This is a genomic window from Mesorhizobium loti R88b (assembly GCF_013170845.1).
In the GTDB taxonomy this organism is placed as follows: domain Bacteria; phylum Pseudomonadota; class Alphaproteobacteria; order Rhizobiales; family Rhizobiaceae; genus Mesorhizobium; species Mesorhizobium loti_B.
On record NZ_CP033367.1, the window covers coordinates 6,271,638 to 6,386,980 of the forward strand.

The following is a 115,343-nucleotide window of genomic DNA, read 5'->3' on the forward strand; positions in this document are numbered from 1 at the left end:
CACATTAAACCACTTTGCCAAGGATTTGGGCGTGCCGCTCGACCTCAAGGCGGCGATCGATACAATCGCGACCGGCAAGCCTGTGGCGGTCGATGTCGCCGAGGTCAACGGCCGCGTTTTTCTCAACAACTCATCGATTGGGATCTATCCCTTTTTTGTTGCAAAGCGTTCAGCCGAGCAGCGGCGCCGCGGGTTCAGTAAGCTCGCCGCCATCGGACCCGCTATCATGAGAACGTTGAGATTCGCGTCCTGGCAGGCTGTCCACGTCGCTGCCCAGGGCACCCGCGAAAGATTGCTGACGCCCTGCGTGTTTGTTGGCAACAATTTCTACGACATCGCCGAGCTTGGCCACCGCCGCAGCCTCTCGTCAAAAGAGTTGTGCGTTTATGTCGTCAAGCGGCAGTCCTGGTTTGGACTGGCATTGCTTCCGTTCAAGATCGCGTTTGGCATGATCGACTCCACCCGAGATATTGAAATCTATCGGGCTGGTTCGCTCCAGATCACATCGCATCGCCACGCCATGCTGGTTTCTCTGGACGGCGAAGCCGTCAGCATGGACATGCCCCTGAACTTTCAGATTCGACCGGCGGCCTTGCAGGTCCTTGCCCCTGTCAAAATGACCAGAGCCGCTGGCCGTAGCTGAAAGCGGAGAACCTTTCAGTGAAAACCCTCGTCCACCTTTCGGATCTGCACTTTGGAAAAACAGAGAGCCAACTTGTGGAAGCGATCGCGGCAGAGGTTCGTGCCGTCGACGCTGATTTGCTCGTCGTCTCGGGGGATCTGACGCAACGCGCCCGGAAAGTCGAATTCCTGCACGCGCGGGCCTTTCTTGATTCCCTTCCCGGTCCCCGCATCGTGGTACCCGGCAATCATGACGTGCCGCTCTGGAATGTCTTCGCGCGTGCCGTGACGCCTCTTTCACGATACAAGCGTTACATCGCGGCGGACACGGACCCGTTCTACGCCGATAGCGAAGTCGCGGTCGTCGGGATCAACACGGCACGGTCCCTGACAATCAAGGATGGCAGGATCAATCTTCGCCAGCTCGAGGCGGCGACGGAAAAATTCGCACATATGTCCGATGACATTACCCGAGTAGTGGTGACTCATCATCCTTTTGAAGGGCTGGGTCTGGAAAGCGACGAAGGCATCGTTGGCCGCGCGGGTCTGGCCATGGATGCATTCTCGCGCAGCGGTGTCGACATCATATTGTCTGGCCACCAGCATCTTCACCGTGCCGGTTCGAGCGCTAGGCGTTACATTATCGACGGCTATGCGGCACTGCTTATTCAAGCAGGAACGGCAGTTTCATCGCGGCTTCGCCACGCTGCAAACTCGTTTAATATCATTCGCATCAGTCATCCAACGATCACCGTTGAATGTCGCGCCTGGCAGGCTGCGCAATTTGGATTCGAAACCTCGGCCAGCTATTCCTTTCGGCACGGTCCCAGCGGGTGGGAACCAGCTTGAGCGGCAGTTGCGGAAAGCGTCCACCCACCCGGAGAGGCACGCTTTTAGCAGCTGCGCCGGCGCCGGGCAAAACCGCGAAGGCGATCCAGGCGAGTTGACTCAAGATCCCGCGTCGCCGCTGTCGAAGGCAGTGGGACCGTCAGCTTCATCATTTATGCTGGAACAACAACCTGTCCAACAAGGTGGCCCTCCTTTTGCTGGATTAAGAGCCGATCGGAGTTGATCGGTGCGGGGGCAGAAGTTCAGTCATCTCGAATAGAGGAACCATGTATATCGGGTGCAAACACTGACGAACTCGCCTGCTTTGCACACCTCAGCCATTTGCCTGCCTTGCCGAGCGCATCGCTCTTTCCGGCCGCTATCGTCAATTTACCAACAAGACCTACATAGCGGCGCTCAATTCTGGGGCCTCGTCACCTGCACCTTCGTTGCCGCCTGAAATAAGCTTCAGCTTCCTCGAGCCCCAAGGATAGTCGACGCCTTCCACCAGAATTTCCTGGGGCGCGGGCGTCTGTTGGAAGAGCGCCATGACCTGATCAGCGAACGTAGCGAGTGGCATAAAGCGCTCGTTGGTTTCCTGACCGGGGTCAGTTCAGTCTGCACGGCGGGCGAAGCCAACACTGTGAGCTCGATCCTGCCTCCTAGGACGGCACGCTATGAAACCGTATAGCCGTGAATCGCAGCCTTGATCGCTGAGTAGGTCGGGGCGATTACCAGCGGCACGAACGCCAAACCTGAGCTGACGTTGATGATTACAGCATTGGGTTGCCGACCCAGGAGCTCGATCAACGCATTGATAAGGCGGATGGCCGCCACGGAAAGAACCGGTCAGAGCAGCGAACCGTGCTGCCCTTTAGCATTGCTCGTTTTGCCTTGAGGCGAGATGACCTCTCAACCTTTCCGCTCCTGCTTGGCTCTGGCAAAGCCCCGATCCGTCGCGATAAATCGCTCAAGCATGGGCACAATCAGGCGAAGAGGATCAGGGGAAGGCTGACCCGCGTCGCGGCCAAGGATCTCAGCATATCTCGACAGATCGCGGTGCAGCGGCGCCGGCAGTTCCACTGTGACCTTAACCGGCTTGTCGTCTGCAATCGGACCGAGTTTCAGCTTGGCCATTTTCAGCCTCCGTAGGGTTCGAGCACGAGATCGCGCGTAACGACGACACGCACATTGACGCCCGGCCGTATCGTCAGCGTCGGTGCGATGTTGAGTTGGCGCTGGACGATCTGCTGGCCCACCTGGCTGAGGCTGTCGGAGGCGCCGCCGCGCAAGGCGCGCACGATGTCACTTTCCTGGCCGGACGAGCCGGCCTCAGCACCAACGCTGAGGATGGTGGTGAGTGCGGCAGCCTTGAACAGTTCGGCCCAATGGTAGTCCACGCCGTCCTCAAGGCCGGCATAGCCTTGGGCGTCAGTGCCAGGCTGGCGCTCAAGAACAATGGAGCGTCCGTTGGGAAAGACCAGCCTGCTCCAGACAAGCAGCACGCGCCGCTGGCCGAAGCCGACGTCGTTGTCGTATTGGCCAATGACACGCGTCCCTTGCGGGATCAGCAGCGAGCGACCCGTGGGACTGTCATAGACATTTTCGGTCACCTGGGCGGTGATCTGACCAGGCAGATCGGAACGGATACCGGTGATGAGGGCGGCCGGGATGACGGCCCCTGCCTGGAGCACATAGGGCGATGCCGGCGGCGTGACGCGATCCGGCGCCACGGTGCGCCGATCAGCGGCCGCATTCAGAAAGCCAAGTTGACGGTCTTGCGTGGTCGACTGGCCGATCTGACCGGCAAGGTCGGGGCCGCCAAGGTTCGGCGGGGAAGTTCCTGCGGGCGGGGTTTCGGCCATCGCCGCGGTTGACTGCCCCGTCTGGAAGAAGACACGCGAGGTTCGGGCCGCCTCCTCTTCGGCCCGCCGGCGCTGTTGCGCCTCATCGACCATGGGTGCCGCGATCGTTGGCGGCACGACGGGCTGTCCCTTGTTCTGGGCATCAAGCAGCGGCCGGCCAAGATCGCCAGGCAGCGGCGGCCCAAGAACGGGACCGGTATAGTCGCGCGGCAGGCTGGCCAGTCCATCGGCGGGCTGCCTGTTGGACGTCGAGTACAGCTCGTCGCCATGCCTGCCGGTTTCACTCGTCTGAAGCGCGTAGATCAGCGCGCCGCCGACGCCAAGCGATGCACATAAGCCGATGCCGGCGAGCACCTTGCGCGACAGGCGCGTGACGCGCGGCGGATCGGCGCGAAGCTGCATGGGGGCAGCCGGGATCTCGTTCTCGTTCACGAGTGCTCCCCTCCCCTTTGACGAAATGCGTCCTTTGCATTCGGCGCCGCATTGGTGCCTGACATCGACAGACCTCTCCGCGTGGCATCGGTGCGGACGATCCTGACGGTCTGTTGCCGCTTGCCACTGCCAAGTCGCAATTCCGCCGCGCCAAAGAGACGGTCGACGATCAGGGTGTTCTGGTAGACGCGGCTGTTGGCGATTTCAGCCTCGCCATCCGGGCCGATGACGAAGATGGGCGGCATCTCGCCTTGCACGATCCCGCCTGGAAACTCGACATAGACCCGCCTGCCGTCGTCGTAGACGCTGACGGGCCTCCAGGGGGGCGCGTCGCCGGTGAGACCATAGCGGTAGTTGCGTGCGGTGATGGCGGGCATCACCGGCGTCGCGGGGATCGCACGCGCTTGTCCGGCCGGCGGCGCGGGATAGACCCATGACACGGCGGGCATGTACGGCTTCTCGCCCGATTGCAACTCGATCATGTAGCTGCGCCGGTCAGTGGTGATGACGAGATTGGTGTTGATGTCCGAGCGCGAAGGCTTGACCAGCACATGGACGCGCCTGGTGACGCCCGCTCCGCTTTCGGTATCACCGATGATCCAGCGCGCGGTATCGCCCGCCGCTATCGGACCTTCGCCGGTCAGGCTTTCGCCAGGCTCGAGCGCGATGTCCGTTATCCGTCCTGGAGCGGCATAGACCTGATAAAGGGCTCCTTCACTCCAGGGATAGATCTGAATGGCGTTGTAATAGCCCTCACGACGCGGCTGGACTCGCGCCGCCGCGTTGGCGTTCTCGACGCGCGTCACCGGCGTGCTGCCGGCGACACCGCCGCGGGCCGGGACCCACCCTGGTGGAACGTGCAGCGACTTTGGCCTTTCATCGAGCGCGGCTGCCGGAGCGGCGGGCAAAGGCGGCACGTAAGCATCATAGGAGATCTGCGGTGGTTTGTGCGGTGTGGCGCAACCGGCAAGTATGGAGCCCGATAGCAACACCACGGCAAACGCCGACCTTGCCGAAGCCGGAGTGGCGATGACACACAATGGCAGGTTCATTGGCTCATCTCCCGGGACCAGTCGATGGCGTTGACGTAGATGCCGAGCGGATTGGCGCGAAGACGTTCGGCGTCGTTTGGCATCTGTGTCACGATCGTCAGGATCGCGGTCCAGCGCTCGGTGCCGGAAAGCTGGCCGTTTTCGTAGTGGTGCTCGATCCAGGCGACACGAAAGGAGCCCGGTGAAGCCCTGATGACCGACGAAATATCCACCGCGACCTGCTGCTTGCCGACCCTGGAGAAAGGGTCGTTCGCGCGGGCGTAGTCGTTGAGCGCTGCGGCGCCCTGGTCGGTGGTCCAATCATAGGCGCGCAGCCAGTCCTGGCGCAGGACGATTGGATCGGCGGGGATGGAGCGCACCTGTTCGACAAAGCGGGCGAGATGCCACGCTATCTGAGGATCAGTCGGCTTATAATCTGCAATCGCGGGCGCGGTCGCTTGAACCTGGCCCATTTTGTCGACCTGCACGACCCAGGGCACGACGGTACCGCGGCCCAATTGCCAGACCAGTGACGTGGAAAGGCCTGCCGACAAGATGAGCGACCCGAACGCCATGGCGCGCCAGTTGCGTGCCTGCACGCGCGCAGAGCCGATGCGTTCATCCCAGATCTGCTGCGCCTTTTGATAGGGGGTTTCCGGCCCAGGGGTCTTGCCGTAGTGGACGTCGGGTCGCCTGAAGATATTCATCTTGTCATTTGCCTTCAGAAAGAGAAATCGAAGCTCCGCCGCCATGGCTGTCGCCGGCGCGTATCGCGTGGGCGGCGGTCTGTGCGCCATGAGAGAGGCGTTGAGAGCGCTGCAAGCGTCTGGCCCATTCCGGCTGTCCGTGCGTGCCAGATGGCTTGCCAGCGCCGGACGCAGGAGCCGCGTCTGACAACGCGGCGCCGCCGATCGTTCCCATGGTGGTCGACGAACCGCCGGTGATTTCAGCCGCCGAACTGGCGCCGGAGGCGAAGCTGGACTTAAGCGACTGACCGGTGTTTGCGGCAGCGCGCTTGAGAGGAGAGGAGGCTGCCGCAGCGCCAGCACGCGCAATGCCGCCCAAACCGGAGGCGATGCCTGCCGCGCCAGCTTGGCCGGCGGCGCCAAGCGTGTAAGCGGCCGAGGCGCCGCCAGCGAGTGACGTGCCGCTACGCGCGGCTGACATCGCGCCCGAGAATACGGCTGTCCCGCCTCGCGCCGCCAGGCCGGCTGCGCCATGGCCCACAACCGCCATGCCGCCAGCGGCAAGGCCAGTGCCGACGGCCGCACCGGCCCCAAGCTGCGGTCCACCCGCGACGAGGCCGTTGGCGATGCCAGGACCGAAGATGCCGAGGCCAAGCAGCGACAGCGCCGCCAATACGATCGCCATGGCCTGGTCGATGGTCGGGCTCTCACCGCCGAAACCCTGGGTGAATTCGCCGAAGAGCGTCGATCCGATGCCGATGACGACGGCAAGCACCAGAACCTTGATGCCGGACGAGATGACGTTGCCGAGCACGCGCTCGGCCATGAAGGCAGTTTTGCCGAAGAGGCCGAAGGGAATCAGCACGAAGCCGGCCAGCGTCGCCAGCTTGAACTCGATCAGCGTCACAAAGAGCTGTACCGCCAAAATGAAGAAGGCGAGCAGGACGAGCGCCCAGGCAAAGAGCAGGCAAGCGATCTGGATGAAGTTTTCAAAAAAGGAGACGTAGCCCATCAAACCGGAGATCGCCTCAAGCAATGGTCGTCCCGCATCGAGACCGGTTTGCGCCACCTTGCCGGGGTGCAGCAGGTCCTGTGCCGAGAAGCCGGTTCCGCTCGCCTTCAGACCAAGACCGGAGAAACTTTCGAACACGATTTGGGCGAGACCGTTCCAGTTGGATATCAGATAGGCGAAGACACCGACGAAGAGCGTCTTCTTGACGAGCCGCGCGAGAATGTCGTCATCAGCGCCCCAGCTCCAGAAGAGCGCGGCGAGCGTAACGTCGATGACGATCAGCGTGGTGGCGACGAAGGCGACCTCGCCGCCGAGCAGGCCGAAACCGCTGTCGATGTAGCGGCTGAAAGTGGCCAGGAATTGGTCGATGACACCGGTATTGCCCATATCTATCGGGCCTCGTGCAGGGCAGCATCTGGCGCGTCCGGCTCGCCTATCGAACGCCCCGATGGCTCTTTCAGACCAAGGAAGCGATCGCGCTGTTCAGCCCACAGCCGCGCGCATCCATCGTCACGCAGCGCAGCCTCGCCGAGGATTTGGCAGCGGCGCAGACCATCGTGAAGCGGGTTCGGTATCAAGCCTGCGGTTGTGTGCGCGCTTTCGCCCGCCGGCTTGTTGTAGTTCCGGCTCTTACCGAGCGCGGCTGCCGTGACGGCGCCCGCGACAAAGATGACAGCCACCATGCGAGCGAGGGTTTTGCCGTCCATGGCCTTCGACCTCAGCGGTTGAACATCTGGACCGAGCCGGCCTCGTAGCCGGAGTCCGGCGCCAGGAAGCGGCGGCGTTGCTCGCGGCCCTGATCGACCGCGGCGGCACGCTCGGCCTCACTCAGAGCCTGGGCGCGGCCGTTGGCGGCGACCACAGCGGTCAGGTCCGCGAGCTGCTGGCCCTGGAGCGCAAGAAGCTGATTGCCAGCTTGCGTCGCCTGCAGCGCTCCGGTCGCCGATTGGCTGGCGCCGACCAGCGCCGACATCTGCGCGCGGCCGGTCTCGATGTTTCCAACGACGCCCGCCTGGACGCGCATGGCGTCCTGAAGGCCGCCCACCGTGTTTTGCCAGCGCGAGCGCGCGTCCGTGACGAGCTCCTGGTCGGATGCAGAGAGCGAGACGCTGCCGTATTGCTGCTGAAAGGCCTTGTCGACCTGCTGGACGTCGAAGGCGATGTTTTGTGCTTGCCCGAGAAGCTGTTGCGTGCGTTGCACCGACTGTTGCAGTTGCTGCAGCGAGGACAAAGGCAGGCTCGCCAGGTTGCGCGCCTGGTTGATCAGCATCTGGGCCTGGTTCTGAAGCGAGGTGATCTGGTTTGTGATCTGCTGCAGGGAACGCGCGGCCGTCAGAACATTCTGGGAATAGTTCGATGGATCAAACACGATGAAGGCATACGCTGGGGCAGTCATCATCGGCGAGATGGCGGACGGCGCGGCGAGCATCGCCGCGACCAGAAAGATGGCGCGCGGACGGCTTTGATGAACAGTCATGGTTGCGGATCCTTTTCAGGTTCGGGAAGGGTGAGGTTGGGAATGAGGTCGACGGCCCAGCCGACGTCACGGGCACGCAGCCAGGCCGCCAGGAAGCCGTGGCGGCCATGCTCGGCGATGATGCTGCTGATCAAGGCCTGATCGCTCTTCGAGGACGCGGCGCAAAGTGCCAGCCCGACCTCGGACAGGCCGAGCTCGAAGAGACGGTTGCCGCGACGGGACTGGCAGTAGTAATCGCGCTTGGGTGTCGCTCTCGCCAGGATTTCGATCTGGCGGTCGTTCAGGCCGAAGCGCCGATAGATGGCGGTAATCTGCGGCTCAGCCGCGCGCTCATTGGGCAACAGCAGCCGGGTTGGACAGCTTTCGATGATCGCCGGCGCGATGGTCGAATTGTCGATATCGGCAAGTGACTGGGTGGCGAAGACGACGCTGGCGTTCTTCTTGCGCAGCGTCTTCAGCCACTCGCGCAACTGCCCGGCAAACCCCTCGTCATCGAGGGCAAGCCAGCCTTCGTCGATGATGAGGAGCGTCGGACGCCCGTCGAGCCGATCGCCGATGCGATGAAACAGATAGGACAGGACAGCCGGTGCGGCTTGCGTGCCCACCAGTCCTTCTATCTCGAAGGCCTGCACGGATGCCTGGCCGAGGTGTTCGGCCTCGGCGTCGAGCAATCGGCCGTGAGCGCCTCCGACACAGTAAGGGCGCAATGCCTGCTTCAAGTCATTGGCTTGCAACAGCACACTGAGCCCGGTGATGGTGCGCTCCTCGACGGGAGCCGAGCCAAGCGACGTCAGCGCCGCCCAGATATGCTCCTTTGCGTCCGGGGTGATCTGGATGCCCTCGCGCATCAGGATCGCAACGATCCAGTCAGCCGCCCAGGCGCGCTCGTATGTGTAATCAACCCGGGCTAGCGGCTGCAGCGAAACGGAGGCGTCCACGCCTTCGGTGAGGCGCCCGCCCAGATCGTGCCAGTCGCCACCCATGGCGAGTGCCGCGGCGCGGATAGAGCCGCCGAAATCGAAGGCAAATATCTGAGCGTTGCGGTAGCGGCAGAACTGCAGCGCCATCAGCGCGAGCAGCACCGACTTGCCGGCGCCAGTGGGGCCGACGACCAGCGTATGACCGACATCGCCGACATGAAGGACCAACCGGAACGGGGTCGAGCCTTCGGTCTTGCCGTAAAGCAAGGGCGGACTGACCAGATGCTCGTCCCGTTCCGGCCCCGCCCACACGGCGGACAGCGGCATCATGTGGGCGAGATTGAGCGTTGAGATGGGAGGCTGACGGACATTGGCGTAGGCGTGCCCGGGCAAGGAACCGAGCCAGGCGTCGACGGCGTTGACGGTCTCGGCAATCGCCGTGAAGTCGCGGCCCTGGATGACCTTCTCGACAAGCCGTAATTTCTCTTCGGCCACGCGCGGGTCGCAATCCCAGATAGCGACGGTCGCGGTGACATAGGCCATGCCCGCCATGTCGGCGCCGAGCTCCTGCAACGCCGTATCGGCGTCGGCCGCCTTGTTGGCGGCGTCGGTGTCGAGGAGGGGTGACGCTTCGTTGGTCATCACCTCTTTGAGGATCGAGGCGATGCTCTTGCGCTTCGCAAACCATTGCCGCCTTATCCTGGTCAACAGGCGGACAGCGTCGACCTTGTCGAGCAGGATCGCGCGGGTCGACCAGCGATAGGGGAAGGCCAGCCGATTGAGGTCATCAAGCAGGCCGGGTGTCGTGGCAGTCGGGAAGCCGACAATCGAGAGCACGCGAAGATGCTTGTCGCCAAGCCGCGGCTCGAGCCCGCCCGCGAGCGGTTCATCGGCCAGCAGCGCATCGAGATAGATCGGCGTCTCGGGGACGCGCACCTTATGGCGTTTGGTCGAGATCGTCGAATGCAGGTAGGTGAGCGTTTCGCCGTCATCGAGCCAGTGGCATTCCGGCATGAACCCGTCGAGCAGGGACAGCACGCGCTCCGTCCGGTCGACAAAGGCGCGCACGATCTCGCCCGGATCCGCGTCCGACTGGTCGCGACCCTCATAAAGCCATCCTTCGGCGCGCGTGGCGTCTTCTGGCGGTGGCAGGAACAGGAATGTGAGAAAGTAGCTCGACACGAAATGAACCCCCTCCTCGTCGAAATCGGCTTTGCGCTCGGCATCGAGCAGGCTGGAGGCCGCATTGGGAAACTGGCTCTCGGGATAGGAGGCGGCTTCGTGCCGCTGCGCTTCGACAAAGACGCTCCAGCCCGAGCCGAGGCGACGAAAGGCGTTGTTGATGCGGGACGCCACCGCAACCAGCTCTGCCGCGACGGCGGAGTCGAGATCGGGGCCGCGAAACCTCGCGGTGCGCTGAAAGCTTCCATCCTTGTTGAGCACGACGCCCGGCGCGATAAGAGCTGCCCAAGGCAGATAGTCGGCAAGGCGAGCAGCGGTTTGGCGGTATTCGGCAAGGCTCATCATGGCGGCGCCCTCAAACCGAAAAATGTCCGGGGAGCCGCAGGTGTCGGCGCCCAACCTCGAAAAACAGCGGATCGCGCCTGGCGGCCCATACCGCCGTGAGATGTCCGATTGCCCAGATGAGGAGACCGACCAGCCACAGCCGCAGCCCAAGACCGACAGCGCCCGCCAGCGTGCCATTCAGGATCGCGATTGCGCGCGGCGCGCCACCGAGCAGGATCTGTTCCGTCAGCGCCCGGTGGACGGGCACCGTCCACCCCGGCACCGCGTCGAGTTGCTCAAGAGCGGTTGTCATCAGATCAACGCTCCGCCGCCGAACGAGAAGAACGACAGGAAGAAACTCGACGCCGCAAAGGCGATCGAAAGGCCAAAAACGATCTGGATGAGCCGCCTGAAGCCGCCCGAACTGTCACCGAAGGCAAGCGTCAGGCCGGTGACGATGATGATGATGACGGCCATGATCTTGGAAACCGGTCCCTCGACCGATTGCAGGATCTTTTCGAGTGGCTGTTCCCACGGCATCGAGGAGCCCGACGCATGGGCGCTCGCCGCGACCAGGAGATTGACGGCAAGGGCGGTGGCGCCTGCGGCCAAGTGGCGGTGGCAGCGTACAAGGAGGCGGATCATGAGGTTTCTCCTGGGTTGATCGGTGTGGCTTCAGCAATGCGATAATCGCCGTCAGGGCCGAGGCCCTCGACCCGGACGAGTTCGCTAAGCCGTCGCGCGGTGCCACGTCCCGACAGGACGGCGACGAGGCCGATCGTGTCGGCGATCAACGCACGCGGGACAGTGACGACGGCTTCCTGGATAAGCTGCTCCAGGCGGCGCAGGGCGCCGATGCCGGAGCCCGCATGAAGGGTGCCAATGCCGCCGGGGTGCCCGGTTCCCCATGCCTTCAAGAGGTCGAGGGCCTCGGAGCCACGCACCTCGCCTATGGGAATGCGATCGGGCCGAAGGCGCAGCGAAGAGCGAACCAGGTCGGCGAGCGTGGCGACGCCATCCTTGGTGCGCATTGCGACAAGATTGGGCGCGGCGCACTGCAGTTCGCGTGTGTCCTCGATGATGACGACCCGATCCATCCCTTTCGCCACTTCGGCGAGCAGCGCGTTGGTCAGCGTCGTCTTGCCAGTCGATGTGCCGCCGGCGACAAGGATGTTCGCGCGACCGGCAACCGCGGCGCGCAATATCGCGGCCTGGCCGGCGGACAAGATGCCTGCCGCGACGTAGTCATCGAGCGTGAACACGGCGACGGCGGGCTTGCGGATCGCGAAGGCGGGTGCTGCGACGACGGGCGGCAACAAGCCCTCGAAACGCTCGCCGGTTTGCGGCAACTCGGCCGAGACGCGCGGGGAACGGGAATGGACCTCGGCGCCGACATGATGGGCGACCAGGCGCACAATCCGCTCGCCAGCGGCAGGCGCCAGCATTTCCCCTGTATCGGCCAAACCTTCCGAAAGCCGATCCACCCAGATACGGCCATCCGGGTTCAGCATTATTTCAACGATTGCGGGATCGTCGAGAAACCTGGCGATGGCGGGTCCGAGCGCGGTGCGCAGCATGCGCGAGCTGCGCGCGCGTCCCTCGGTATCGTTGTGCGATATAGCCATCCTGTCCCCGTCTGAGCCGGGAACGCGTCAAACAACGCCCGGTCGGGGACGATCAAAGGAGCCCTGAAGCGGTCCGATTCAACGGGTTTCACCCGTCATCGTAGCGTAGCGTGCAATTACCGGCCAACGGCGGTGCCGACGGCAGCCGCGCTATAATGTAGACTTTCGCAATAATTTGTCTATGTTTATTGACACTCGACTCCCGCCGGGTTTATGAGAGAACCACCGATGGCCTGCCCCTACAGGCGATCGTTTTTTCCACGGCGCGGAGGGTGTCATGAGGTCCGGTCCCGAGGGCACGATTTCTCGGCGCAAAACCGCCTTTCTCAGGCAAGCCGAGACGATACTGACATCGTCGCCGCCCGCCTCGACGAAGAGTGGTGGCACCCCGTGAGCATGCTCGAGATCTGGCTGGGCATTCTGCAAGGGCTGGGTATCACCGCAGAGGTCACCGCCTATGGCCTGGTCTTTGCGGTCCCCTTCGCGCTCGTCTTCGGCATAGCGCAGTTTCTGACCACCGGCTTGACGCGCTTTCTGGTTACCGCCGTGATCGAGTTCTGGCGCAGCTCAGCGGTCGTCGTCCTGCTCTTCTTCTTTTACTACGTGCTGCCGGTGATGGGGGTCACTCTGTCGGCGCTGACCGTCAGCGCATTGGTGCTCGGTCTGAACGCCGGCGGCTATGCCAGCCAGGCGGTTCGCGCCGGGCTGCAGTCCCTGCCCGCCGGCCAACGCGAGGCGGGCATGGCGCTCGGCCTCTCGCGCCCGGCGATCCTGCTCCTGATCGAGCTGCCGCAGGCGCTGGTCGCGATGAGCCCGACCTTCGTCAACAACCTTATCCAGCTCGTCAAGGCGACTTCCCTCGTCTCGTTGGTCACGCTGACGGACATGACCTTCCGCGCCAAGGAAATCGCACAGACCGACTACGATCCCGTCGCGATCTATTCGGCGCTGCTGCTGGCCTTCTTCGTCGTGTGTTATCCGATCGCACTTGCCGGCCGCTGGCTCGAGGCGCGGGTCAATCCTGAAAGAGGAACGCGGCGTGGGATTTAACTTCGATTTCGCACTAACGACCGTCCCGACGATCATCGGGGCGATCGGAACGACCCTGCTCGCAACGGTCTTGAGTTGCCTCGGCGCCTCAGTGCTTGGCTTCACTTTCGAAATGATCCGCCGCGGAGGCGGTGCGGCTGGCCTCGCCGTCCGCTTCCTGATCGACTTCATCCGCTCGACGCCGGTTCTGGCCTGGCTCTATTTCCTGTATTTCGTCCTGCCCTTCTACGGGATCCGGCTTGGCGCCATGACGGTCGGCATACTGGGGCTCAGCCTGTACTACAGCGGCTATCTGGCGGAGGTGTTCAAAGCGGGCATCGACGCGATCCCGAAGGGCCAGCAGGAAGCAGCCAGAGCGTTGTCGCTCAACCGCCGCGACACAGTCGTTTTCGTCATCGCGCCGCAGATGTTGCGCAACGTCGCCGCTCCGTTGGGCAACTATCTTGTGTCGATCCTCAAGGCGACGCCCTATCTGGCAATCCTGGCCGTGCCCGAAATGCTCGGACGCGCCTTCGATATCGCTTCCGAGACCTACCGATACGCAGAGCCGCTGACCGTCGCCGGCATTCTGTTTCTCGCCCTAGCGCTGCTACTTGCTTATGGCGTGAGGCGCGTCGAGCAGCGCCTGCTTGCAGTTGGACGCCGCTGATGCTCGCTCAGGCCCCACCTCCAGTCCCGGCCGTTCAATCCATCCCTCATGTCCGGATCGACGGCCTCAACAAATGGTTCGGCGCCCTGCACGTTTTGAAAAACATCGATCTTTCCGTACGAGCGGGCGCACGCATCGTCGTTTGCGGACCGTCCGGCTCCGGCAAGTCGACCTTGATCCGCTGCATCAACGGTCTCGAGCCTTTCCAAAAGGGAACGATTCAGTTCGAAGCGGCAACTCTGGACAAGGATGGCCGCGATGCCACGAAGGCGCGCCGGCAGACAGGCATGGTGTTTCAGAGCTTCAACCTGTTTCCGCACCTCACCGTGCTCGCCAACTGCACGCTGGCGCTACGCCGGGTTCTCCTGAAACCGGCACGGGAGGCCGAAGAGATCGCCATGCAGCATCTGACAGCGGTGCACATCCCCGAAAAGGCGCAGGCCTACCCGGCCCAGCTCTCGGGCGGTCAACAACAAAGGGTGGCGATCGCGCGCGCGCTTTGCCTCAATCCCCGCATCATGCTGTTCGACGAACCCACCTCGGCGCTCGACCCGGAAATGATCAAGGAAGTCCTGGACGTCATGATCGCGCTCGCGGGAACGGGCGTGACCATGGTCTGCGTGACCCATGAAATGGGTTTCGCACGCGAAGTCGCGGATGAGATCGTTTTCATGGACGAAGGCCGCATTGTCGAGCATGCCTCGTCCAAAGACTTTTTCTCAGCGGCCGCTCACCCACGCGCCCGGCTGTTCCTGGATACCATCCTGAGGCATTGAGAGCCGACGCGTGTGGACCGGCGTGCGGCATGCGGCGCGCAAGCGCGCCACATGCCGGAATCGCCGAGCAGGTCACCACTCCGGCGCGAACGCGTAGCCCGCCGAGCGGACCGTCCGGATCACATCGCTTCCCACGGACGCCCGAAGCCTTTTGCGCAGCCTGGCTATATGAACGTCAACGCCCCGCACGTCGGTTGCGGTGGCATGTTCAGGCCACGCGGTCGCGACCAGTTCCTCGCGGCTGAAGACCTTGCCAGGCTGCGCCAAAAGGCTGCGTAAAAGCTTGAACTCGATCGGTGGCATCACGATCTCTTTTTGCCTGAAGAATGTCCGGTGGGTCTGCCGCTCCAGCCGGAAATCGCCCTGAACCAGCTCACCCGAGTCCGTTTCGCGCGATAGCTTCGCAAGGCCCGCTTTGCCATGCAGCCAGGCCAGAAGCTGTTCGGGGGCGAACGGCCGGGAAAATATCTCGTCGACGCCTGCCTTGATCAAATCCAGATGTAGCTTGCCCGAACGCGGGGCAACCAGGCTCACGACCGGAGTTCCTTTGGTTGCGGCGCTAGACTTCAACCAGGTGCATTGTTTGACCACTGCACGGTCGCCTGGATGGCAGTCCATGATCACGGCAAGCGGGGCTGCCGCCTCGATGACGCGTGCGATTTCCCGGTCTCCCGTAATCAGTCGAATCTCGAAGCCAGCCACCGAAAGTATGTGCCCGAAAACCAGGAAAAAATCCGGGTCCTTCGAGGAAATCAGGACCAGCGGCTTCATGAGTCCATCGACCGGGTTCGACACATCATAAGGCTGACTACCGCGCAAATGGGCGCGATGACAATATCCCTGGGTTTCTTTGAATCCTTTCAACCTTTCTGGGTCGTGCCTCAGCCCAAGTTTCGGGTGCTTATGGATAAAGCGGGAATGCATCGAGTGTGGACGGCAGCTTTGCGCCTCATTTCAGACGTTTGGATGCTGCTGCAGTCTTCCCGGAACCTGCCGTTTATTCTAGTTGGATTCGGTTGACGCTGACGATCGTCAGCCTGTCGAAGGCACTGAGCGCCCCAAGTTGCAGCAAGAAGACGCGTTCTATTGCAGTTCTCCGTTCCCTACCCGGGCATCGGTGCGCCTCAGTGTGGCCGTACAGATAGTGGCGATTGGTAAGGCGATAGCGAAGGTGTCAGCCTTAGCTACCCAAGCGCCCACCTACAGCCATCTGCCGGGATATAAGCTCGATATTTCGCGCGGTCAGCGCATCGGCAGCGTTTCATCGGAATGGTGCTCACGCCCCGACGATCGACGCTATTTTTCTCTGGGCGAGCTTCTCGCGGCCGTTCGCACGCATAGCCGAGCTGCCGCGGTCCGGGCGATCAAGACTGGGTGGAGGGAAGCTGCGATCTTGGTAGGTTCGCTCGAAGATCCGGTTGCGGGAGAAGCCCGAGCACTCACCGGATCTCACGAAATACCACAACATCCAACTCGAATTTTCGCTCGGCAAAGGCGACGCTCAGTGAGGCCGTTCCCCTATTAGGACGCGTCTCAATCCATGGAGTGCGCAATGCTGGATCATCGGGCAACGAAACGGAGTGCATGGTTTTGGTATGAAGAAAAGCGGCAAAGCGAGCGACACATCGACCGACGCCATGGCGAACTGGATGTGCGCGCAGGGATTTGTCGGCAATGGAGGATCGCATCTCTTATCGCGCTCGCGGGCGGATCGCTGCTCGCCGCGTGCACCGTCGCTGAATCCGCGCCGACAGCCCCGCCCTCCGCGCAAAAGGTTGCAAGCTGCGAAGCCTTGACCGGCATGGCGCTCAAGCACGGCAGGGTCGATGCCGCAATCTCGTTGGCGGGCGGAGCCATGGTCAATGTGGAGGCTGGCAAGCCTGGCCTGCCTGCACCCGCTGCCTTCTGCCGTGTCAAGGCGACACTGTCGCCTGTGGCGGGCTCGACAATCAAGGTCGAGGTGTGGTTGCCAGAGCGCGCGAACTGGAACGGCAAGCTGCTCGGCGCCGGCAACGGGGGTTTCGGTACAAACTTGTTGCTGCCTTCACTGCTGATGCGCGGGGCGGTCCAGAAGGGCTATGCCGCCGTTGGCACCGACATGGGGCACTTCGGCGAAAGCGACGTCGATGGGAGTTGGGCGCTTAACGCACCCGAAAAGATTCGCGACTATGGCTGGCGCGCGAACCATCTCGGTGCCGAGACAGCGAGACAGGTAATCGCGGCCTTTTACGAAGGCCCACTCGCCTCGAGCTATTTTTACGGCTGTTCGGACGGGGGGCGCGAGGCGCTGACCCTTGCGCAGCGCTATCCTGTCGATTATGACGCGATCATCGCGGGTGCGCCAGCTATGCCGTGGACGCGCCTGGCGAGCGCCTTTGCTGGCAATGCGGTCGCGGCGGAAAAGCCGGGCGCCGACCTGTCGCTCTCCAAGCTGAAGCTGTTGCAGACGGCCTCGCTCGGGCAGTGCGACGGCCTCGACGGGGTCAAGGACGGGGTGATCGAAGATCCGCGGAACTGCCACGTTAATCCCGCCAAGTTAGTCTGTAAGGGCGGCGACAGCGCCGAGTGCCTGACCTCAGACGAGGTTGCGACCGCGAAGCTGTTATACGACGGTCCCAAGACGCCGGACGGCAAATCCTTTTACCCCGGCTTTGCGCCGGGTGCGGAGGCCGAAGAGGGAACCTGGGCGATGTGGCTGACCGGAAGTAATTCACAGCACGCGAAGTTCGGCACCGCATTCTTCCGGTATTTCGTGCACTCCAATCCCGACTGGCAGCTCTCCGACTTCAACCTTGAGCGTGATTATACGTTAGCCAAGGCGCGTGTGGGCGACGACCTCGACGCCGACCAGCCCGACCTTGGGGCGTTCTTCAATCGCGGCGGCAAGCTGATCCTCTATCACGGCTGGAACGACCCTGGGATCCCGGCGCAGAACACGGTCGACTATTATGAGCGCGTCGTCGCGGCCAATCCGCGCGCCGCCGCGACCTCGGTCCGCCTGTTCATGGTGCCGGGTATGTCACATTGTATTGCGGGACCCGGTCCCGACATTTTCGATCCGCTGACGCCCCTCGACAGCTGGCGTCAAGGCGGGGCCGCGCCCGAGCGGATCATTGCGACCAAATATGACAATGATCTGTTCGCATTTGTCGGCCTGCCCGCGAAAGCTGGGCGGACGCGGCCGCTCTGCGCGTTCCCGAAGGTCGCGAAATGGGACGGCAAGGGCCCGACCGACGATGCCGCGAGCTTCGCCTGTGAGGCGCCAATAAAATGATCAGGTGGCACTGGGGTCGCTAAACCATCACTGATTGAGCACGTGTAGCGGCCGGGTCGCTTGCCCTGTGGCTACCCCCGGTTGATTCTAAAATTGCGCAGATCCGGCTGGGGCGGCTTCAGCGAAAAGTAGGTGACCGCCAAGCCGCATAGAGAACAACTTGTCGTCAAGGTGCGTTAATGGCACCGTGTCCTCACAACGGTGGAGAAGCTCCAAAATGTAGGGGCGTTGAGGCGACATATGCGTTCACAGGACGGAGTCCAAGAGCTTGAAAAATTCACTGACGATCTCACTCATATTCTCAATCTGAGTAAAAAGTGGATCGGGCGCGATACAAGCTTTATCGCTGAGAGCTTGATTGCCGCACTCTGCCCAATGCTCGATATGGATTTTGTCTATCTCCGCTTAGATACGGCGGTACACGCGTTTATCCGATTTGGCCAGTCGTTCACCACTCCGCCTGAAGCAGAGGAAATGTCGGACCGGGTTGGGCGATGGCTCGACACGGACCCGCCCCTGCGATCTCATTTTCTTTCGGCGGGCGACATGTCGATCTCGGTCGTTGCCGTTCCATTGGGTGTCAGCCTAGGGATCGGCTGGTTGGTGGCAGGCTCTCGTCGCCCTGCGTTCCCAAGCCAAAATGATCATTTGCGCCTCAACGTGGCCGCTAGCCAGGCAACAATCGCCTTTCGAGAAGTGTTGCAACTAAGTGATCGTGCACTGCCGCGCGCCGCGCGTGACCAACTTTCCGACGGGGCGCTCGCAGAACGTGAGAGCGACCTAAGGCTTTTCATCGACACCATACCTGTGGCCGCGTGGTGCACCACTGCTGACGGTATGGCCGAAATTTTCAATCAATATCATTTGGACTATGTGGGACGCACATATGCAGAGATGCGGGGCCTAGGCTTTCTGGCACAATTCCATCCCGACGATTTGCCAGGTCTTCTCTCCATCTGGCAGGGAATGATGGCCTCCAAACGGGGAGGTGATTTGGAAGGGCGAGTGCGCCGCGCAGATGGCGAATATCGCTGGACGCTCATGCGCACCAAACCCTTACTTGATGAGAGTGGCGATGTACTCATGTGGTACGGCGTCAACACCGACATCGAGGACCGCAAGCGCGCGCAAAATGCTCTTTTGGCGGCAGAGGCGCTCGCGGAGAGTGAGCGGAACTTGCGCTCGATGATTGATTCTCTCCCCGTTCTTGTCTGGGCGAGCAGCGCAGACGGAAGTGCTGACTATGTAAACAAGCACTACCTTGACTATGCGGGCCTTCCTGAGAGCGACATCATCGGCTGGGGATACTTAGCTTTGATCCATCCCGATGATGTGGAGGGGCTGCTCGCCAGCTGGAAAGCTCAACTGGGGCTGGACTTGGCTGTGAGCCAGGCCCGTATCCGTCGCCACGACGGCGAGTACCACAGGTTCTATTTCGCCGGCCGGAAATTCACTGACCCAACCGGCGCGGACAGATGGCTCGGGGTCAATTTGGACATTGAGGATTTGAAGCGGGCCGAAGATGCTTTGAAGGCCAGCGAAGCTGCCCTTGAAATGAGTGAACGCAGACTGCAGCAAATCATCGCCGCGATTCCAGGATTGGTTTGGTCTGCCACCAGCGAGGGGGCCGGCACGTTCGCAAATCAGCATTATCTCGACTATGTAGGCTTCTCGGCAGAGGAAGCTCTTGGGCATGGCTGGGCCACCGCAGTTCATCCGGAGGATTTGGAGAGCGTCGCCGCTACGTGGAAATCCATGCTGAGTTCGGGCAGAGGTGGAGATGTCGAGGCCCGGATACGCCGCGCGGATGGCCAGTATCGTTGGTTCTTGTTTCGGACGAACCCGCTTTACGACGACAACGGAAACCTTATCCAGTGGTTCGGCATCAACACGGATATCGATGACCGAAAGCGCGCCGAACAAAACTTGCGCAACGCACAGTCGGAACTGGCGCACGTCACCCGCATGATAACGATGGGCGAACTGGCGGTGTCGATCGCTCACGAGGTGAACCAACCTTTAATGGCTATCGTCACCAACGCAGCGACATGTCTAAGATGGCTTGAGGATTCCCAACTCGATGTCGGCCAAGCGAGGCAAGCTGCCGATCGGATTATCAGAGACGGACATCGCGCAGGCGAGATTATTAGCGGCATTCGAGCATTGGCGCGCAAATCTCCGCTAAATATCGAAGCAATGGATCTTGAGCAGGCAATCCGCGAAGTCCTGGAATTGTTGCATGGTGAACTCAGCCGCCATGGCATAGAATCGTCGGTTGAATTTTCAGGAAATGTTGCTGAGGTGCTTGGCGACAGAATCCAACTTCAACAGGTCGTGCTCAACCTGATCATGAACGGTGCAGAGGCAATGGCAGGGAGGTCCCAACCGCGTGAGTTGGTTATAAAAACGACCGTTGTCGACGGGTTCGCAAAGGTCAGCGTAGCTGACACAGGTATTGGCTTTGACGCCAATACTGCCGACCGACTATTTGACGCTTTTTTCACAACAAAACCAAACGGGCTCGGGATGGGCCTTTCAATTTGCCGATCAATCGTAGAGGCCCACGCGGGCCAAATCAGCGTAACGCAGAACCGTCCTGTAGGCAGTGTGCTCAGTTTCACCGTTCCTTTGGCGCCGGAGGCGGTTCCCATTGAACAGAGACCATAATGTGAAAAGGCCATCCGTCGTCGTAATCGACGATGACAAAAGTGTACGCGAGGCACTTCGAGGTCTGTTCGAGTCTGTTGGGTTGGCGACCGAGACTTATGGTTCTGTGCAGGATTTCAGGGCTAGTGACCATCCTGAACAAGCCGGCTGTTTGGTAGTCGACATACGACTTCCCGGAGAGAGCGGTCTGGAGTTTCAAGAGTCACTCGCTCGAAACGGCTCACCCAGATCGGTTGTCCTTATCAGCGCGCATGCCGACGTGCCGATGTCCGTACGAGCTATGCGGGCCGGCGCCATTGACGTCTTGACTAAGCCGGTTCGCGAACAGGATCTGCTCGAAGCGGTCTATCGGGGGATCGCGGAAGATGGTGCCCGCCGAATTGAAGCAAGTTCGAGAGCCGGCGTTGAGGCGAGATACGCTGCCCTCACCGATCGCGAGCGACAGATCATGGGTCTGGTCGTAACGGGAATGCAGAATAAGCAAATTGCTGCAGAGCTATGTATCACTGAGGCTACCGTCAAACTCCATCGCGGGAATGTGATGCGCAAAATGGAGGCCCATTCGCTTGCCGCGCTTGTCAGGATGGCTGACATCCGAACTTAGCTTCGTTGCCTAGATTCAAACCGAAAAGACACACCTCGACTAACGTCTAGCGCTACGCGTCTTTTCGTTAGATTGCGGCTCTAACCAGAAGGGTCCAGTATCCCGTGATGAAGGATACAAGAGTGCCGGCCCAAACTCCTACTATTGCATGCGTAGACGACGAGGCATCTATACGCGAGGCACTTGACGGGCTTCTTAGAGCATACGGATACAGGGTTGTAACTTTCGCTTCTGCCGAAGCCTTCCTTGAGTTCGAACTTCTTGACTCTGTGTCGTGTCTTATTGCCGACATCAGGTTAGGGGGAATATCCGGGCTGCAACTTTTGACAGAGTTGAACGAGACGGGACACGCTATTCCCACCATCATTATCTCCGCCTTCGGCGAGAATGGCTATAGAACACAGGCGATGAGGGCTGGCGCTGTCGACATCTTATTAAAACCCATTTCATCGATACGCCTCCTGACAGCGGTCGAGACTTGCCTGAAAGGTCATGGACCCAAGTCGGCATAAACAACGAAAACGCAACGGTATCGGAGCTGAAATGCAAACATACCAGATTGAAATTGGGCAAGGGTCTACACAGACCGATCTCCTTAGCGTCCAAAAGGAAATGATGGAATTTGGGCGGTACCGCGTTCTGCCAGCCTCCCGCCTTCTGCTCTGTTGTGGCGAAGAAATTCCGATTGGTGGCCGCGCATTTGATCTGCTGGTCGCCCTGTTGCGAATGCGCGGTCGGCTGGTCGACAAGAATGAGATTAGAAACAGCGTATGGCCATCTATCGCCGTAGACGAATCGAACATTAGATTTCAGATCGCCTCACTTCGCAGAGTTCTCGGACCTGAAGGAGATTTGATCAAGACCATTCCAGGGCGTGGCTATCTGATGGCCGATCCGGATTTTGTTCCTGACCCACCCCTGACCCAACTGCCGATGATGCCGACGAGCCATTCAGAGTTTCCAACATGGCTTAAGGGTCACTACGAGCCGAACTCAGCGGACGAGCCGTACGTAGCCGTTGTAGATGACGACGCCACCATATTGGATTCCTTGGCAGGCCTTATTCGCTGCGCGGGCTTTCGCGCCGAGACTTTTCTGTCGACACGTGCCTTTCTGGATAGCGAGCAGGCAAATCCGCCGATTTGTATCGTTCTAGATGCCTGGCTGCCAGGCCAGGGTGGTCTGAATTTTCAGGACAAGCTGCTCAGTGCCGGTGCCTACGTCCCCATCATCTTCATTAGTGGTCACGCCGATATCGCAATGTCGGTGCGTGCAATCAAGAACGGTGCGACGGAATTCCTAACCAAGCCGGTCCGGCACGAGGACTTGCTCAACGCGATTACAACGGCTGCAGTGGCCTCCGTGCCACCATATATCGAGCAGTATCAATCGTTATGAGTACGTTCTGAAACCGAATGGGCGAAGGCGTCCAGTACAACCCGTGGGCATTCGGAATCGCTTTGCGAAGCCGCTAGGGCGTGGACTCATTAGCACGTAGCCAAATTCGGATTGATGCGAGTTTGACGAACGCAAGATAGTTGGCTGCGAGTTTGTCGTATCGGGTCGCGACACGCCGACATTGCTTGATCTTGTTGAAGAACCGTTCGATCAAATTGCGTGCGCGATACAGATACGCACTGAAGCAGATCGGGTCTTTGCGATTTCGTTTCGGCGGAATGTTCGCCCATGCTCCTTGCTGGCGGGCAAGCTCCCTTATCCAGTCGGCGTCGTAGCCGCGATCCGCGAGCAGTATCGTCTTGGGAAGCAATGCGCTGAGCAGAACCGAACACAGCCGGTTGTCATGCGCCTCACCGGGCGTAAGGGCGAGATGGACCGGCAGGCCATTGGTGTCCACCACCGCGTGAATCTTGCTGGTCAGGCCACCCCGTGAGCGACCCATATCTTCCTGATTGTTGTCCGCGATACAGGCTCCGTGCTGATGCACGCGCACTATGGAGGTGTCGATCAGTTGCACCGCCGCGTCATGACCGGCAGCCAGTGCGTCCATGATGTGGTCCCAGACGCCAGCCCGTCGCCACCGAACGAAGCGATTGTAACAGGTGGTGCGGGGACCGTAGTTCTCCGGCAGGTCGCGCCATGGCGCACCTGAACGCAGGACCCAAAAGATGCCATTGAGCACGCGACGGTCATTTACACGCCGAACACCACGCGGTTTGTCCGGCAGCATAGGTTTGATGGCGGTCCATTCGTAGTCGCTGAGTTCGTAGCGCATGATTCGAGGCTCCGGTTCGGAGCTTGAATCACGTCTTGGGCAGCGCCATCAACCCGCAATGCTCCCGTCACCATGTCGCTAATGCTCTGAATTGACTTCCGCTTTCGGCGGCGCAGCGGACGTGACCGGACCGCAGCCGGCTCGCCCCAGTCGCGATTGATCCAACCCAGACAATCCACTTTGAGCGTAACATCCTCTCCGCTACCGATTCTCAGCCGCTCAGGAAAAGTCTGATCTCTTCGAAAAATCGGTCGGAAGCCGGCTCATGCTCCAGAAACAGATGGTTCTGGCCCTCGAAGGCGATGAAGCGGGCGCCGGGAATCCCAGCGGCCAGTTGGCGGCCGGCTTCGATTGGAACCATGAGATCGCCCCGCGCATGCATGACAAGTGTCGGCACCTTCACGTCGGCGAGACGATGGGTGATATCGAAATCGCCCACAACATCGAAATATCTGGCAGCGCACTCGGGAGAGGTCGTCCTACGTTGCAGCTCGTTGAAAATATCCGCCTGCTCGTGAGTTCCCCCCGGGATGAATAGCCCGGTAAACATTTGCCGGAAGCTCGGATTGTCCGCGCCCCATCCGAGGCGCATCAAAGTCGTCATCGCATTGCGCCGTTCTTTTTCGGCCGGAGCGCGCTTCTTGCCGCCAAGCGCGAACCCGCCATAGAGAACAAGGTGCGACACGCGTTCCGGATACCGGACGGCATACGCAACCGAAATGGCGCAGCCCTGGGACATTCCGAGAAGCGGGAAACGCTGGACGCCGGCCGCGTCGACAATCGTTTCAAGGTCGCTCACCCAGGCGTCAAGCGAGAGCTCATCGACGTCCCAGTCGGACATGCCGTTGCCTCTTGCGTCATAACGGATCAGCGTGTGGTCACGCGACAACCCGCGAAAGACATGTCGCCAGATCGGGCTTTCCCAATCGTATTCAAGGTGATTCATCCAGTTTGCCGACTTCACCAGTATCGGCCCGCTGCCGGAGATCGCATAGGCGAGACGCACACCGTCAGGTGCCCGGCAATATTTGACCTTCTGGATAGCCTGCTCCGCGCGGTCGCGTTCAGGCGCCTCGTCCGATCGTCCCATTTGATCGATCGCAAATACCTCGACTGGCTTGGCGATGTTTTTCAGATTCCGGGAACCCAGTTTCCGAACTCTGAGCGCAAGTTTTCCGTCGACCTGATCGAACACTTGACGGGAAATGAAGATGCCGCCGGGCTCGGCGATTCCTTCCAGGCGGGCCGCCACGTTGACGCCATCGCCATAAATATCGCCGTCATCGATGATGATGTCGCCGACATTTATGCCGATGCGGAACTCGATGCGCTTCTCTTGTGCCACGGTCTCATTGCGCGCGATCATCCCGCGCTGGACGTCGACGGCACAGCGCACCGCGTCGACAACGCTCGCGAACTCCAGGAGCATGCCGTCGCCGGTGGTCTTCACGATCCGTCCGCGATGCTGTCTAATCTTGGGATCGATAAGGGCGCGCCGATGCGATTTCATATCCGCGAGCGTGCCTTCCTCGTCGGCCGCCATCAGCCGACTGTAGCCGGCGACATCGGCCGCGACGACCGCCATGAGCTGCCTTACCACGCGCTTGGTAGACACGGAGCGCCTCCACGATAAGCGGTCAACAGTTTACGCTGTTTCGGCTATCAGTACCATGGACACTGCCGCGATGCCTGCTCAAATTGCCTGCCGCAACGATCAGGGCGGGCTGGAACCAGCAATTGCTAGCCCTCGGCAATCGGTTGAGGGTTTGGACCGGACTGCGGTCGTGATGTCGGCTCGTGGCCCTTCGCGTCATTTAGCTGCGCTGCAGAATTTGGTCGCTATCGAGACATAGCGGACTCTGGCAAGCCGTGCGCTGGCAGATTTATGGGTTCACGGCCTAGCGCTGCCTGGGAACGATGTGGCCGATACTTGCAGCGAATCGACCAATGCGGGTGTTGTCATTCGGATGCGGCGGCATTGACCACAGTCGCAAGCTTGACCGCCATACTGCGAAGCGAGGGGCAGGTAAGGGGTCCAACGCCATGACGTTGGCCCATCCATAAGGGATCATTGTACCCTACCCAAATTTTTCCCGTGGCGTCCTGCCATACGAGCGCCTTGAGCGGCAGATCGATCGCTATGGTCGGGGCCTTCTGCATGAGCGGCGTCCCAGCTTGCGGGTTGCCGAAGATTAGGACTTCAGCGGGCCGCAGTTCTAAGTCGAATTGTGCTGCCGCTGCGGCGTGATCGATCCGTGCCACAATCGCCATTCCGTTTCCAACTGCCGACTCGCAAAGGCGATCCATGGACTCTTTGCAGTCGAACTTGCTTTCGCGCGCAATAAAGCCTTCCGGGGTCATACAAGTTCTCGTGAGCCGCTGCCGGCCTGCGACCACCGCCCCTCGACCTCGTTCATCTTTAGGGCAACCTCAGTTGGCGTTAGAATGCCCTTCCTGAAAAGGATGTTGGCGAACGCCACAATCCAACGCTCGTAGTAGCTGAGCTTGCCGATTACCTCGACTCCGAGGGCTTCGACGCCACAGCGTTTCTCCTCGGTGTTGATGATTTTGTGAAAATCGAGGACGTCTGCCAACGCATGGCAGCGCTTTTCCCAAGGCTCGAGGTCGTGGTCGATGCGCTGGATTGGGTCGGCCGGCAATCCACCGATATCATTTGGAAGGCGGCTCACAAGGTGTTGGGTGTCGGTCATGGTGCAACCTCACTGCTCAACTCTGACGGGGATCACGCCGATCATAGCGTCCCGCGTGACGAGATCGGCCAGCTGCTGCTCATCATAGTCATCGGTGCCATCCGGACGCATCGGCAGCACCAGGTAGCGGACAATCGCCGTCGAATCGCTGACCCGGACTTCGACGTCGTCCGGAATTTCTGTGCCGAATTCGGCAAGTACGGCGCGAGGCTCGGATACGGCGCGCGCTCTGTATGGCTTCAGCTTGTACCAGTCCGGCGGAAGCCCCAAGACCGGCCGAGGATAGCAGGAGCACAGCGTGCAGACGATCAGGTTGTGAACGCACGGTGTGTTTTCCAGCACGATGAGTGCGGTGTCGTCATAGAAGCTGATGCCGAGCTCCTCGCAGGCCGTGCGGCCGTTCTCCAGCAGGCGGGTCTTGAAAGACGGGTCTACCCAGGCGCGGGCGACGACCTTCGCCCCTAGCGCGGGGGTGCGCGAGTCGATGACTTCGATCTGGCGGCGGATCTCGTCGGCGCGGATCAGCTTGCGCTCTATTAGAAGCTCGCGCACAGCCGTTTCCATGATGTCGAAATAGCCTGGCGCTTCGCCCTGCGTGATTTCGGCGTGATCGTGATCGTGGTGGTGATCCTGTTCAGGGTCAGCCATCTTCATATCCTTTCCAGCCATGTCTCGAAGATTTCGATGCGCAATCCGTCTCTCGGTGAACCGGCATAGTCGGACCAGATCTCGGCCATAGGTATCGCCACGCGGTAATAATGCCGCTTCGACCCGGCGTTGCGGCCAAAGCCCTCTTCCTCGTTGTCGACTGCGGCCGGTTCGATCACGGCTTCGATCGACCCATGCTTGCCACGCAGATAGATCGGCACGCGGTAGTGGCCGATCGGCGCGCGCAAGAGTATCCGGACCCGATCTCCCGCTTTAAAAATGGGCGCCTCGCCGGTGGCGAGCACGACGTTGAAGTGTGCGGCCTGCAAAATTCCGCGCGTATTGGACATCTCTCGTCCCTTCGGCTTCCTGCGAGTATTGCCGCGGCCTAGCTGGCGCCCACAAAACGGAACGCGTTTCCGGTGCGGTCTGCATAGCCGACCCCGGGATATTCCCAGTGGTAGCCAAGCAGCTTCATCTTGTCGGTCGCCGCACGGTCGAGCAGCTTGAACCGGTTGCTGATCGCTAATTCCGGAAGCGTGTCATAGCCGAACTTCCAATCCGGATGTTCGAACGAGACGATCTGGTTGTTGGCCACGTCCGCCGTGATAAGCATTCCTTCGGCGCCTGCCAGTTCGAATGATAGGTGACCCGGCGTGTGGCCAGCCGTGTCAAGCACGCTCATTCCCGTAATCACGTCATCACCGGGCTTCAGCATCACCACACGGTCTTTGATCGCATTGAGGTCCCGCTGCGCCCCCTTTGCGAAATCATGCAGGGCATCGGGCATGTTGGTCAGATAATCCGGATCCATCCAGAAATTCCATTCGGATGCGCCGACAAGGTAAGTGGCATTCGGATATCGTAGGTCGCCACCTTCCACCAACGTTGCCCAAATGTGGTCTGGATGCGCATGGGTGAAGACCACCTTGGTGATAGCGGTAGGATCTATCGTTGCGTTCCTCAGGTCCTCCGCGAGATGGCCATCGGTCGGTTGATATTTGTGGCCCCCGCCGATATCGACGAGGATGAGATCGTTTCCCTTGCGCAGCAGTGGGATATTCGTCTTGGCGCGGACCACTCCGCCGGGAGCGTCTATGCGACCAAGGATCGCGGCTCGCTCTTCCGTCGGGATGTCGGGCACCAGAATCTCGCCAGGCACGGAGATGAATCCGTCGCTGAATACGGTGATATCGAAATCGCCATGCGCAAAACTGTATGCCGGCGCCGCGCGTGCCGCCTTTGGCAGCAGCGCCGATACGGCGAGCGCGCCGACGGTTCCCAGCACCTGCCGGCGAGTGAAGCGATCGAGGTCCATTTCAATCCCCTTCTCGTTGGTTGACGTGCGGCCGCAGCCTGACGCCAAGCTGTTACGGCGTGCCTGGCTTGGCCGGCACGTCGAATTTGACGGTCTTGCTGTCGATCACGTGATGCGTCGGGTCCGCCAGCTCGACCAGGACCTTGTGGGGACCAGGCTTCAGACCGACCACGATGATCGTCTCCCCGCTGGCGTCGACGAAATGCCAAGGCGCGTCATCCACGGTAATGTGGACGTGGCCGATGCGCGGCGAGACATCGAGGGCGCCTTTTCCGAACACCGGCACGACGCGCAGATTCTCGGCGCGGTACTGGATAAAGACGAGGCCGCGCGACAGCGGTTCGGTCAATGGCGGGTCGACGATGAGCTTTGGAGCTGGCTCGTTCTCGATGGCGATCAGCGGCGATGGACCCACAATATCCTTTGCCGTTTGCGCCGAGGCCCCTGTGGTTATCCCGATTGCTGCGGTCATGGAGATCAAGTCCTTCAAACTGAGCGTCATCGCGAAAATCCTTCGGCACAGCTATGGGAAGTCTATATTTGGGCCGACCCGCCATCGACGAACAACTCGGTCCCGGTCACGAAGCTGCTGTCACTTGAAGCCAGGAACAGCGCCGCACCCGCCGTTTCGTCCGGGTCGGCAAGTCGACCCAACGGCGTCGCAGCCCTTAGGGAGCCGAACATCTGGTCCCTTGCCGACCCGGCCGGGGCGAGGTCCGACAGGCCGGGCGTGAGGGTGGAGCCAGGAGAAAGGACGTTCACTCGAATGGCCCGGCCAGCGAGATCGAGGATCCAGCTTCGCGCGAAGTTGCGGATCGCGGCTTTGCTGGCGCTGTAGACGCTGAAATTCGGCGTTCCCGTGGTCCCAGTCGTCGACCCGACCAGAATGATCGAGGCGTCGTCTTTTAACAGAGGCAGCGCCTTCTGAACGGTGAAAAGCGTTCCTTTGACGTTGGTCCGGAAGGTGTTGTCGAAGTGCTCTTCGGTGATCGCACCGAGTGCAGCGAACTCACCGCCGCCTGCATTGGCGACGAGCACGTCAATCCTTCCGGCGTCGTCTCGGACGACGGCGTAGAGGCGGTCGAGATCGGCCATATCCGCCACATCTCCCTGGATGCCGCGCGAACCTTTGCCGACCGCGAGGACGGCAGCGTCCAGTTCCTTCTTCCTGCGGCCGGTGATGAAGACCCGGGCGCCTTCCATAGCAAACCGCCGGGCCGTCGCCAGGCCGATGCCGCTCGTCGCGCCGGTGATCACGGCGACCTTTCCGTCGAGTTTGCCCATGGCAACCTCCCTTTGCACGGCTTCAGTTACACGCCCTCGTAGACCAGCCGGGTGAAGAAAGCCGGGTCGATGACGAAATTGCCCCAGATAGGGTCGAAGGCGGCCGTCGGTTTGGCCGCGACAGCCTCGTCGCGCGTGCGACCTTCGGCCTTCAGTTTGGCGACGTTGTCCCTGATCCCGACAAGCATGTCGCGAAAGGCTTGGAGTTCGGCACGGTTGCTCACCGGTTGGCCGTGGCCGGGGATGATGATCGTCTTGTCAGTGGTCGCCGCGAGATTGGCGTCCGATGCCGCGATCATGCCGTCGATGCTGCCGCCGGTCGAGTAGTCGATGAAGGGGTAGATGCCATTCCAGAAAGTGTCGGCGACATGGATGATGTCGGCTTCGCCGAAGGTGACGGAAATGTCGCTGTCGGTGTGAGCAGGCCCATAGTACTTGAGCGCAATGGACGCGCCGTTGAGTTTCAGATCGTGGCTGTCGGAAAACACTTCAGTCGGCAGGCCGTCGGCGGCCAGCGGCAGGAAATTGTAGTCCCATTCTTCCACACGCTGGACCTGCGACAGATACTTACGGGTATTGTCCTGGGCAATAATCTTGGCACCCGCTGGACCTAGCCAGGAATTACCGTCGGCATGGTCGAAATGCCAGTGCGTGTTTATCAGGTGCGTTACGGGGTCGGCCGTGAGACCCTGCAGTGCCTTAGTCATCTGCGACCGCGAAACGGTGATTCCCGCATCCACGAGCACATTGCCATCCGGGCCGGTCAACACAGCGACGTTTCCACCAGACCCCTCCAGCACGCTGATGTTGTTGCGCAGTCGGTGAACCGTGATCGGCGAACCTGCGGCGCTGTCCTTGATAAGACTGACGATGCCACGGGCCTCGGCATAGGCCTGCCGTGGCGAAAGCCACCCGCTGGCAGACGCGGCGGCCCCGATGCAGCACATGCAGAAGCCGCGGCGGGTAAGGGAATTTTGGTGAGCGAACGACATGGTTTCTTCCTCTGACGATAATCTGAGGTTTTCTGAAGAAAGACGCGTTGCGGGCGAGATTCAGAAATTTCGGTAGAAGTCCGTGATCAGTTTGTGGCGACCTTTCGGTCAAGGAAATTCCGGATCAGCGGGCCCATCTCATCGAGCTTGTCTTCGAGCGCGAAATGCCCAGTGTCCAACATGTGAACCTCAGCTTCAGGAAGATCACGTAAGTACGGCCCGGCACCGTCCGCGGGAAAGATTTTGTCGTTCTTGCCCCACACGATCAGGGTCGGGGGTTTCTTGGTGCGGAAAAATTCCTGAAACTTCGGATAGAGCGGGACGTTGCTCCCGTAGTCGTGAAATAGATCAAGCTGAATATCTTTGTTCCCAGGACGATCGAGAAGGGCCTGATCATGCGCCCAATTATCAGGGTCAATGCGTGACAGGTCAGCTACACCATCGGTGTACTGAAACTTTGTGGTTTCTGGCGCGACGAGAAAATTAAGTGCTTCTCTGTGTTTGGCCGAGCCATCTGCCCAATAGGCCTTGATCGGATCCCAGAATTCCTTGAGGCCTTCCTCGTAGGCGTTGCCGTTCTGGACGATGAGCCCGGTCACGCGCTCGGGATGCTTGAGCGCCAGGCGGTAACCTACAGGTGCGCCGTAATCCATGACGTACATCGCGTAGCTCTTCGTGCCGAGCTGGCCGAGCAGGCCGTCGACAAGGTCGGCGTAGTGCCCGAACGTGTAGGCGAACCCCTTGTGATCGGGCGCGCCGCTCTGGCCGAACCCGGGATAGTCCGGGGCGATCACGTGGTAGCGGTCGGCCAGCAGCGGGATCAGGTTGCGGAACATGTGCGACGATGTCGGAAAGCCGTGCAGCAACAGGACCACAGGTCCAGCTGTCGGACCAGCTTCGCGGTAGAAAATGTCAACGCCCTCGACCTTAGCCGTGCGGAAGTGGACGGTAGGAACCGTCTGTTCGGCGGCATATCCGGACTGGAGGCCGATCGGCGGGGGCGCCGTCGATGCAAGCAAGACAGATGCGACCGCCAGTGCAACAACCCGGGAATTGAAACTCAACATCTTAGCTCCTTTGCCGGCATCGGCCGGAATTTGGGAAAAGGGGCGCTACGCGGTGGGGGGACGGCCGCGTAGCGCGGCTTCGGCCAATGCCGAGCGCGGCAGTTCAGGCCGAAGCGCGGATGAACGAGAGAAGCGCGGCGTTGATCTCGTCCTTCCGAGTGGTACACATGCCGTGCGGCGCTCCATTCAGAATCTTGAGCTGCGATCCCTTGACTAGCTTGGCCGTCAGCAGGGCCGAATCGGCGATTGGCACCAACTGGTCGTCCTCGCCGTGCAGGATTAGTGTCGGAACGTCGATCTTCTTCAGATCTCCCGTGAAGTCAGTTTCCGACTGTGCCTTGATGCCGAGATAAGAGGCTGGCATGCCGGCCATCATGCATTGCAGGACGAACTGGTCTCGAACACCCTCCGAAATCTTCGCACCCGGCCGGTTGTAGCCGTAGAAAGGCACCGAGAGCTCGGTCCAGAATGCCGACCGGTCCTCGTGGATTTTTGTGCGCAGTGCATCGAATGCTTCGATCGGGGCGCCCAGCGGGTTTGCTTCAGTCTTTAGCCGAAGCGGCGGTATCGCGCTGATTAGTACCAGCTTGGCGACGCGCTTGGTTCCGTGCCGACCAACATAGCGCGCTACTTCGCCGCCGCCCGTGGAATGGCCGATATGCACGACGTGCTTCAAGTCCAGCGCCGCAACCAGTTCAGCGAGATCGTCAGCATAGGTATCAATGTCGTTGCCTCGCCAAGGCTGGCTGGAACGGCCGTGGCCACGTCGGTCGGCGGCGATGGCCCGATAGCCATTTGAGGCCAAGAAGAACATCTGGTCTTCAAAAGCATCCGACGACAGCGGCCAGCCGTGGCTGAACACGACCGGCTGCCCGGTGCCCCAGTCCTTATAGTAGATACGCGTGCCGTCGCTGGTGGTCAGAAAGTTGCCGGACAGCGTTCCCTTGCGGCGTTCAGTGGCGGCTTCGGCGCTGTCCGCACCGGTCATGCCGGGCAGACCCAAGGCCGAGGCGGCAAGCAACCCAGTCGTTCCCATCAGAACGGTGCGGCGCGATGCCATGGCATGAGGCGAGTACAAAGTCTCTGTCACAGCTTTATCCTTTCGATTGTGCTTATCGCTTGGTGCCGGGGACCAGCATCGGCAGGCCGCCGTGCGGTCATGATTTGATGAAGGCGAGCAGCTCGTCGTTCACCCGATTCTTGAGCGTGGTGCACATGCCGTGCGGGGCGCCCTCGTAGACCACGAGTTTCGCGTTTTTGACGATCTTCGATGACAGCAGGGCGGAATCCGCGATCGGAACGATCTGGTCGTCGTCGCCGTGCAGGACGAGCGTCGGAACATCGATCCGCTTGAGGTCTTCCGTCAGGTCGGTTTCGGAAAACGCCTTGATACAGAAATAGGAGGCTGGGAAGCCCGCCATGATGCTCTGCAGCCAGAATGATTGCCGGACACCTTCCGAGACCTTCGCGCCGGGCCGGTTATAGCCATAGAAGGGCAGGCTGAGATCCTTCCAGAATTGCGATCGGTCGGCGACGACGGCGTCGCGCAGCTTGTCGAATGCCTCCATCGGCGTGCCGCCAGGGTTCTTGTCGGACTTGATCATTACCGGTGGGATCGCCCCGATCAGCGCAGCCTTGTGGACGCGCCCCGTACCGTGCCGGCCGATATAGCGCGTCACCTCGCCGCCGCCCGTCGAATGGCCGACGTGGACCGCCTTCTTCAGATCGAGCGCGGCGGTAAGTTCGGCGAGGTCGTCCGCATATGTGTCGAGGTCATTGCCCTGCCAGGGCTGGCTGGAACGGCCGTGGCCACGCCGGTCGTGTGCGATGCAGCGGTAACCACGCGAGGCCAGGAAGAACATTTGGTCCTCGAATGCGTCTGCGGTCAGCGGCCAACCGTGGCTAAATACGACTGGCTGCCCGGAACCCCAGTCTTTGTAGTAGATCTCCGTGCCGTCTTTGGTCTTGATCGTGCTCATTGTAAGTCCTCTCGTTTCGCACAATTTACGTAACGGAAGCTCGTTGATCCAATGAGTTTCCGAGAGAGGGCGTTAGAAGTTGTGAGATGGAGCGAAAACGAAAGGTTCCTTAATTTTGTAAGACACTGAACGCACGACGATGCTCTTCCGGGGTTACGCGCACTGCTGTCAGCTTAGGCAGCTTTAGCTTTCTCCGTGCCGGAAGCCGACGGTCCGAAATCGGCCCCAACGCTGCCGGACTGCAATGCGCCCAATATCGGTCGTCGAAGCCCATCTAAGAGTTCTCCAAAAGCGGACCTTGCGAGCGTTGGCGGTTTGGTCGGGGTTACGCCGACAGCAGCCATTCGCAAGGCCTTGAAATGAATGGCGGCAATAGCGACCGCCAGCTTCTGGTGACGCCGCTGGGCTCCGATTGTGAAAACTTGTCTCAAACCTTTAGCTCCAGCGCGCCGGTCGTTCGTCGAGACTCCAGATCGCGATGGGCCTGAGACGCTGCTGCAAGATCGTAGGGCCTTGGAGGCTCGACCTTGATAACGCCCAGTCGGAGCGCGGCAAAGAACCGGTTCAATTGCGGAGCGAGCTTTTGCGGTGTGTCCGTATAGTGGGCGTAGTTGGGCCGGGAAATCGTGACGGACTTCGAAGAGAACCGACCATGTCCCAGTTGCCGACTGGGCCTGAAGCCTGGCCAAAACTAACGAGATGGCCTCGTACCCCGAGCGCTGCCAGCGACCCGCCGAAGGTGTCGTTTCCGACAGAATCATAGGCGACATCCTCTCCGGCGCCGCCAGTCAGTCGCATGACCGCCTCGGCGAAATTCTCTCGCGAATAGACGATGACTAGCAGATGACGCTCGATCCGGTTCGCGCCGACTGACCTCCGGCATCGTAGGGAGTGTGCGAGGCCGGCATTTCGAGCCCGCCTTATCTCATTTTGCTGGCAAGGCGATCGGCACGGCCGCGCCGCGCGGCACGACCAGCACGCCGAGCGGGCGCGCGCGGCCGCGGATGTCGATCTCGCGCGCCTCCGCGCCGGGTAGGTCCATGCCCGAAAGCCGCACCGCCGCTTCGGAGACGACGATCTCCGCCTCGAATTCCTTCGCCGCGGCCTCCAGCCGGCTGCCGACGTTGATAGTGTCGCCGATCGCGGTCACGTTCATGACCGCGCCGTAGCCCATCGAGCCGACGATCGCCTGGCCGACATGGATGCCGATCGCGACCTTGATGGTGGCGCGCAGTTCCTCGGCAAGGTCGTCGCTGAGGGCGCGAACCCCTTCGACGATGGCGCTGGCGGCAGAAAGTGCGTTGCGGCATGCCTCGCCGGGCGTCGTTTCCAGCCCGAACAGCGCCATGGCGCCATCGCCGACGAACTTGTCGACGCGGCCGCCTGAGCTCTCGACTGCGCGGCCGATCACGCCGAAATAGCGGTTGAGCAGGAAGACCACGTCGAATGGCAGGCGCTGGTCGGCCATCGCCGTGAAGCCGCGCATGTCGCAGAACATCACCACCACGACCTTCTCGTGGCCGGGATCGCTGGCGGTTGCAGCGAGCGGGCTCTCCGCCGTGACCGGCGGCGACAGCAGCGGCGCGACGCGAAGATCGCCGCGCGGCCTGAGCTGGCAGGCGAGCCGCACGTCGCCGTCGGCCGCGATGCGGCGCAGGGTCGCCGCTTCGATCGAACCGGGCTCCGGCTGCTCGGCCAGGCCGTCGAGCACGCGGATGCGGCAGGTCGAGCAGCGTCCGCGCCCGCCGCACACGGCATAATGCGCGATGCCGCCCAGCCGGCTGGCGTCGAGCACGCTGTAGCCGCGGGGAATGCGCACCTTGCGCCCGCCGGCATAGCGCACCTCTATCAGGTTGCGCCGCTCGATGCGGTCGCGAACGATGCGCGCCGCCAGCACCAGGACGATCAGTCCCGCAAAGCCGGCATAGATGCTGCTGTCTATGCGCTCCTTGGTCGCCAACGCCCGGTCGAAAAGGGCTGGCTCGATGGACTGCGACCGAGGCGGTCCCATCGCCGAGACCTCCTTTCCGGCGCTAGCGAAACCGAGCAGCGCCAGCACCGGGACCAGCACCGCCAAGACCAGCAGAGCCGAGGCGACGCGCGGATACCACCGACGATAGCGCAGCCAGAAGTAGAGGCCGAGGCAGCCATGCGCCCAGATGACGACCACCGCGATCGCCTGCCGCACCCCGACCTGCGGGGTCAGGATCCACAGCGAGCGCACCACAAACTCGTAAGTGTCGTTGGCCTCATAGAGGGCGTGCATGGCACGCGTGCCGACCACATGCTCGGCAATCAGTAGCGGGATGGCGAGGCCGAGCAGTATCTGTGCCCACTCTCGCACCGGCATGACCAGTGTGCGGCGCTGGTAGAGTGCCAGCAGCGAAAGGACGAGATGCGTGGCGACCGCGCCGTAGAGGAGCAGCGTGCCGGCCGGGTTGCGCCAGATCAGCAGGAACACCGCGCGCCCCTTATCCGCTGCTTCAAGCGAGATCAGGAGCAACGCATGGTTCAGGAAATGCAGCGTCACGAACGCCATCAGCACGAGGCCGGACACCAGCCGTGCGTTGCGGAGCCACGCGTCCGGCAGCCATCCGGGCGGTGCTGCTGGGACCTGCGATTGGCTCATTTCCAGTGCCTTGAACGATCGCTAACTAAAACACGCCGGCAATAGCGCCTTCCGGTCAAGATTTGCCGGCGGCGACAATCAGTCAATCAAGCCTTGCCGCCTGCCATTCCACGACGTGGTGGCAGTTCGATACGGTCAAATCGCTTGGGGTTCCTGGAAGCTTTTCGAACTTTCTGGGTCGTCCCCCAGCCAGAATTGCGGTTGCTTACGGACAAAGTGGGACACTAGATTCGGTTTTTGGATAGCTTTGAAGGCAGCGACTTCTGGAACATGCGCCAGATAGCGCGTCGGCACGAACTTCCAAGCGTGCTACCTTTTGAACGGCAGCTTCGCGCCCAAAGTCGGCCGTTAAAGTTAGTTGTGCCACCGCCTTACAGCGGACACTACCGGCGACGGCGCTTGAGGCGTAGTTGCGCTATGAACGGACCTGCCCCTCAACCAGCTCATTTTCTGGGCTTCATATTCAGGGTTGTTACTTCACTCTCCTCGTGGCCTGCTGATATTCGAGCACCAGTCTCGGCTATTTGGGCCTCTATCCGATTGACAAGCGCGACATAACGGGGATGAGCGCGGAGCGAGTCGAGGTCACTATCCTGACGCATCCAAGGCATGCGCAAAATGAGGTAGGCATGTGATGCAGTTAGCTGACGTTCAAGGCAACCGATAGCCTGCTCCGTCTTGCCCAGCTTCGCATAAAAACAGCCTATGTTGTACTGAACCGCAATGTTGTCTCCGGCGAACATTTCAGCACGGGAGGCCCACGACAGCGCGCGTCCAATCTCGCCAACTTCCGCCAGCATTGCGGCGCCGTAACATAGCGCGGTGGCATTGTCGGGATGCGCTTTGACTTCCTTTTCCACTCCAAGCACACCTTGCCTTGCTGCTTCCTTGGCGTCGTCGCTGCGACCAAGTGAAACATAGACCATCCCTAGATTGACCCAGACCCGATAGTCATCGGGTGACAGGGATACAGCACGCTCGTACAGAGCGGCTGCATTCTCGTATTGACCTTGAATGAAACAATTCCGGCCGTAAGCGAAATAGGTATCGGAAGAACTGGCGTCTAACTCCAAAGCTCGCTCGAACTCCACTTCCGCCTCGGCATACCGGCCATTTACAAACAAGGCCCCGCCACGTGATGCGTGGGCGTCGGCGAGACCTGGCTCAAGTTCGAGCGCCCGTGAGCTGTTGGAAAGGACTGCCTCGAAGCTGGCGTCGGGATCGTTGCAAGTCAACAGAAGCCACTCACAATCAGCCAAAGCGGCATAAGCGCGCGCATAATTTGGGTCAATTTCAACAGCTCTGGCAAACAGTCGCTGCGCTGTTTTGATAAACTTGGTCTCGACTCCCCTATTGAGGAACGACCTGCCCATCAACAGCGTCTCGTAAGCCTCGGGGTTGTCGGTCGAGCGGTTTGTAATTGTCGCCAGTTCTTCGGGCAACAGCTTCACTTTGAGCACGTCGACTATGCTTCTGGATATCTCGTCCTGAAGGGCAAAGATATCGTCCAGCGTCCGGTCATACCGCTCGGCCCAGATATGGTCACCGCCACGACCATTGATTAGCTGAGCCGTGATACGCACCCGCCCTCCAGCCTTGCGTACACTTCCTTCCAGGACGTAGGCGACATTCAGCTTCTTCGCCACCTCCTCGATCAATACCGCCTTGCCCTTGAAGGTAAAGACCGTATTGCGGGCGACGACGGAGAGTCCGGACGCTTTCGAAAGGTCGGTGATTATGTCCTCGGTGATGCCGTCGGAAAAGTACTCCTGCTCGGGATCGCCGCTCATATTTGCAAAGGGCAGGACCGCAATCGAGGGCTTTTTCGGGAGTGCAGCCGCGGGCTGCTGCGCAAGTCTGCCGGTCCCGCCTGTTCCTGCGCGATAAACCCGCACTGGCTTTGCAATATTCTTGAGTGTGTGCTCGCCCAGATCATCGAACGCCAATGCCAGCTTGCCGGTGACATGATCGTGCACGGTGGCGGAGACGTAGATGCCGCCGGGCTCAGCCAGACCCTCCAGCCGGGCGGCCACGTTGACACCGTCGCCATAGAGATCACTGCCCTCGACGATGACGTCGCCCAGATTGATGCCGATACGCAGGACGATGCGGTAGGCCTCCGCCATGCTCTCGTTGGCCCCGGCAAAACCCTTCTGTAATTCGATGGCGCATTGGACGGCATCAACCGCACTGCCAAATTCCACCAGCACACCGTCGCCCATCACCTTGACCACGCGGCCGTGGTGCTGGGCAACCACTGGAACCAGAACATCGCGCCGCCGCGCTTTGAGAGCGGCCAGTGTGCCAGCCTCGTCGTGCTCCATGAGGCGCGAAAAGCCAACGACATCAGCAGCCAGAATCGCGGCAAGGCGGCGTTGGGTTGGAATCTCGGCCATGTGGGTTGAGTACTTTCAGAAAGCCCGGCACCTGGGATTGTATTGGTACTCTGGCCTACAGTCTATCCGGCCCGACTTCCGAGAATGGGTCAGATCGCGTCGATGCAAGGGGCGCCTGAACGTCCGCTTCTCACATTCCAAGCCTCCAAGCCGCAAGTTCGCTTCCGGCCCAAAGGCCGCCGGACCGCAATGCGCCTCATGTCTGCCATCCGGCTAATTTGACCGCCCGCCAAAAGCAGATATTGCTGGTGCTGAGGCAGAGGCAACGATCACAAGTAGCTATTCCAGCTTTTGGGAATAAGCGGTAGCGTCAGACGAGCCTGCGGATTGTCGTCGCGAGGGAACGCTTCGGGACGCGTGGGCGAAATCCCGCCCGGTCAGCTATTTGCGGCCGTGCACCGCCTCCCCTGTTTAGGAATCGCAGCGGCCACGCCGTTGTATTAGGCGCGATGCTCAACGAACTTTGACCAGACTTGCCGAGTTTGTGACGGCTGTCTCCTGAGAGTTCAGCGTTAGTGCGCCATTTCGATTCAACGCGAGATCAATTGAACGGTTGGGTTCGCCCCTGCTGGCTCCAATGCCATCTGGGTTGTCGCTGGCAACCATTTATTCTAATAATTTTATGCGCTGCTTGCAGCAGAGCAGCCGCTGATCTGTGTGGCGGAGACGATCATGGGACTGAATTCTCACAGCGAGCATAAGTACCAGGCCAGCAGCCAGCTCAGGGCAGCTATCCAACTCCCCAATCTGCGCGCCGAGCAACGTCGGCTGGAGGCGGGCCACCACACGCCGGGCGTACGATCTTCTACCGAACTCGCCTTCGTTATCGCTGGCCGAGCTTTTGCGCAGCAAAACACCAACGGCGCGACCGGCAGGTATTTCATTCAGCCAGGAATCGCGTGCATTCTACCTAAGGGGGTCGAAGAGAGCGAAAGTGCTAACACATCGCCTCTCGAGTGCTTGCACATTTATCTGCCGGATACCCTCATCGCCCAGAGCGCCATTGCCGACTATGACATCGATCCCGCAAAAGTGGAGTTGTCATACGTCGGCGGCCTGAGAGATCCAAAACTCTATCAGATCGCCATGGGTTTCAACGACGTCCTGGGACGACCGGCCGAGCCCACTGACCGCCTCTTCCTGGATGGAATGCAGGCGGCGCTTGCCGGATACCTCCTCGGCACCTACACGATTGACCGTTGGCGGCCGCCCGCCCGATCTCCGGAGTTCGACGGCAAGCGGTTGACGCGCGTGCTCGATTATATCGAAACCTACCTCGCCGCCGGAGAGACCAGGCTGGCCGATCTGGCAGCGGAAGCGTGTCTCAGCGAGTTTCATTTTTCCCGGTTGTTCCGCGAGGCAACTGGCCTTTCGCCGCACCGTTTTGTGACCTTGCGGCGGGTGCAGGAAGCGCAAAAGCGTCTCGCTCATGGCAAATCCTCGCTGGTTGAGATCGCGCTGGAAACGGGATTCGGATCGCAGGCCAACTTCATCCGAGTTTTCCGCAAGGCGACGGGGCTTACACCCGGCCAGTATCGCGTGCTGCGCCGGCGTTGAGCCGGGATCGGTCCCGCCTGGACAATAGCAAGATTTGCTCATAGGTCCGCAAGAACCGGAAATACCCCCGAGTTCTCCGTGCCTTAAGTCGGAAGGATGAAACTCAGTACACACGGAGACCGCAAGTATCAAAGCACGACCGAGCTCGTTGCGTCGGCGCATTTTTCGAGTTTACGCATCGACCGCCGGCGATTGAAGCCAGGTCATCATGAACCCGGCGTCTGTCAGAGCAATGAGCTTGTCTTCGTGCTTTCCGGTCGGACCTACGCTATGCAATCCGCCAACGGAGTGACCCGTCGGCGCTTCATCCGGCCCGGTACATCGTGCATCTGCCCGGTCGGCACGTTCGAGAAGGCGAGCGGCACCACATCACCGCTCGAGTGCCTTCACATCTACCTGCCGCCAATCTTGATCGAAAGGAGCGCGGCTGCCGACTTTGACGTAGACCCGGCGAAAGCCGAGCTGGTGTACACCGGCGCTTTGGAGGACCCGAAGCTCTATCGCATGGCCATGGCTTTCCAAGGCACGCGCCGGAACGAGATAGAAACCACCGAGCGGCTCTATCTCGACGGCATGCAAGCAGCGCTCGCCGCCTACCTGCTCGAGAAGTATTCGATCGATCGATGGGTTCGCCCGGTGAGACTGCCCGATGTGGGCTATGGTCGCCTGGACCAAGCCATCGACTATATTGAGGCGCATTTCGCGGACGACATCGGACTGGCAGAACTAGCGTCGCAGGCGGGCCTCAGTGAATATCACACTGCGCGTTTGTTCCGTCTAGCCGTGGGCGTGACCCCACATCGCTACCTCAACTTCCGTAGGGTGCAAGAGGCGCAGAAATGGTTGGAGAAAAGCCAACTGTCGCTGTCGGAAATCGCTTCGATGACCGGCTTTGAGTCGCAGGCAAAATTCACCCAAGTGTTCCGCAATCTGACGGGCCTGTCGGCGCGCGCGTATCGTGCTGTTCGCCAGGGATGAAGCGCGTCGATCAAAACGAAGGAGTCTGGTGATGAGCCTCAAACAAACACCGCTTCGGCGCGGGATGTCGCGCCGCTCGGCGCTCGGTTACAAGATGTCCAGCATTTCGGTGTGACCGTCCAGAATATGGACCACGCCTGGAGGCGCCCTGCAGATCCTCGGTCATCACCGTCACTAATTTCATGGCGCACCAACTCAGGGAGACCGACGTTATGATTAGATTGTTTTTTGCACTTCTCGCGGCTTTTGTCCTTGCCTCACCGATCTGCTCCGCGGGACAGGCGGAGCGGCCAGTCTCTATCGTGCTGGTCCATGGCGCGTTCGTCGATGCCGCCGGCTGGAAGCCTGTCTACGACATTCTGACCAAGGACGGGTATGAGGTGCTGATGGTGCAGAACCCGACACGCACGCTCGAAGACGATGTAGCGACGACCCTGCGCGTCATCGCCGCGGCAAAGGGCCCGGTCGTTCTGGTCGGCCACTCTTATGGCGGCGCGGTGATCACCGAAGCGGGCAACGATCCTAAGGTCCGGAGCGTCGTGTACCTGGCGGCCTTCGCGCCGGACATCGGCGAATCCGTGATCGAGCTTGCAGAAAAGCCCACCCCGGGCGAGCCCAGCGCACCCCTGCTGCCGCCGACCGACGGATATCTGATGGTAGATCCGGCTAAATTCCCCACCGCCTTCGCCGCTGATGTGGACCCCTCGATCACGACGTTCATGGCCGCGGCGCAGATGCCTTGGGGACTGAAGGCCCCGCAGGCAAAGCTCACCAAGGCAGCATGGAAGGTCAAGCCTACCTTCTTCCTGCTGACGACGCAGGACCACATGATCCCGCCGAGCACGCAGCGGATGATGGCGAAGCGGACCGGCGGCAAGTTGGTCGAGATCGGCAGCAGTCACGCCGTCATGTTGTCCCATCCGCAGGACGTGGCCTCCTTCATCGAAAGCGCCGCGAACGCGTCGAAGTAGGGAGCGAGCAGCTGACAATTTCCGAATATCGTTCAACACAAAAGAGGTGCATCATGGCCATCAATACCATCGTTCTCGTGCACGGCGCCTTTGCCGACGGCTCGTGCTGGGCAAAGGTCATTCCGCTGCTCACGAAGCGCGGGCTAAAGGCCATCGCCGTTCAGAATCCGCTGAGCTCACTGGCCGACGACGTGACGGCCGCCCACCGGGTCATCGACATGCAGGAAGGTCCGGTACTCCTGGTCGGCCATTCCTGGGGCGGCGCTGTCATCACCGAGGCGGGCAACCATCCAAACGTGAAAGGCCTCGTTTACATCTCGGCGGGCGCGCCGGACAACGGACAGTCGTTCCAGGATTGGTGGAAGGATTATGCGCCGGCGCCGGGTGCCGCCGAAATCAAGCCCTATGGCGAGGGCTATGTGGCCCTGACTCCCGAAGGGGTGCGCAAGCACTTCGTGCAGGACATCCCGTCAGATGAGGCCGATATCGTATATGCAACTCAAGGTCCGCTGGCGGTGAAATGCTTCGGCGATAAGATCACCAAGGCAGCATGGCGCTCCAAACCCAACTGGTACATCGTCGCATCTCGCGATGAGACGATACCTCCCGCTGTCGAACGCGATTCGGCTGACCGAATGGGTGCAGAGATCCTTGTGCTGGAAAGCTCACACGTGCCGATGCTGTCGCAGCCTGGCGCCGTCGCAGATTTCATCGTCAAGGCGGCGGCAGCTCTATAGGGCTGAGGATTGAGCGAGGTTGCAAGCGCGCTTTCAACCTTTCTCTTTGAGCTGGGCGTACCAAGTGTTCGAGATCTGTTGCCTAGAGCAAAGATTGTACGTTCGTATCGTTTCGGGCGCTCTGCGCCCGGATGATCTGAACGCCCTCATAGCGAGATTGCCGCTATCGCAGCGCGAGAGCGATTGGCAGATTCCCAGCCTCTCCAACCCAGAACCGGACCGTCCGCTTCCGGCCCCATTGCTGCCTGTCTAAAATGCGCCTCATTGCAGTCGTTCAGACCTATAGTAGTTTTTCCCAAAAGTGGAAACGCAGGAGCAGTTTTCCTGGCATTCACATCGAATGCGTGCGCTCATTCGAGCGAGCGCTGTACCAAATCCGAGAGCTGCCGCCTGTAGCGATTAGATCAAAAGTTTCCTGGCCTGCGAGAGGCCAGTGACTGTTCTGCTCGAACCAGCTGCGATGGAAGGTGCGGTGTTTCGGCGGCAGCCCCAGCGCACCTTGAAGTGGGATAATCCCTCGCAAATCGCCTTTGCTACAGGGATACCAATCTCGGATCGCGAAAGGTCCGCGAACCAGACCCGCTGCCCACAAACTTCGTCGATTTCGTCCAGCAGGTCGTCAACGTTTCCTGTGCCGGCGTTCTCCAGACCAGCGGCCGGTTCGCCGATGGCGAAACGGAAGTTGCGTACGTCGGCGAAACGCTTCCAGCGATCCATCCGGCAGTCGTCATCGCTGGCCATTGTATTACAGAGGCGTTCAGCGCGATCGGCATGGGCGTGCATGGTGGCCTCGGATTGTATCAATTCCAGAAACGCGGACCTGGCGGCATCTACCAGATGGAAGCCGGCTCCAAAGCCAACAGCCATGCGCTCGCCGCTGTCTTCGCAGCTGATCGCTGCCACCACCATAGCCGTTCGGAAGGACGATATATCTAGAAGCCAGAGCCTTCGTCCGCTGTCGCGCCGATGCTGCCGGATGTAAGACGTCAAGCCTTGGTCATTAAGCTGCGCGACATCCAGCCGCGTTTTCAAGGAGCCTCGGTGCCACCACATGCCAGTGGCGTCTCGCTCCACGAGTTCAAGCAAGGCACGAGTCCTCGCATCGGCCCGCGTCGTGCCTGCGGCGCAGCCATTGGAGTCGACGTTCAAGCTGGCATCGTCATATGCGACATCCCCCAAGCGGCCATAGCAAAGGAGTGCAGGACAGAGCGCTGTCGTGTCGTCATGGAAGCTTTGAACGTTCACCCATAGCCGAGGATTGCATAACTGATCCGGCGATGGGATTGTATCCCAGCCGTGCCACGCTCTGTTGAGCCGGGCGCGATTGTTGATCTGCTCCTGTGAGAAGCCCAACACATCAACTGCGTCGACCGTCATTCCAACGCTCGAACGAGCGATGTGAGCTGACGCCGTGACGTCGTCGGCTCTGCAGGCCCAACTCGAAATCTCCGCCGCCTCTCCGAGGCAAGCCAACACAGCCCGGGCAGCATTGAAGCCTTTGCCACTTGCTGTAACGCGTTCCTCACTGCCTTCGAACGGAGCAATATTCGACATTGCCAGGAACCCGCCTGGAACGGTGAACACTTCAACGCGAATGTCGTAACGGATAGCGAAGCGCAAAAGCGGCAGGCCATTCGCAGGCGCGGCAACAAGGGTCGCAGCGAGATTCGCCAAGACATCAAGATCATGGACGCTGGACCTGGGGCCCTCGGTGATGCCGTCCTGGAGCAGCGTGATCAACTGGTCGCGCTGCGGCAGCGAAGCGAGCTTTATCCAATGCGGCCCTTGCAACAGCAACTTGGCTTTTCCAATATTTTAGCGTCTGCTGTTTACGCGGGGGAAGCGGTCTCCACCCATCGACCGAAACAAGACGATAGCCGGCGGAGTTTACAATTTCCACAGACGGTCTGGCGATTAGGCTAATCGGCGGTTTCGAGCTTCGCAAGGGCGCGGAGACCCTCTCGTTGGGCAAGCGGAAGGCCTGCGCTATCCTCGCCTATCTTATGCTGAGCGGCAGGTCACGCGAGACGCGCGGGCGACTTGCGGCAATGCTTTGGAGCGAGCAGGACGAGGAACATGCGCGCGGATCGCTGCGCCAGTGCATCAAGGATCTCAGACGCCTGGCAAGCGAAACCCGGCTCAATTTCCTCACAGTGGACAAGCTCGTCCTTGGGATCGATCCGACCTCGATACGTTCCGACATAGATGAGCTGGAGCGGGTGCTTGAGGACCGCAATTATGACCGTGCCCTGCTGTTGCTGGGCAAGGCCAGAGATGGACTTTGCGCCGGATTGGACGATTGCGATCCTGTCTTCGACAATTGGTTGAGAATGCAGTCGACCATGATGACCGACAGGCTGGTCACGCGGCTCGCGGCCTGGCTGGCGGCCGAGACGGACCCAAGACAGCGCAAATCCATTGCGGCATGTATTCTGCAACTCGATCCATTTTTTGATGATGCCGTGGTGGAGACCATCCGGCGCGTCTATCAGGAAAGCGGCTACGCCCGAGCCCGGGCCTTCTTCGAGCGCTATGCGGCCGAACTGAAAGCAGACATGGACCTGCGACCGCCAGGTGAGATACTGCGCCTTATGGAGGCGCTCAAACCGGGCAAGGGCGAAGAGAAGCACGCAACTGCCCCGGGCCTTGTGCAAAGCGATCACCACAGCCTGGTCCCGGGAAAGCCGATGATCGCCATCATCATTGCCAGGCGCGAAGCGGAAAACGAACATCTCCAATTTGCCCTGGCGACAGAGCTTCTGGCATCGATCTCTCGCTTCAGGCATTGGACTGCCCTGTCGACGGAGTTGCAAACGAGCCGCATCTCGTTTGAGGAGGTACGCCTTGCCGCGGGCGAAAACGTGGATATCGGGGTGCTTATCCGCCTGATCGACGCAGACGTGCCAGCCGTGTTCGAGATCACCTGCTATGACTTCCTGCAAGGCGGTGAAGCCTTCAGGCTGACTGTTCCCTCTGATCCTTCTTCCTGGCGCTCGGCATTTAATGGCGTCTGCGCGCGTTTTTCCGCGCGTCTTCAGATCGCTTTGTCCAGTGCCAGGCTGCATCGCATATCGCAGACCTCACCAAACCATTTTTCAGCGTATGATTGCTGGCTGGACGGTCAGCGACTTTCGATCATGTGGCGCAAGGACACCGAAGAGGCCGCCATCGCCCGCTACGAGGAAGCTATCCGGCTTGATCCCGATCTGTCGTGCGCCTATTCCAGCCTCGCAGCGGTGCTCAACTCACGCTGGATCGTTGTTCCAGGAGCGCCTTCAATCCAGCAGGACCTCACGCGCGCATTCGAACTGGCCAAGCGTTCGGTCTTGCTCGATCCATTCGACCACCGCAATCAGGTGAATCTGGCCTGGAGCCATCTCTTGGCGCGACGCTGGGACCTTGCGGATTTCCACTTTAGCCTTGCGCATGAGCAAAATGCCGGCAATCCCGCGACGCTGATCGCCTATGCGTTAGCCAGCTCGTTCATGGGATATCACGAGCGGGCACTTGACCTTTCGAGGCGATGTTTCGAACTCAACCCGATGCCTGATGCGCACTATCATGGGTACCACGCGACCATTGCCTTTTTGGCCGATGATCTTGAGGGATGCGTGGACGCCGCGGCCAAGTGTGATCAGCTGTTCGCTGACATCCATGGCTGGTCGGCAGCTGCCCTCGCGCTGCTGAAACGCAATCGCGAGGCCGGGGACGAGTTCAGACGTTTCCTGCGCAACCTCTCGGCGGCATGGCAAGGCCAGGGCAGGGCTGATCGCGCGCTCGCCGTCGATTGGTTCAGTACCGCGTTTCCCATTCGGAACCCGGCCGACCAGGTGAAGCTGGCACTTGGTATCGAATTGGCAGCGCAGTCGGGCTGAAGAATAATCCTAAGGTACGCCGCCCCGGACGCTACTTGCAACGCGACATGACATAGTCGCCGAGGCGGCTGTGATAGGCACGTAGACGGTTTTGCTTGATCTGGTCGGGCGGGCCGGCGTTCGGATCGATCTTGTAATGATCGGGAAATGTGTAGTCCTCCCCGGGCCCATCCGCCGGCGCAATGGTAGCAATCGTTTGCTCCACGTCGCCGGTGAAGGGAAAGGCGATGTGCGCGATCAGGTCTTCGTCGAAGTGTGGTTTGATGGTGATTTCCTCCCAGGTTTTGTCCCTGGGGGTCATGAACCCACGCAGCAGATCCTTCATCGCCTGCTGATCTCGATTTCTGAAGATTGCTTGTTTGGCCGGGTCCTTGATCAGGTCCCGGATGAATTCGCCAAGCGCCTCGAACTGCACATCTTTGAACTTCACCATGTCCACTTCCCCCGTTAAACCAGATTGAAACCTGAAGCCCTGCCGCTATCAGCACTATTGAAAACCCTGGCCGTTAACCAGGCCGCCAAGCACGTCGTCCGGCACCTTTGCAGTATCATTGAGATCGAGCAGTCCTGCCAGCGTTTTCGGCTCAACGTCCGGGATCAGCCTGCCAGAAGAGAGATCCGTATCGGCGCTTTTGAACAATGCCGATGCGATCGTGGCGGCCACAACATAGGAGCCGACCGGGCCAAGATGGCTGCCGTCATTGCCAAGAACGGACGCCTCCTGGATGATGTAGTAGGAGAGAGGTGTTCGGCTCAGGAACTCCGGGTAACGTTGCAAGGCGGCCTGAAGGCGGCCGGCATTGTAGACGTAGCGCTTGGCACAAGCCGCCGTGGGCAGCATGTCATTGCCCGTGAGGACCGGCACATCGATGCCATTGTCACCCAGGGCGCTCTTTACCGCGCCGGCCACGTCCTGACCGGATGGCAAACCGAGATCATAACAGCGCCAGCAATCCATGAAGGCTACCGTCCGGATCGTGCCATTCAATTCCGAACTCAGGCGAGCAATCGTCAGTTCCTTCGACAGGAATGGTCCTATGCGCCGCCCGCTTTGAGCCTTGGACGGCGTGTGCGCCGAGGCAAACCGGCTCCAGTCGACGATCCAGTTCTCGGGTATGGGAATCTCTCCACCCGGGCGCAGGCTTGAGAAGGACAGCATTCTGCGCAAATTGGCTGGGTCGTCGGCCGAACTGTCGTTCACGACATAGAATTGCCGCACCATGGCGTGGGCAAAGCGCGACGCTCCGAAGGTGAATTCCAAGGGCAGCGCATTGAACGTCTCAAGCGCCGAGACTCCCGTGCCTTGAAAATCGTCGCTAGCGAAAAAATGATCCCATATGCCGGGGGCCAGGACCTTTCTCAGATAGTCGTTGATGATCACGGTACGATAAACCGAGGTCAGGTAGACCCTGGCACGCCTGTAGGCTTCGGCGGGATCGGGCGTGCCGCTGCCGAGCAGCAGATCCACGATCCTGTTGTGGATGCACATGAGCGTGCACAGCAGCTGCGAAAGGACAAGGTTGTCGTCGTTTCGTGGGTCTGCCACCAGGGGCCGATAGGGCGACCGCCGGCCCTCGACACTGATGAACTTGCCCGACATGTCGATGCGCGGCAAATCGCGCCCCGGCACCGTTTTGCGATCGACTGGAAGAATACTGTCCTTCATGCAGGGCAAGCCGATCGGAAACCTGCAGGCCGTCAGATTCGCTCCGTCGGGTACATCGTAGAGATGGGCGTCGACGATGGGCCCCCTTCCATAGAGCCCCGAAAGATCAAGACCTTGCGAGGACGCGTTCTTCAAATGATGGGTTTTGCCTTTCGGTTGGGGTAACCCGAATATCTGGCTGAAGACGATGTCGTGGAACACGAATTGACCGAAATAGGTAAAGCCGGCCGGTGTCTGGCTGAGATCACCGTCCTCGAGACCATCGCTGGGGCCAACCATTTCCGTCGTGATGTCCAACAAGGCTGCCTTGGTGCGGTCGACGGCGCTCTCGTCTTCGGTTGCCGCAAACAAGGCGATTGGCATGTCCGCCAGGGACGGGAATAGCCTGATGCCTTGCAAGGTTGGCTTGTCGTTGAGCCCATCAGTTGAGCTCTGGTTTGACCGGTTCGGTATGTTAGCGGCTTCGAAGGAGGACGTTTCGCCGTGGAGCATCGAAGTAACCCTCGTTTTCCAGATGATGAATGCGGCCAGGCCAGTAGCTTGGCATGAATCGGGAAGTTGAAACAGACTTGCCCGTCGTGGCGGGAATGTCGCGGCGCCAGAGCAGCCCGACATGCCGAAGCGATCACGGCACTGACGGATCGAGCTTTGGACCCGCCGAGACGGCGGCGAAGAGTACACAGGACAGAATGACGCCCGCACCCAGAAATCCGTCGGGCGAAAGCCGCTCACCGAGCAGGGCAGCGGCGGAAATAGCAGCGAATACGCCCTCTCCGCTGCAGATCACCGCCGCATGGGACGAGGTGGTGTAGCGCTGTGCGGAAGTCTGCAGGCAAAAGCCGACGGCGGTCGAGAATACGCCCAGCATGATGAGCTCGGGCCACGCTGCCGCAATTGCAGGAAACGTCATCTTCCCCTGCAGCGCGAAAGGCAGAGTGGCAACGGCCGTACCGACGAACTGCGCGACCGCTGTCGCGAAGGGATGGCCATGCGCCTGGACATGTCGTCCGAGCTCGACCGTCCACACCGCAAAGCAGATTGCGGTCAGGATGGCGAACGCATCGCCAACGGTTGCAGAACCATTGAAGCCGCCCGCCAGGAGGGCTGATCCCACGACCGTCAGAATTGCTATGAACAGGATCAGTGCACTTGGACGCTCCCTCATGATCAGCCATGCGGCGATCGGCGTGATGACCGTGGAAGCGCTGATGAGGAGGCTCGAATTCGTCACCGTCGTGCTGACATAGGAAAGTTGCTGGACCACGCAGCCGAGGGCAAAGAGCAGGACCACTCTCGTCACACTTGGAAGCCAGCCGGTGTTGGCAAGGGGGGCACGCTCCCGCACCGCGAACGGCAACGTCACCAGTGCGGCGATCACGCTGGTCAGGAAAACAACCGCGATCGGATCGAGGTGGGCCAGTATGGTCTTGTGGAACACATTGCCCACCCCCCAAATAACCGCGGCAAGCATCAGCAAGGAATTTGCCTTGAATCTGGACATGACTGATCGCATCGCCGCAGCGGGCAATGGCTCCAAAGGTTTGTGATCGGGTTTGAAAGTGGTGACCAGGGTCGACCGTCCCCGTCATCGTCGCGGTGAACGGTCCTGCCCGGAAGAATGCGCCTGTTGCTGCCCGGCTCGTGAACTATCCGGGGCCGGCACTCGATACATGGGATCTGCGCAAGACAGGGATGGTGGGCAACAGGACGGGCTTTGGCGGTTCGTTGTGCTCGAAACGGACGCTGCGCTGAAGAAGCGGAAGGATGTCCTGCGGGGTTGCCGAAACCATTTGCGTGCATCGGGTCGACGAGTTCATGAAGCCGGCCTCGGACATGCTGTCGAAGACGCTGAGGAGTGGCGACCAGAAGCCCTTGAAATTCGCCAGGACCAATGGCTTGCAGTGCCGTTCCAGCTTGCGAAGCGTCATGACCTCGGTCAGTTCCTCAACGGTGCCGATACCACCCGGCAAGGCCACAAAGGCATCAGCGTAGTCGAACATGAGCTGCTTGCGGATGCTCATGTCGGGAACTGAAATCGTCTGGCATCCCGATGACAGCATCCTCATACGCTCGACCAGGAACTGCGGAGTAATGGCGACCACCGCTCCACCCGCTTCTGCAGCGGCAATGGCAACCTGGCCCATCAGGCCGTCACAGCCGCCGCCATAGACCAGGCGAATGCCGGCTGCGGCTATTGCCTCACCAAGGATGGTGGCGCAGCGGGCGTGGTCAGGATCGTTGCCAAGCATGGCACCGCCGAAAACGCAGATCGTGCCGATGCGTCGCTGCGAGGGATAGGAACGGCCGATCTGTTCCGCGGAATTGTCGAATGGTGATCCGAACATGGTGTCTCTCCAACTGAGGTTGAATTGCGAGGCTGGATCAGCTCGCGGCGCGACCATGGGCGGCGCGAGAATGGCTCGACCGAAAGAGAAGCAGGTCGGCCCAGGACCACAGCAGGTAACAAGCGACAAGAGTGGCAGGGGTCGACCAATGCGGCTGCACGGTGCTTTCGATCTGAAATAGCGAGGCGTGAAGGTCGTATCCGGCAGCGACCAAGGCGGGCAGACGGCTCAGCAGAACCATCGTGCGAAACGGGTCGAGGGTGTACGCGGGCAAATTGAGGATCTGGGCGCCGGGGCGGTGGCAAGCACTGCCGAATTTTCCGACGGAATGAAGCAGGCCCGATGTCGACGCCAGCAACGGGTGACCAAGTTCAAACAGGGCCAGACCAAGGCAAACGGCACCAACGCCGGACAGGAAATCACCGAGGCGGTTGAGATTTTCCCTGGGTTTGGGACGTCCATTCCAGGCGCGATGGTAGATTTCACCGCTGGCGAAGAAGATCACCGTCGCCGAAGTCATTGCGATCGCCGCGAAATTGCCCGTCAGGTAATGGCTTATGGCGGCCGGCGCGCCTGCCCAGGGAAGTTGGTTCAGATCGTTGGATGCAAGAATCTGCGCCGTAACCCCCTGACAGAGGCCGATGAGGTTTCCGATGTTGTAGGCGCCACCGGGGCCGGACATCCGATCCGTCAATGTCTTGCGCAAAGCTGGCAGGTGGATCTGTGGGACGATTAAAGAAAACGCTCGATCACGAGCCGAATTCTTTCCAGCAGCCGCGTTCAGCGATTTGTCGATGTTGAGCGTCATCTCGGGTTCCTCCTTGATGACGCATGCTTTGCGGTCCTCTGCGTGATCCAATCGTGAATCGCGCCACCATGCCTCCGAGACTTCAGTTCACATTGGCGCCGCGCCAGATGACAATTGCCCCTTTGGGCTAGCGGACCGTCAGTCCAAGGCTGGACTTCCGTCGCGCCGCGTTCCCGTCCCTTTGCTTTCCCTCCAGGGATGCGAACCCGATACCTGTGCGAAGAAATTGCCCAAGCGCTCGCTTGGTCGCCTCGTCTTGCGACAGCGACGCCGGCGCGGGTGGGAAAAGGCCTGTCATCTGCATTCATCAGCATGAGAAGCGACGGGAGCAGGTTTCAGTTCACAGTGAATTCACGCTGGATTGTCCAACACATCGTCACTGCAAGGCCTTCCGACTTTCGTCAGAGCGGGCGGCCGAGCGGTTGACAATCAACCTCAACGCAAACGAAGAAGGAATTCGATCATGCTGAGCACCTTTACGAAAATACTCGCCGCGGCCTCGACAATTGCCGTTCTGATGATCCCTCTGGTGGCACCCAGTACAGCCTACGCCAACAGCACCACCGTGCCGCGCAAATGCATCAACGGCGTTTGCGGTTCGGTGAAATATTTTGGCGGCAAGGTGCGCATCTCGCTGTCCAGCAAGCTCTCGAGGACCACGCATTTCAATTTCAAGACCAATCCTGGGGACCAGATCGAAGTCGGCAACGGCTATTCGTTCGACAGGGAGCCCGGCGACAGCGGCACCTATAGTGCACAGGCCTGCGACCGCGGCGGCTTCGGCGCCCGGTCGACCTGCACCAAATGGGCAACCTTCGACTGGAACAGCGGCGCCCAGGAACAAGAAGAGGAACAGTGATCGTTCTCCTTCGCGCGAACCTGTCGTCGATGGCACGGTTGCCGTGTCAGTGCATTAGGCGACGGCAAACAGTGCATCGGGTTTTCAGAGTTTACGGCATAACCTGATCTTTCGGTTTCCAATCCGGCGCATCTCGGGGGATCTGGGGTGCGCCTGAACGGCACGATGCACGCCAAGGCAATGAGCACGTCATGCGCGCGCTAGCTGAGATAATCGCGGATCAAGGCGCCACGCTCGACAGTGGCAACGTGCAGGTCTACTTCCCCCCGCCACCAAGCCCAAGGTCCGAAAGCGCAAGCGTCCAAAGGTGCGAAGTTTTTAAGACCCTAAACTGACACCGACGTTTTTCATTCCGGCGATGCAGTATTATGAGTTGTGCACCGCTAAGAATATGGCGCCGCTGCGTGTCCGCAAACGGTTCAAAGTTTATATTGCCGCGCGGATGTGAACGTCAGCTTTTGGGATTTTGTTAGTTGCACCTGAACGACCGCAAGTAGGTCGGAAGCTGATCGGCAGCTTACCGCCTGGTGATCCCCAGAACCGGACTGTCGGGTGTCGGCCCCGCAACAGTCTAGCGGCGTTTCTCTGGTGGCCAATCATGGCCGAAGGAGAAACGAAATGGGACACTCGTGCTACGACCTCACCGACTCCGATCGCCGGGCATGGAATGCCGGGAAGAAGGTCGGAACGAAACGCCCTCTGAAACCTCGACAGATATGGGCCATACGCTTCTTTCTCGATCGAGAGCTGCGTCTGCGAGACAGAGCGCTCTTCGATTTGGCGATCGACAGCAAGTTGCGCGGCTGCGATCTCGTCAAGATCAAAATCCGCAACCTCGTGATAGGACCGGTAGTCCGAACTCGCGCGATGGTCATCCAACAGAAAACTGGCCGACCTGTTCAGTTCGAGTTAATGAGCGACGTACGCTCCAGCCTTCTTGCATGGCTGGAGCGACGCGGCGGAACAGTCGATGATTACGCGTTTCCGAGCAGGATCAATCCAAGGGCTCACATGAGTACAAGGCAGTATGCACGCCTCGTCGACGAATGGGTCGAGGCGATTGGGCTTAGACCAGAGGACTACGGAACCCATTCCCTGCGTCGCACCAGGCCTCGATTATCTACAAAGCGACGGGAAATCTGCGAGCCATCCAGATTTTGCTCGGACATACTAAGATCGAGAACACGGTCCGCTATCTGGGAGTCGATGTTGAGGATGCTCTCGAACTTTCCGAGGCAACTGAGGTTTGATCAGGTGCGGCTCCACTTCACGGTGGAGCCGTGACCAATTTGCGTCTCATCTCGGCGGCAGCAGTCAGATTTGTAACCGCCTGAAAGCAGACATTGCCCCCGAAAATGCTGGAGGTCGCATCGAAGCGAATAGTCGAAGCACTCGGCTCCTGAATGCCGGGTGTTTCAATGAGCGGAGAAGCGTTGCAGGCTTCGGTCGAGTTTAGCCTTGTCGCCGTCCGTCACCGAGGGGACATCAAAGCCAAGTTCGCCCAGTAGCCTATCGACAGCACGGGCGGCGTTGGCCGGGTTGTAAATTGTCGTAGGGGGGACTCGCGATGACCCGCGCCACGCCGCGCATCGTCCTATATGCGTCGATACAGGCGGCTCAATGGCTCAGGCTCAGGAGGACTTGGACGTAGACGACGGACAGAGACAATTTTGCATGCATTCAGCACTCCCTAGTCCAGCTTTGCCAGGGCAACGTTGACCGCAGTGAGATTGGCCTGTGTCTCACTGACGTCGATGCCGGCCGCCGCCTCCCCGGCCAGTGCGGCTTCGCAGAGCGATTTGGCTTCCGTCAGACTGTCGCGGTCACTTGTGCGGCTGCCGAGCCCAAGCAATGCGTGACAGAGGCTGTCCTGGATACCAGGGGAACCCTTGGGTTCCGCCATTTCCTGGACGGCGAGCCCGGCCCTTAGGACCGGGATGGCTGCCTCGAACTGCGTCACATCGTTCTCGCGCTCGCCCAACAGCACGAGTTGATAGCCGATCTCGTTTTGCAGAGACGCCCATCGCTCCGGGTCAGTGTCGCTGGTGTAAACCTGCGCCAAGGCCTGCCAGGCAGCGATCGCTGCGCGCCAGTCGTCTGCACCGGTTTCTCCGTCCTGCCGCTCGCCCAACGTAAGCAGTGCGCTTCCCAGATTTTGCTGCACGCTGGCCCAGTCCAGCGGCACGCGATCGCGGGTCTCCTCTTCTAGCGCGGCGCGATAGGCGGTGACGGCAGCCTTCAGGCTGGCCGTTCCGCTTTCGCGCCTGCCCAGCAACTGGAGTGCGTTGCCGAGATTGTTCTGGGCTCTGGCCCAGTCGAGCGGCACCCTCTCTCGGGTCCATTCCTCCAACGCGGCGCGAAAGGCGCTGGCAGCAGCATCCAGACTGCCGGTTCCACTTTCGCGCGCGCCGAGCGCCTCCAGCGCATTGCCAAGATTGTTCTGCGACATCGCCCAGTCGAGCGGCACTCGCTCGCGCGTCCGTTCCTTGAGTGCAGCTCTGAGAGCGCTGACGGCGGCATTCAGGCTGGCGGTTCCACTCTCACGCCCGCCAAGCGCCTCAAGCGCGGTGCCGAGGTTGTTTTGCGCGCTAGCCCAATTGAGGGGCATACGATCGCGGGTCCATTCCTCCAAGGCAGCGCGATACGCGGTGACGGCAGCATCTAGGCTGTCGGTTCCCGCCTCGCGTCTGCCCAGATTGACCAGCGCATTTCCGAGGTTGTTCTGTGCCGTGGCCCAGTCGAGCGGCACCCGGTCGCGGGTCCATTCCTCCAGCGCGGCGTGAAAGGCGGCGACCGCGGCACCCAGGCTGTCGGTTCCACTCTCGCGCTGGCCCAATGCATTGAGCGCGACGCCCAAATTGTTCTGTGCGCTGGCCCAGTCGAGCGGCACCCGGTCGCGGGTCCATTCTTCCAGTGCTGCGCGATAGGCGGTGGCGGCACCGCTCAGACTGTCGGTTCCGCCCTCGCGCTCGCCGAGCGCCTCGAACACATTGCCGAGATTGTTCTGCGCGCTCGCCCAGTCGAGCGGCACACGGTCGCGGGTCCATTCCTGCAGTGCGGCACGATAGGCGATGGCAGCGGCTTTCAGGCTATCGGTACCGTCTTCGCGCCTGCCCAGCGGCTCAAGCGCGTTGCCGAGGCTGTTCTGCAGCCGTGCCCAAAGGAGGCGGTCGGAGGCGCGCGGCAACAATTCCAGCGCGTCGCCATAGGCAGCGATCGCCTGTTTCAGGGCGTCGTTGTCGCCCTTCTGATAGCCTTGGGTCTTGAGTGCATCCGCCTCGCCGCCCTTGTAGGTCGCCGCCGTTGCCCTGTCCCATTTCTTGACCTGATCGAAGGCCAGTCGATAGTTCTCTGCCGCTGCGGGATAGTCGCCCTTGAGGACATAAGCCTGCGCCGTGCTGGCGATCACCGCACCGCCTTCGAGTCGCCTCGATTTGAGATCGGCCTCCGCTGCATCGAGGCTCTTGCTGATCACGAGGTATCTGTCCTTGGCCTGCTCCCAGAAGCTGACGCTGAGATCGAGCGCGCCCTCGTCGAGCGCCTGTTGCGCCAGGCCGGAGAGCCGGGCGATTTCCGGATCGCTGCTGGTCAGCGCCGTGTGTTCGGCCATCGCCTTCTTGATGGTGTCGGTCTGCGCCTTCAGCAACTGATCGAGCTCGGTCGGATCGCTCGGCACTTTCTGCCCCAGCGCCTGCAGCAGGCCGTAAATGGCGTCCATCGGCACGGCCGCTTTGGCGGCGGCCGCTTCCACTTCGCGGCGCAGATCGGCCGGCGTGTCGGCGATGCTGAGCAGCAAGCGCCGCCTGCCTTCGCGAATGGCCTCCTGGTCCTTGTCGCCCGTGGGCGCCGGAGCACCAAAGCTCAGCACCCGCCGCAGGGACGAATTGGTCCATGGCAGTTGCCGGCCATCGGTCTTGAGATAGACCTCCTGCCGCACCAGCGTCATAAGTTCGTCGAACGGATAGCCGCCGGCGCCAAAATGCTTGAGCAGCGCCGCCGCATAGGGCGAGTTGCCGCCCGCCTGGCCGTCGAGCGCCGCTTCGCCAGGCGACGCGGCAAAGCCGATCACCATGCCGAGGCTGTCCTTGGACACGCCGGGCTTGGCGATGGGCGTCGCGCCACGCATCTCGCCGAGCCCGGTGGTCGCGACATCGATCATCTGTGCGCTGCCGGGCAGCTGGATCGTCGTGCCTTTCGGGAAAGCATTGGTGCGGCAGGCATCGAGCAGCGTGATCGTCACCGGCACGGTTTTGGCCAGTTCTTCGAGCAGGTCTTGCACCGGCACCAGGCTCTCACCGGCCTTCTCCGGTGTCGAGATATCGGCATCGGTCGGCACCAGATAGTCCGCGCCACCGGCCTCGACGCCGTGGCCAGAATAGTAGACCAGAGCCACATCGGCGCCCTTGGCGTCGCGGACGAACCGTTGGATATCGTTTTCGAGGTCGGCCCGGTTGTCGTTCAGCGCGCGGTGGACATCGAAGCCGAGATTGCCCAGCAGGTCGTCCATCGCCCGCGCATCATTCTTGGGGTTCGTCAGGTCGTGAAGCGCCTCGCTGTCATAGTCGCTCTCGCCGATGACCAACGCCACACCATGAAGATCGGCGGCAAGCGCGGGTGCGGCGCCAAAAAACAGCACCGTTGCAAGAGCGGCAAGAAGCGCACGTCCGGATTGCATTGATACCCCCGCTACAGAGTAACCAAGGCCGATGCACCTGACAATTGATGAGAATTGGGAGGAGTGCAACTGGCGATGCCCGGGCACTGTGTCCGAACGCCTCCGGCTTAAGGTCGATAGCCGGAAACCCTGATTTCGCGCGCGAGCACGACATCAATCTGTGGGCTGCTTCCAGCGTGCGACCAAATCAATAGGCTTCGACTGCTTTTGCCGTTCAGTTCCGACCTTACCTGTCCTCGATAATCCTCAAATACGCCGCCGTCACGAACAGCACAATCAAACCAAACAGGATTCGTAGCGCGCCTTCGGGCATTTGCAGGATGGTCAGCAGCGTCGTCAGCACCGCGAGGAACCACGGGACGCGTCACGTGCCGGAACCTTGGCCAGCCACCTGCGCCGCTTACCCCGCCATCGCTCCAGGTTTCCTTCGACGAAGTTGGCGGAAGGAAGATTGCCCGGCTGGATGCCTCCAGTCTTACGAGCCTGCGCTCGCTGCATGTGCTCGCGGATGGTCGGGTGGTCAAAAACGTCCCGCTCAGTGGCAAGCAAGCGCAAATCTCGCTCTCGCCCGGTGAGCTGGGCGACAGCGGCATTGCAAGCGTGACGGCGATCGACATGGCTGGCCTGGCACGCGCTCCGATCGAATTCAGTCTTGGCACCCGTAACCAGAAAGGCAAAGGGCGGCTGTTCGCGCTTGCCGTTGGCATCGACAAGTACCCCTTGATGCCTGGAAGTGACCTCAAATACGCGGTCTCGGATGCGAAGCGCGTGGCGTCCACCGTGCATGCGAGCGCGCATTACAGCGGCGTCAAAATCGAAACGCTCCTCGATCAAGCCGCATCCACCGAAACCATTAAGGCCGGGCTGGACGATATCGTTGAACGGGCGCAACCCGGCGACACCATAGTGCTGGCTTTCGCGGGCCACGGTCTGCTCGACACCCACGGTCACCTCAGGCTCGCACTGTCTGCGACGACAACGAAAGCAATCGAAGAAACCACGCTCGACTTCGACGAGATTGCGTCCCGAGCCGCGAAAGCCCAGGCCCGCGCGGTGGTTTTGCTCGATGTCTGCCACGCAGGCGCCTCTGGTCAGATCAATGTTGCGTCTAACGACGATGCCGTGAATTTGCTCACCACCCGATCCGGCACGGGCGTCGTCATCATATCGGCCTCCAAGGGCCGGCAATTCAGCGAGGAGGCCGCCTCGATCGGTGGCGGCCGTTTTTCGGTGGCATTCCAGCACGCTTTGACCGACCAACGTCGCCAGACCGACAGCGACGGCAATGGGAGAATAAGCGTCAACGAACTCTACGGCGCGCTGAAATCTCGCGTCGCCGAACAAACCAATGGCCGCCAGATCCCTTGGTTGTCCCGCAACGAGATCTTCGGTGATTTTGATCTGTTTTAGGCCGCCAGCCGCGGCGACGGCACCCAGGCTGTGGCTTTCTTCGGTGTGGTTATCGCCACCGCCGGACATTTGCCTCGTTGCCGCAACCGCCATTGAGCCGCCATCATCGGCGCATTACGATGGGCTCGGGATGAGCATCTAGGGCGCAAGGATGAGGATGGGCGGCCGGCATAGTGGGTGCATATTCGCAGCGCTGCTGACGCTGTTCCTTGCCATGATTTCACACGTGCCTCCCGCCGCCGCCAACGACGCCAGGCCGATGCGCGGCGTGGCCCTGGTCATCGGTGAGTCCCGCTACTACAATTTGCCCCTCCTCCCCAATCCGGCCAATGATGCCCGCGCCGTCGACCGACTGCTGGGCGAACTCGGCTTCGACGTCACCTCGGTCACGGACGGCGACAAAGCCAAACTCGACCGCAGCCTGCAACGCTTCGTCGAGGACGCCGCGGGCGCCGATGTCGCGCTGCTCTACTATTCAGGACACGGCATCGAAGCCGGTGGCGAGAACTATATGGTGCCAGTCAGCGCCGATCCATCGTCTCTCACTGACGCCGGCAAAACCCTCGTACCCTTGTCTAGCCTGCTGGCCGAGTTGAAGGCCAAGGTTCCCGTCGCCATCGTATTGCTCGATGCCTGTCGAACCAATCCGTTCCCGCCAGGCGCAACCATCACCACAGCCTCCGGCCCGGCGCCCGTCGCCGCTGCCGGGCTCAACCTGACGCGCGGAGCTGCCCCTCTTGCCGATACCACTGATGCACCGCAGAGGCTGGGCGAGGTGATCGGCTTTGCCGCCGAACCCGGCCACGCCGCGCTCGACGGCGATTCTGGCGGCAACAGCCCGTATGCCGCGGCCCTGCTGAAACATCTTGCCGCTGGCGGCTTTGCCTTCGGTGACGTGATGACGATGGTGGCCGAAGAGGTTTATGTACAGACCGGCGGCCGCCAGCGGCCATGGACCAATGCCAGCCTGCGCCGGCTGCTCTATTTCGGCCTGTCGCCGGAACAGGTGACGGGTGACGATGCCGCCATCCGCGGCGAGCACCGCAAGCTGCTGCTCACCATCGCCACCACACCTCCTGACACCAGGCGTATCGTCGAAGCCGCGGCTAACTCAGAAGCTATTCCGCTCGGAACGCTCTATGGTCTGCTAGCCGCTCTTGGCACCGATGTGCCGAGCGACCCGCGCGAACTGGACCGGCTGCTGCGCGGCCAGACCGAGTATCTCAAGACGATCATTGCGGAAAGGCAGGCGCTGAAGAGCACTGACGTGGACATCGTGCGCTTGTCGAAGCTCGCCGAACAGGCGCTTGCCGATGGTGCGGTGACAGCAGCGATCCAGTTTCAGCAACAGGCCAAAGCGCGCGTTGCGCAACTGTCCAAAACCGTCGATCAGGCGGAGGCCGACGTGAAAGCCAGGCGGATCGAATTCGCGGAAGTCTATAGCCGTAGCGGCGATACCTACTTCCTCGCCTTCCAGCAGATGAAGGCCGCCGACGATTATCGAAAGGCGTTCGAGGAGGTGAAGAAATGGGACGCGAACCTCGCCTGGCATTACAAGCTGGCGCAAGCCAATGCCATCCGCGCTTATGGCACGTTTCGCGGCGACAACAAGGCATTGCAGGTTTCGATGCGAACCTTTGCCGAAGCCGCCAAGCTGCTTCCCCAGGATCGCCTGACACCGCAATTGGTGATGACCCAGAACGATTTAGGCGTGGCGATGTATATGTACGGGGAGCGCCAGGGCGACTCCGCATCGCTGGAGCAAGCGGTCGGCATCTTCTCCCGCATCGTCTCCAGCGGAATCAAACAGGTTGATCCTTCGCTCTGGGCAGAGACCCAATCCAATCTCGGCACTACGTTGATATCGCTTGGAACGCGCAAGAGCGGACCAGAGCAATATCAGCAGGCGGCCGTGGCTTTCCGCTCCGCCCAGCAGGTGATTTCGCGGGCGCAGCAACCTCTCAAATGGGCTCTGGCGCGCCGCGGCGAGGCAGACGCGGAGGCCTGGATCGGCCTGCGTGGCAATGATCCCGACCGGTCGCGCGAGGCCGTCAATGCCTATGAGGACGTCCTGACGACGCTGACCCGCGACCTCGACCCACTGTCCTGGGCTGCGGTCCAGGATAGCCTCGGCAGTGCGCTATGGGCGATTGGCGATCGGCTGGATGGTAGTGAGTTGCTGCAACAGGCCGTACAAGCCTATACCGCTGCACTCAGCGAAAACACTCGTGAGCGCGTGCCTCTCTGGTGGGCCGCGGGCCAGAACAATTTGGGCAATGCGCTCAGCTCGCTCGGTCAGAGAGAGCCAGGCACGCAAAGCCTGGAGCTGGCGGCCGACGCCTATCGCGGCGCGCTGGAAGAATGGACACGCGAGCGAGACCCCTACGACTGGGCAACCGCGCACAACAATCTGGGGCACACCCTTGTGATAACCGGCCAGCGGTCCGGAAACGACTCGACTATCGAGTCCGGAATTGCCTCCTATCAGGAAGCTTTGAAGGAATGGACCCGCCAGAGCGCGCCGCTGCAATGGGCCTCCCTACAGGGCGGCCTCGGCATAGCGCTGCTCGGTCTCGGCCGCGATAGGGCGGATGAAAAGCTTCTCCGGGACGCGCGGCAGGCGACGCAGCTGGCCTGGACGTTCTACCGTGAGGCCGGTTACCCGCAATTTGAAACGTCTTTTAGGGATCGCATGGCCGAGATCGATCAGGCGCTGGCTTCATTGAAATAGCATGCGCTGCTGGTTCGACGCAGCTTTTCCAGACGGTGGCGACACGAAGAACGCGCGATCCGAGCGGCCTGCCGCCGACGCGCTCGGACTTGTATTCACCATAGCGGTCAATCAATACCGATTGGTGGCGGCGTTGAGGCCCTACGAAGATGTCGTGCAATCGGCGCACACCATCTTGTCTGGTTGTGCGGTTTCGAGGACCATTAACGGACAGTCCGCTTGCGGCCCCAAAATGCTCGTCGAATAGTTCTACAATTCGCGATCGATTGGCGGTCGCCAGCTGGCGACCTTCAGCTGGCGACGGGTATCATTCTAGATCTTGTCGGCAAGTATGACGCCGCTGATGCCGTAGGCGCGGCGCGTCTGTTCAACAGCCTCTGGCCTGACATCGATCAGCAGCGCGATGATGTCACCGTCGGGATGTTCGAGAACGTCGCCGAGTTCGATCAGGGTCCAGCCAAGCGCGCGCAGCCGTTTTGGCCAAAATGTCTCGCACACCACGCTGATCTGTCGAATCCCCAAGCTTCTCCGTGACCAGCCGTTCAAGCAGCGGGACGTCCTGCAGCCACCCACCGTCGTCCGACTGGAACAGATCGCGCAGCACTTCGCCGCCTGCCGCCTCATAGTGCTCCAAACCGATGAACGCAGCCCGCTTGTCGGAGGCGCGCACTGTGTTCTCGGTCAGCACGCGCCGGATCTGGTATGGCTCTTTCGACCAACTGTTCTTGATCGCCTCCCAGACCTGCTCCTGTCGGATGTGGTCGTTGCTGACGGAGAATGCTTCGAGTTGGGCGATCGTCATGCCGTCATCGGCGTAAATCACAAGGAGCGCCGGCGACACTGCGGTGAGCTTGAGACGCTGCTTCACCAAGCTGGTCGAGATGAAGAACGCGGCTGCGATCTCCTCCTCCGACATGCCTTTGTCAAGCATGTCCTTGAACGCGCGATATTGGTCCAAGGGATGGAGCGGTGCGTGTTCGACGTTTTCGGCCAGCGAGATCTCTTCGGCGAGGATTGACCCAGACGGATCGCCCACGACACAGGGAACAGATGCGGTCTTGGCAAACCGTTTCTGTTTCACAAGCATCTCGAGTGCGCGGTAGCGGCGCCCTCCGGCGGGGATCTCGAACATTCCGGTCTCCTCGCCGCCGGCATCGAGTACGGGACGAACATGAATGCCTTGGATCAGACCGCGCCGGGCGATCGAGGCCGCGAGTTCCTCTATTGAGACGCCGGCCTTGATACGTCTGACGTTGGTCTGGGCGAGCACTAGCTTGTTAAAAGGAATGTCGCGCGAAGGCGACAGGGTGATCTTCTGAACGGCGTTGGCCATCGAGGTTTCTCCACGACGGGCCGCCGAGAGCCTCTCTCTCAGCCTTGAACCCGTCACGAAATCCCTCCAACCCTCTCCCTCTCCTGCCAGCACGTTCCGGCACGCCGTTGATCGGCAGCCGACGTGACATAGCGGGCACGCTTGGAAAGGCTTGTCGCCGTCAACGCGTTTTCCGCACGAACCGACAATGAGAGGCGATCGATGAAACGCGGCTAGCACTTGACACCTCGGCCGATGGGCAGGGCCGCAGAGGCGGAACCCTGCGAGCTCAAGGCAGCCGCTCCGTGGTCGACGGGACCGTGATTGCGCTGGTCTGGTCAACGAAAGGTTATGCTGCCTTTCTATCGTTGGCTGTGCCCAACTCGATGGATGCTCCGACCTCTTCCGGCAGTTGGCCAAGAAGCCACTCCGCCGCCTTACTGGCCTGGCTGGCGGCACGAACAATGGCGCGATTGTCCTCGCGCAGAACCTCTAACCATGAACCGATATAGTCCGCATGCCGAACCGTGGGCACGATGCCCAAGGCCGCGCAGCAGAAGGCCGCGTTGATCTCTGCCACGAGTTCCTCGAACGCATATTTCCTGGAGGCGATAGAACCAGAGAATTTGCGATCCAGGCGTGAACTGTGACCGGTGGCATGTCCGAGCTCATGCAAAGCTGTGCGATGCCAATTGATCGGCTCGAAGTAAGCTTGGGGCGGAGGCACCTGTATATAATCGTGGGCAGGCACATAGAACGCCTTGTCGCCGCCAATACGGAAGTCGATACCGGTAGCCTTGATCAGCGCCTCGACGCGCGGTTCGATCAGGCTTGCCACCGGCGGCGGAGCCGAAGCTGCGACTTCGTCAGGTAGCCCTTCACATTGCTCGATGTTGAAAACGGTGAAGCGCTTGAGGAACGGGATGGCTTGAGCATCCTCGCCTGTCTCGCGAGCGCGCTTCTTCTCATGATCCGGGACAAAACGATCGGCATAAACGACCGTTGTTCCGTGCTCGCCTCTGCGGACGTTCCCGCCGAGCGCGAACGCCTGTCGATAGGTTATCCAACTCTGTGTTGGGAACCCGCGTTCGACGACGGCACCCCAGAGGATAGGCACGTTGATCCCGCTGTACGCGCGATGCGTGCTGGCATTCTGCGGCAGGGAAAGCGACGCTTTTGCCGCGGACGTCCCCCATGGCTGAACCCAAGGAAAGCGACCCGCTTCCGGCTCGGCAATTATCTTGCCGGTGATCTCGTCATAGAGGTTCGACCGGTCGGCGACGGCATGGGTTCGATTGGTCCGGACAGACATTGCGGTTCTCCGCGACAGGCGCCGAAGGCCTCTCCTTCCGCTTTCAACCCGTCGCGACTCTCCGTCGGGAGAGCCCCTACTCTCCCGACCAATGTGAAAAAGGGCGTACAAGGCGGAAGCACCGAAATGTCCGTCAGCGGGAATAAGTCAGTTCGGTGCTGGAGCAGGTTCGTGGCCCTGAGACCGGTTCAACAGGGCGGCCGAAGGAGCATCAGCATAGCGCCGCCGTGAGGCGGGATGCGGGACCGACCGCCCCCGGCGAAGGGCGCCATATGAACTTTGCTCGCTAACTTGACCGCAGAGCAGGCAGCGATCCGCCGCGCATGACGCATGGTCGATCCGGGTCACAGCTAACCCTCACCGGCCGATATGTACGAAATGACCGCCCTGCATACGCTTGCCGGCTTTCGCCATTTCCATCCCTGAAGACCATCAGCTTCAATCGTCTGCTTAGCGATGGAGGAATGGCGCCATGACTGGTCCCGGGAAAAGTGCAACAAAGCGGACGATCCGCCGCAAGGAGCTGCGCGAAATCGTACCTCTGGCCGACAGCACAATCTATGAAATGGAACAACGCGGGCAATTTCCACGACGCTTCGCTCTCACCCCTCGGTGCGTGGTTTGGGATCTGGCCGAAGTAGAAGCCTGGCTGCAGGCTCGCAGGGCAGTTCCGATCCCCCGAGCGAGTCCTCCTGATGTGCGTTTACGGAAAACCTCTCCGGTCAGAGCGCGAGATCGGGCACAAATGCCGTAAGCATAGGTGGACGACCGCCACTGTGCGGTGTCGATAAGCAATCCGTTCGGATACATTTGCCGCTGCGGCGGACGCATGGAGCCGCAAAGCCCACTGGGCAAGTCGCTCCAACACCCGGTTTGGGCTTCACATAGGCGTCCATGAAACCAGGTTGAGCGGCCGCGAACGTCGAAAGCCGCTAACCTGACATCCGGCACATCTGTGGTGACATCTATTCTGCTGAAGATCAGCGATGGTCATGTCGGCACGATCACGCCAGCGGCATGACGCCGATGATGATGGCGATGATGATCACGAGCAAAAGCGCGTTCGGCTTGCTGCTATGATCGGCATGATGCCGTCCGAAGTCACGGTCATCACACCCTTGAAAACAGCCACTATATAAGCTATTTTCTTCACAATGGCTCCAAACGGCTAATTTGTGAGGCGAAAATGATTGACCTGAACGATCTTGGCAATGAGATCAAGAATGCCAGAAAGCAGCGCAAGCTGACACGGGAAAAGCTCGCCGAACTTTCCGGGCTCAGTCGGGCGAGGATCGAGGCGCTTGAGAACGGCAGGGTATCCGACATGGGTTTCAAAGGCGTGCTCACGCTTATGAACATTGTAGGGCTCGATTTCCGGCTGACGACCTTCAACAACAAGCGCCCCACACTGGAAGACATCATGGAGGAAGACGATGCTGCGCGTCTGGGTAGGTAGCAAGCCAGTCGGCGTCTTGGACAGATCCGGCAAGCGTGGCTCGACTTTCGTGTACGATGTGAAGACCGACGGCCGCGACGCGGTGTCGCTCACAATGCCCAAGCGGACCGAATCATGGAATTCGGAGTTCGGGCTCCTTCCCATTTTCGACATGAACCTTCCTGAGGGGGCACTTGAAGGGAAGATCCGGGCGGCCTTCGCGAAGGCATTAGGCCACTTCGACGACATCGACCTGCTGGCCGTTGTCGGCCGGTCGCAGATCGGCCGTGTCCGCTTCACTGGTATGGACGAGGAGCTGGTGGAGGATGTCCCTTTCCGAAGCATTGACGACCTGCTGCGCGCCCGTCGGGCGGGCGATCTCTATAACGAGCTCCTGGAAACATACGCAGTCCATTCAGGGGTCGCTGGAGTGCAGCCGAAGGTCCTGGTGCGAGCCAGAGAAGATGATCCTGACGGACGCCAGTCGCTCAGCGTCCGCGGCGCTACCCACATCGTCAAAATGTGGGATCCCGCCGAGTATCCCGAATTGGCTGCAAATGAGTTCTTCTGCCTTATGGCAGCTCGGCAAGTTGGTCTCGAGGTGCCGGACTTCCGGCTATCCGAGGATGGTCTGGCTCTCGTGGTCGAGAGATTCGATCTGACCGACGGCTCGTACTCCGGATATGAGGACTTCTGTGCGCTGAACGGCGTAACCAGCAAGGACAAGTACAACGGAGGGTACGAAACAAAGCTCTTCAAGCGGATCAGAGAGTTCGTTTCTCCCGAAAATGCCGCAGGGTCATTGGAAGTCGCCTTCCGCCTGTTTGTGATTAACTGCGGCATCCGTAATGGCGACGCACACCTGAAGAATTTCGGCGTCGTTTACAAAGACGCGGACAGTCCGGTGCAGCTGGCTCCCGTGTATGACCTCATCACGACAAGGGCCTACATCAAGAACGATGCAATGGCGCTCACCCTCGACGGCTCCACCGCGTGGCCCGACCGAAAGAGGCTTGACCGTTTGGGCGTCACCCGCGCGAACCTCCGACCGAGGCGCGTAGCGGAGATCGTAGAGCAGACCTGCGACGCGCTCTCAGACGTTTCCGGAAGGGTGAAGGCCTATTTTGAAGAGTCCCGTTTCCCTGAGGTCGGCGCAAAGATGCTCAGGGAATGGCAGGCTGGAGTGTGCTCCCTTTGCGAGGGAAAGACGATGCACCTGATGGGCACTTTAGACAAAACACCTCCGAACAACGACTAGAATATCAGCTTTTTTACGGCAATCGGAATGCAATAGCCAATATTCAAGCTGTTTTGATTGAAGCGCTGTAGACTCCACCGCGGGCTTGCAGCCGTCGCTCAAGACCAATTCTCCAAGCATTAGGCCGGTATGGGCTCGTCCAGTTAAAGAGCCGGATCGGGTGCCAGGATCGGCATCGATGGCGGGATGAGCGTGGGGACGAACTTCTTGCCATCGACCCAGGCATCGACGATGTCGGACCATTCCTGCATCATGTGGCGGCGTTGAACTTCATATTCGGCCTTGTTGTAGACACCACGCGACGAGCGCCCGTCCTCGTGCGCCAGGCATTTCTCGATCCAATCGCTGTTGAAGCCGAGCTCATTCAACAGGGTCGAGCCCGTTCACCGCAGGTCATGAACCGTAAACGGCTCCAGAGGCAGTCCGCTCGCCTTCGCCCGTTCGACGACTGCGTAGGTGATCCTATTAAACGTGGCACGCGACATCGGGGCGTCCGCATCGTACCGCGACGGAAGAAGGTATCTGGAATTTCCAGCACAGGTCTTCAGGGCAATCATGATGTCGAGCGCTTGGCGTGACAGGTAGACGTTGTGCGCCTTAGAGCGCTTCATCCGCTCCTTCGGGATCGTCCAGACCGCATTCTCGAAATCGACCTCGTCCCATACCGCGTCCTGCAGCTCGCTCTTGCGCACCATGGTGAGCAGATAAAGCCGCATGCCCAAACGGATCGTGGGAATTGTAGCGACGTGCTCCAATTGCTTCAGCATCACGCGAATTTCTGAGGGCGAAAGCGATCGGTCCTTAGGCACGAAAGTAGCGATTGACGCGGGCCCAACTTCATCCGCCGGATTGGCCACCTTCTCGCCGTGCAAAATCGCGAAGCCGTAGATTTGCTTCAGGATGTCTCGAACATGGATGGCGGTCGCCGGGGCGCCACGCTCAACGATAGCGCCGCAATGAGCCCGCAGGTCATCCGGCGTAATCTCCGTCAGCAGGCGATTGCGCCAAGTCGGAAGAAGCTCCCGCTCGAAGATGGCGCGTCGCATGGCGCGGGTGCTGTCGGCCATCGGTGCGGCAGTAAGCCACTTCTCCCCGAACTCGCCAAAGCTCTTCGCCTCTTTCAGGCGACGCTTGTCGCGCTGCTTCTCGATCGCCGGCGATCGGCCATCGCCAATAGCGCGCTTTGCGTCGAGGCACTTTTCTCGTGCCAACGCGAGCGAGATTCCATCCCGCCCATATCTGCCCAGATAGACCGTCTCGCGGCGTCCATTCAGCCTGTAATCCAGCAGAAAAGAGATCGCGCCACTGGGCATGACGCGGACATACATGCCGTCACGATCAGCAATCTTGTAGATTTTATCTTTTGGTTTCAGCGCTTTAAGAGCGATGTCCGTCAACATTCCCGTTGCCTCCTGAAAAGTACCGTCAGGACAATTTAGAGGCTTCGTGACAGAAAATTCCCTTTTTCTTCAATGCCTTAAGGCACAAAAAAGTACCGTCACGAGCCTCGTTGACCCTGACGGTACTCAGAAAAAATCGCGTGGGCAATATGCGGAAGGTCCGTCAAGCAGTCCGTCAAAGCCAATCCTAGCGCACCGATTGTCGCTGATTGTCTCTGAAAGGATTTATGTTTGTTTTCAGTACGTTACGTCGCAGATTGGCGTATTTTCGGCGGCGTCTGAGTGGGCCTGAATCATTCCCACTCGATTGTTCCTGGCGGCTTCGACGTCACGTCGTAGACGACGCGGTTGATGCCGCGGACTTCGTTGATGATGCGGGTGGCGGCGGCTCCCAGGAAGGCCATGTCGTAGTGGTAGAAGTCGGCGGTCATGCCGTCGACCGAAGTGACGGCGCGCAGCGCGCAGACGAACTCGTAGGTGCGGCCGTCGCCCATCACGCCGACCGTCTGCACCGGCAAAAGCACGGCGAAGGCCTGCCAGATGGCGTCGTAGAGCCCGGCCTTGCGGATCTCGTCGAGATAGATGGCGTCGGCCTCGCGCAGGATTTCCAGCTTTTCGCGGGTGATGCCACCGGGGCAGCGGATGGCGAGACCCGGCCCCGGGAAGGGATGGCGGCCGATGAAGCTTTCGGGCAGGCCGAGCTCCTTGCCCAGCGCCCGCACCTCGTCCTTGAACAGTTCGCGCAGCGGCTCGACCAGCTGCATGTTCATGCGCGCGGGCAGGCCGCCGACATTGTGGTGCGACTTGATGGTCACCGACGGACCGCCGGTGAAGGAGACGCTTTCGATGACGTCGGGATAGAGCGTGCCTTGCGCCAGGAAATCGGCGCCGCCGAGTTTTTTGGCCTCTTCCTCGAACACCTCGATGAACAGCCGGCCGATGGTCTTGCGCTTCTTCTCGGGGTCCGACTCGCCTTCCAGGGCAGAGATGAACTTTTCCGAGGCGTCGACCAGGATCAGTGGCAGGTTGTAGTGCTGGCGGAACATCGCCACCACGCCCGCGGCCTCGTCCTTGCGCATCAGGCCATGGTCGACGAGGATGCAGGTGAGCTGGTCGCCGACCGCCTTGTGGATCAAAAGGGCCGCGACGGAAGAGTCGACGCCGCCCGAGAGCGCGCAGATGACCTTGCCCTTGCCGACCTGCTTGCGGATCGCCTCCACGGCGTGCTCGCGGTAGGCGCGCATGGTCCAGTCGCCCTCGATGCCGGCGATGTTGTGGACGAAATTCCTGAGCAGCCGCGCGCCATCGGGCGTGTGCACCACTTCGGGATGGAACATGATGCCATACATCTTGCGCTCGACATTGCCGAAGATGGCGAAGGGCGAGCTTTCCGACTTGCCAAAAACCTGGAAGCCCGGCGGCAAGGCGATGACGCGGTCGCCATGGCTCATCCACACCTGATGGCGCTGGCCGGTCGCCCACAGGCCCTCGAACAGCGGGCTGTCCTTCTCGATCTCGACGAAGGCGCGGCCGAATTCGCGATGGTTGGAGCTTTCGGCGACACCCCCCATCTGCACGCACATGGCCATCTGGCCATAGCAGATGCCCAGCACCGGCACACCGGCGTCGAAGACGATCTGCGGGGCGCGCGGGCTGCCTATGTCCGATGTCGAGGCGGGACCGCCCGACAGGATGACGGCTTTTGGATTGATGCGCTTGAACGCGGCTTCGGCCGACTGAAACGGCACGATCTCGGAAAACACGCCGGCCTCGCGAATGCGGCGGGCGATGAGCTGCGTAAACTGGCTGCCGAAATCGACAATCAGGACGGTATCGGGGTGATTGGCTGTTGTCATGGCGAGCGTTTAGAGAAAGAAACGAGTCGACGCAATGGGTTACAAAGCCGCGCTGTTCACTGAAGGCCGGCCTCTTTATCGTTGGCGTCCGCCTGCCCGGCGTCGAGTGTCCGCAAAGCGTCCATCAGCGCCGCGAACCGCCTCTGGCCGATGCGCTCGACGTAGTCACGCTCGATCTGGAGCTTGATGCGGTCACCGTCACGCAAGGCATCCAGACCCTTGCGCGTGTAGGCGACAAGCTTACCGCGCCCGTCCCGCGGATCAGGCAGACGCTGCACCACGTCCTCCGCCTCCAGACCGTCGAGCAATTGTTGGACAGCCTGCTTGGAGATTGCCGAGCGCTCGATCAACGCCGCCTGACGAATGCCGCTGCGGGGAATATGTCCCAACAGCCCGGCGCGCGCCTCGGTAAACCAGCCGTGGCCGGCGGTGCGCATCGCGGCAGCGAATTGGGCCTGCCAGGCACGGCTTGCCTGCCACAGGCGCCAACCGACGTGGTCGGGTAACACTTCGAGTTTTTCGTCAAGCTCCTTGACCATTTTGTTGCAACTCCATATAGTCAAGATACTTGACGACTTTCATCGCGTCGAGCGCCTTCGAACTCAAACCTTTGGACAGGGACAATGACAATTCTGACCAAGGATATGCTGGCCATTATCATGATCGGTACCACGCATGTCGTGGACATGGGCGGCAAGAGCGCCTTCGTCCACTACGAAACCGCGGATCGGGCGCACATGCTGCTGCCGGACGGCACCCGCTTCCATGGACTTTGGACACTGCAAGACGATGGCTACAAGGTCGAATGGCAGGACGGCCCCACCGGCTCCTGGAAACTCGATCACGCACCGGGAGCTATCGACTATGTCGACGCGACCGGCATTGTGCGCGGGCGCATCTCGCGCATCGATTTCGGCGATCCGGAGAGCCTCGCGGCTTGACCTGGTTGCGCTCAGGCGCCGAACAGGCCGTTACTGACCGCCTGTTCGAGGCGCATGACGGCGTCGGCCAGCTTCTCGTCGATCACGTGCAGATATTCGGTCCAGTCGCCGACATGCCTCAGATCAGCCGCGCCGTCGGATATGCCACGCAGCCCAACCAGCGGTATGTCGAACATCTGGCAGGCGCGCAGGCAGGCGAAGGTCTCCATGTCGGCCATCTCGGCCGCGATCGTATCATAGGCGGCACCGGTGATGACCGCGCCACCGGTCGACAGCGTGGCCTGCTTGATTTCAGGAATACGCAATGGCAGCGGCACGGTCACCGGCAGATCGAGAAACGGCGTCGCGCCCTTCTCGAAACCCAGGGGTGACGCGTCGATGTCGCGATAGCTGACGGAGACGGCCTGATAGATTTCCGTCTGTTCCAAGGTCCGGCTTCCGGCTGAACCGAGCGACACGACGAGGTCCGGCAAAGCCTTTTGCGACTTCAGCCAGGACAGTTCGGCACCGAGCCGGACGCCGGCTTCGACCGGACCGACGCCCGTCATCAGCGGCGTGAACAGCCGTTGCAGATGCGGCCCATATTCGGCCTGCGCCGCCATGACGAAGAGGAGGTCCTTGCCACCAATTCGCGTAACGTTACCGGTCATGACCCTACTCCTCCCTGCACGACTACCTACGCTGGAGACAAAAGGAGCGACGTGCCCTCACCGGCGCCCGGCCCTTCGCTATGGCTCCCCAGCCCTTTCGGGCGTTCAAGTCCTTTGAAAGGTCCACTGGACCTTTCAACCCGCCCGAAGGCGGACCGGAATTTCACCGTTCGTCGCTCGAAAAGCCCATTCGGGGGCTTTTCGTCCGCTACGCGGACCGCTCCTCACCCTGCAATCCCGTCACGGCCGACCACCGTCATCATCGTCCCCGTCATGGTGGCGATCAGCTTGGCCTCGCCGTCGGCGGCGAAGGCATAGGCCTGGCCGTCGGCGACGATGATGGTGCGGCCGGGCTTGGTCACCGAGCCGCGAAACAGGAAGCGCTCGCCCCTGCCCGGCGCCAGGAGGTTGACCTTGAACTCGATGGTCAGCACGCCGGAATTCTCAGGCATCAGCGAGAAGGCCGCATAGCCGCAGGCCGAATCCAGCGCCGTCGAGATGACGCCGGCATGCAAAAAACCGTGCTGCTGGGTCAGCGCCGCCGAATAGGGCATCTCGATCTCGATGATGCCGGGCGTCACCAATGTGAGTTCGGCGCCGATCGTCGCCATCGCCTGCTGGCGCGCGAAGGACGCCCTGACGCGATCCTCATAGTCGGGAGCCGGTACGATCTTTGCTGCCATCGCTGATGCCTTCACGTTTGCCGGGAAAGCTTATCGCAGAGGCACGAGCGGCAGGCAAATGCTTTTGCTGCACTGCAACAAAGCGACACCGCCGACCTCTAATTCAGCAGGAGAAGCGAAGCGTTGAGCAGAGTGGCGAACGCCACCCACGCCGCGTAAGGCACGAACAGCCAGCCGGACAGTCGGTCGCTGTTCCAGACCTTGACGATGAATAGAACAATGCTGGCGAGAAGAAGCAGGATGACGACCAAGGCAGGCCCCATCATCCTGGCGCCGAAGAAGGTTGGTGACCATGCGAAATTCAGGACGAGTTGGACGCCCCAGACCTTCATCGCTGTTCCCTTGGGTTCTCGCACCCAAGTCCGCCAGCCAGCCACGGCGATCAGCACATAGAGCAATGTCCAGGCAGGTCCAAAGACCCAGTTGGGCGGATTGAAGGGTGGCTTGGCCAGCGATGCATACCAGGCGCCCGGCAGCGTTGCGTAACCAATCAACAGGCCACCGCCCAGCACCAGCACGAGGAACACCAGAAGCGACAGATATCTTTGCAAGAATTCTACCCCGTGATGACGGCGCGGTGCCGCGCATCTGAAACTGGAGCGCCGTCGCCAGCTGTCAACGGCAGCGTCAATTCGCCCTGCGCATGGCGCAGAAGTAGAACCCGTCCGTGCCGCTCAACGCCGGCGACAAGGAAATATCCCCGCCAGCGGCGATCCGCGCGGCCGTCTCGTGACCCGGAAAATGGCCATTCCACAATGCGCGATGGTCGACCGGAACAAAGCCGCTGCTGCGCTCGCGAAACGCCGCGATCTGTTCCCCGTTCTCTTCGTCGAACACCGAACAGGTGATGTAGACCAGCAGGCCGCCAGGTTTGACATACATCTTGGCGGCATCGAGGATCGCCGACTGTTCGCCCTTGCGGGCATCGAGCTGCCTTTGCGTCAGCCGCCATTTGGCGTCGGGGCGGCGCCGCCAGGTGCCACTGCCGGTGCAGGGCGCGTCGACCAGCACGATGTCCATATGGTTGCCGAGCGGGGCAAGTTCGGCCGGCTTGGTGACGACCTGCACGTTGCGGTTTTCCGAGCGGCGGATGCGGTCGAAGATCGGCGCCAGCCGCGCCTTTTCGGCATCATGGGCAAAGATCTGGCCGCGATTGTCCATCGCCGCCGACAGCGCCAACGTCTTGCCGCCGGCGCCGGCGCAGAAGTCGAGCAGCTGCATGCCGGCTTCGGCGCCGGCAAGGGTCGCGGCTATCTGCGAACCCTCGTCCTGGACCTCGAACCAGCCTTTCTGGAAGGCGGGCTCGGCCTGCACGTTCGGGTGCCTGCCATCGCCGTCGATGGGCGGAATGCGGATGCCCTGCGGCGCGATCCGGGCGGGCTTTGCCCCTGTATCAGCCAGTTCCTTGAGGACCTTGGCGCGATCGGCTTGCAGCGTGTTGACCCTGATGTCGAGCGGCGGACGGGTCGCCAGCGCCGCGCCCTCCCCGACCCAGGTCTCGCCGAAGGCGCGTTCGAAAAGCGGCTCGCACCAATCGGGTATGTCGGCGCGCACCGCGCCCGGCGCGTCGGCAAGCTGGCGTTCGGCGATCGTCTGCAGTTCCGTGGCGCTGAGCAGTGGCGGCGCGAACTTGTCGCCCTCGAGCGCATCATTGAGCGACTGGGCCGTCTGCCCCCATTCGAGCAGCAAAGCGCCAAAGCCGATGGCGCGTGGCGTGTCTTCGCCGAGCAACCAGCCGGCGGAGCGCTTGTGGCGCAGCGCGTCATAGACAATGTTGCCGATCGCCGCGCGATCACCGCCGCCGGCAAAGCGGTGCGAGAGCCCCCAATCCTTCAGCGCGTCGGCCACCGGCCGGTGACGCCGGCCAATGTCCTCCAGCACTTCAATGGCCGCAGCCAGCCGTCCGCCCAGTCGCATTCGTCGTTCCATCAAATCGAGCACAAATCTCTCGGCCTGCTCTTAGAGCCTTTCGCGTCAGGATTGAACCCCGCCCCGTCCGGCGATGAACAGGCGGCCCGAGCGCGCGCTGCGAAATCTGTCCGATCAACAAATCTCCCGGGCCGGGAACAGCAGATCGATCAATAGATAAAAGGTCTCTAATGTTCGTAACTGGTGCCTGCAAGCACGGCCCGTGGCGCAACCGCTCTGCTTTCCAAGTTTTTCGGTTGGGAATACTCTCCACACCATGATTCGCGGCGCGGAAAACGCGGACCGGCGGATCGTTTTGAGGAGAGGGCAATGAAGACTTATCTGGCGGAAGTTTTGGGAACATTCCTGTTGGTGTTCATCGGCACGGCGTCGGTGGTGACGGGCGGCTTCGGCGGCGCGCTGCCGCTCGGTCAGGAAGGCATCGGTCTGGCATTCGGCATCGGCCTGATCGCGGCGGCCTATGCGATCGGCCCGATTTCGGGCGCGCATCTCAATCCGGCCGTCACGCTCGGCGTCTTCCTCGCCGGCCGGCTGCCGGCCAAGGACGTCATCCCCTACTGGATCGCGCAGGTCATCGGCGCCATCCTGGCCTCGCTGGCGCTGTGGATCATCGTCTCCGGCAAGGCCGGCGAACCCGTCACCAACTTCGGTGCCAATGGTTGGGACGTGGCGAAATGGGGCATGAGCTCGGCGTTCCTGTGGGAATTGATCGGCACCTTCACTTTCGTCACCGTGATCCTCGGTGTTACCGCTGAAAAGCACTCGACGGCGTTTGCCGGCCTGGTCATCGGCCTGACGCTGGCGGGCATCCACTTCGCCATGATCCCGGTCACCGGCACCTCGGTCAATCCGGCGCGCTCGATCGGCCCGGCGCTGTTCACCGGCGGTGCGGCGCTGAGCCAGCTCTGGCTGTTCATCGTCGCGCCATTGATCGGTGGCGCCATTGCCGGCGTCGTCGCCAAGGCACGTGTCTTCGAAAAGGATTGATTTCGAAGCTGAAATGCAAAAGGCGCGGGCCATGGCCCGCGCCTTTTTTGTTGGATAGAGCTCTGTCCGGATCAGCCGGCGATGTCGAAGCGGTCGGCGTTCATCACCTTGGTCCAGGCCACCACGAAATCTTTCGCGAACTTCGCCTTGGCATCGGAAGTCGCATAGACTTCGGCCAGTGCACGCAACTGCGAATGGGAGCCGAAGATCAGGTCGGCGCGGGTGCCGGTCCACTTCACTTCGCCGGTCTTGCGGTCGCGGCCTTCGAACAAATCCTTGGCGTCGGACGTCGCCTTCCACTCCGTGCCCATGTCGAGCAGGTTGACGAAGAAGTCGTTGCTCAGTGTTCCCGGCCTGGTGGTGAAGACGCCATGCTTGGACTGCCCGGCATTGGCGCCGAGAACACGCAAGCCACCGACGAGAACCGTCAACTCCGGCGCGGTCAGCGTCAGCAACTGCGCCCGGTCGACCAGCGCCTCCTCTACCGTTTGGCGCTGCTTGCCGCTGACATAGTTGCGGAAGCCGTCAATCGTCGGCTCCAGCGGCGCGAAGGAGTGGATGTCGGTCTGCTCCTGCGAGGCATCCGCGCGGCCCGGCCAGAACGGAACTCCCACGCTGTGGCCGGCGGCCTTCTCGATGGCCGCGTTGCCGCCGAGAACGATCAGGTCGGCAAGTGAGACCTTCTTGCTGCCGGTCTGCGCCGCATTGAACTCCTTGGCGATGGCTTCGAGCTTGTCGAGCACCTTGGCGAGCTCGGCGGGCTGATTGACGGCCCAGTCTTTCTGCGGGCTGAGGCGGATGCGCGCGCCATTGGCGCCGCCGCGCTTGTCGGAACCACGGAAGGTCGAGGCCGATGCCCAGGCCGTCGACACCAGCTGCGAAACCGACAGGCCGGAGGCTAGGATCTTGGCCTTAAGCGCTTCGGCATCCTGCTCGTCGATCAGCACATGATCGACCGCCGGGATGACGTCCTGCCAGGGCAACTCTTCCTCGGGAACGAGCGGGCCGAGATAGCGCACGCGTGGGCCCATGTCGCGGTGGGTCAGCTTGTACCAGGCGCGGGCGAAGGCATCAGCGAACTGATCCGGATTCTCATGGAAGCGCCGCGAGATCGTCTCGTAGGACGGATCGAAGCGCAAGGCCAGATCGCTGGTCAGCATGGAGGGCGCATGGCGCTTGGCCGCATTGTGCGCGTCCGGCACGGTGCCGGCGCCGGCACCACCCTTCGGCGTCCACTGATGCGCGCCGGCCGGGCTCTTGGTCAGTTCCCAATCGAAGCCGAACAGATTGTCGAAGAAGTCGTTGCTCCATTTGGTCGGCGTCGTCGTCCAGATCACTTCCAGGCCGCTGCCGATGGCATCGCCGCCCTTGCCGGTACCGAACTTGTTGGCCCAGCCGAGACCCTGCTGCTCGATGTCGGCGCCTTCCGGCTCGACGCCGACCAGTGCCGCATCGCCGGCGCCATGGGTCTTGCCGAAAGTGTGGCCGCCGGCGATGAGCGCGACGGTCTCCTCGTCATTCATCGCCATGCGCGCGAAGGTGTCCCTGATGTCGCGCGCCGAAGCCAGCGGATCAGGCTTGCCGTTCGGTCCTTCCGGGTTGACGTAGATCAGGCCCATTTGCACGGCGCCGAGCGGGTTCTGCAGGTCGCGGTCGCCGCTGTAGCGCTCGTCGGCCAGCCACTTGCCTTCCGGGCCCCAGTAGACGTCCTGCTCGGGTTCCCACACATCGGCGCGGCCACCGGCGAAGCCGAAGGTCTTGAAGCCCATCGATTCCAGCGCGACGTTGCCGGTGAGGATCAAAAGGTCGGCCCACGAGATCTTGCGGCCATATTTCTGCTTGATCGGCCACAGCAGGCGGCGGGCCTTGTCGAGGTTGACGTTGTCAGGCCAGCTGTTGAGCGGCGCGAAACGCTGCTGGCCGGCCCCGGCGCCACCGCGGCCGTCGGCGATGCGGTAGGTGCCGGCGCTGTGCCACGCCATGCGGATGAACAGCGGCCCGTAATGGCCGAAATCGGCCGGCCACCATTCCTGCGAATCCGTCATCAGCGCATGCAGGTCCTTGATGACGGCGTCGAGGTCGAGGCTTTTGAATTCCTCGGCATAGTCGAACGCCTCGCCCATCGGGTCGGACAGGGACGATTGCTGGTGCAGGATCTGGACATTGAGCTGGTTCGGCCACCAGTCGCGGTTGGTCCGGCCGGTGGATCCATGCGCCACGGGGCATTTTCCCGCGCTGGTGTCGTCGGTTTTCGCGTCCATCTTACTGCTCCGATTTTGCCGAGGTTGATTTTTGCCGAGGTTGATTTTTGCCAGGATTGGTCTTGCCCAGGATTCTGGGGCCGGCCAGCGACCGCACCAATCTGGAATGGTTCCAGACTAGGCGGTATCTGCGATAAAAACAAATTGCCTTTCCTGTTCATTTCGATAGGATTTTCTTATGATCGGATTGACAGTTCGCCAGATGCATTATTTCGACGCGCTGGCGCAGACGCTGCATTTCGGGCGTGCCGCCAAGCTCGCCGGTGTCAGCCAGCCGGCGCTGTCCGCGCAGATCGCCGAGATGGAGCAGCGGCTGAACTGCCGGCTGTTCGAACGCGGCGGCAAATCGGTGCGCATGACTGACGAGGCATCAGCGCTTTTGCCACGCATCGAGCGCATCCTGGCCGACATACGCGATGTCGAAACGACGGCGCGGCGCGGCCGCACGGCGATGGAAGGGCGCTTCCGGCTGGGCATCATCCCGACCGTCGCGCCCTATCTGTTGCCGCGCGCTTTGCCCGAACTGAAAAAGCATTTTCCGGCCTTGCAGCTCGAACTTCGCGAGGCGGTCACCGCTGCCCTGGTCGAGGACACAGCCTCGCGAAAACTCGACGCTTTCATCGCCGCCCTTCCGCTCGACCATCCGGGCCTGATCACCGAGGCGCTGTTTCCCGACCGCTTCTTCCTCGCCGTGCCGGCAGGCGACCCGGCCTTCGCCTCGCCGCCGGTGCCACCCGAGAGTCCGGCGCTGGAACGACTGATGCTGCTGGAGGAAGGCCACTGCCTGCGCGAACAGGCGCTTGCCGTCTGCGGCAATGTACGGCCAGTGGCAATGGCCAGCTACGGCGCCACCAGCCTGACCACGCTCCTGCAGATGGTGGCACACGGGCTCGGCGTCACGCTGATCCCCGAAATGGCCACGGGGCCCGCCGGCACCATCCCTGACCTCAAGATCGTGCCGTTCCAGGAGCCGATGCCGCAACGCATGATCTGCCTGGCCTGGCAGCGGAACAATGCCAGGCATGGGGAGTGCGTGGAGCTGGCTAAGATTGTGAGGGGGTTGGGGGTGGGAGTGTGAACGTTGCGTGAGATGTGCTTTTCAAGTGTGCCTTTAACTCAAGGCCACCCTTAGGTCCGCCACCATTTGAACGACAGCTTCGCGCCTCGTGTAAGCCGTAGCGATCAGGTCCGTTGCATCCGACAAGCAGTCACTGCCAACAGCCACGCGAGAAGGCGCGGATTAGCCGCCGGCTCGATATTCTGCGGCTGTTGCGACAAATATCTCACATGGGTCGGCGAATTGTCCGTCCAACTCGACCCGGCCCACCGCCTCTTCGATTTTCGCCCCGCGTCGTCGTCTACCCCGAAACACGACCTGGGGCTATGGTTGCTCTACCATCGCGATCTCAGGCGCACCAAAACGGGTAAGAATCTTTCGAATACATGATCGGGGGTATCTCAACACGGAGTGCGTTGTTCGAGGCAGGCTGCCTGTACAAACTGAGAACGGTTGCAGGCTGATTCCATCAGCCAGATTTCGAACAAGCCGCTACGGTGAATAGGTGCCTTGCAAAATCAGGACGCGTTGGGCACGTTGGCTTGCCAGCTTTTGGAGCAAGCCACAGGATGGATTCGCCAACGCCGCAAATGCGCCGCGCCCCGAACCTTTTGAACCTGCACATCCATGCCGGCGATGCGCGCGAATTCGAGCTTTGGCGGTCGGCCTACGCCCCGCTTTATGAAATGGATGCGGAAAGCCCGACGGCCCGCTCGGCGTTCAGCGCAGGATTGACGAGCTACAATTTGGCCAACGTGGTGATTATCGACGGCCGCTCTTCAGCCGAAACCCTGGAGCGCAACGCGCGCACGCTCGCGCGCAGCAACATCGATCACATCAGCCTCACGGTCCGCTCGCAGGGCGGGTTCGGTCTCGACATCGAGGGCCGCGCGACGGAGGTCCACACCGGCGATATATGCGTCCTCGACATGACGCGCCGCAGCACATTGCGCTCGACCGACTACAAGAGCCTGACACTCGTTTTGCCGCGGACGCTGCTGGAGCCGCATGTCGCGGATCTCGACACGCTGCACGGCAGGATTCTGCCAAGGGACAGCGCGCTCAACACGATGCTTGCCGCCCATATGCGCTTGCTCTATGCGCAGGCTCCCGCGCTTATGCTGCCCGACATTCACGCTGCCGCGCAGGCCACGGCGGCTATGGTCGCGGCATTCGCGGGGCCATCGAGTGACGGGCGGGATATGATCGCTCAGATTTCCGCCGGCGCCTCTCTCAAGGCCTGCCGCAAGATGATCGACGCCAATCTCCACGATCCCTGGATGGGGCCGGAGTTCCTGTGCAACAAGCTCGGCGTGTCGCGGGCGAAACTCTATCGCATGTTCGAACCGCTGGGCGGGGTCACCCTCTATATCCAACGGCGGCGGCTGATGCGCGCCTACCGATTCACAATCGATCCGGCCTATGCCCAGGAGCGCATCAGCGCCATCGCCATCCGATGCGGTTTCGGCAATGTGTCGGTCTTCAACCGCGCCTTTCGCCAGGCCCACGGCATGTCGCCGACCGAATTACGCGCTGCTTCGCTCAGCCGAGAGATGCACGACACCGAACTGGTCGGCGATCGCGCATTCAAGACCATGGATCGCTGGCTTCGCGGCGAAGGCGTGGCGGCAGCCTAGACTGCTGGCGTCCGGCGCCTTCCATATCGGCCACGCTTGATTGGCTTGCACACGGCTGTGGGGAATCGCAGCTCGCGTCACTGCGGCAAGTTTTATTCGTGTCCGTCATCAAGGGAGGGCGCGCCTGCTTGGCCCGGCTTTGCATGGCGTCTCATTTTCTTGACCCAGCGTCTCATTCCTCTCGCCCCGCCTTGCAGGCCGTGACGCGTCTGCGAATTGTCCGGTTGTTTTAGGGGAGGCGAATGTGGGCGAGACAATACCGGCAAATGAAGGTCCAGTGGCGGCTTGTGCGGCCGCCGAGCTGCCCGGCCGCCGAGCCTCCGCAAAGCGCAAGCCCGCACTGGGGCGCGGCATCGCTCGAAACGTGGCGCTTCTACTTCTGGCGTGCACGGCATTGGGGATAGGCCCCGCGCTGGCGGGTGGTGGGCGCGGAGGCCTCAATGCAAGTGGTGACGGCGGAGGAGACAGCGCGACCGGCGCCGGCGGCAGCGGTCAGAATGGAGGGGGCGGTGTCGGTGGCGGCGGCGGCGGCGGTGGCGCCGGCGTCACCGGCGGCACCGGAGGAGCGGGCAGCGGGGCGGGCGGCGGCGGCATCGGCGGACAGACGGCCGGAGCGGATGGCGACAATGGCAAGAATGGTCAATCCTTTGGCGCCTCTGGCGGCGGTGGCGGCGGCGGGGCGCACGGCTTCGTCGGTGTGGCGCTTCCCCAGGCGGCCTCGACCGGCGGCAACGGCGGCAATGGCGGCAATGGCGCGGCAGGGGTAAGCGGCGGCGGCGGCGGCGGCGCCGGCGGCTACGGCGCGGTTGTCACCAGCGCCGACGCTTTTCGCGCCCTTGGCGTGGCGGTGACCGGCGGCAACGGCGGTGCGGGCGGCTCCGGCTTGAATGGCGGCAATGGTGGTAGCGGCGGCATCGGACTGCTGTTCACCGATCCCGGCGGGGTGGAGACCGGCATCGCAAGTGCTGTCTCCGGAGGCAATGGCGGGACTGGCGGATCACCCGGCGCCGGCGGCACCGGCCTCGTCGGCAGCAATTTGAACTTCATCCTTTCCGGGAGCATCTCGGGAGGCCTGAGCGGTGATGGCGTGACGCGTGCCAACAGCATCGTCTTCACCGGCGGTGACAATGTCCTCACCTTCGCCAACCAGACATCCGGCCTCACCGGCGCCATCTCTCTTACCGGCTCGCTCACCTTCAATCAGTCGACGGCCGCGACACTCGACCAGGCCATCACCGGCAGCGGATCGGTGACCAAAGCCGGCAGCGCTATGCTGACCCTGTCCGGGACAAGCACCTATACCGGCGCGACAACGGTGAGCACGGGCATGCTCGGCGTGACCGGCTCCATCGCGGCGTCGTCGCTGACCACGGTTCAAAGTGGCGCCTATCTTGCCGGCACCGGCGCCGTCGGCGCGGCCGTGATCAATGCAGGGGGAAGCCTTGTCGCGGGTGACGGTATGCCGGGAACGTCGATGACGCTCTCAAGCCTGACGATGCAGTCGGGCGCCTTTTATGGGGTGGTCGTTGATCCGACGTCTTCCTCTTTCGCCAACGTCACCGGTAACGCGTCGCTCGGCGGCGCCACCGTCTTCCCGCTTTTTGCCAGCGGCAGCTATGTCTCCAAACAGTACACGATCCTGACCGCCGGCAGCATCACCGGCGCTTTCGACCCCACAACGACCAACGCCAACCTGCCGTCCGGCTTCCACACCTCGCTCAGCTACGACGACACGCATGCCTATCTCGATCTGCAGCTGAATTTCGTTCCGCCACCAGGCACCGGATTGTCCGGCAACCAGCAGAATGTCGCCGACGCCATCGTCAATTTCTTCGACACCACAGGCAGCATACCGATAGTGTTCGGCGGCCTGACGCCGGCCGAACTGACGCAGCTTTCCGGCGAGGCCGGCACCGGCGCGCAGCAGACGACATTTTATGCTATGGACCAGTTCCTGGGCCTGATCACCGATCCCTTCATCACCGGGCGCGTCGCTCCAGCCGATGGCGCTCCCGACACCCAGGCATCGGGCGGCCTGGCCTATGCCGAGGAGGGTGACGCCGCGGGCAAGCACGACGCCTTTGCGGCCCTGTCCGCCGGGCCCAATCAGCCCATCGAACAACGCTGGCGCGCCTGGGCGGCCGGCTATGGCGGCTCGCAGCTGACCGACGGCAACGCCATTGTCGGGTCGAACGACACCCGTACCAACCTTTACGGCTTCGCGGCTGGCGCCGACTATCATCTGTCGCCCGATACGGTCGTCGGCTTCGCGCTGGCCGGCGGCGGCACCCGCTTCAGCGTCGATGGCCAAGGCAGCGGCCGCTCCGACCTGTTCCAGGCTGGCGCCTTCTTCCGCCACAATGCAGGCGCCACCTACCTGACCGGCGCCTTGGCCTATGGCTGGCAGGATTTTACCACGGACCGGTTCGTGACCGTGTCGGGCACCGATCACCTGCGCGGCGAATTCGACGCCAATGCCTGGTCGGGCCGCATCGAGGGCGGCTATCGCCTGGCGGCCGGCGGCATCGGTTTCACGCCTTATGCGGCCGCCCAGTTCACCGCCTTCGACATGCCTTCCTATGCCGAGCACGCGATCAGCGGCGCCGACACCTTCGCGCTGACCTACAACGCCAGGAACCTGACCGACACCCGCGCCGAACTCGGCCTGCGCCTGGACAAGTCCTTTGCGATGGCCGACGGCGACCTCACGCTGCGCGGACGCCTGGCCTGGGCGCATGACTTCAGCCCGGACCGCAGCCTGACCGCGACTTTCCAGACGCTGCCCGGCGCCAGCTTCGTGGTTAACGGGGCGGCCATGGCGCAGGACTCCGCGCTGGTGACCGCGGCGGCCGAGCGGAAATGGCTGAACGGCTGGTCGGCGGCGGCAAGCTTCGAGGGCGAATTTTCGGACGTCACCCGGTCCTATTCCGGCAAGGGCGTGCTGCGCTATGCGTGGTGACTTTATTGGAGGCGAGTTACAGGCGTGCGGATCCACGGCAGTTGCAGGCGTATTATGCCGAGCGGGGCTGGCGTATCGCTGCCGACCCTGATTTTGCAAGGTGTCTCATTTCCTTGACGTGCGTTTCTTTATTGGTGCCTCGCCTTGCCGTCCCTGGATTCCCCGCTACGGTCGCAAAAAAGGCGATTGAGGCCGCGGGCCGGCCGGGAGAATAGATACTGAAGGAAAAGTCAGACACCGGCCGAAACGGAGGACGTCAGCGCCGTAGCGGCGGAAGTGGTCCGCCTGTTTCAAACCGGAATGACCGACGAAACTGATTGAAAGTCGCCGTCCGCACCCGTTTCAGGTGGACATGGAGCGTGCTGGCTAAGCTTGATATCCAGTGCGATCTCCCCCAGCAACCTCTCCACATGGCCCCGAATGACAAAGTCGCTTAGAACGGCAGCTTATAGCAAATCCCGGCCGAAACCTGCCAGGCCGGTCCCGGCCTCCAAGGCGACATCACAACATCTGCGCGGCAATGTCTGGTTTTAGCGCTAAGCAGAGCACCCAATCCCCATCAAGCCGTCTTCTGCGCCACCAGCCCCAGTTCCTCCACCATCGCCTGACGCATCAGGAATTTCTGCGGCTTGCCGGTCACCGTCATCGGCAGTTCGGTGCGGAAGCGGATGTGGCGGGGGATCTTGTAGTGGGCGATCTGGCCGGCGCAGAAGTTCTTGATCTCCTGCTCGGTGGCGATCTGGTTGGGCTTGAGCACGATCCAGGCGCACAGCTCCTCGCCATACTTTTGGTCGGGAATGCCGAACACCTGCACTTCCCTGACCTTGGGATGGCGGTAGAGGAATTCCTCGACCTCCCGGGGATAGACGTTCTCGCCGCCGCGGATGACCATGTCCTTGACGCGGCCGACGATGTTGCAATAGCCCTCTGCATCGATCGTCGCGAGGTCGCCGGTGTGCATCCAGCCGTCGCTGTCGATCGCCTCGCGGGTCTTTTCCTCGTCGTCCCAATAGCCCTTCATCACCGAATAGCCGCGTGTGCAGAGTTCGCCTGGCGCACCGACGGCAACGGTGACGCCGTCGGCGTCGACGGCCTTGACCTCGACATGCGGATGGATGCGGCCAACGGTCGAGACGCGCTTTTCCAGCGGGTCGTCGACGCCGCTCTGGAACGACACCGGGCTGGTCTCGGTCATGCCGTAGGCGATGGTCACCTCCGACATATGCATCAGCGACACCACCTTCTTCATCACCTCGATCGGACATGGCGAGCCGGCCATGATGCCGGTGCGCAGGCTGGAGAGGTCGAAGCTTGCGAAATCCGCATGGTCGAGCATGCCGACGAACATGGTCGGTACGCCGTAGAGGCCGGTGCAGCGCTCCTGCGTCACGGCCTTCAGCGTCGCGCCGGGGTCGAAGCCCTCGCCCGGGAAAACCATGGTCGCGCCTTTCGACACGCAGCCCATCGTGCCCATCGACATGCCGAAGCAATGATAGAGCGGCACCGGGATGCAGAGCCGGTCGTCGACGGTGAGCTTGATCGCCGAGGTGACGAAATTGCCGTTGTTGACGATGTTGGAGTGGGTCAGCGTCGCGCCCTTGGGCGCCCCTGTCGTGCCCGAGGTGAACTGGATGTTGATGGCGTCGCCAGGCTTCAGCCCCTCGGAAATGCGGTCGAGACTGTCATGCTCGTCGCGTCCGGCCATGGCCAGAACGTCGGCGAAATTGAACATGCCTGGCGAGTTGTCCTCGCCCATGCGGATGACGATCTTCAGCGTGGGCAGTTTCTGCGCCTTGAGCTTGCCGGGTGTGGCCTTGGTGATCTCCGGCGCCAGCGTTTCGATCATGCCGAGATAGTCCGAGGTCTTGAACCTGGCGGCCGTCACCAGTGCCTTGCAGCCGACCTTGTTCAGCGCATATTCCAATTCGGTCAGCCGGTAGGCCGGATTGATGTTGACCAGGATCAGGCCGATGCGGGCGGTGGCGAACTGCGTCACCAGCCATTCCCAACGATTGGGCGACCAGATGCCGACGCGATCGCCTTTTTCGAGGCCCAGCGCCAGGAAGCCGGCGGCCAGCGCATCCACCGTGTCCGACAGTTCGCTCCAGGTGAAGCGCTTGTCCTGGTCGACGAAGACGGCGGCATCCTGCGTGGCGTATTTGCTGGCTGTGTCGGAGAAAAGCGCGGGAATGGTCTTGGTGAGTAGCGGCGGCGTGCGCTCGCCGGAGACATGCGCCATGCCGTCGACGGGTGCGATAAAGACGCCGCCGGCGCGCGCGCCGCGGCCGCGCAGATTGGTGGCGTTCTTGAGCTCGTCGAGATTGATCGCCATCGCCGTCTCCTCCCGGGATAAGCCAACCTATCAGCCCGTCAGGGCGGTGGAAATCCCGTCGATGGTACTGGCGGTCGTCTAACGGCGAGCACTGCCGCGACGACCCCACTCGTCCATCCGCCCCGGCAGCTGTCCACCCTCCCTCAAGGGGAAGCGAGCGCGCTCATCTTCGCGGCGATGTCGCGCACGAGCGCCTCATCCGCCACCGAACGATCTTTCCTGGAGGCCACAAGGCAGGCCTGCGACTTCAGCACGACGCCATCGCCCAGCACCTTGAGATGGTTGGCGCGCAGCGTCGAGCCCGACGAGGTGATGTCGACGATGACATCGGCAAGCCCGGCCGCAGGCGCGCCTTCGGTGGCGCCCAGGCTCTCGACGATACGATAGACCTGGATGCCGTGTTTCTGTGAGAAGAATTGCTGCGTCAGCCGCCAGTATTTGGTGGCGATGCGCAGCCGCCGGCCGTGGCGCTGGCGGAAATCGGCGGCGACGTCGTCGAGATCGGCCATGTTGTCGACGTCGAGCCAGATCTCCGGCACCGCCACCACGACATCGGCATGGCCGAAGCCGAGACGGGCAACGATCTCGGCGCGGGTCTCCCAGTCGGCGAGATTGTCCCGCACCAGATCCTCGCCGGTAATGCCGAGATCGACCGCGCCCTGGCCGATTTCGCCCGCTATTTCGGAAGCCGACAGGAAGGCGACTTCGACAGTGTCCAGGCCCTCGACGCGGGCGTGATATTTGCGCTCGTCACCCGGCAGGCTGATGGCGAGGCCAGCCTTGGCCAGCACCTCCAGCGCCTGCTCCTTCAACCGGCCCTTCGACGGGATCGCCAGCGTGATCATGGTGCCGTCTCCCGCAACGCCTCGATGCGGTCCAGCCAGACGGAAAACCCGACGCCGGGGATCGCTGTCTTGGCGCCAAGCAGTGTCAGCAGCCGGTCGTAGCGGCCGCCACCGGCCAAGGGCCGCTCGCCACCTTGCGCCGCGATTTCGAAGACCACACCGGTGTAATAATCGAGCGGCCGGCCGAAGGCGGCGTCGTAGCGGATTTTGGCAGCCGGCAAGCCATGCGCCTCGATCGCCTGCGCGCGGGACGCGAATTTCTCCAGCGCCGCACCCAGCGATAGCCCGGCGCCAACGGCGAAACTCTCCAGCGCTGCGGCAGCGCCATCCAGCGGCAAGTCGATCGCCAGAAAATTCTTCAGCGCCGCGAAGGCCTCGTTGGACAGCCGCACACTGCGCAGCTCGGCTTTCTCGATCAGCCGGCGCGCAATGTCTGTGGGCGAGCGCCCGCCGGAGGCCGACAGCCCGGCCTCCTCCATGCCGCCGGCGATGTGGGCCGAAAGACCTTCGAGATCGCCGTCAAGCACAAGGGTCGCGACTTCGCCGGAAAGCTGGCTGTTGCGCGGCGGGTTGGCGAGATCGGCGAGCGCTGCCTGCAGCATCGGCGCCGAGCCGAAGGCGCGCGCCAGCCGCATGCGCCAGCCACGCGGCAGGCCAAGGGCGGCGAGCACGGCTTCGAAAATGGTCTGGTCGCCGAGCGTGATCGCCAGCGACTGGCCAGGCAGCACCAGCGCCAGCAGCGCATGCGCGTCGGCTACGGAGCGGGCATCGGCTTGCGCCGTGTCACGGTCGCCGAGATCCTCGATGCCGGCCTGGAAGAACTCGTTGCCGCCTTCGCGGCGCTGGCGAAACACTTCGCCGAGATAGGAATAACGGCGCGGCGTGCCGGCCTGCGAACTGATGTGGTCGAGGCAGACCGGAATGGTGAATTCCGGCCGCAGGCACAGCGTCTGCCCGGTCTCGCTTTCGGTGAGGAAGATGCGGCGCCGCAGATCCTCGCCCGCCATGTCGAGGAACGGGTCCGCCGGCTGCAAAATGGCGACCTCGACAGCGTGGGTGTTGCGCGTGGCGAAGAGACTGGTGATATCGGCTGATATTGCGGGGTAGCGGGAGGTCACTGGTCGCGCTCTTATTTCGCGCGATCAGCAGCCTGCGCCGCCAAGATCTTCTTCACCTCGGCAACCAGTTCACCTTCCGCCACCGTCACCTGCGCAGGCCTTGCCGCGCGCCACTCCGCGTTGTCGGTGATTTCAGCCGACATGCGCGCGCCTTCGATCAAATCCTTGATCTGCAGTTCGCCCTTGGCCCGCTCGTCGCCGCCCTGGATGACAGCAATCGGGCAACCGCGCCGGTCGGCATATTTGAGCTGCGCCTTCATGCCGGCGCCGCCGAGATACATTTCGGAGCGGATGCCGGCGGCGCGCAGTTCGCCGACCATTTTCTGGTAGCGGCCGAGGCTCTCCGTATCCTTGTCCATCACCAGCACGACGACCGGGGAGATAACGTCCGAGGCGTCGAGCTTGCCGAGGTTCTTCAGCGCGGTCATCAGCCTGGAGACACCGATGGAGAAACCCGTCGCCGGTACCGGCTCGCCACGGAAGCGCGAGACCAGACCGTCATAGCGGCCGCCGCCACCGACCGAACCGAAGCGCACGATCTGGCCGTCCTCATTGGGGATTTCCGCCAGCAGCTCGGCCTCAAGGACGGGGCCGGTGTAGTATTCGAGGCCACGCACGACAGAGCGATCCATGGTGATGCGGTCTTCATCGTATCCCGCCGCCCGGACCAGGGCTTCGATTGTCGCGAGTTCGCTAACGCCTTCCTGGTAGGTCGCGTTCGAACTGACGCTGGTATCCTGGCCGGCCTGTATCGTTCTCGCAGTTGCTTGAAGAACGGCCTCGGCTTGCCCGTTGTTCAGCCCGGCCCCCTTGGCGAAGTCGCCCTCGCCTTCCTTGCCGCCATCCCAGCGCCCCGGCCCAAGCAGCAGCTTCACGCCTTCCGGCCCAAGCTTGTCCAGCTTGTCGATGGCGCGCAGCACGGTCAGCCGGCGGCCGGTATTCTCGTCACCGCCTAGGCCGATCGCCTCCAGCACGCCATCCAGCACCTTGCGGTTGTTGACGCGGATGACGTAGTCGCCGCGCTTGATGCCGAGCGCTTCCATCACGTCGGCCATCATCATCGCCATTTCGGCGTCGGCGGCGACGCCCGGCGTGCCGATCGTATCGGCGTCGAACTGCATGAACTGGCGGAAGCGGCCGGGGCCTGGCTTCTCGTTGCGGAACACCCAGCCGGAGCGATAGCTGCGATAGGGCTTTGGCAGGCGCTCATAGTTTTCGGCGACAAAACGCGCGGTTGGCGCTGTCAAATCGTAGCGCAGCGACAGCCACTGGTCGTCATCGTCCTGGAACGAGAACACGCCCTCGTTCGGCCGGTCCTGGTCGGGCAGGAATTTGCCCAGCGCGTCGGTGTATTCGATCAACGGCTGGTCGGCCGGTTCGAAACCATAAAGCTCATAGACCGAGCGGATCGTCGACATCATCTTTTCAACGGCGCGGATATCCTCGGCGCTGCGGTCGGCAAAACCGCGCGGCAGCCGCGCTTTCGTCTTTTCCGATTTGTCGGCCATGAGATGAGCACCCGGTGTTTCTTGACGTTGCGTGGACAGGAAATTCCCATTCCGCAGCGCGCGTTTCCTAACCGATGCAGCCCGGAGCGGCAAGGGTCGGCCCCCAGCACCACCCGAACCTCCTTGAAACAAAAACGCACCGAAAATGAAACAATCCCGCCATGAGCGCGGCATCGTGCCGACACAATCTCGGCCGATATAGCACAGGACTTGAAGGGGTTCGGGACATGACCAGCGCAGCAAAATTCCACGCCAACGGCGAAGCTGGCGAATTGCGGGCACGGCTGCGCCCGGCGGGCGCCCATGCACCGAAAATGGTTGGCCAGACTGCCGGACCATTCGACGTACCGGCCGACACCGGCAAGGGTTCTTCCCTGCGCGAAGCCTTGGTGACCGGCCTGCTGGTGATCTATCCGACGGTTGCCACGGTGGCTGCGATCGTCGCCGGGCTGTTCCTGGCCAGCGCCAACGGCACCTGAGCCTCACTTCGGCCGCTTGAACGCCTTGCGCTCCTTCTCGACCTCCTTGCGGCAGACACAGCCTTCGAGATGGTCGTTGACCAAACCCATGGCCTGCATGAAGGCGTAGACCGTGGTCGGGCCGACAAAACTCCAGCCGCGCTTTTTCAATTCCTTCGAAATCCGGGTCGAGACTGCCGTGGTCGGATTGGCGCGCAGATGGGCGAGATCGACGATCTTGGGCCGCTCGTCCCTGCCGGGTTCGAACTTCCAGAACCAGGCGGCGAGCGAGCCGAACTCGTCGACCATTTCGCGGGCACGTTTGGCGTTGTTGATGGTCGAGACGATCTTGCCGCGATGGCGGATGATGCCGGCATTGCCAAGCAGCCGCTCGACGTCCTTGTCGGTGAAAGCGGCGACCTTGTCGAAATCGAAGCCGGCGAAGGCCTCGCGAAAATTCTCGCGCTTGCGCAGGATGGTCAGCCACGACAGGCCCGACTGAAAGCCTTCGAGGCAAATCTTTTCGAACAGCCTGCGGTCGTCGGCCATCGGCCGGCCCCATTCATGGTCGTGGTAGTGCAGATAGTCGGGCAGATTGCCGTGCCAGAAGCAGCGCGCGACCCCGTCGGGCCCGGCGAGCAGGCCGGTGTTTTCATTGCTCATTCCAAAAAATCCATCCGTTAACGCGCTTTGCGGCGCATTTACTGTGGCTTTACCAGATTCCTGAACCCGGCGGTAACCACACCAAAAGGTTTACTGAGAGAACCGCATTTTACGCATTCCGATTCATGTTTCGGTTGCTGCTTGCGCGCCAATGATCGCTGAACCGGAGCATCGTTTCCACCCGGTTTTATCAGACGATCAAGGTGCGTTCCCGATGAAGAGATTTTTGTTTTCCGTGCTCGGCGCCGTGGCTGTGTTTGCCGGCGTCACGCCTTCCGCTGCAGGCGACCGCTATGCCGACAGGCCGCCGGTAATGGTAAGCCCCGACCTATCCGCCCCCTGGGTGCTGCAGCTTGGTCGTGCGCCCGGCATCGTGCGGCAGAACCGGCAAATCATGCAGCAGCAGCCGCGCCTGCGCGCTGCGCAGCCGGCGCAACCAGACCGGGTGCAGACCGCCGCCGTACAGGCGCCCGCCAGACGCATGGTCATGCGCCCGCAGATGAACCCGATCTACCTGCCGCAGGAAGTCGCCTACAACGGCACGCAGAAGCCGGGCACGATCGTCATCGACACGACGCAGAATTTCCTCTTTCTCATCGAGAAGAACGGCAAGGCGCGTCGCTATGGCGTCGGCACCGGCAAGCCTGGCTTCGAATGGTCGGGCACGCACAAGATCACCAACAAGCGCGAGTGGCCGGACTGGCGTCCGCCGGCGGAGATGATCAAGCGCGAAGCCGCCAAGGGCCGCTATTTGCCGACCTATCTGGCCGGCGGCATGGAGAACCCGCTCGGCGCGCGCGCACTCTATCTCGGCACGACCGAATACCGCATCCACGGCACCAACCAGCCATGGACGATCGGTGGCGCGGTGTCGTCGGGCTGCATCCGCATGCGCAACGAAGACGTGGTCGATCTCTATGAACGGGTCAATGTCGGAACCACCGTTGAGGTGATATAGTTTTCACGAATCACCTCATCGGGAAACACATCGTTTCCCGATGTCGGAAGGAATAACGGGGGACGGGCCGTATGGGGATGCGGTCGGTCAGGAAGGGCAGCACGGGAAACCGTGCTGCCCTTTCCGTTTCGGGACAGAATTCAGCTCAATAGAGACCAGACTGCGCCCGAACGTCGCGCCGGGGGCATAGCGGTTCGCTTTCGTGCTGCCATTTTCGTTGTTCTTTGCTATGTCGGCGCCAACAAGACAAACGAGTTCCCCATGTCCCTGTCCGAAGACAGCCGCTACCTCAAGGGCGGCCCGGTTGCCCAGCGCATCATCGCCGCCGTACGCGAGGATGCGGCAATTGCCAAAGCCGAAGGGTTTCCCCCGAAGCTGATTTCGATCACCGTCGGCGACACCGCAGCGGTCGACGTTTATGTGCGCAACCAGCGCGCCAAGGCCCAGCTCGCCGGCATCGACTTCGAGGAGCGGCGTTTTCCCGCCACCATCACCGCAGGGGAACTGGAAGCAGCCATCCACGGATTGAATGCCGATCCACGCGTCACCGGCATCATCATCCAGCGGCCGGTTCCCGCCCATATTCCGATCAGGACGCTGCAGGCGGCGGTGCATCCGCTGAAGGATGTCGAGGGCATGCACCCGGCCTCGATCGGCAACATCGTCTACAACCAGCTCGACCTGGCGCCCTGCACGGCGGCCGCTTCGGTCGAACTGCTCAAGGAAACCGGCCTCGATCTCAAAGGGCTGGAGGTCGTCATCGTCGGCCATTCGGAAATCGTCGGCAAGCCGATCGCCTTCCTGCTGATGAGCGAAGGCGCGACGGTGACGGTCTGCCACCACATGACGCGCTCGGTCGCTGCCCATGCGCGGCGCGCCGACGCGCTGTTCGTCGCGGTGGGCAAGCCGCGGCTGATCAAGGCCGATATGGTGAAGCCCGGTGCCGCCGTCATCGACATCGGCATCAATTCCGAGATCGGCCCGGACGGCACGAGCCGCATCGTGGGTGACGTCGACACCGAAAGCGTGCGCGAGGTGGCCTCCTGGATCACGCCGGTGCCAGGCGGCGTCGGCCCGATCACGGTGGCGATCCTGCTGCGCAACACGATGGTGGCGCTCAGCCGCCAGCGCGCGCTTTATGAGGCGACCTACGGCACGGCGGACAGGCTCGCGGCGGAATAAGCGCCAGCCCTACTCCGCAGCGATCAGGCTCTCTTCCCGAATGCCGTCCGGCTTCGGCCCGCCATAGGCCCAGTCGAGCAACTTGATCGTATGCACAACTGGCAGTTTCGCGGCCGAAGCGATCTGGGTGATGCAGCCGATGTTGCCGGTGGCGACGATCGAAGCGCCTGTCGCTTCGATGTTCTTCACCTTGCGATCGCGCAGCTTGGCCGAAATCTCCGACTGCAGGATGTTGTAGGTGCCGGCCGAGCCGCAGCAGAGATGGCCCTCGCGCGGCTCGCGCACGATGAAGCCGGCCTTGGCCAGCAGTTCTTTCGGCTGGCGGATGATTTTCTGGCCGTGCTGCATGGAGCAGGCCGAGTGATAGGCAACGATGGTGCCCGGCTTGCGCACCGGCTCGGGCATGTCAAAAGCGGCCAGATATTCGGTGATGTCCTTGGCCAGCGCCGAGACGCGGGCGGCCTTATCGGCATAGGCCGGATCGAGCCGCAACATGAAGCCATAATCCTTGATCGTCGTGCCGCAGCCGGATGCGGTGATGATGATGGCATCGAGGCCACCCTGGTCGATGGCGCGCGTCCAGGCATCGACATTCTGTCTGGCAGAGGCAAGTGCGGCCCCTTCCCGCCCCATATGATGGACCAGCGCGCCGCAGCAGCCCTCGCCCGGCGGCACCACGACCTCGACGCCCAGGCGCGTGAGCAGCGAGATGGTCGTGTCGTTGATGGCGGGATCGAGCACCGATTGCGCGCAGCCGGTGAGGATGGCGACGCGGCCCTTTTTCGTCCCCTGCCCGGCATGGACGCCCGGCGAGGCCATCGGCGAGGTTGCGGGGATCGAGGCCGGCGCCAGCTTGAGCATCGCGCCAAGCGGCCTCAACGCCGTGACTTTCTCGAACAGGCCGATGAACGGCTTGCCCAATTTCGCCAGTTTGAGAGCGGCGCGAAAGCGCGAGGGATAGGGCAGCACGAAAGCCAGCATGGCGCGGGTCAGGCGGTCGGGCAGCGGCCGTCTGTAGGTCTCGTGGATATGGGCACGGGCATGGTCGACCAGATGCATGTAGTTGACGCCCGAGGGGCAGGTGGTCATGCAGGCGAGGCACGACAGGCAGCGGTCGATATGGGTGACGATTTCCTTGTCGGCGGGACGGCCGTTTTCCAGCATGTCCTTGATCAGGTAGATGCGCCCACGCGGTGAATCCAACTCGTTGCCCAATGTCACATAGGTCGGGCAGGTGGCCGTGCAGAAGCCGCAATGCACGCATTTGCGCAGGATCTTTTCCGATTCCGCGACATGCGGATCGGCAAGCTGGGCGGATGAGAAATTGGTCTGCATCAGATTCTCTTGTTAGTCATTAGGACTACATAGGCATCACATCCAAGAAATAATCCCTCGTCGAAATCCATAGGATTTTTCAATCTCTGCATTCTAAAATCAGATCTAATATTTACCTTAGGATATTTTTCTTCTATCTTTGAACAAACCTCTGAGAGAATTTCTTTTGGCTGCTTTCGTGTGGATTCCCAAACCGGGCGCATTCCGGCGATGGCTCCCCACCGTAAGGAACCTCCGTGTTGGCTGCCGTGGCGTTTTATCAGATCGCACACGCGCTCAATGTCGGTTTCCGCCTGAGCGAAACCAAAATAACGCTTTACCTCGACCATCCCCAGCGGACAGCCGTCGCGAGACCAAAATGTTACGTCTACGCGCTCATTTTCGGTATATCGTTGGTTAGATTTGCCTCTTTTTTCACTGCCCGACTCATCACTCACATGATGGAATGGCGATTCCAATGTCACCATGTATTGTCCATAGGAAAAAGAATTCAGAGGTATATTTCCTTTAATACTATTCGATCTAATCCATAATTCTTTAGCTATCGTTGACGAAATTAGAGATTCGACCCCATTGTCCAAGACAGATGCATTTCCTGACATAGTCAAATACTGATCATTGGCTAAGTGGACAGCGCCCAATATCACATCAAGTGTATCGTCAAGGGTCAGCAAATTCATCTCCAAATCAAACGCTTATTCTCTATGCGAAATGAATCTCCGCCACGCGTGACGATCCTAACTTTGGCGTTTTCCTACCGGTCGGACCTTGATTGACGTTCGCGCAGCAGCTCCACTGCTAGGTGCCTGTCTTAGAGTCAACGCCCAACGCCATGCGGCCGGGATTGAGGATGTTCTTCGGGTCGAATTCCTGCTTCAGCCGCTGGCTGAGCGCGGCCAGCGCCGGCTGCTGCGGCTCGAACACCGGCAGGGCGGCGCGATGGGCGGGCGCGGCGCGCACCAGCGTCGCATGGCCACCGCCATGTTTTCGCAAGAGGCCGCGCAGCAAAGCGGCTTCCGGATCGCCCTCTTCCATGCGCAGCCACACCAATCCACCCTGCCAGTCATAGAAGGCGCTGACGGCGGCCTGCATGCGCAAGGTCAGGACCATCTGATGACCCTGGGAAGGGGTCATCGACACGCGCCAGACCGGTTTCTCGGTGCCGTCGGCGAAGGGCCTGATATCGCGCACATCGCGCCAGATCAGTTTCGAAGTTTCGCCAGAAATTTCCTCCAGCGGTCCGGCCTTGCCGAGCAGCGTTTTCAATGCCGCGATGCGATAGGCGACCGACGGGCCAAAACCTTCAACGCGCAGCAAAGTGGCGGCGTCACTGCCGAGCGCGCCGTCGGCGACACGCGCGGCAATGCGCTCCGGCAGATGGGCGGCACTCGACACTTCGGCACTGGAGCCAAGTGCCAGCGCCATGGCAGCGGCGGCCGCATCGTCAAGCAGCCCGCGGATGGCCAGCGTCACCTCGGTTTCAGCGGCTGGCAGCACCTTGAAGGTAACGTCGGTGAACACGGCCAGTGTGCCCCAGCTGTTGGCCATCAGCTTCGACATGTCGTAGCCGGTGACGTTCTTGACCACGCGGCCGCCGGACTTGAAGGCCTCGCCCCGGCCGGACACGACATTGATGCCGAGGATATGATCGCGCGCCGCACCCGCCTTCAACCGGCGCGGACCAGACAGGTTGGCGCCAAGCACACCACCGATCGTGCCTTTGCCCGGCTCGCCGCCGAGCAGCGGGCCGTAATCCATCGGCTCGAAGGCGAGTTGCTGGCCGTTTTCCGCCAGCAGCTTCTCGATCTCGGCCAAGGGCGTGCCGGCCTTTGCCGACAGCACCAGTTCGGCGGGCTCATAAAGGGTTACGCCGGTGAGTTTCGACAGGTCGAGCGTGTGTTCCGTCTGCAGCGGACGGCCGATGCCGCGCTTGGAGCCGTGACCAAGGATTTCGAGCGGCGCCTCTTCCGCCACCGCCCAGGCGACGGAGGACAGGACTTCGGATGAGGTGGTGGGTGTGAAAGTCGTCATTGGTGTGACATGCCACTTGCAAGTGCAGAGACGTCGAGTTCCTTCACAAGCGCCAACTTAGCCACTCAAAACCTCGGAATGTCGGGAAACGCCACCTGCCCCCGATGCACATGCATGCGCCCAAGCTCGGCGCATCGGCGCAGTTGCGGGAACACTTTTCCCGGATTGAGCAGATGGTTGGGGTCGAAGGCGCATTTGACGCGCATTTGCTGGTCGAGGTCGACCTGGTTGAACATTTCCGGCATCAGGTCGCGCTTCTCGACCCCAACCCCATGTTCGCCTGTCAGCACGCCGCCGACCTTGACGCAGAGCCGCAAAATGTCAGCGCCGAAACTTTCGGCCTTGTCGAGTTCGCCCGGTACATTGGCATCGTAGAGGATCAGCGGGTGCAGATTGCCGTCGCCGGCGTGAAAGACATTGGCGACACCCAAACCATATTTCTCCGAAAGCTCGCGCATGCCGGCCAGCACGCGCGGCAATTCCTTGCGCGGGATGGTGCCGTCCATGCAGTAATAGTCGGGCGAGATGCGGCCCACCGCCGGAAAGGCCGCCTTGCGGCCGGCCCAGAAACTCAGCCGCTCCTGCTCGGACTGCGAAATGCGACAGGTGGTCGAGCCGTTGCGGATGGCGATCGCCTCGACAGCGGTGATGAGATGATCGACCTCGACGCCCGGCCCGTCGAGTTCGACGATCAGCAGTGCCTCGACATCGAGGGGATAGCCGGCATGGACGAAATCCTCGGCCGCGTGGATCGCCGGCCGGTCCATCATTTCCATGCCGCCCGGAATGATGCCGGCGCCGATGATGTCGGCGACGCACTGGCCGCCCTGCTCGCTGGTCGGAAAGCCGATCAGCAGGGCGCGCGCCGTTTCCGGCTTCTTGAGGATGCGGACGGTGACCTCGGTGACGACGCCGAGCAGGCCTTCCGAACCGGTCATGACGCCGAGCAGATCGCAGCCTTCGGCGTCGAGATGACTGCCGCCGAGCCGCACCACCTCGCCGTTCATCAGCACCATCTCGATGCCAAGCACATTGTTGGCGGTGAGGCCGTATTTCAGGCAGTGCACGCCGCCGGAATTTTCCGCGACATTGCCGCCGATCGAGCAGGCGATCTGGGAGGATGGATCGGGGGCGTAATAAAAGCCCTCCTGCTCGACGGCTGACGTGATGCCGAGATTGGTCACGCCTGGCTGGGCAACGACGATGCGATTGGGGAAGTCGATCGTCAGAATGCGGTTGAAACGGCTCATGACCAGCAGCACCGCGTCCTCGAGCGGCAGCGCGCCGCCCGACAGCGATGTACCGGAGCCGCGCGGCACGACGCGGATGTTGCGGTCGTTGCAGTATTTCAGCACGCGGGAAACCTGCGCCACCGTCTGCGGCAGCACGACGACCAGCGGCAGTTGCCGGTAGGCGGTCAGCCCATCACTCTCGAAGGCGCGCATCTGGTTGGTCGCGTCGACGACACCCTCGCCCGGCACGATGATGCGCATGTCGGCGACAATCTCGTCGCGCCGGCGCAGCGTGGCGTCGTCTGGTTTCGGCATGGCCAAGCCGGACATCAGCAGCCTCATTTTGCTTTACTGGTCAAAATCTTTTACCAGTGAGGCGCATTCTTTGCAAACGCTACGGCGATGCGACCTCCGGCTTCAAGGTCGGGACAAGCTTCCGCAGCGGCAATCTGCCGCTATTCGCCCTGATGCTTCGCCGGTTCGGAATGCAACCGGCGCACGCGGCGCACGCCCCACCAGACCAGCAGGATGGCGACCGGCACGGAGGCGGCGGTGACGACTTCCGGCGCGAAGGCATGGCCGAAGATCGAGGCGCCCTTGGCGACATAGCCGATGAGGCCGACGACATAATAGGAGACGGCGGCGACCGAAAGACCCTCGACCGTCTGCTGCAGCCGCAGTTGCAGGCGGGCGCGGTTGTTCATCGAGGCGAGCAGGTCGCGGTTCTGCTTCTCGACCTCGACATCGACCCAGGTGCGCAACAGCGTCGTGGCCCGGGTCAGTTTGCGCGACAGATTGGCCTGGCGCTCTTCGACCGAGCGGCAGGTGCGCATGGCCGGTGCAACGCGGCGCTGCAAGAACCCGCCCCAGGTGTCGTAGCCGGGTACAGCCTCTTCCTCCAGCGCTTCCAGCCGCTCCACGACGATGCCGTCATAGGCGCGGCTGGCGCCGAAACGGTAGAGGCTGGAGGCGGCATCCGCTTCCAGTTCGGCGGCAAGCTCGGTCAGGTCGGCGAGCAGCGTCTGGCTGTCGCGGGTCTCTGCGACCTTCATTTCCAGCGTGGTCTGCGCCAGCCTGTCCTCGATGCGGCGAGCGCGGCCTGACAAGGTCAGCGCCAGCGGCAGGCCGAGCATGGCGAGCGTGCGATAGGTTTCGATGTCGATCAGCCGCTGCGACAACGCCCCGGTACGTGCCGGCGTCAGGCCGCGATCAAGCACCAGCATCCGCGTCATGCCGTCGCCGTCCTGGCGGAAATCGGTGACGATGGCCGCGTTGCCGCGCTCGACCAGCGAGTAGCACAGGCTGGTCGGGTCGAAAGCCGCGATCAGCCGCTCGCTTGTCTGCGTCCACTTGCGGATTTCGAGCCGAATGCCGGAGATGACGGTACCCGGCGGGCAAAACCCGTTGCCGAAGGGCGAATCCTCCTGCGTCCGGCCGCTTTCGGAAAGCGGGCCTTCCCACAGATAGGTCGAGAACTCGGTATGCCGCTCCCAGCGCAGCGAGCCCTTGCCCCATTTCATGGCATGGTGACGCGCCTGGCGGTCGGGCGCGGCGATGCCGAGGCGCCGCGACAGTTCCGAAAGCACCGCATGGTCGACGCCGGAGCCGCCTTCGGTCATGAAGGCGATCTGCACCAGCACGCGCGGCTTCTCGATCAGCGGATGCGGCCTTGCATGGACCTCACCCAGCGCACCAGGGCGGCCCTCATGCGCGGGAAAACCCATGACGCTGCCCTTGGCACGCGGCTGGAATTCGAGATTGGACGGGTCGTCTGACACGGCTTGTCCCCCGGGCTTCTTTGAACCCTCTTTCTCTTTGACCTTTGGCGTTCGCGTCCCTCTAGAGCCAATATCCAGATGACGCAAACAGCAAGTTTAGCCGAAGATGATATTGCGCCGGGCGGCAAAACCGACCCGCTTCGAGCAATTGGATAAATAATTTGACCAGTTGGCGACGCGGGCTTTATCCTGCGCGACACCGGTTCACTGTCCAGGCAAGCTGTTGAGCGATATTTTTTCCAGGATCGAGCATTCGCGCACCGCCGACGAGGTGGTGCAGCAGATCGAGAGCCTCATCCTCGAAGGCGTGCTGCGCACCGGCGACCGATTGCCGGGCGAGCGTGAGCTCGCACGCCAGTTTGACGTGTCACGGCCGATTCTGCGCGACGCGCTGAAGGCCCTGGAGGGGCGTGGGCTGCTGTCGACCAAGGCCGGCGGCGGCACCCATGTCGCCGACATTATCGGCCAGCTGTTCACCAAGCCGGTGGCGGATCTGATCTCGACGCATCGCAAGGCGGTGGCCGACTATCTGGAGTATCGCCGCGAGATCGAAGGCGTAGCCGCCGAATATGCGGCGCGGCGTGCCACGCCGGAGGACCTGGCGCTGCTCGACCGCATCATGGCGCGCATGGACGATGCGCATCGCACCGGCGATTTCGACGACGAAGCCGAGATCGACGTCGAATTCCATCACGCGATCTGCGAATGCGCGCACAACATCCTGCTCCTCCACACGCTGCGCTCATGCTACCGGCTTTTGTCGGAAGGCGTGTTCCAGAACCGGCTCCTGGTGTTCACCGTGCCCGGCGCGCGCGAAGCGCTGCTGGCGCAACACAAGGCTATCCATGCTGGGGTCAAGGCCGGCGATCCCGCCGCTGCCCGGCAAGCGGCGATGGACCATATGATCTATGTCGAGCGGTCGATGGCCGAAGCCGAGCGCAGCGGCGACTGGCAACGCGTGTCGCGGCTGAGGTTGCGGCAGCGTTCGGAAGCCGGTGACACCGAACCAGCACGCAGACGCTCCTAGAGCCGGATAGAGCATGATGTCATCCGAAAACCGCTTCACACTTTTCGGCATCATGCTCTAATTATTTCGATCAAGCGGGGACCACCATGAGCGAAATTCTCACCATCGCAGACCTCAAGGATCTCGCCCGCCGGCGCGTGCCCAAGATGTTCTTCGACTATGCCGATTCCGGCGCCTGGACCGAGAGCACGTATCGGGCCAACGAGGAAGACTTCCAGAAGATCAAGTTCCGCCAGCGCGTGTTGGTCGACATGAGCAACCGCTCGCTGGAATCGACCATGATCGGCCAGAAAGTGTCGATGCCGGTGGCGCTGGCGCCGACCGGCCTGACCGGCATGCAGCACGCCGATGGCGAGATGTTGGCGGCGCAGGCGGCCGAGGAGTTCGGCGTGCCTTTCACCCTGTCGACGATGAGCATCTGCTCGATCGAGGATGTCGCCTCGGCGACGACGAAGCCTTTCTGGTTCCAGCTCTATGTGCTGCGCGACAAGGATTTCGTGCTCAATCTGATCGACCGGGCGAAAGCGGCGAAATGCTCGGCTCTGGTGCTGACGCTCGACCTGCAGATCCTCGGCCAGCGTCACAAAGATGTCCGCAACGGGCTTTCGGCGCCGCCCAAGATGACGCTGGCCAACATCATCGACCTGGCCAGCAAGCCGCGCTGGTGCCTGGGCATTGCCGGCACCAAGCGCCGCACCTTCCGCAACATTGTCGGCCACGCCAAGGGCGTTGGCGACGTCTCGTCGCTGGGTTCATGGACGACGGAGCAGTTCGACCCGCAACTCTCGTGGAAAGATGTCGCCTGGATCAAGGAGCGCTGGGGCGGCAAGCTGATCCTGAAAGGCATCCTCGACAAGGAGGATGCGCTGATGGCGGTCAAGACCGGCGCCGATGCGATCGTGGTTTCCAACCATGGCGGGCGCCAGCTCGATGGCGCATCGTCCTCGATCATGGCGCTGGAAGAGATCGCGGACGCGGTCGGCGACCAGATCGAGGTGCACATGGACGGCGGCATCCGCTCCGGCCAGGACGTGCTGAAGGCGCTCTGCCTCGGCGCCAAGGGCACCTATATCGGCCGGCCATTCCTCTACGGCCTCGGCGCGCTCGGCAAGGAAGGGGTTACCAAAGCGTTGGAAATCATCCGCAAGGAGATGGACATCACGCTGGCGCTGTGCGGAAAGCGTCTGGTCACCGACATGGGCAAGGATCAGCTCCGGCGCTAAGTCCGTGACATCAGACCACGGAGACCACGATACGTTGGCTGAACCCGGCATCCATTTTCTCGACGCGAACGGCCCGGACGGCATGCGCCTCTATGCGATCGGCGACGTGCATGGCCGGCTCGACCTGCTGGCCGCCATGCACCAGCGGATCGACAGCGAGCTGGAATGGAAACCGGCTCGCGACTGGCGGGTGATCCACCTCGGCGACTATGTCGACCGCGGGCCGGACTCCAAGGGCGTCATCGATTTTCTGATCGAGGCGCGAGAACGCGACCCGCGCAATCTGATGCTCGCCGGCAACCACGACATCGGCTTTCTCGACTTTCTGAGAACTCCCGACCCGGAAGGGCTTTTCATGCGCTATGGCGGTGTCCAGACGGCGCTGTCCTATGGTGTATCCCTGACTGCGGACGGCAGCTGGTTTGGCAAGACGGAGACGATGAGACGAGGTCATGCGGCCCTGGTTGAAGCCGTGCCGCAAAGCCATGTCGAATTTCTTCGCTCGCTGCCGTTCTCGTTGACCTTCGGCGACTTCTTCTTCTGCCATGCCGGCATCAGGCCGGGCATTCCGCTGGAGAAGCAGAACCCGCAGGACCTGATCTGGATCCGCGACGTTTTCCACGATCACACCGGGCTGTTCCCGAAGATCGTGGTGCATGGCCACACCCCGGTGCCGGAAGCGGAAGTGATGGCCAACCGCGTCAATGTCGACACGCTTGCCTGGCAATCAGGCATGCTGACCGCGCTCGTCGTGGACGGCGCGGACAAACGCATCCTGGAAATAGCGATAAAGGAAGCTTGAACCTCCGCCGCGTCGCAAGATGCGTCGCGAGCGAGACGGCTTTTAGCGAAGCGAGGCGGTGACGCCGTAGCCGTCGACGGCGTTGTGGTTGTTGGCGGCATCGGCGGAATAGATGCCGAGACCGCACAGCACGATGGCGGACAACATGGCAAAGGACAGAAGCGCTGTTTTCACGGACGTCATCTCTTGTTGAGCTTGCTGCATCTGTGCATCAGGCGGTTACCAATGCGTTGAAACGGAGAATTCGCTTCAAAGTTTCGACGATTTCGCGCTTCTAGGCGCGTTCTGTATCGACGGTGTGTCGCACGGGTCACACAAAAGGTTCATCCCGGTTGCACAGCCAATGCAGAGCGCGCGCCTTCTAGGATGGCGGGCGGACACAAGCCAAGGATGAAAGGGGTTTTCCCCAGCCGGTTTCACGGCTGCGTGCCAATTATGCCACGCGCAGACCTGGAGGCAGGCGCTTAGATCGTGGCTACCCAGGCGCGGGCAATGGCGAGGCCGGCGGCATCGGCGTCGGCGCCGTTGCGGGCCATCTCACCGTCTAGCCTGCCAGCCCAGTCGGGATGGCGCGCGGCGATGGTCGGCGCGAAGGAAGTACTCCAGTCCTTCACCATCGGCCGGTCGGCCTCGAAATGGAACTGGAAACCATAGACGGCGCGACCGACACGAAACGCCTGGTTTTCGGCGACGTCATTGCCGGCGAGCCGCACGGCGTTTTGCGGCAGCACGAATGTGTCGTCGTGCCACTGGAAGATCGGGAATTTTTCCGGCAGTTCGGCCAGCACCGGATCGGCCTTGGCATCCGATGTCAGCGACACACCCTGCCAGCCGAACTCATTGGCGCCGCCGATGCGGTTCTCGCCACCAAAGGCGCGGGCGACGAGCTGGCTGCCGAGACAGATACCGAGCACGGCACGGTCCTTGTCGGCGAAATCACGGGTCAGTTCGAGCAGCGCCGGGAAATAGGGGTATTCGTCGTCGGCCAAAGCGTTCTGGCCACCGCCGAGCACCACCATGGCATCGTGCCCGGCCGCGTCGTCCGGCAGCGGATCGCCCTTGTAGGGCAAGCGCACGTCGAGATCGGCACCGGCTTCCGCAAGGGCGGCACCAACCTGGCCGAGGCCGGTATTGTCGTAGTTCTGGACCACCAGCACCCGCATCGCAAAACCCTGCTGACATGAAAATGACGGGACGAGCGATATCATGCCATCCGTGTCGCAGCCAAGATGCGTACCCCAGGAGAGAACTATGCCACTGCAAAACCGGGTCGATCCGTTCGGTGCCATCCACGCCGTGCCTGAGCGCGGGCTATTCACCGGCAATCGCGGCATCATCCATGACCCAGAGACAAAGACCCTGCTGAAGAAGCGCTGGGCGCTGCAGGCCTGGATCATCTGCGTGTGCCAATTCCGCAATGTGCGGCGCGAGCCGATGGGCCGAAATCGGCCGGGTGGAAGGGCCGGCTGGACCGAATTGTTCTTCCTTGACGAGGTGACGGCGCTAGCGGCGGGGCATCGGCCCTGCTTCTTTTGCCAGCGCGAGCGGGCCAAGGATTTTGTCGGCAACTTCGGCGAGGCCTACGGCATTGCCGAGCCGCGTGCCCCGCAGGTCGACAAAAGGTTGCACAAGGAGCGGCTGGCTTCGGGGGGCAAGCCGTCGAGGGTGACGTTTGACGAACTGATCGATCTGCCGGACGGAGTAATGGTTGCGGATAGCACCAACGCTTATGCCCTGCGTGGCGGCAAGGCACTGCGCTGGGCATTTGCTGGATATGGTGGGCCGATTGATTCTCGGGAGTTAGGCAACAAGATGCTCTATCGAATAACTCCGGCAACCACGGTCGCGATCCTTCGTGAAGGATATATACCGAAATGGTTTTAGAACTAATCCACCCAATTCGCTATTGCATACCAATCATCTTAGCTTGAGTTTTTTTCAATTTCCCATAAGAATCTTCAATCAACTTATTGAACCCTACTGGATAATTGCTGTAGGATACGTTTTCTTTAGAATCAGCTTTCTCCCAGTTTTTCACAGTTATCTTGTAGACCTCAACATGAGCTAAAAATTCCCGAAATTCTGCAGGCATTCCTGATCCGTCAATTAGATGCGCATTTTCAACGATAATTTTTTCGATCTTCAAATTTATAGGCATAAATATCTCTGCCATCCAAAGGCGCCATTGCCCCAATTCTTCATCGCTTGGAGGGGATCCTTCCCAAAGAACGAGCCGTGAGGCCGGCATCTCGAACGAAAAGACGTCCACGCCTGGTCGGAAGCGTCACTCAACGCGAACAACGGCCCATACAAATACTGAATTTGATCACTTATGAATTTTATTTTTGATTTTCTGGAATCTATTATTATATTATTTATATAAGTTGCTATATACCCAAATAATGCTAATATTATTTCTGAAATTAACGTTTGCATATTACGGTCCATTCATCTTTATTTTAATGATGATAAACTATTTGCCACTGTAGTGCAGAAAGCGTTCGTTTCCTAGTCTCCATATGCCTACTTAGGCTTCTTTAATCGGCGGATTTTTGTATCAGAGGTAGTAACGAGGCTATCGCTGGAATGGCGTTTGTATTGCCCTTGACGCCGGCGGCCGGCTCGCCCATTCCTCGGCGATGCGCGCCAATTACAAGATGCAACGCCTGTTCGTGCCCGACGACCTGCGGCCGGATGCCGAGTTCGACGCCGACCAGCAGCAGAGCCATTACCTGCAGCATGTGCTGCGACTTGGCGAGGGTGCCGAGATCTTGCTGTTCAATGGCCGCGACGGCGAATGGTCCGCGGCCATCGCGGCGAAATCGAAGAAAGCGGTCAAGCTCAGGGTGCTGGCGCCGCAGCGGCCGCAGCCGCCGCTGCCCGACCTCATCTATTGTTTCGCCCCGCTGAAGCAGGGGCGGCTCGACTATCTCGTGCAGAAGGCGGTCGAGATGGGCGCCGGTGTCCTGCAGCCGGTGATCACCCAGCATACGCAAGTGGCCAAGCCATCTATCGAGCGCCTGCGCGCCAATGTCGTCGAGGCGGCCGAGCAATGCGGCATCCTGGCGGTGCCCGAGGTTCGTGAGGCGGAAAAGTTCGAGCGCCTGCTGACCGGCTGGGACAAGGAACGACGGCTGGTCTTCTGCGATGAGGATGCCTCAACCAACAATCCGCTGCCTGCCTTGCAAGCGTTAAAAGAAAAGAAGCTCGGGCTGCTGGTCGGGCCCGAGGGCGGCTTCTCCGACGAGGAACGCAAGATGCTGCGCGCCCTGCCCTTCGTGACCGCCATTCCGCTCGGCCCACGCATCCTGCGCGCCGACACGGCGGCCGTGGCGGCACTTGCGGTGATGCAGGCAACTGTCGGAGACTGGTAGGAGGTCATTTGTTGCAAGAGGCGGGCCCGATCGTAGCATTCAATTCCTCTTGACCTGTGGCTCAGGATTTTTCGCTTGATCGGCTACTGCCATTTCGTCCATTTACCGCCGGCGGTGGTCCAGCCGCCTCTGAGGGTACAATAATGGCGCGCGATACTACCGATTTCCGGCCAATTGAAGACTTTGACGAACTCGTCGAGCACCTGGCCGAAGGCAACAAACCGCGCGACAAGTGGCGCATCGGCACCGAACACGAGAAATTTCCCTTCTACGTCGATGGCAACGCTCCGGTGCCCTATGGCGGCGAACGCGGCATCCGCGCCATCCTCGAAGGCATGCAGCACAAGCTCGGCTGGGATCCGATCATGGACGATGGCCGCATCATCGGCCTGGTCGAGCCGACCGGCCAGGGCGCGATTTCGCTGGAGCCCGGCGGCCAGTTCGAGCTGTCCGGCGCGCCGCTGGAGACGATCCACCAGACCTGCCGCGAGGGCAATGCGCATCTGGCGCAGGTGCGCGAGATTGCCGAGCCGATGGGCATCCGTTTCCTTGGCCTTGGCGGCAGCCCGAAATGGTCGTTGGCCGAAACACCGAAAATGCCGAAGTCGCGCTACGAGATCATGACGCGCTACATGCCCAAGGTCGGCACCAAAGGCCTCGACATGATGTATCGCACCTGCACGATCCAGGTGAACCTCGACTTCGAGAGCGAGGCCGACATGCGCCGCAAGATGCAGGTGTCGCTGAAGCTGCAGCCGCTGTCGACGGCGCTGTTCGCCAATTCGCCCTTCACCGAGAGCCACCCGAACGGGCTGCAGAGCTGGCGCGGCGACATCTGGCGCGACACCGACAACCAGCGCTCGGGCCTGCTCGAATTCTGCTTCTCGCCCGATTTCGGTTTTGCCGACTATGTCGAATGGGCGCTCGACGTGCCGATGTATTTCGTCATCCGCGACGGCCGCTATCACGACATGACGCACATCACCTTCCGGCAGTTCATGGCCGGGGCCGCGCGCAATGAAGTGCCGGACGGGCTGCCGACGATGGGCGACTGGGCGAACCATCTCTCGACCCTGTTCCCCGACGTGCGACTGAAGCGGTTCCTGGAAATGCGTGGCGCCGATGGCGGGCCATGGCGGCGCATCTGCGCGTTACCGGCGTTCTGGGTCGGGCTGCTCTATGACGAGGCGGCCCTCGATGCGGCCGAGGCGTTGACCTCGAGCTGGACGTATGAAGAAACGCTGGCGATGCGCAACGCGGTGCCGGAACTCGGCATCTCCGCGCCCTTCCGCAACACGACGCTGCGCGAGATCGCGCGCGACGTCATGGCCATTTCGCGCACGGGGCTGAAAAATCGTGGCCGTAAGAACCGCGATGGCTATGACGAGACCTCATTCCTCAACACCTTGGACGAAGTGGTGGCGCGCGGCACCACCAGCGCCGAGGAGATGCTTTCGGCCTACCACACGCGCTGGGGTGGCTCGATCGAGCCGGTGTTCATGGAATACGCCTATTAGCCGCGAGCCATAGCGAGCGGCAAAAGCCGCTTCAATCGAGCGTTGAAACGAATTAGGCTCTCCTCCGAGGAATTCAGGAGGAGAAGCCGATGCCTACCTTGTTCGACATGCTGACGCAGGCCCAGAACGGCAACGGCATGCAGGCGCTTGCCCAACAATACGGGCTTTCGATGCAGCAGACACAGGCGGCGGTCGCAGCACTGCTGCCCGCCTTTTCGCAAGGGTTGCAACGCAACACCGCCGATCCCTACGGGCTCGGCGCCTTCATGACGGCAATGGCAAGCGGCCAGCACGCCAAATATTTCGAGGACGCGACCCGCGCCTTCTCGCCGCAAGGCGTCGACGAAGGCAACGGCATTCTCGGGCACCTGTTCGGCTCGAAGGACCTGTCGCGCGCCGTGGCCAGCCAGGCGGCGCAAGCAAGCGGCGTCAGCCAGCAGGTCCTGCAGCAGATGCTGCCGGCGATAGCCTCGATGGTGATGGGCGGGCTGTTCAAGCAGACGACAGGTCAGATGCACGCCGCCGGCGGCTTCGGCGGCGGCAACAATCCACTGGGCGAAATCATCGAGCAGATGATGCGGCAAGGCGGCATGCAGGCGCCTGCTCCACAACAGCGCCAGGCGCCGCCTCAGAGCCCGATGGACAACCCGCTCGGCAAGGTCTTGCAGGACATGTTCGGCGGTGGCTCGCCGCAGCCGCAAAGCCAGCCGCAGCCATCCCCCAATCCCTATGGCGACAATCCGTTGGGCAAGGTGCTGCAGGACATGTTTGGTGGCGGTGCGCCGCAGCCGCAAGGCCAGGCTCAACCACAGCCGCAACAGACGCAAAGCCCGTATGGAGACAACCCGCTGGGGAAGATCTTCGAAGAGATGCTTCGTGGCGGCGGCGGCTTCGGCATGCCTGGTGGTCAGCCGGCGCCGCAGCCTCAGGCACCGCGGCAGCCACAGGCCCCGCAGCCACAGGCCCCGCAGCCGCAGACCAATCCGAGCGGCCGGCCGAGGAATCCGTTCGACGATATTTTCGGCAAGATGTTCGAGACCGGCGCCCAGCAGCGTGACGAATACCAGAAGGGCGTGGAAACGATCTTCGATCAGTTCAAGCGCGACATGGACCGGCGGTAGGCGCGCGGCCAACGGTCATTTCCTGGCAAGCAAAACAGAAAAGCCCGGTCCTTGGGGGACCGGGCAGTGTGCAGGCAGGCCGGCGGGGAACCGGCAGGGAGTGGGGAGCCTGCATAATCCTTGGTCGCGCTGAAACCTGAAAAGGTTCAATACGACCGAAACTCAGCGATCAGGCCACTTGGCGGGCGAGATCCTCGATCGTTTCCACGCGATCGCTGGCAATCTGACGCAAGATCACCGTCGGGTCGCGGCCAAAGGGCACGTCGATGGCGACATGCAGGTCGGCGCGCGTCAGGCCGATATCGGCGAGTTCGGCGTCCGACATCTCGCCAAGGCGATAGAAGGCGCGGCGATTTTTCCAGGCGCGATAGAAATTGGAGACGGTGTTGGCCACGCGCATCGCAACGGCCGGACGCGAGGTGATGCGCGAGGTCTCGGTGGCGAAATCGATCGTGGTCATGTCGGTCTCCTTCAGACTCGAACGGACGAAACCAGGCAACAGACGCTGACAACAGCGGCCGTTCCGGTCCCAATTCACATGCCTTCATGTGGGTGATGCCAATTTGCCATCGACCGATTGATTAATCCAACGAATGTTTCTAATCTTTAGCATCAACACTAGTGATGGATCACGCCGATGAAAGCGCCGCTCGATCTCGATCAGTTGCAGACCTTCATCTCGATCGCCGATACCGGCAGCTTCACCCGCGCGGCGGAAGAGGTGCACCGCACCCAGTCGGCGGTGTCGATGCAGATGCGCCGGCTGGAGGAGCGGATCGGCAAGCCGCTGTTCGAGAAGGAGGGGCGCACCAACCGGCTGACCGAGGAAGGCGACAAGCTGCTGTCCTATGCGCGACGGCTGCTCTATCTCAACCGCGAGACGCTCGCCGCCTTCGACGATCAGCGGCTCGAAGGCACGATCCGCATCGGCACGCCTGATGACTATGCCGACCGTTTCCTGCCGGAGATCATGGCGCGATTCACCCGCTCCAACCCACGCGTCGAGCTTACGGTCATCTGCGAGCCGACGCCGGGACTGGTCGAGCACATCAAGCGCGGCAATCTCGACCTGGCGCTGGTGACGCACAATGACGTGCGCGGCCAGTCGGAAGTGGTGCGGCGCGAGCCGCTGCTGTGGGTCAGTTCGGCCAACCATGCGACGCATGAGCAGGTAACGCTGCCGATGGCCTTTGGCCGGCCGAACTGCATCTGGCGGCGGGCCGCCGTCGATGTGCTGGACCAGCAGAAGCGCGACTATCGCATCCTGTTCACCAGTTTCTCGGCGACCGTGATCACCGCAGCAGTGCTTTCGGGCCTGGCGGTCTCGGTGCTGCCGGAATGCGCGCTCCGACCCGGCATGCGGGTGCTGGGCGAAGCCGACGGCTTCGGCGCCCTGCCCGACTGCCGCATCGGCATCATGCGCGGCCAGACCTCGCGGCCGGAGATCGTCGATGCGCTCGCCCGCCACATCTCGGAGAGCCTGGACAACATCTCGGTGCCGCTGGGCGAGGAGACGGGAACATTCGACTTCGCAGCTCTCGCCTTCGCCAAGATGAAGCGGACCAGGCCGAACCAGATCCTGCCGGGTTGGTAGGCAGCGTTACGCGCGGACCGACGCTGGCCTGCTCTGAATGGGCGATAGACCCGGTAAGAGCAGCAACTGGGCGGGCTCGAGCGGAGGCGCGAGCAGGTAACCCTGCATCTGATGACAGCCCATGCCGACGAGCAGCGCCTTTTGCTCCTCGGTCTCGACGCCCTCCGCGGTAACCTCGACATCGAGCGCTATCGCCAGGTCGATCAACGCCTTGACGATCGCGGCGGAACTGGAGTCTTCGTCGAGCAGGCGCACAAAGGAACGGTCGATCTTGAGCTTGTCGATGACGTGACGGCGCAGATAATTCAACGATGAATAGCCGGTGCCGAAATCATCGAGCACGACGCCAACGCCCGATCGGCGCAAGGCTTCCAGAACCATCCTGGTCGTGTCGTTATTTTCCAGAAGGACGCTTTCGGTGATCTCGAGCTGCAATCGCGCCGGCGACAAGCCGGTCTCGGCGAGGATCGACACGACCTGCCCGGCAAAACCGGCGTCGCGCAGCTGCAGCGGCGAGACGTTGACGGCCACCCAGGGCAATTGCGTGTCAGCTGCGAAGCGGCAGGCCTCGCGCAGCACCCATTGGCCAAGCTCGCCGATCATGCCGCGTTCCTCGGCAATGGCGATGAACTGTTGCGGTGGCAAGGCGCCATGGATCTCATGCGCCCAGCGGATCAGCGCCTCGGCCCCGACGATTGTCCTGCCGTCGGCGGCGAAAATCGGCTGATAGGCCAGCTTGATCTCGGTCCCGCCACGGAGGGCGCGGCGGAGCGCGTTCTCGACCTTGCGCTTGCGCAGCAACAGGTCGTCCATGTCACCGGCGAAGACCTGATAGCGGCCGCGGCCATTCTTCTTGGCCTCGTAGAGCGCAATATCAGCCTTGCGCAGCAGATCGTCGGCATCGACCTTTGGACCCGACGCCAGGGCTATGCCGATGCTGGCGCTGACGAAGACCTGGTCGTCCATCAGCCGGAAAGGCTCCTGCAATTTCCGCAGCAGCCGTTCTGAAATATCCTCGGCTACCCTGGTATCGCGAATATCGACGAGGATGATCGCGAACTCGTCGCCGCCTAGGCGCGCCACTGTATCGATTTCGCGGACCATCCTCTGAAGCCTGGCCGCTGTCTGGCGCACGAGTTCATCGCCGGCGGGATGACCGAGCGTATCGTTGACGTGTTTGAAGCGATCGATGTCGAGATAGAGCAGAGCCATCCTTGCCGTATCGCGCCCGGTCGTAAGCAAGGCCCGCAGCAGCCGATCCTCAAAAAGGGCCCGGTTTGGAAGTCCCGTCAGCGTGTCGTGAAAAGCGAGATACTGTGCGTCCGCCTGACTTGTCTGCAGCGCCAGCGATGTCCGTCGCAGGCGCCGCAAGAGAAAAGCCAACGCACCTGCGGCAAGCAGCATGCCGGCGATCAATGCCGGACCGGCCTTGCGTATCAGTGTCAGACCGGGTCGCTCCTGATCCCAGCCGATATAGCCGAGAATAACACCGCGCGAATCCATCAGCGGAATGGCAGCCGAGCCGACCGATTGCGACAGAGGCAGCAGGTGGGCGCCATCGAGCAGGTACTTCTCAGCGATCTTGCCGATAACGGTGTCGTTGATGAACTCCACGGAGACATGCAGATATTCGCTGCCCCGCGCCTGCGTGACGCGGTCGGAACTTGGCACCAGCGGCATGATGCTGAGGATGGCCGGCTTGCCGCCGAGCGCCACCAGATCTTCGGCAACCATCTTGACCGGGCCGCCGGCCCCGGTCGCGTCCGGCGGTCTGGCGATCAGGCCGCGCAGCTTTTCGACGGTGGGTCGCAAGGCGGTTTCGTCCTCGGCATAAAGGTCCGGCGACACCACCTTTCCCTCACGCATGGCGTGGACTGGACGGCTGGCGTCATCCAGCACGTAGACGCGGTTGTGACCGTAGTAAGAATACATCCAGACGCTGAGGTTCTCGGCCATCCAGGCCTGATTGCCCGACTTGGCGTTGGTGACGGAATCGTCCCAGACTGAGACACTTTCCTGCTCGCGCTCGACGGCGGCGATCTGATCCTGCAAGCCGTTGGCGAAGAATATCTTTTGGCGCTCGAGCGAAACGCGGTCAGCCTGCACGGCGGCGTAGAAACCGAAGCCCACGACCATGACCAGCGCAAAAGCGGCAAGCGCCAGCACGGTCAGCGTGACCTGATACGTCAATGGGCTACGATGTGCGCGTGCGCTCATGCGTCCTTGGCCAGCTTCGTTGGGCGCCAGTCAACCAAACCAGCCTTAAGATCGCGTTATAACATTTGGCTCAGCACTGGCGCCTTGACGCCGGCGCTCAACCGTCCCCCAATCGGCTAATGAGCGATGCCGCATCCGAATCACGCACCAACGCCACCGAATACACGGTGAGCGAGATTTCCGGCGCGCTGAAGCGCACGGTCGAAGACGTCTTCGGCAATGTGCGGGTGCGCGGTGAAATCTCCGGCTATCGCGGGCCGCATTCCTCCGGCCATGCCTATTTCGCGCTGAAGGATGACCGTGCCCGGCTCGATGCCGTGGTATGGAAAGGCACGATGAGCCGGCTGAAATTCCGTCCCGAGGAAGGGATGGAGGTGATCGCCACCGGCAAACTCACCACCTATCCCGGCAAGTCCAACTACCAGATCGTCATCGACAATCTGGAGCCCGCAGGTGCCGGAGCGCTGATGGCGCTGCTGGAAGAGCGCAAGCGCCGACTGCAGGCAGAAGGGCTGTTCGAGGCCGGCCGCAAACGCCGGCTGCCGTTCATGCCGGGCGTCATCGGCGTCGTCACCTCGCCGACAGGGTCGGTCATCCGCGACATCATCCACCGCATCAAGGACCGTTTTCCGCTGCATGTGCTGGTCTGGCCGGTGCGCGTGCAGGGCGAAACATCGGGTGCTGAAGTGACCAATGCCGTCACCGGCTTCAATGCGCTGGCTTGGGACGGCCCTATCCAGCGCCCCGATCTCTTGATCGTGGCGCGCGGCGGCGGCAGCCTCGAGGATTTGTGGGGCTTCAACGACGAGGCGCTGGCCCGCGCCGTTGCCGCCTCCGGCATTCCGGTGATTTCCGCCGTCGGCCACGAGACCGACTGGACGCTGATCGACCTTGTCGCGGATGTGCGGGCGCCGACCCCGACGGGCGCGGCTGAAATCGCCGTGCCGGTGAAGGCCGACCTCGAAGCGACGCTGGCCAGCCTCGGTGCGAGGCTCAAGGCAGCGGTGCTGCGCAATTTCGAACGCAAACGGCAGGCCGCCCGTGCGGCGGCGCGCGCGCTGCCCTCGCCCGATCAATTGCTGGCGCTGCCGCGGCGGCGGCTCGACGAGGCAACATCGAGGCTCGGCCGCGGCCTGTCCGTCAGCGTCGATCGCAAGCGGGCGCGTCTCCAGGGCCAAAGGCTGACGCCGGCCACGCTGTCGCGGCGCATGAACGAGGCGCGCACGCTGACCGGCCGCGACCTTGCCCGGGCGCAGGCGGCGTTTTTTGCCATCGTGCGCGAGCGGCGTGCACGCTTTGCGCGCACCGCGACGCGGCTCTCGCCTGCACCGATCGTACGCCGGCAGAAACTGCAAGGGGACGCGCTGACGGCGCTCGCAAGGCGGCAGGATCGGGTCATCTCGCTGCGGCTCGAGCGCCTGCGCGGCCAGTTGAGCCAGGCCGAACGCCTGCTGACCACGCTTTCGCACAAGGCCGTTCTGGCGCGCGGCTTTGCCCTGGTTAAGGATGCCGAAGGCGCCGTCATCAAGCAGGCGGCCGATGTGGCATCGGGGATGGCGCTTTCGCTAGAGTTCGCCGACGGCACAGCGGAAGCGGTGGCAACCAGCGGTGCCGCGCGGCCGAAGCCGGTTGCGAGGCCTGCGACCAAGACCAAGGAACCCGGCAACCAAGGCTCCCTATTCTGAGACGCCCATGACCGATAGTTCGCATCACCTGAAAACGCCGTCAGGCAAACCGCGCGCCCGAAGCTTCGGCATCGGTTTTGACGGCACGCCGGGCTCGCTTAACGCCATCACAGATGTGCCCGGCGTTGCGGTCGGCTATGCGACGCTGATTTCGGGCGATGGCGCGCTGGTTGTCGGCAAGGGGCCGGTGCGCACCGGGGTCACCGCGATCCTGCCCAGGCCGCTTGCTGAGCTCGCCACGCCGGTCTTTGCCGGCATTTTCAGCCAGAACGGCAATGGCGAGCTTACCGGCTCGCACATCATCGAGGAAACCGGCGCTTTCAACTTCCCGATCACCATCACCAACACGCATTCCTGCGGTGTTTCGCGTGACGGCACGCTGCGCTGGATGCAACGCGTGTTGCCGGCCGCGCTCGACAGCGGCTGGGGCCTGCCGGTAGCGGCGGAGACCTATGACGGGTTCCTCAACGACATCAACGGCCACCATCTGACCTTTGAGCACGTGGCCCAGGCGCTCGATGATGCGGTCAGCGGACCAATCGAGGAAGGCAGCGTCGGCGGCGGCACCGGCATGATCACCTTCGGCTTCAAGGCCGGCTCGGGCACGGCGTCGCGTATCGTCGGGTGGCAGGGGCGCACCTACACGGTCGGCGCGTTCGTGCAGTCGAATTTCGGCAAGCTGCGCAATTTCACGCTTCGCGGCCAGCGCGTCGAGCCAGCGCTCGCCGAATCGGCGATCCGAGACGACGCGCGGCATGCGGAAAAAGGCTCGATCATTGCCGTCATCGCCACCGATGCGCCGTTCCTGCCGCATCAGATGAAGCGGCTGGCGCGCCGCGTGCCGCTCGGCGTCGCCATGACCGGCGGCTTCGGCTACCACAGCTCGGGCGATATCTTTCTGGCCTTCTCGACAGCCAATCCTGCCGCGGCGCTGGCGCCGTCGGGCCGGATCGCCAATGCCACCTTCATCCCGGACACCGACATCGATCCGTTTTTCGATGCGGTGATCCAGACGGTGGAGGAATCGATCCTCAACGCCCTGGTCGCCAATGACGACATCACCGGGCGCGACGGCAATTTCGTGCCGGCACTGCCGAAGGCATGGCTCAAAGAAAAGTTTGGGCTGAACGAGAAGTCGGCTGAGGGCTGATACGGAAACGCGGGCTAACAGCCCGCGCGTTTCAGACAAGATTGCCTCTGCGAATTATCCCGCGGCTTTGGCGGACGCCTGCTGATGCTGGTCGGCCTCGGCGGCTTCCTCGAGCCGGGATGCAATCAGTTCCTTGATGTCGCCGACTTCTTCCTGGATATCCTCCAGATGAATGCCGACTTCGGCGGCCTTGGCAGCGCATTCCTTGGCCAATGTCTCGGCCTGCTTGTCGATCCTCGCCTGGGACTGGCAATGGACCTTTTCGCCGATCCATCCCCGCAAGAACTCGATCGCGTGTTCGCTCATACTGCTGTTCCCTGGCGGCAAAGCCGGTTGGTAATCATAAACGCCAGCATCCCATGAAGGATGCATGTTCCCATTCGAGCCGAGTCGCGGTCACCCGGCAAGCCGATGCCGTCCAAGGTCCACAACGCTGAAGGAAATCGAGGATTCACGAACATTTCTGATTCTGGTGGGTCGGTACCGTTGGCTGGATCAACCCAGCTTCGCGCCACTGTTTCTGTTTGCTTATTTCCGGTTTCCGAGCCGATTTTCGTCACAAAAGATGGGCGCAATGCGTAACATATTCACGGTTGCTTCAACAGGCGGTTTTCAAGCACGCGGGCCGAAGTCGCCGGTATATAGTGATATCCTCACGCAATGTCGACTCCCTCGATCTTGCCCATAAGGCCCACAAAGTCGCACCCAGCGCACCCCCGTCAGAACGTCTCCACCCAAGGCCTCAACTCCATTTCCCAAGTCCAGGCGCTGCGGTGCTGGCGATGGATGGAGAGATAGGCCTCGGCGATCGCATCCGGCGACAGCCGGCGATCCGGCGTATCGGAATCCCCTGCGGACGCGGCCGATGCAATGCCGCCATCGATGATGAAATGCGCGACGTGGACGTTCTTCGGCGCCAGTTCGCGGGCCATGGACTGCGCCAGCCCGCGCAAGCCGAATTTGGGCATGGCAAAACCGGCTGAGCCCGCGAACCCTTTGACGCTTGCCGTCGCCCCGGTGAAGAGGATCGAACCCGAGCCCAGAGCCACCAGCCGCCGGGCCGCCTGCTGTCCGACCAGGAACCCGCCATAGGCGCCGACCAGCAAAGCCTGTCGAACCGCCTCGGGATCGAGCTCGGCTATCGGCCCACGAGCACGTCCGCTGGCGTTGAAAACCACCAGCGAGAGCGTGCCGGCCTTGTCGGCGACCTCGAACAGGTGCTCCACCGACGCGGCGTCGGAGACATCAGTTGCCACGGCTTGCGCGCCGGTCTCGGCCCGCAGAGCGTCAAGCTTTTCGACGTTACGGGCCGCCAGAACGACCTGGAACCCGTTTTTCGCAAGAAGACGCGCAAGCGAGGCGCTCAATCCGGACCCGACACCTGCGATGATGGCGACATTGGATGTCATGAGAACTCTCCTGTTTTGCATTGATCGCGATCGCCGACCGGAGCGAATGGCCTGGGAATTTGCCGGATCAGCGCGGCACCGACAATGCTCGGCGGCACAGAAAAATGGCCGGGCGCGAAACCGGCCCGGCCAAAAAGAAGGTCAGAACCTTCAGAGGGGAACACCGTTCAGTGGAATGGGAGGAAACCGCCAAACGATCATTCTGATGTGAGCCG

The 115,343-nt window shown here is 61.6% G+C and carries 100 protein-coding genes and 4 pseudogenes (1 of these 104 only partly in view); 40 read left to right on the forward strand and 64 right to left on the reverse strand.

The features are described 5' to 3' along the window. On the forward strand, positions 1–643 hold the 3' portion of the coding sequence (locus tag EB235_RS30550) for a diacylglycerol/lipid kinase family protein (protein WP_246741404.1). Its footprint begins 275 nt before the window's first position; only the last 643 of its 918 coding nucleotides appear in the window; its start codon lies off the left edge, out of view; its stop codon occupies positions 641–643. Positions 644–660: 17 nt separating this feature from the next. After that, the gene (locus EB235_RS30555; protein ID WP_027033696.1) at positions 661–1,470 is read left to right on the forward strand and encodes a metallophosphoesterase family protein; all 810 of its coding nucleotides are present in this window, start codon (positions 661–663) and stop codon (positions 1,468–1,470) included. Between the two features lie 654 nt (positions 1,471–2,124). Here EB235_RS30555 and EB235_RS34900 read toward each other — a convergent pair. The 12 genes from EB235_RS34900 to trbB form a co-directional block, all read right to left on the reverse strand. Next, positions 2,125–2,286, reverse strand: a complete 162-nt coding sequence (locus EB235_RS34900) for an SDR family NAD(P)-dependent oxidoreductase (RefSeq protein ID WP_245268900.1) — start codon at positions 2,284–2,286, stop codon at positions 2,125–2,127. A gap of 75 nt (positions 2,287–2,361) precedes the next feature. Then, a complete protein-coding gene (locus EB235_RS30565; protein WP_032925983.1) occupies positions 2,362–2,586 on the reverse strand; it encodes a DUF2274 domain-containing protein in 225 nt (74 codons plus the stop codon). A 2-nt stretch (positions 2,587–2,588) separates the two neighbouring features. After that, complete coding sequence (locus EB235_RS30570; RefSeq protein ID WP_027033694.1) at positions 2,589–3,746, reverse strand: TrbI/VirB10 family protein; 1,158 nt, start codon at positions 3,744–3,746, stop codon at positions 2,589–2,591. After that, the gene (gene trbG / locus EB235_RS30575; RefSeq protein WP_027033693.1) at positions 3,743–4,798 is read right to left on the reverse strand and encodes a P-type conjugative transfer protein TrbG; all 1,056 of its coding nucleotides are present in this window, start codon (positions 4,796–4,798) and stop codon (positions 3,743–3,745) included. Before trbG ends, EB235_RS30570 begins: the two co-directional genes overlap by 4 nt. Then, positions 4,795–5,484: a conjugal transfer protein TrbF gene (gene trbF, locus EB235_RS30580; protein ID WP_027033692.1), complete on the reverse strand. Its 690-nt coding sequence runs from the start codon at positions 5,482–5,484 to the stop codon at positions 4,795–4,797. The genes trbG and trbF overlap by 4 nt, the downstream gene beginning before the upstream one ends. A gap of 4 nt (positions 5,485–5,488) precedes the next feature. Continuing rightward, on the reverse strand, positions 5,489–6,862 hold the full coding sequence (gene trbL / locus EB235_RS30585) for a P-type conjugative transfer protein TrbL (RefSeq protein WP_027033691.1): 1,374 nt from the start codon (positions 6,860–6,862) through the stop codon (positions 5,489–5,491). Between the two features lie 2 nt (positions 6,863–6,864). Further along, positions 6,865–7,182 carry a putative entry exclusion protein TrbK-alt gene (trbK-alt, locus tag EB235_RS30590; RefSeq protein WP_051429785.1) on the reverse strand — a complete coding sequence of 106 codons (318 nt, stop codon included), beginning with the start codon at positions 7,180–7,182 and terminating at the stop codon, positions 6,865–6,867. 11 nt (positions 7,183–7,193) lie between these two features. Further along, a complete protein-coding gene (trbJ, locus tag EB235_RS30595; RefSeq protein ID WP_027033690.1) occupies positions 7,194–7,952 on the reverse strand; it encodes a P-type conjugative transfer protein TrbJ in 759 nt (252 codons plus the stop codon). Beyond that, the gene (gene trbE, locus EB235_RS30600; RefSeq protein ID WP_027033689.1) at positions 7,949–10,399 is read right to left on the reverse strand and encodes a conjugal transfer protein TrbE; all 2,451 of its coding nucleotides are present in this window, start codon (positions 10,397–10,399) and stop codon (positions 7,949–7,951) included. Before trbE ends, trbJ begins: the two co-directional genes overlap by 4 nt. 10 nt (positions 10,400–10,409) lie before the next feature. Next, positions 10,410–10,691, reverse strand: a complete 282-nt coding sequence (locus tag EB235_RS30605) for a VirB3 family type IV secretion system protein (RefSeq protein WP_027033688.1) — start codon at positions 10,689–10,691, stop codon at positions 10,410–10,412. Then, positions 10,691–11,023, reverse strand: coding sequence for a TrbC/VirB2 family protein (locus EB235_RS30610; protein ID WP_027033687.1), 333 nt, complete (start codon positions 11,021–11,023; stop codon positions 10,691–10,693). The genes EB235_RS30605 and EB235_RS30610 overlap by 1 nt, the downstream gene beginning before the upstream one ends. Further along, on the reverse strand, positions 11,020–12,003 hold the full coding sequence (gene trbB, locus EB235_RS30615; RefSeq protein ID WP_027033686.1) for a P-type conjugative transfer ATPase TrbB: 984 nt from the start codon (positions 12,001–12,003) through the stop codon (positions 11,020–11,022). Before trbB ends, EB235_RS30610 begins: the two co-directional genes overlap by 4 nt. Before the next feature lie 390 nt (positions 12,004–12,393). Here trbB and EB235_RS30620 point away from each other — a divergent pair, with 390 nt between their 5' ends. From EB235_RS30620 to EB235_RS30630, 3 genes are read left to right on the forward strand one after another with little or no spacing between them, the layout of a single operon-like run. Continuing rightward, positions 12,394–13,053: an amino acid ABC transporter permease gene (locus EB235_RS30620; RefSeq protein ID WP_027033685.1), complete on the forward strand. Its 660-nt coding sequence runs from the start codon at positions 12,394–12,396 to the stop codon at positions 13,051–13,053. Further along, positions 13,043–13,702, forward strand: a complete 660-nt coding sequence (gene ehuD / locus EB235_RS30625) for an ectoine/hydroxyectoine ABC transporter permease subunit EhuD (RefSeq protein WP_027033684.1) — start codon at positions 13,043–13,045, stop codon at positions 13,700–13,702. Before EB235_RS30620 ends, ehuD begins: the two co-directional genes overlap by 11 nt. After that, on the forward strand, positions 13,702–14,478 hold the full coding sequence (locus EB235_RS30630; RefSeq protein ID WP_027033683.1) for an amino acid ABC transporter ATP-binding protein: 777 nt from the start codon (positions 13,702–13,704) through the stop codon (positions 14,476–14,478). Before ehuD ends, EB235_RS30630 begins: the two co-directional genes overlap by 1 nt. A gap of 72 nt (positions 14,479–14,550) precedes the next feature. Here EB235_RS30630 and EB235_RS30635 read toward each other — a convergent pair whose 3' ends face one another. Further along, on the reverse strand, positions 14,551–15,249 hold the full coding sequence (locus EB235_RS30635; protein ID WP_027033682.1) for a winged helix-turn-helix transcriptional regulator: 699 nt from the start codon (positions 15,247–15,249) through the stop codon (positions 14,551–14,553). 781 nt (positions 15,250–16,030) lie between these two features. On the opposite strand from EB235_RS30635, the gene EB235_RS30640 reads away from it, so the two are divergent. The 5 genes from EB235_RS30640 (at position 16,031) to EB235_RS30660 (ending at position 22,421) form a co-directional block, all read left to right on the forward strand. Continuing rightward, entirely contained in the window at positions 16,031–17,752 is a 1,722-nt protein-coding gene (locus EB235_RS30640) for a tannase/feruloyl esterase family alpha/beta hydrolase (RefSeq protein ID WP_167334900.1), read from the forward strand. Between the two features lie 240 nt (positions 17,753–17,992). Beyond that, on the forward strand, positions 17,993–20,419 hold the full coding sequence (locus tag EB235_RS30645; RefSeq protein WP_245268899.1) for a PAS domain-containing sensor histidine kinase: 2,427 nt from the start codon (positions 17,993–17,995) through the stop codon (positions 20,417–20,419). Next, on the forward strand, positions 20,403–21,023 hold the full coding sequence (locus EB235_RS30650; RefSeq protein ID WP_027033679.1) for a response regulator transcription factor: 621 nt from the start codon (positions 20,403–20,405) through the stop codon (positions 21,021–21,023). Before EB235_RS30645 ends, EB235_RS30650 begins: the two co-directional genes overlap by 17 nt. A 107-nt stretch (positions 21,024–21,130) precedes the next feature. Continuing rightward, positions 21,131–21,535, forward strand: coding sequence for a response regulator transcription factor (locus EB235_RS35310; RefSeq protein ID WP_027033678.1), 405 nt, complete (start codon positions 21,131–21,133; stop codon positions 21,533–21,535). A 31-nt stretch (positions 21,536–21,566) separates the two neighbouring features. Beyond that, entirely contained in the window at positions 21,567–22,421 is an 855-nt protein-coding gene (locus EB235_RS30660) for a response regulator (RefSeq protein ID WP_051429783.1), read from the forward strand. A 73-nt stretch (positions 22,422–22,494) separates the two neighbouring features. On the opposite strand, the gene EB235_RS30665 is transcribed toward EB235_RS30660, so the two are convergent. The 16 genes from EB235_RS30665 to EB235_RS30740 all read right to left on the reverse strand — a co-directional run bounded on the left by EB235_RS30665 (position 22,495) and on the right by EB235_RS30740 (position 38,280). Continuing rightward, positions 22,495–23,256: an IS5 family transposase gene (locus tag EB235_RS30665; protein WP_032925978.1), complete on the reverse strand. Its 762-nt coding sequence runs from the start codon at positions 23,254–23,256 to the stop codon at positions 22,495–22,497. Between the two features lie 211 nt (positions 23,257–23,467). Then, complete coding sequence (locus EB235_RS30670) at positions 23,468–24,871, reverse strand: alpha/beta fold hydrolase (RefSeq protein WP_027033676.1); 1,404 nt, start codon at positions 24,869–24,871, stop codon at positions 23,468–23,470. A gap of 344 nt (positions 24,872–25,215) precedes the next feature. Next, the gene (locus EB235_RS30675; protein ID WP_032925973.1) at positions 25,216–25,617 is read right to left on the reverse strand and encodes a DUF302 domain-containing protein; all 402 of its coding nucleotides are present in this window, start codon (positions 25,615–25,617) and stop codon (positions 25,216–25,218) included. Beyond that, on the reverse strand, positions 25,614–25,967 hold the full coding sequence (locus EB235_RS30680; protein WP_027033675.1) for an SH3-like domain-containing protein: 354 nt from the start codon (positions 25,965–25,967) through the stop codon (positions 25,614–25,616). The genes EB235_RS30675 and EB235_RS30680 overlap by 4 nt, the downstream gene beginning before the upstream one ends. A 9-nt stretch (positions 25,968–25,976) precedes the next feature. Then, positions 25,977–26,615 (reverse strand): nitrile hydratase subunit alpha, encoded by a 639-nt coding sequence (locus EB235_RS30685; RefSeq protein WP_027033674.1) that lies wholly within the window; start codon positions 26,613–26,615, stop codon positions 25,977–25,979. Between the two features lie 2 nt (positions 26,616–26,617). Beyond that, the gene (locus tag EB235_RS30690; protein WP_051429782.1) at positions 26,618–26,965 is read right to left on the reverse strand and encodes an SH3-like domain-containing protein; all 348 of its coding nucleotides are present in this window, start codon (positions 26,963–26,965) and stop codon (positions 26,618–26,620) included. 38 nt (positions 26,966–27,003) lie between these two features. Continuing rightward, positions 27,004–27,933 carry an MBL fold metallo-hydrolase gene (locus EB235_RS30695; protein ID WP_027033672.1) on the reverse strand — a complete coding sequence of 310 codons (930 nt, stop codon included), beginning with the start codon at positions 27,931–27,933 and terminating at the stop codon, positions 27,004–27,006. Positions 27,934–27,985: 52 nt separating this feature from the next. Beyond that, complete coding sequence (locus EB235_RS30700) at positions 27,986–28,405, reverse strand: DUF6130 family protein (protein WP_171878161.1); 420 nt, start codon at positions 28,403–28,405, stop codon at positions 27,986–27,988. A gap of 62 nt (positions 28,406–28,467) precedes the next feature. Then, complete coding sequence (locus EB235_RS30705; protein WP_027033670.1) at positions 28,468–29,217, reverse strand: SDR family NAD(P)-dependent oxidoreductase; 750 nt, start codon at positions 29,215–29,217, stop codon at positions 28,468–28,470. Between the two features lie 26 nt (positions 29,218–29,243). Then, positions 29,244–30,209 carry an MBL fold metallo-hydrolase gene (locus EB235_RS30710; RefSeq protein ID WP_027033669.1) on the reverse strand — a complete coding sequence of 322 codons (966 nt, stop codon included), beginning with the start codon at positions 30,207–30,209 and terminating at the stop codon, positions 29,244–29,246. 86 nt (positions 30,210–30,295) lie between these two features. Next, positions 30,296–31,276 (reverse strand): alpha/beta fold hydrolase, encoded by a 981-nt coding sequence (locus tag EB235_RS30715; protein WP_027033668.1) that lies wholly within the window; start codon positions 31,274–31,276, stop codon positions 30,296–30,298. Positions 31,277–31,379: 103 nt separating this feature from the next. Next, on the reverse strand, positions 31,380–32,336 hold the full coding sequence (locus EB235_RS30720) for an alpha/beta fold hydrolase (protein ID WP_171878182.1): 957 nt from the start codon (positions 32,334–32,336) through the stop codon (positions 31,380–31,382). 97 nt (positions 32,337–32,433) lie between these two features. Continuing rightward, positions 32,434–33,255, reverse strand: a complete 822-nt coding sequence (locus tag EB235_RS30725) for an alpha/beta fold hydrolase (RefSeq protein WP_027033666.1) — start codon at positions 33,253–33,255, stop codon at positions 32,434–32,436. 427 nt (positions 33,256–33,682) lie between these two features. Further along, entirely contained in the window at positions 33,683–33,823 is a 141-nt protein-coding gene (locus EB235_RS35315; protein WP_167334898.1) for a hypothetical protein, read from the reverse strand. Positions 33,824–34,180: 357 nt separating this feature from the next. Next, positions 34,181–35,884, reverse strand: coding sequence for an adenylate/guanylate cyclase domain-containing protein (locus EB235_RS30735; protein ID WP_051429781.1), 1,704 nt, complete (start codon positions 35,882–35,884; stop codon positions 34,181–34,183). A 443-nt stretch (positions 35,885–36,327) separates the two neighbouring features. Then, positions 36,328–38,280, reverse strand: coding sequence for an adenylate/guanylate cyclase domain-containing protein (locus EB235_RS30740; RefSeq protein WP_051429780.1), 1,953 nt, complete (start codon positions 38,278–38,280; stop codon positions 36,328–36,330). A 672-nt stretch (positions 38,281–38,952) separates the two neighbouring features. Here EB235_RS30740 and EB235_RS30745 point away from each other — a divergent pair. From EB235_RS30745 to EB235_RS30760, 4 genes are all read left to right on the forward strand, one after another. Then, positions 38,953–39,837, forward strand: a complete 885-nt coding sequence (locus EB235_RS30745; RefSeq protein ID WP_027033664.1) for a helix-turn-helix domain-containing protein — start codon at positions 38,953–38,955, stop codon at positions 39,835–39,837. 96 nt (positions 39,838–39,933) lie between these two features. Continuing rightward, on the forward strand, positions 39,934–40,815 hold the full coding sequence (locus EB235_RS30750; RefSeq protein WP_027033663.1) for a helix-turn-helix domain-containing protein: 882 nt from the start codon (positions 39,934–39,936) through the stop codon (positions 40,813–40,815). Positions 40,816–41,027: 212 nt separating this feature from the next. Beyond that, on the forward strand, positions 41,028–41,786 hold the full coding sequence (locus tag EB235_RS30755) for an alpha/beta fold hydrolase (protein WP_080680940.1): 759 nt from the start codon (positions 41,028–41,030) through the stop codon (positions 41,784–41,786). A 53-nt stretch (positions 41,787–41,839) separates the two neighbouring features. Beyond that, positions 41,840–42,523, forward strand: coding sequence for an alpha/beta fold hydrolase (locus tag EB235_RS30760; RefSeq protein ID WP_027033661.1), 684 nt, complete (start codon positions 41,840–41,842; stop codon positions 42,521–42,523). Between the two features lie 399 nt (positions 42,524–42,922). On the opposite strand, the gene EB235_RS30765 is transcribed toward EB235_RS30760, so the two are convergent. Next, positions 42,923–44,320 carry a YcaO-like family protein gene (locus EB235_RS30765; protein WP_027033660.1) on the reverse strand — a complete coding sequence of 466 codons (1,398 nt, stop codon included), beginning with the start codon at positions 44,318–44,320 and terminating at the stop codon, positions 42,923–42,925. A 167-nt stretch (positions 44,321–44,487) separates the two neighbouring features. On the opposite strand from EB235_RS30765, the gene EB235_RS30770 reads away from it, so the two are divergent. Further along, positions 44,488–46,398 (forward strand): hypothetical protein, encoded by a 1,911-nt coding sequence (locus tag EB235_RS30770; protein WP_027033659.1) that lies wholly within the window; start codon positions 44,488–44,490, stop codon positions 46,396–46,398. Between the two features lie 31 nt (positions 46,399–46,429). Here EB235_RS30770 and EB235_RS30775 read toward each other — a convergent pair whose 3' ends face one another. The 5 genes from EB235_RS30775 to EB235_RS30795 form a co-directional block, all read right to left on the reverse strand. Beyond that, complete coding sequence (locus EB235_RS30775; protein WP_027033658.1) at positions 46,430–46,831, reverse strand: hypothetical protein; 402 nt, start codon at positions 46,829–46,831, stop codon at positions 46,430–46,432. Between the two features lie 54 nt (positions 46,832–46,885). After that, positions 46,886–48,679: a peroxidase family protein gene (locus EB235_RS30780; RefSeq protein ID WP_167334897.1), complete on the reverse strand. Its 1,794-nt coding sequence runs from the start codon at positions 48,677–48,679 to the stop codon at positions 46,886–46,888. Between the two features lie 10 nt (positions 48,680–48,689). Then, entirely contained in the window at positions 48,690–49,565 is an 876-nt protein-coding gene (locus tag EB235_RS30785; RefSeq protein ID WP_245268898.1) for a DMT family transporter, read from the reverse strand. A gap of 145 nt (positions 49,566–49,710) precedes the next feature. Continuing rightward, on the reverse strand, positions 49,711–50,409 hold the full coding sequence (locus EB235_RS30790) for a TIGR00730 family Rossman fold protein (protein ID WP_080680938.1): 699 nt from the start codon (positions 50,407–50,409) through the stop codon (positions 49,711–49,713). Positions 50,410–50,446: 37 nt separating this feature from the next. After that, positions 50,447–51,217 (reverse strand): hypothetical protein, encoded by a 771-nt coding sequence (locus tag EB235_RS30795; RefSeq protein ID WP_080681084.1) that lies wholly within the window; start codon positions 51,215–51,217, stop codon positions 50,447–50,449. A gap of 463 nt (positions 51,218–51,680) precedes the next feature. Between EB235_RS30795 and EB235_RS30800 the strand changes: the two genes are divergently transcribed. Continuing rightward, a complete protein-coding gene (locus tag EB235_RS30800) occupies positions 51,681–52,076 on the forward strand; it encodes a hypothetical protein (protein ID WP_027033655.1) in 396 nt (131 codons plus the stop codon). A 618-nt stretch (positions 52,077–52,694) separates the two neighbouring features. Then, positions 52,695–53,326, forward strand: a pseudogene (locus EB235_RS30805) (tyrosine-type recombinase/integrase). A gap of 440 nt (positions 53,327–53,766) precedes the next feature. On the opposite strand, the gene EB235_RS30810 reads toward EB235_RS30805, so the two are convergent. Together EB235_RS30810 and EB235_RS30815 are read right to left on the reverse strand one after the other, a co-directional pair. Beyond that, a complete protein-coding gene (locus EB235_RS30810; RefSeq protein ID WP_051429778.1) occupies positions 53,767–56,751 on the reverse strand; it encodes a caspase family protein in 2,985 nt (994 codons plus the stop codon). 226 nt (positions 56,752–56,977) lie between these two features. Further along, positions 56,978–57,100, reverse strand: a pseudogene (locus tag EB235_RS30815) (ABC transporter permease); the annotation flags it as partial. A gap of 167 nt (positions 57,101–57,267) precedes the next feature. Here EB235_RS30815 and EB235_RS30820 point away from each other — a divergent pair. Both EB235_RS30820 and EB235_RS30825 read left to right on the forward strand, forming a co-directional pair. After that, positions 57,268–58,161, forward strand: a complete 894-nt coding sequence (locus EB235_RS30820) for a caspase family protein (RefSeq protein ID WP_027033654.1) — start codon at positions 57,268–57,270, stop codon at positions 58,159–58,161. Positions 58,162–58,387: 226 nt separating this feature from the next. Beyond that, complete coding sequence (locus EB235_RS30825) at positions 58,388–60,892, forward strand: caspase family protein (protein WP_167334896.1); 2,505 nt, start codon at positions 58,388–58,390, stop codon at positions 60,890–60,892. A gap of 520 nt (positions 60,893–61,412) precedes the next feature. Here the strand turns inward: EB235_RS30825 and EB235_RS30830 are convergent. Both EB235_RS30830 and EB235_RS30835 read right to left on the reverse strand, forming a co-directional pair. Continuing rightward, positions 61,413–62,225 (reverse strand): annotated as a pseudogene (locus tag EB235_RS30830) (ParB/RepB/Spo0J family partition protein); the annotation flags it as partial. A gap of 328 nt (positions 62,226–62,553) precedes the next feature. After that, positions 62,554–63,516, reverse strand: a complete 963-nt coding sequence (locus EB235_RS30835) for an ArdC family protein (RefSeq protein ID WP_027033651.1) — start codon at positions 63,514–63,516, stop codon at positions 62,554–62,556. Positions 63,517–63,988: 472 nt separating this feature from the next. Between EB235_RS30835 and EB235_RS30840 the strand changes: the two genes are divergently transcribed. From EB235_RS30840 to EB235_RS30850, 3 genes are all read left to right on the forward strand, one after another. Further along, complete coding sequence (locus EB235_RS30840; RefSeq protein WP_027033650.1) at positions 63,989–64,270, forward strand: helix-turn-helix transcriptional regulator; 282 nt, start codon at positions 63,989–63,991, stop codon at positions 64,268–64,270. Positions 64,271–64,702: 432 nt separating this feature from the next. Continuing rightward, positions 64,703–64,972: a helix-turn-helix domain-containing protein gene (locus tag EB235_RS30845; RefSeq protein WP_048894816.1), complete on the forward strand. Its 270-nt coding sequence runs from the start codon at positions 64,703–64,705 to the stop codon at positions 64,970–64,972. After that, on the forward strand, positions 64,950–66,209 hold the full coding sequence (locus EB235_RS30850) for a type II toxin-antitoxin system HipA family toxin (RefSeq protein ID WP_027033648.1): 1,260 nt from the start codon (positions 64,950–64,952) through the stop codon (positions 66,207–66,209). The genes EB235_RS30845 and EB235_RS30850 overlap by 23 nt, the downstream gene beginning before the upstream one ends. 143 nt (positions 66,210–66,352) lie before the next feature. On the opposite strand, the pseudogene EB235_RS30855 reads toward EB235_RS30850, so the two are convergent. From EB235_RS30855 to EB235_RS30865, 3 genes and pseudogenes are all read right to left on the reverse strand, one after another. Continuing rightward, positions 66,353–67,609: pseudogene (locus tag EB235_RS30855) on the reverse strand (tyrosine-type recombinase/integrase). Between the two features lie 293 nt (positions 67,610–67,902). Further along, the gene (guaA, locus tag EB235_RS30860; RefSeq protein ID WP_027033647.1) at positions 67,903–69,465 is read right to left on the reverse strand and encodes a glutamine-hydrolyzing GMP synthase; all 1,563 of its coding nucleotides are present in this window, start codon (positions 69,463–69,465) and stop codon (positions 67,903–67,905) included. Between the two features lie 56 nt (positions 69,466–69,521). Beyond that, a complete protein-coding gene (locus EB235_RS30865; RefSeq protein ID WP_027033646.1) occupies positions 69,522–70,004 on the reverse strand; it encodes a MarR family winged helix-turn-helix transcriptional regulator in 483 nt (160 codons plus the stop codon). 84 nt (positions 70,005–70,088) lie between these two features. On the opposite strand from EB235_RS30865, the gene EB235_RS30870 reads away from it, so the two are divergent. After that, positions 70,089–70,406, forward strand: a complete 318-nt coding sequence (locus EB235_RS30870) for a hypothetical protein (RefSeq protein ID WP_027033645.1) — start codon at positions 70,089–70,091, stop codon at positions 70,404–70,406. Positions 70,407–70,417: 11 nt separating this feature from the next. Here EB235_RS30870 and EB235_RS30875 read toward each other — a convergent pair whose 3' ends face one another. From EB235_RS30875 to EB235_RS30890, 4 genes are all read right to left on the reverse strand, one after another. After that, positions 70,418–71,056 (reverse strand): 5'-methylthioadenosine/S-adenosylhomocysteine nucleosidase, encoded by a 639-nt coding sequence (locus EB235_RS30875; RefSeq protein ID WP_027033644.1) that lies wholly within the window; start codon positions 71,054–71,056, stop codon positions 70,418–70,420. A 224-nt stretch (positions 71,057–71,280) separates the two neighbouring features. Then, a complete protein-coding gene (locus EB235_RS30880) occupies positions 71,281–71,739 on the reverse strand; it encodes a PaaI family thioesterase (protein WP_023686843.1) in 459 nt (152 codons plus the stop codon). 98 nt (positions 71,740–71,837) lie between these two features. Further along, positions 71,838–72,290: a TspO/MBR family protein gene (locus tag EB235_RS30885; RefSeq protein ID WP_027033643.1), complete on the reverse strand. Its 453-nt coding sequence runs from the start codon at positions 72,288–72,290 to the stop codon at positions 71,838–71,840. Positions 72,291–72,366: 76 nt separating this feature from the next. After that, positions 72,367–73,656, reverse strand: coding sequence for an RsmB/NOP family class I SAM-dependent RNA methyltransferase (locus EB235_RS30890; RefSeq protein WP_027033642.1), 1,290 nt, complete (start codon positions 73,654–73,656; stop codon positions 72,367–72,369). 321 nt (positions 73,657–73,977) lie between these two features. Here EB235_RS30890 and EB235_RS30895 point away from each other — a divergent pair, with 321 nt between their 5' ends. Next, entirely contained in the window at positions 73,978–74,655 is a 678-nt protein-coding gene (locus tag EB235_RS30895) for an MIP family channel protein (RefSeq protein WP_027033641.1), read from the forward strand. A gap of 71 nt (positions 74,656–74,726) precedes the next feature. Here the strand turns inward: EB235_RS30895 and katG are convergent, their stop codons facing one another. Next, positions 74,727–76,916, reverse strand: coding sequence for a catalase/peroxidase HPI (katG, locus tag EB235_RS30900; protein ID WP_027033640.1), 2,190 nt, complete (start codon positions 76,914–76,916; stop codon positions 74,727–74,729). Between the two features lie 178 nt (positions 76,917–77,094). Here katG and EB235_RS30905 point away from each other — a divergent pair, with 178 nt between their 5' ends. The 3 genes from EB235_RS30905 (at position 77,095) to EB235_RS35145 (ending at position 82,569) form a co-directional block, all read left to right on the forward strand. After that, the gene (locus EB235_RS30905) at positions 77,095–77,994 is read left to right on the forward strand and encodes a hydrogen peroxide-inducible genes activator (protein ID WP_027033639.1); all 900 of its coding nucleotides are present in this window, start codon (positions 77,095–77,097) and stop codon (positions 77,992–77,994) included. A 548-nt stretch (positions 77,995–78,542) separates the two neighbouring features. Next, a complete protein-coding gene (locus EB235_RS30910; protein ID WP_027033638.1) occupies positions 78,543–79,610 on the forward strand; it encodes a helix-turn-helix domain-containing protein in 1,068 nt (355 codons plus the stop codon). A 244-nt stretch (positions 79,611–79,854) separates the two neighbouring features. Beyond that, positions 79,855–82,569: an autotransporter domain-containing protein gene (locus EB235_RS35145; RefSeq protein WP_280945050.1), complete on the forward strand. Its 2,715-nt coding sequence runs from the start codon at positions 79,855–79,857 to the stop codon at positions 82,567–82,569. Positions 82,570–83,128: 559 nt separating this feature from the next. Here the strand turns inward: EB235_RS35145 and EB235_RS30920 are convergent. The 4 genes from EB235_RS30920 to hisS form a co-directional block, all read right to left on the reverse strand. After that, a complete protein-coding gene (locus EB235_RS30920) occupies positions 83,129–84,901 on the reverse strand; it encodes an AMP-binding protein (protein WP_027033637.1) in 1,773 nt (590 codons plus the stop codon). 143 nt (positions 84,902–85,044) lie between these two features. Continuing rightward, positions 85,045–85,746, reverse strand: coding sequence for an ATP phosphoribosyltransferase (gene hisG, locus EB235_RS30925; RefSeq protein ID WP_027033636.1), 702 nt, complete (start codon positions 85,744–85,746; stop codon positions 85,045–85,047). Then, complete coding sequence (locus EB235_RS30930) at positions 85,743–86,864, reverse strand: ATP phosphoribosyltransferase regulatory subunit (protein ID WP_027033635.1); 1,122 nt, start codon at positions 86,862–86,864, stop codon at positions 85,743–85,745. Before EB235_RS30930 ends, hisG begins: the two co-directional genes overlap by 4 nt. Before the next feature lie 11 nt (positions 86,865–86,875). Next, the gene (gene hisS / locus EB235_RS30935; RefSeq protein WP_027033634.1) at positions 86,876–88,372 is read right to left on the reverse strand and encodes a histidine--tRNA ligase; all 1,497 of its coding nucleotides are present in this window, start codon (positions 88,370–88,372) and stop codon (positions 86,876–86,878) included. Positions 88,373–88,599: 227 nt separating this feature from the next. On the opposite strand from hisS, the gene EB235_RS30940 reads away from it, so the two are divergent. Then, a complete protein-coding gene (locus EB235_RS30940; RefSeq protein ID WP_027033633.1) occupies positions 88,600–88,851 on the forward strand; it encodes a hypothetical protein in 252 nt (83 codons plus the stop codon). A gap of 3 nt (positions 88,852–88,854) precedes the next feature. On the opposite strand, the gene EB235_RS30945 is transcribed toward EB235_RS30940, so the two are convergent. Then, positions 88,855–89,493 carry a DNA-3-methyladenine glycosylase I gene (locus EB235_RS30945; RefSeq protein ID WP_027033632.1) on the reverse strand — a complete coding sequence of 213 codons (639 nt, stop codon included), beginning with the start codon at positions 89,491–89,493 and terminating at the stop codon, positions 88,855–88,857. 214 nt (positions 89,494–89,707) lie between these two features. Between EB235_RS30945 and EB235_RS30950 the strand changes: the two genes are divergently transcribed. Continuing rightward, positions 89,708–90,451, forward strand: coding sequence for a L,D-transpeptidase (locus EB235_RS30950; RefSeq protein WP_027033631.1), 744 nt, complete (start codon positions 89,708–89,710; stop codon positions 90,449–90,451). A gap of 261 nt (positions 90,452–90,712) precedes the next feature. Beyond that, positions 90,713–91,633, forward strand: coding sequence for a bifunctional 5,10-methylenetetrahydrofolate dehydrogenase/5,10-methenyltetrahydrofolate cyclohydrolase (locus tag EB235_RS30955; protein ID WP_027033630.1), 921 nt, complete (start codon positions 90,713–90,715; stop codon positions 91,631–91,633). Between the two features lie 9 nt (positions 91,634–91,642). Here EB235_RS30955 and glcF read toward each other — a convergent pair whose 3' ends face one another. The 5 genes from glcF to EB235_RS30980 form a co-directional block, all read right to left on the reverse strand. Then, positions 91,643–92,968 carry a glycolate oxidase subunit GlcF gene (gene glcF / locus EB235_RS30960; protein ID WP_027033629.1) on the reverse strand — a complete coding sequence of 442 codons (1,326 nt, stop codon included), beginning with the start codon at positions 92,966–92,968 and terminating at the stop codon, positions 91,643–91,645. Next, complete coding sequence (locus EB235_RS30965) at positions 92,968–93,642, reverse strand: hypothetical protein (protein ID WP_210266774.1); 675 nt, start codon at positions 93,640–93,642, stop codon at positions 92,968–92,970. The genes glcF and EB235_RS30965 overlap by 1 nt, the downstream gene beginning before the upstream one ends. A 124-nt stretch (positions 93,643–93,766) precedes the next feature. Beyond that, on the reverse strand, positions 93,767–94,999 hold the full coding sequence (gene glcE, locus EB235_RS30970) for a glycolate oxidase subunit GlcE (protein ID WP_027033628.1): 1,233 nt from the start codon (positions 94,997–94,999) through the stop codon (positions 93,767–93,769). A 65-nt stretch (positions 95,000–95,064) separates the two neighbouring features. Further along, a complete protein-coding gene (locus EB235_RS30975) occupies positions 95,065–96,561 on the reverse strand; it encodes an FAD-linked oxidase C-terminal domain-containing protein (RefSeq protein ID WP_027033627.1) in 1,497 nt (498 codons plus the stop codon). Between the two features lie 125 nt (positions 96,562–96,686). After that, positions 96,687–98,009, reverse strand: coding sequence for a DUF3422 family protein (locus EB235_RS30980; protein ID WP_027033626.1), 1,323 nt, complete (start codon positions 98,007–98,009; stop codon positions 96,687–96,689). 223 nt (positions 98,010–98,232) lie between these two features. Here EB235_RS30980 and EB235_RS30985 point away from each other — a divergent pair, with 223 nt between their 5' ends. The 3 genes from EB235_RS30985 to EB235_RS30995 all read left to right on the forward strand — a co-directional run bounded on the left by EB235_RS30985 (position 98,233) and on the right by EB235_RS30995 (position 101,061). Continuing rightward, entirely contained in the window at positions 98,233–99,036 is an 804-nt protein-coding gene (locus EB235_RS30985) for an FCD domain-containing protein (RefSeq protein ID WP_027033625.1), read from the forward strand. A gap of 86 nt (positions 99,037–99,122) precedes the next feature. After that, complete coding sequence (locus EB235_RS30990) at positions 99,123–100,259, forward strand: alpha-hydroxy acid oxidase (RefSeq protein ID WP_027033624.1); 1,137 nt, start codon at positions 99,123–99,125, stop codon at positions 100,257–100,259. Between the two features lie 34 nt (positions 100,260–100,293). Next, positions 100,294–101,061, forward strand: a complete 768-nt coding sequence (locus tag EB235_RS30995) for a metallophosphoesterase family protein (RefSeq protein ID WP_027033623.1) — start codon at positions 100,294–100,296, stop codon at positions 101,059–101,061. A gap of 42 nt (positions 101,062–101,103) precedes the next feature. Here EB235_RS30995 and EB235_RS35150 read toward each other — a convergent pair whose 3' ends face one another. Together EB235_RS35150 and EB235_RS31000 are read right to left on the reverse strand one after the other, a co-directional pair. Next, on the reverse strand, positions 101,104–101,235 hold the full coding sequence (locus EB235_RS35150) for a hypothetical protein (protein ID WP_275451200.1): 132 nt from the start codon (positions 101,233–101,235) through the stop codon (positions 101,104–101,106). 290 nt (positions 101,236–101,525) lie between these two features. Continuing rightward, positions 101,526–102,224 carry a type 1 glutamine amidotransferase gene (locus EB235_RS31000; protein ID WP_027033622.1) on the reverse strand — a complete coding sequence of 233 codons (699 nt, stop codon included), beginning with the start codon at positions 102,222–102,224 and terminating at the stop codon, positions 101,526–101,528. 88 nt (positions 102,225–102,312) lie between these two features. On the opposite strand from EB235_RS31000, the gene EB235_RS31005 reads away from it, so the two are divergent. Then, positions 102,313–102,945 (forward strand): hypothetical protein, encoded by a 633-nt coding sequence (locus EB235_RS31005; protein ID WP_027033621.1) that lies wholly within the window; start codon positions 102,313–102,315, stop codon positions 102,943–102,945. Between the two features lie 19 nt (positions 102,946–102,964). Here EB235_RS31005 and EB235_RS31010 read toward each other — a convergent pair whose 3' ends face one another. After that, positions 102,965–103,234, reverse strand: a complete 270-nt coding sequence (locus EB235_RS31010) for a hypothetical protein (RefSeq protein WP_027033620.1) — start codon at positions 103,232–103,234, stop codon at positions 102,965–102,967. A gap of 466 nt (positions 103,235–103,700) precedes the next feature. Here EB235_RS31010 and EB235_RS31015 point away from each other — a divergent pair, with 466 nt between their 5' ends. The 3 genes from EB235_RS31015 (at position 103,701) to EB235_RS31025 (ending at position 107,073) form a co-directional block, all read left to right on the forward strand. Then, the gene (locus EB235_RS31015) at positions 103,701–104,435 is read left to right on the forward strand and encodes a 16S rRNA (uracil(1498)-N(3))-methyltransferase (RefSeq protein WP_027033619.1); all 735 of its coding nucleotides are present in this window, start codon (positions 103,701–103,703) and stop codon (positions 104,433–104,435) included. Between the two features lie 143 nt (positions 104,436–104,578). Next, on the forward strand, positions 104,579–105,952 hold the full coding sequence (locus EB235_RS31020; protein WP_027033618.1) for a glutamate--cysteine ligase: 1,374 nt from the start codon (positions 104,579–104,581) through the stop codon (positions 105,950–105,952). Between the two features lie 89 nt (positions 105,953–106,041). Further along, the gene (locus tag EB235_RS31025; protein ID WP_027033617.1) at positions 106,042–107,073 is read left to right on the forward strand and encodes a DUF937 domain-containing protein; all 1,032 of its coding nucleotides are present in this window, start codon (positions 106,042–106,044) and stop codon (positions 107,071–107,073) included. Positions 107,074–107,242: 169 nt separating this feature from the next. Here EB235_RS31025 and EB235_RS31030 read toward each other — a convergent pair whose 3' ends face one another. After that, a complete protein-coding gene (locus EB235_RS31030; RefSeq protein ID WP_027033616.1) occupies positions 107,243–107,533 on the reverse strand; it encodes a DUF1127 domain-containing protein in 291 nt (96 codons plus the stop codon). A 177-nt stretch (positions 107,534–107,710) separates the two neighbouring features. On the opposite strand from EB235_RS31030, the gene EB235_RS31035 reads away from it, so the two are divergent. Next, positions 107,711–108,667: a LysR substrate-binding domain-containing protein gene (locus EB235_RS31035; RefSeq protein WP_027033615.1), complete on the forward strand. Its 957-nt coding sequence runs from the start codon at positions 107,711–107,713 to the stop codon at positions 108,665–108,667. Positions 108,668–108,673: 6 nt separating this feature from the next. Here the strand turns inward: EB235_RS31035 and EB235_RS31040 are convergent, their stop codons facing one another. Then, positions 108,674–110,884 (reverse strand): bifunctional diguanylate cyclase/phosphodiesterase, encoded by a 2,211-nt coding sequence (locus tag EB235_RS31040; protein WP_027033614.1) that lies wholly within the window; start codon positions 110,882–110,884, stop codon positions 108,674–108,676. 119 nt (positions 110,885–111,003) lie between these two features. Here EB235_RS31040 and xseA point away from each other — a divergent pair, with 119 nt between their 5' ends. Both xseA and EB235_RS31050 read left to right on the forward strand, forming a co-directional pair. Continuing rightward, entirely contained in the window at positions 111,004–112,569 is a 1,566-nt protein-coding gene (gene xseA, locus EB235_RS31045) for an exodeoxyribonuclease VII large subunit (protein ID WP_027033613.1), read from the forward strand. Between the two features lie 7 nt (positions 112,570–112,576). Further along, positions 112,577–113,719, forward strand: a complete 1,143-nt coding sequence (locus EB235_RS31050; protein ID WP_027033612.1) for a P1 family peptidase — start codon at positions 112,577–112,579, stop codon at positions 113,717–113,719. Between the two features lie 54 nt (positions 113,720–113,773). On the opposite strand, the gene EB235_RS31055 is transcribed toward EB235_RS31050, so the two are convergent. Continuing rightward, positions 113,774–114,025: a DUF768 domain-containing protein gene (locus tag EB235_RS31055; RefSeq protein ID WP_027033611.1), complete on the reverse strand. Its 252-nt coding sequence runs from the start codon at positions 114,023–114,025 to the stop codon at positions 113,774–113,776. Positions 114,026–114,438: 413 nt separating this feature from the next. Continuing rightward, positions 114,439–115,128, reverse strand: coding sequence for an SDR family NAD(P)-dependent oxidoreductase (locus tag EB235_RS31060; protein WP_027033610.1), 690 nt, complete (start codon positions 115,126–115,128; stop codon positions 114,439–114,441). Positions 115,129–115,343: the final 215 nt, after the last annotated feature.

Bases quoted from the DNA above. Each gene is read 5' to 3' on its own strand.
- EB235_RS30565 (WP_032925983.1), bottom strand. From the start codon at position 2,586: ATGGCCAAGCTGAAACTCGGTCCGATTGCAGACGACAAGCCGGTTAAG.
- trbG (WP_027033693.1), bottom strand. From the start codon at position 4,798: ATGAACCTGCCATTGTGTGTCATCGCCACTCCGGCTTCGGCAAGGTCG.
- trbF (WP_027033692.1), bottom strand. From the start codon at position 5,484: ATGAATATCTTCAGGCGACCCGACGTCCACTACGGCAAGACCCCTGGG.
- trbL (WP_027033691.1), bottom strand. From the start codon at position 6,862: ATGGGCAATACCGGTGTCATCGACCAATTCCTGGCCACTTTCAGCCGC.
- trbK-alt (WP_051429785.1), bottom strand. From the start codon at position 7,182: ATGGACGGCAAAACCCTCGCTCGCATGGTGGCTGTCATCTTTGTCGCG.
- trbJ (WP_027033690.1), bottom strand. From the start codon at position 7,952: ATGACTGTTCATCAAAGCCGTCCGCGCGCCATCTTTCTGGTCGCGGCG.
- trbE (WP_027033689.1), bottom strand. From the start codon at position 10,399: ATGATGAGCCTTGCCGAATACCGCCAAACCGCTGCTCGCCTTGCCGAC.
- EB235_RS30605 (WP_027033688.1), bottom strand. From the start codon at position 10,691: ATGACAACCGCTCTTGAGCAACTCGACGCGGTGCCGGGGTGGACGGTG.
- EB235_RS30610 (WP_027033687.1), bottom strand. From the start codon at position 11,023: ATGATCCGCCTCCTTGTACGCTGCCACCGCCACTTGGCCGCAGGCGCC.
- trbB (WP_027033686.1), bottom strand. From the start codon at position 12,003: ATGGCTATATCGCACAACGATACCGAGGGACGCGCGCGCAGCTCGCGC.
- EB235_RS30630 (WP_027033683.1), top strand. From the start codon at position 13,702: ATGCTCGCTCAGGCCCCACCTCCAGTCCCGGCCGTTCAATCCATCCCT.
- EB235_RS30635 (WP_027033682.1), bottom strand. From the start codon at position 15,249: ATGAAGCCGCTGGTCCTGATTTCCTCGAAGGACCCGGATTTTTTCCTG.
- EB235_RS30640 (WP_167334900.1), top strand. From the start codon at position 16,031: ATGCTGGATCATCGGGCAACGAAACGGAGTGCATGGTTTTGGTATGAA.
- EB235_RS30645 (WP_245268899.1), top strand. From the start codon at position 17,993: ATGCGTTCACAGGACGGAGTCCAAGAGCTTGAAAAATTCACTGACGAT.
- EB235_RS35310 (WP_027033678.1), top strand. From the start codon at position 21,131: ATGAAGGATACAAGAGTGCCGGCCCAAACTCCTACTATTGCATGCGTA.
- EB235_RS30660 (WP_051429783.1), top strand. From the start codon at position 21,567: ATGCAAACATACCAGATTGAAATTGGGCAAGGGTCTACACAGACCGAT.
- EB235_RS30665 (WP_032925978.1), bottom strand. From the start codon at position 23,256: ATGCGCTACGAACTCAGCGACTACGAATGGACCGCCATCAAACCTATG.
- EB235_RS30675 (WP_032925973.1), bottom strand. From the start codon at position 25,617: ATGACCCCGGAAGGCTTTATTGCGCGCGAAAGCAAGTTCGACTGCAAA.
- EB235_RS30680 (WP_027033675.1), bottom strand. From the start codon at position 25,967: ATGACCGACACCCAACACCTTGTGAGCCGCCTTCCAAATGATATCGGT.
- EB235_RS30685 (WP_027033674.1), bottom strand. From the start codon at position 26,615: ATGGCTGACCCTGAACAGGATCACCACCACGATCACGATCACGCCGAA.
- EB235_RS30690 (WP_051429782.1), bottom strand. From the start codon at position 26,965: ATGTCCAATACGCGCGGAATTTTGCAGGCCGCACACTTCAACGTCGTG.
- EB235_RS30695 (WP_027033672.1), bottom strand. From the start codon at position 27,933: ATGGACCTCGATCGCTTCACTCGCCGGCAGGTGCTGGGAACCGTCGGC.
- EB235_RS30700 (WP_171878161.1), bottom strand. From the start codon at position 28,405: ATGACCGCAGCAATCGGGATAACCACAGGGGCCTCGGCGCAAACGGCA.
- EB235_RS30705 (WP_027033670.1), bottom strand. From the start codon at position 29,217: ATGGGCAAACTCGACGGAAAGGTCGCCGTGATCACCGGCGCGACGAGC.
- EB235_RS30710 (WP_027033669.1), bottom strand. From the start codon at position 30,209: ATGTCGTTCGCTCACCAAAATTCCCTTACCCGCCGCGGCTTCTGCATG.
- EB235_RS30715 (WP_027033668.1), bottom strand. From the start codon at position 31,276: ATGTTGAGTTTCAATTCCCGGGTTGTTGCACTGGCGGTCGCATCTGTC.
- EB235_RS30720 (WP_171878182.1), bottom strand. From the start codon at position 32,336: ATGGCATCGCGCCGCACCGTTCTGATGGGAACGACTGGGTTGCTTGCC.
- EB235_RS30725 (WP_027033666.1), bottom strand. From the start codon at position 33,255: ATGAGCACGATCAAGACCAAAGACGGCACGGAGATCTACTACAAAGAC.
- EB235_RS30735 (WP_051429781.1), bottom strand. From the start codon at position 35,884: ATGAGCCAATCGCAGGTCCCAGCAGCACCGCCCGGATGGCTGCCGGAC.
- EB235_RS30740 (WP_051429780.1), bottom strand. From the start codon at position 38,280: ATGGCCGAGATTCCAACCCAACGCCGCCTTGCCGCGATTCTGGCTGCT.
- EB235_RS30745 (WP_027033664.1), top strand. From the start codon at position 38,953: ATGGGACTGAATTCTCACAGCGAGCATAAGTACCAGGCCAGCAGCCAG.
- EB235_RS30750 (WP_027033663.1), top strand. From the start codon at position 39,934: ATGAAACTCAGTACACACGGAGACCGCAAGTATCAAAGCACGACCGAG.
- EB235_RS30755 (WP_080680940.1), top strand. From the start codon at position 41,028: ATGATTAGATTGTTTTTTGCACTTCTCGCGGCTTTTGTCCTTGCCTCA.
- EB235_RS30760 (WP_027033661.1), top strand. From the start codon at position 41,840: ATGGCCATCAATACCATCGTTCTCGTGCACGGCGCCTTTGCCGACGGC.
- EB235_RS30775 (WP_027033658.1), bottom strand. From the start codon at position 46,831: ATGGTGAAGTTCAAAGATGTGCAGTTCGAGGCGCTTGGCGAATTCATC.
- EB235_RS30780 (WP_167334897.1), bottom strand. From the start codon at position 48,679: ATGTCGGGCTGCTCTGGCGCCGCGACATTCCCGCCACGACGGGCAAGT.
- EB235_RS30785 (WP_245268898.1), bottom strand. From the start codon at position 49,565: ATGTCCAGATTCAAGGCAAATTCCTTGCTGATGCTTGCCGCGGTTATT.
- EB235_RS30790 (WP_080680938.1), bottom strand. From the start codon at position 50,409: ATGTTCGGATCACCATTCGACAATTCCGCGGAACAGATCGGCCGTTCC.
- EB235_RS30795 (WP_080681084.1), bottom strand. From the start codon at position 51,217: ATGACGCTCAACATCGACAAATCGCTGAACGCGGCTGCTGGAAAGAAT.
- EB235_RS30800 (WP_027033655.1), top strand. From the start codon at position 51,681: ATGCTGAGCACCTTTACGAAAATACTCGCCGCGGCCTCGACAATTGCC.
- EB235_RS30810 (WP_051429778.1), bottom strand. From the start codon at position 56,751: ATGCAATCCGGACGTGCGCTTCTTGCCGCTCTTGCAACGGTGCTGTTT.
- EB235_RS30835 (WP_027033651.1), bottom strand. From the start codon at position 63,516: ATGTCTGTCCGGACCAATCGAACCCATGCCGTCGCCGACCGGTCGAAC.
- EB235_RS30840 (WP_027033650.1), top strand. From the start codon at position 63,989: ATGACTGGTCCCGGGAAAAGTGCAACAAAGCGGACGATCCGCCGCAAG.
- EB235_RS30845 (WP_048894816.1), top strand. From the start codon at position 64,703: ATGATTGACCTGAACGATCTTGGCAATGAGATCAAGAATGCCAGAAAG.
- EB235_RS30850 (WP_027033648.1), top strand. From the start codon at position 64,950: ATGCTGCGCGTCTGGGTAGGTAGCAAGCCAGTCGGCGTCTTGGACAGA.
- guaA (WP_027033647.1), bottom strand. From the start codon at position 69,465: ATGACAACAGCCAATCACCCCGATACCGTCCTGATTGTCGATTTCGGC.
- EB235_RS30865 (WP_027033646.1), bottom strand. From the start codon at position 70,004: ATGGTCAAGGAGCTTGACGAAAAACTCGAAGTGTTACCCGACCACGTC.
- EB235_RS30870 (WP_027033645.1), top strand. From the start codon at position 70,089: ATGACAATTCTGACCAAGGATATGCTGGCCATTATCATGATCGGTACC.
- EB235_RS30875 (WP_027033644.1), bottom strand. From the start codon at position 71,056: ATGACCGGTAACGTTACGCGAATTGGTGGCAAGGACCTCCTCTTCGTC.
- EB235_RS30880 (WP_023686843.1), bottom strand. From the start codon at position 71,739: ATGGCAGCAAAGATCGTACCGGCTCCCGACTATGAGGATCGCGTCAGG.
- EB235_RS30890 (WP_027033642.1), bottom strand. From the start codon at position 73,656: ATGCGACTGGGCGGACGGCTGGCTGCGGCCATTGAAGTGCTGGAGGAC.
- EB235_RS30895 (WP_027033641.1), top strand. From the start codon at position 73,978: ATGAAGACTTATCTGGCGGAAGTTTTGGGAACATTCCTGTTGGTGTTC.
- katG (WP_027033640.1), bottom strand. From the start codon at position 76,916: ATGGACGCGAAAACCGACGACACCAGCGCGGGAAAATGCCCCGTGGCG.
- EB235_RS30905 (WP_027033639.1), top strand. From the start codon at position 77,095: ATGATCGGATTGACAGTTCGCCAGATGCATTATTTCGACGCGCTGGCG.
- EB235_RS30910 (WP_027033638.1), top strand. From the start codon at position 78,543: ATGGATTCGCCAACGCCGCAAATGCGCCGCGCCCCGAACCTTTTGAAC.
- EB235_RS30920 (WP_027033637.1), bottom strand. From the start codon at position 84,901: ATGGCGATCAATCTCGACGAGCTCAAGAACGCCACCAATCTGCGCGGC.
- hisG (WP_027033636.1), bottom strand. From the start codon at position 85,746: ATGATCACGCTGGCGATCCCGTCGAAGGGCCGGTTGAAGGAGCAGGCG.
- hisS (WP_027033634.1), bottom strand. From the start codon at position 88,372: ATGGCCGACAAATCGGAAAAGACGAAAGCGCGGCTGCCGCGCGGTTTT.
- EB235_RS30940 (WP_027033633.1), top strand. From the start codon at position 88,600: ATGACCAGCGCAGCAAAATTCCACGCCAACGGCGAAGCTGGCGAATTG.
- EB235_RS30945 (WP_027033632.1), bottom strand. From the start codon at position 89,493: ATGAGCAATGAAAACACCGGCCTGCTCGCCGGGCCCGACGGGGTCGCG.
- EB235_RS30950 (WP_027033631.1), top strand. From the start codon at position 89,708: ATGAAGAGATTTTTGTTTTCCGTGCTCGGCGCCGTGGCTGTGTTTGCC.
- EB235_RS30955 (WP_027033630.1), top strand. From the start codon at position 90,713: ATGTCCCTGTCCGAAGACAGCCGCTACCTCAAGGGCGGCCCGGTTGCC.
- glcF (WP_027033629.1), bottom strand. From the start codon at position 92,968: ATGCAGACCAATTTCTCATCCGCCCAGCTTGCCGATCCGCATGTCGCG.
- glcE (WP_027033628.1), bottom strand. From the start codon at position 94,999: ATGACGACTTTCACACCCACCACCTCATCCGAAGTCCTGTCCTCCGTC.
- EB235_RS30975 (WP_027033627.1), bottom strand. From the start codon at position 96,561: ATGTCCGGCTTGGCCATGCCGAAACCAGACGACGCCACGCTGCGCCGG.
- EB235_RS30990 (WP_027033624.1), top strand. From the start codon at position 99,123: ATGAGCGAAATTCTCACCATCGCAGACCTCAAGGATCTCGCCCGCCGG.
- EB235_RS31000 (WP_027033622.1), bottom strand. From the start codon at position 102,224: ATGCGGGTGCTGGTGGTCCAGAACTACGACAATACCGGCCTCGGCCAG.
- EB235_RS31005 (WP_027033621.1), top strand. From the start codon at position 102,313: ATGCCACTGCAAAACCGGGTCGATCCGTTCGGTGCCATCCACGCCGTG.
- EB235_RS31010 (WP_027033620.1), bottom strand. From the start codon at position 103,234: ATGGCAGAGATATTTATGCCTATAAATTTGAAGATCGAAAAAATTATC.
- EB235_RS31015 (WP_027033619.1), top strand. From the start codon at position 103,701: ATGCGCGCCAATTACAAGATGCAACGCCTGTTCGTGCCCGACGACCTG.
- EB235_RS31020 (WP_027033618.1), top strand. From the start codon at position 104,579: ATGGCGCGCGATACTACCGATTTCCGGCCAATTGAAGACTTTGACGAA.
- EB235_RS31025 (WP_027033617.1), top strand. From the start codon at position 106,042: ATGCCTACCTTGTTCGACATGCTGACGCAGGCCCAGAACGGCAACGGC.
- EB235_RS31030 (WP_027033616.1), bottom strand. From the start codon at position 107,533: ATGACCACGATCGATTTCGCCACCGAGACCTCGCGCATCACCTCGCGT.
- EB235_RS31035 (WP_027033615.1), top strand. From the start codon at position 107,711: ATGAAAGCGCCGCTCGATCTCGATCAGTTGCAGACCTTCATCTCGATC.
- EB235_RS31040 (WP_027033614.1), bottom strand. From the start codon at position 110,884: ATGAGCGCACGCGCACATCGTAGCCCATTGACGTATCAGGTCACGCTG.
- xseA (WP_027033613.1), top strand. From the start codon at position 111,004: ATGAGCGATGCCGCATCCGAATCACGCACCAACGCCACCGAATACACG.
- EB235_RS31050 (WP_027033612.1), top strand. From the start codon at position 112,577: ATGACCGATAGTTCGCATCACCTGAAAACGCCGTCAGGCAAACCGCGC.
- EB235_RS31055 (WP_027033611.1), bottom strand. From the start codon at position 114,025: ATGAGCGAACACGCGATCGAGTTCTTGCGGGGATGGATCGGCGAAAAG.
- EB235_RS31060 (WP_027033610.1), bottom strand. From the start codon at position 115,128: ATGACATCCAATGTCGCCATCATCGCAGGTGTCGGGTCCGGATTGAGC.